This window comes from Brachybacterium netajii (SeqCode) (assembly GCF_054114245.1).
Genome location: NZ_JBSYXB010000010.1, coordinates 1 through 86168, shown reverse-complemented (window position 1 = coordinate 86168; position 86168 = coordinate 1). Strand labels below are relative to the sequence as shown.

The window sequence follows — 86168 nt, the reverse complement described above, 5'->3', positions numbered from 1 at the left end:
CGGGAGTGTGTGTCCGCATTTTTTCGCCCCCCCGCTCCCGTCGGCCTCATATCTCGTACTCGAGGAGCTGGTGGTAGGCGCGGTTGCGGTAGACCAGCGGCTGCTCGTTCGAGATCTCCGCGCGGTCGGCGGCGACGATCACGATGTGGCTGGAGCCGGCGGCGACGCGCTCGATGATGCGGCCGCTGATCCAGCCGGCCGTCCCGTAGAGGACGGGCTCGCCGGTGGGCAGCTGATGCCAGTCGACCTGGGCGAAGCGGTCGATCCCCGAGGTCGCGAAGACCGTGGAGATCTGCCGCTGGTCCTCCGCCAGCAGGTTGATCGTCACCGTCCGGGCCCGCGAGAGCGCGGGCCAGGATGACGAGGAGTCGTTGATCGAGAAGGCGAGCACGGCCGGCTGCGCGGAGACGGAGATGACCGAGGTGGCGGTGAAGCCGAGCGGCCGGACCCCGTCGTTCAGCGTGATCACGGCGACCCCGGCGGGGTGGCGGCGGAACAGGCCGGCGAAGCTCTCCCGGTCCAGCGCGCCCTCGCGGGGCGAGGCCGGAGAGGACGGGGCCGCCGCGGCGGCGTCGGTCGTGGTGGTGGGGGCGGTGAGTGCGGTGTCAGACGACATGGAGTTCCCTCCTCGGATCGGTGCTGGTCGGTGCTGCGTCAGTCGTGCTGGTCGTGCTGGTGCCGGCCGGTCGGCCGATGCGGTCGGTCGTCGGCTCCGACGGGACGTCGCGCAGCAGGGGCAGCAGGTGCTGTCCGAGCCGTTCGACCTCCCGCAGGTACGGGGTGTCGGAGAGGACGAAGTGGCCGATCCCCAGGGAGCGGTAGATCCGCAGCGCGGCGGCGACCTCCTCGAAGGAGCCGACGAGCCAGGTCGTCGCCGCCCCGCGCCCGCCGACCTTCGCGGGAGCGGTGAACAGGACGTCGTCGAGCACATCGTCGGTGTCGGCGAGGGCCCGCACCCGCTCCTGGCCGACGGACGCCGCCCGGGACAGGGCGTCCGCGCTGTGCGCATCCGCGATCGGGCCGGCGCCTCCGTTCGAGGCGGTGCCTCCGTCCGGCGCGGCGCCGGCCGTCGGCCCGCCGGAGCGGGCGTTCTCCTCGGCGGTCATGCGGCCGACCCGTGCATAGGCCTCGCGCCAGGCGTCCTCGGAGCGCTCGCGGGCGACGACGGTGACCCGCAGCCCAAACTCGAGCGGGGCATGGCGTCGGCCGACCTCCTCGGAGAGCGCGCGCAGGCGGGCGATCCGCTCGCCGATCTGCGCATAGGTCTCGCCCCAGAACAGCTGGACGTCGGCCTCGGCGGCCGCGACGCGCTCGGCCTCCGGCGAGGCGCCGCCGAAGTAGAGCGTCGGATGGGGACGCTCGCCGTCGCCGCCGGCGACGGGCCGGGGCCCGAGGCGCGCTCCCGTGAGGGAGTAGAAGGCGCCGTGGTGGGTGACCTCCTCCTCCGTCCACAGCCGGCGCAGCACATGCAGGAACTCCTGCGTGCGGGCGTAGCGCTCGGCGCGGCCGGTGACGGCGTCCCCGTACTCGGCGATCCCGTCGGTGCCGCTGACGATGTTCAGCAGCAGGCGTCCGCCGGAGAGGCGGTCGAGGGTCGCGGCCGAGGCCGCGAGATGGGCGGGATCCCAGTAGCCGGGCCGCACCGCCACGAGCGGACGGAAGGTCTCCGTCCGGGCGGCGAGCGCGGTCGCGACGGTGAGGGTGTCGGGGCGGTGCCAGCCGGTGCCGATGAGGGCGCCCTCCCAGCCGGACGCCTCGACGGCGCGGGCGTGCTCGGCGAGGACGTCCAGGGAGCCGTGGTCCTCGCGGATCTCGTCGCCGCGATGCCCGGGGCGCAGCTGGTTGGGCACGTACCAGAGGAACCGGGGCGCGCTCATCGCTCGCCCCCATCGGCCGTGAGGGCGGGCTCGCGCGCGGGAGCGGTCGCGAGCGCCGGCGCGAGCGCGGGCTCGAGCTCGGGGGCGGTGCCGACGGGCGCACCGGTCGCCACCCCGGTGGGCAGCGGCAGACCGTAGTGCTCGCGCAGCGTGGTGCCCTCGTACTCGGTGCGGAACAGGCCGCGCTCCTGCAGGATCGGCACCACCAGGTCGACGAAGTCCTCGAGGCCCGAGGGCAGGACCGGGCCCATGACGTTGAAGCCGTCGGCCGCGCCGGCCTCGAACCACTCCTGGATCACGTCGGCGATCTGCTCGGGGGTGCCGGCGACGGTGAAGTGGCCGCGGCCGCCGGCGAGGCGGCCGATGAGCTCGCGGACCGTGAGGTCCTCGCGGCGGGCGAGGGACACGATCAGCGTGTACCGGGACTTGGCGCCCTCGATCTCGTCCTCCGCGGGGAGGTCCGCGGGCAGCTTCTCGTCGAGCCCGAGGGAGCCCGCGGGCAGGTGCAGGGTCGAGGTGAGCTGCTCGAGCGCGTAGCGGGGATGGACGAGGTCGTTCAGCTGCGCCTCCTTCTCGAGGGCCTCGGCCTCGGTGCGGCCGATGATCGGGACGATCCCCGGCAGGATCTTCACGCTGCTCGCGGAGCGGCCCGCGGCGACGGCGCGGGTGCGCACGTCCTCGGCGAAGGCGAGGGCGTCCTCGAGCCGCTGGTGGGCGGTGAAGACGGCCTCGGCGGTGCGCCCGGCGAGGTCCTTGCCGGCCTCGGAGGAGCCGGCCTGGACGAGCACCGGATGCACCTGCGGGGTGCGCGGCACGTTCAGCGGCCCGGCGACCCGGTAGTGGTCGCCCACATGGTCGGTCGCATGCACCTTCGAGGGGTCCGCCCAGACGGCGTTCTCCTTGTCGGCGATGATCGCGTCGGGCTCCCAGCCCTCCCAGAGCGAGGTGACGACGTCGACGAACTCCTCGGCCCGGGCGTAGCGGTCGGCGTGCGCGGGCAGCTCGTCGAGACCGAAGTTGCGGGCCGCGGCGAGATGGGCGGTGGTCACGATGTTCCAGCCGGCCCGGCCCTTGCTGATCAGGTCCAGGGAGGCGAAGCGGCGGGCGAGGTTGTAGGGGCTGTTGTAGCTGGTGGAGGCGGTGGCGATGAGGCCGATCCGCTCGGTCGCGACGGCGATCGCGCTCAGCAGCGTGATCGGCTCGAAGCCGGCGGAGGGCCGACGGCCCGGATCCTTGCCGAGGGCGGGCCCGTCGGCGAAGAAGATCGAGTCGAGCTTCCCGCGCTCGGCCGTGCGGGCCAGCTCGATGAAGTAGCCGACGTCGAGCCCGCGCAGCGGATCGGACTCGGGCAGGCGCCAGGCGGCCTCGTGGTGGCCCTCGGTCATGAGGAAGGCGTTGAGGTGGAGGCGGCGGGGCTGCTCGGGGGTGCTGTGCGCGGTCATGACGGGGTCCTCTCGGTGGACGGGACGGAAGCAGAATCGGGGCCGGTGTCCACGCCGAGCGCGGACAGCAGCTGTTCGCGCAGGGCGGGGATGCGCGGATGCGCGGCGGTGCGATCGGAGGGGAGGTCGACGCGCAGGTCGAGGGCGAAGCGGCCCTCGTCGATCGCGAGCACGCGGTCGGCCAGCAGCAGGGCCTCGTCGACGTCGTGCGTCACCAGCAGCACGGCGGGGCGATGGGACTGCAGCAGGGTCCTCAGCAGGGCGTGCATCTTCAGCCGGGTGAGGGCGTCGAGGGCGCCGAAGGGCTCGTCGGCCAGCAGCAGGCGGGGCTCGCCCACGAGGGCCCGGGCGATCGCGGCCCTCTGCTGCTCGCCGCCGGAGAGCTCATGCGGCCAGGACCTCTCGCGGCCGGCGAGGCCGACCTCCGCGAGGACCTCCGTGCCGCGGCGGCGGGCGGCGGAGCCGGGACGGCCCAGCACCACGTTGTCGAGGATCCGCAGCCACGGCAGCAGCCGCGAGTCCTGGAAGACGAGGGAGACGCGCTCGGGGACGAGCACCTCCCCGGAGCCGGCGACGGCGTCGTCGAGGCCGGCGACGGCCCGCAGCAGAGTCGACTTGCCGGAGCCGCTGCGGCCGATCAGTGCGACCACCTCGCCGGGGGCGATGTCGAGGTCGACGCCGTCCAGGACCGTGCGCTCGCCGAAGGAGCGGGTGAGGTCGCGGATGCGGAGTGCCGGTCCGGCCGACGGTGCGGGTCCGGCCGACGGCGCGGGTCCGGCCGACGGCGCCGGTGCGTCGGGCGCGGCCTCTGCGGCCGCGGCGAGGGTCAGCCCAGGGTGCGCTGCCATGACAGGACCCTCCTCTCCAGGGTGCGCACGAGCGCGTCGGAGACGAAGCCGAAGATCCCGTACACGAGCAGGCCGACGAGGATGATGTCGCTCTGCGCGTACAGCTGGGCCTGCGACATCATGTAGCCGATCCCGGAGGTGGCGTTGACGGTCTCGACGACGATCAGGGCCATCCACGAGCCGACGACGGCGAGCCGGAAGCCGACGAAGAAGCCGGGCAGCGCGCCGGGGACGAGCACCCACCGGATGTACTGGAGGCGGGTGAGGCCGAGGGACTCGGCGAGCTCCACATGCTTGGCGTCGATGCCGGTGAGCGCGGCATAGGTGTTGATGTAGATCGGGATGAGGACGCCTAGCGCCACCACCGTCACCTTGAACTCCTCGCCGATGCCAAGCCAGAGGATCAGCAGCGGGATCAGCGCGAGGTTCGGGATCGCGCGCTTGACCTGCATGGTGCCGTCGACGAACGACTCGCCGAGCCGGGTCAGGCCCGCGACGATCGCGAGCACGACGCCGGCGACGGTGCCGAGCAGGAGGCCCAGCAGCGCGCGGCTGAGGGAGGCGGAGGCGTGCTCGCCGAGGGTGCCGTCGGCGATGAGCCCCCAGGCGGTGCGGGCGACGACGTCGGGTCCGGTGAGCAGGCGCGGGTCGAGCAGCCCGGCCGACGACGCGGCCTGCCACACGACCACGATCGCGAGGGGCCCGAGCAGCCGGGCGCCGGGGAAGGAGCGTCGGCGGCCGAGCCGGCGGCGCCGGGACTGCGGGGAGATCGCGGGGGCCTCGAGGCCCGCCGCGTCCGGGGCCGCGGTTCCGAAGCCCGTCGCGGGGTCCGCGGCGGGGGAGGCGGCGATCGTGCTGGTGGTCGGGGCGGTGCCGGTCGCGGCGCCCGCCCGGGTCAGGGTGGTGGTCATGACTGCTCCTCGTCGGTGTCGTCCCAGGCCTCGTCGGCGGCTCGGGTATAGGTCGCGTCGACCGCGGCCGCGGCGTCGGTCTCGAAGCGGCGGTCGAACAGCTCCTCGGCGTCGAAGCTCTCCTCGATGAACCCGCCCTCGACCAGGAGGTCGATCGACGAGGCGGCCCATTCGACCGCGCGATCCCAGCTCTCCGGGAACAGCGGGGTGTTGACGGTCTCCCAGATGCGGTCGGCGTCCTCGGCGGTGACGCCCTGGTCCTCGACGTAGTACGCCTGCTTCCAGGCGTCGGGGTTCTCCCACGCCCAGACGTTGCCCTGGGCCCAGGCGCGCAGGTAGTCGCGGATCGCGAGCACGTTCGCCTCCTCGGCGAGCACGCTGGTGGGCGCCCAGATGATGCTGAGCAGGTCGGGGACCTCGGAGGGCAGGGTGATCGCCCCGTCGACCCCGTACTGCTCGATGTACTTGGTCAGGGTCGGCTCGCCGAGCGGCGCGACGTCGACCTGGTCGCCCTGCAGCGCCGTCACGAACTCGGTGCTGGGCAGGTCGATGAGCTCGACCTCCTCGTTGGCGATGCCGTTCCTGCGCAGGGTGCGCAGCACGGTGTCGCCCTGGGACTGGCCCTGGGAGAAGGCGATCCGCTTGCCCCGGAAGTCCTCGAAGCCGGCGATGCCGGAGGCGGCAGAGGTCGCGAAGATGTAGGAGGGGGTGGGGCGTTCGAGGACGCCGACGATGCGGGTGTCGAAGCCGATCGCATGCGCCTGGATGGGCGGCAGGATCGCATTGCTCGCGACGTCCAGGGAGTCGGCGCGGAAGGCCTGGATCACGTCGGGGCCGGCCCCGACGTTCACCCATTCGGAGACGGTGAAGGCCAGCGGGTCGATCGCGTCGCCCGCGGCGGCGAGCTGCAGCTCGGTGGTGCGACCGGCGAGCCGGAGGCTCGTGGTGGAGTCCGGCTCGCCGCTGGGGAGGGGATCCTCCGTCGAGTACTCCGCGGCCGAGGAGGTGGCCGAGGCGCATCCGGAGAGCGCCATCAGCGCCGCACCGGCGGTCAGGGCGGAGCCGCCCAGCAGGGTGCGGCGGGTGGGGAGCGCGCGGCGGGTGGGGGAGGTCATCGGCGGGGTCCTCTCTCGGACGGGGCGGGGCCGGTCGGGTCGCCGGATCTCGGCGGACCGCGCAGCCCCTCTATCTCTACAATCCCGACCGCTTTGGTCGGACATAAGAAAAGATAGGGGCCGGAGGGTGCGGCGGCCATCTCTGTGACGAAGGATGACCGGACGGTGGACGGAGCCGCGGGGCTACGCGCTCCGCGGCGGCGGCGCGGTCGACGCGCGGATGTGCAGCACGGGCTCGACCTGGCCGACCGTGTCGTGCAGGCGCCCCTCGAGGCGCTCGCGGATCATCTGCGCGGCCAGCCGCCCCATCTCCGCGCGGGGCTGGTTCACGCTGGTCAGCGGCGGGCGCACGGTCAGCGCGACCGCCGAGCTGTCGTAGCCGACGACGCTCAGCCGGTCCGGGACCGCGACCCCGAGGTCGGAGGCGCGGTGCAGCACGCGCACGGCGGCGATGTCGTTGGCCGCGAACACGGCGGTCGCCGCATCGCCCTCCCCGCGGCGGACGGCCCGCAGCAGCAGGTCGATGCCCTCGTCGGCCCGGTCGGGACCGACGACCCGCACCGCATCCCGCAGCCCGAGCCGTGAGGCCTCGGCGAGGAAGCCCGCGCGTCGGAGCGCGGGGCCGGGCCGCGAGGACAGGGTGACGTGCGCGAGCCGACGATGCCCGGCCTCGACCAGATGCCGCACGGCGAGCGCGGCCCCGGCCTCGTCGCGGCCGTGCACGTGGTCGACGCCGGGGACCTCGTCCTGCATGCGGCCGATGACGACCGTCGGCACCGACTGCGCGACCTGCTCGAGCATCGTCGGATCCAGCCAGCTGGTGACGGCGATGATGCCGTCGACGCGGAGGTCCAGCAGGCGCTGCAGGCCCTGGCCGAGGTGGGCGGTGTCGCGCCGCCCATGGGCGATGACGACGCCGAGGCCGATCGACTCGGCGTGCTGCTCGATGCCCGCGATGACGTCCGTGTGGTACGGGTTCCCGAGGTCGGTGGGGAGCACGCCGATCAGCCCGGTGCTGCGCCGGCGCAGGTGGCGGCCGTAGCCCAGTTCCCGGGCGGCGGCGAGCACCTTCCTGCGGGTCTCGGCGCCGACGCCGGGCCGCTCGTTCAGCGCGCCCGAGGCGGAGGCCGAGGAGACCCCGGCGGCGCGCGCGACGTCGGCGAGCGTCGGCCGGCCCGACGGACTGCCCGTCGGCCGGGCCGACGAGCCGGCCGACGAGCGAGCCGACGAGCGAGCCGACGGACGAGCCGACGGACGAGCGGGCGGGCGGGAAGCGGTCACGCGAGCATCACACCAGCCGAAAAGGCGGAACGACCTGCGGATCTGAAGACTTTCAGGAGAAATGGCCAGAGCGTGGCGGTCGGTTCACCCGGCGTTCACCGGGGGCCTGCGGACTGCTCATAGCGTGAGCGATGTGGCCGCCGGGCCGCCCTGGAGGCGCCCGCCGGGCCCGCCCCGAGAACCGAGGAGACACGTGACCACCGCTTCCCGCACCGCTGAGCCGACGACCGCCGAGCAGGGCGCCGACGCCGCTGCCGCGACCGCCGCGCCGACCGCCGCGCCGACCGTCGAACTGGCCGCCGAGCTGGCCGCCGAGCAGGCCCCGACGACCCCGCTGCCGGCGCCCCGCGCGCTGCTGCTGGACTTCGGCGGAGTCGTCGTGTCGACGACCTCCCGGGCGGGCTGGGCGCGCGAGCTGGCGGCCGAGATCGTGCGGCGCGCCGCGGCGCTCGAGGTCCCGCTCGATGCGCAGGACGTCGAGGCCTCGGTGCGGGCCGGCCGCACGGCCCTGTCGCTGTGGAAGAACGCGGCCTCGCGCCGCCTCGAGCCCCGCGAGCTCGGCTCCCGCGAGATCGTCGCCGACTTCCTGCTCGCCGACCTGCCGGACTCCGTGCGCAGCGCCCTCGCGCTCGACGCCGCCGACCTGCTGGCGATGATGGCGCTCATGGTCGCCGACCATCAGGTCCGGCCCGGGGTGCGCGAGCTCCTCGCCGAGTGCCGCGAGCGCGGGGTGCGCCTCGCGATCGTCTCCAACGCCCATTCGGGCGCCGCCCACCGCGGGATCCTCGCCGATGAGGGCCTCGAGGACTTCTTCGGCGTGCAGGTGTACTCCGACGAGGTCGGCATCCGCAAGCCGCACCCGGGGATGATCGGCCTCGCCGCCGGGGCCCTCGGCGTCGACCCGGCCGACTGCTGGTACGTCGGCGACACCCTGGACCGCGATGTCGCCGCGGGCCGCCGCGCCGGCGCGGGCGCCGTCGTCATCACCCGCGACCGCCGCACCGACACCCCGCCCTTCGACGTCGTCGACCGTCCCGACCTGGTGCTCGAGGATCCCAGCGGTCTCCTCGCCCCGCTGCGCGCCGCCCTCGAGGCGAGCGCCGCCGCCGAGACGAGCGCCGCCGCGGAGGCGGCTGAGACGGCGGCCCCGTCGGCCCGCCCGTCGGACCGGTCGTCGGACCATCCGGCGGCCCGCCCGGCGGCCCTGCCGGCGCTGCTGCTGGACCACGGCGGCGTCATCACCGGCTCGCAGCCCAACCCGCACCGCGACCGCGAGGTGGGAGCGCTGCTGGTGGCGATCTCCGAGCGCGTCGGCGCGCCCATCGACCAGGAGACCGCCGAGCGTGCGCTCGCCGAGGGCTGGGAGCGCCACCGCGCCCGCAAGCGCTCGGGCGATGCCGGCGCGCGGGTCGACGGCGGGGCCCTGCCCGTCGCCCACGCCGAGGTCGACCCGGCCGTGCTGTGGGGCGACCTGATCGGCGCTGAGCTGCCCGACTCGCTGCGCGCGGCGCTGCGGATCGAGGCCCCGCGGCTGTCCCTCGCGCTGCACCGCGCGAAGTCGCTGCCGGCGCCCCGCCCCGGGGCGCTCGAGCTGATCCGCTGGTGCCGCGAGCGCGGGATCGTCGTCGGGATCGTCTCGAACACGATCTCCGGCGCCGGCGTCCGCGAGATCCTCGAGGACTACGGCCTGACCGGGGCGATCGGCCCCGCCGCCTACTCCGACGAGATCGGCGTGCGCAAGCCCGGCGGCGAGATCTTCGAGGCCGCCCTCGCCGGCCTCGAGGCCGACCGCGCCGACGTCGTCTACGTCGGCGACAAGGTCCTCAACGACGGCCGCGGCGGCAAGGACGCCGGCATCGGCCACGTCTGCCTGCTGCGCGGCGGCAAGGACGCCGACGACGATCTCGCCGCCGCGCTCCGCGACGGCCATGCCGACCATGTGCTCGACGGGCCCGCCGACGTGATCGGCGTGCTCGCGGCCCTCCTCCCGGACGCGGCGCCCGCCGAGGCCGGCGCGCCCGCCTGACGGCGCCGCCCGCCGTCCCCGGCGGCGCCCACGACGCCCCCGTCCTCCACCATCCCGTCCCCGATACCGCTCGACCTCCCCAGATCTCCCTGATCCGAACGACCGTCCGCACCTCTCGAGCATCACCACCCGAAGGAGCAGTCCCATGTCCACCCAGGCCCCCCAGCCGACCCGCACCCCCGACGCCTCCGGCACGGACGAGCGCCGCGGCACCCTGCGCGGCACGATCGACGGCGTCCGCCGCCTCGAGCTGTCCACCTCGCAGAAGCTCATGGTGTTCGTGCTGTCCATGTCCCTCTTCGGACTCTCGAACATCATCCTCGAGATCATCCCCGACCTGTCCGTCGGCCCCGTCGACGTCTCCGTCGCCTACATGGTGTTCGTGCCGCTGACCATGGCGGCCCTGTTCTCCCCGTTCTGGGCCGCGCTCGGCGCGCCCCTCGGCGAGATCATCTTCACCGACCTGCTCATGGGCGACTTCTCCGGCCTCGCCGAGGTCGAGGGCTTCCTGCAGATGTTCCTCGCGATCTTCGTCGCGGGCTCGCTCATCCGCAATCCCCGCAGCCGCCCGCAGATCGTCGTCGGCGCCATCGTGCTGGTGCTGATCGACAAGGTCCTCTCGGCCGTCGTCGACCTCTCGAAGGTCTGGATCGGCGTCGAGGACGCCGAGCTCGTCGAGGGCCTGCCCCAGTCGATGCTCGCGCTCGAGATCATCGGCCTCGGCGTCGACGTCGTCATGAGCGGCATTCTGCTCGGCGCGCTGCCGGCGGTGTGGCTGATCCCGGCCCTCCACGGCCGCATCGAGCCCCTCATGGGCATGCGTCCCCGCGTCCCCGGCGAGCCGATCCCCGGCACCGCCCCGCGCACCCCGCTGTTCGTCGGCGTCGCCCTGCTGCTGTCGGTCGCGTCCTTCGGCTTCGCGTTCCTCGAGGCCTTCGACCTGTCCGCCGGCGCCTGGGAGCCCGACTTCATCGACCAGTTCGGCAACGGCTTCCTGCTGATCTCGGTCGCCGCGATCGCGGTCGTGCTGGTCGTCGCCGTGCTGCTGTTCCGCCTGTCCCGCAAGGCCGACGAGACCGGGGCCGAGCAGGCCTGACGGCCGGCTCGTCCCGCTCAGCCCGCACCGCACCGCACCGCTCAGTCCGCACCGCACCGCGCTCAGCGCACCGCTCACCGCGCTTCGCGCACCGCACTCCAGGAGTCATCGTGCACACCGTTCCCCCGATCACCGCCGCGGCCACCGTCCCCCAGCGGACGGAGCCGACGCGCCCGGACCCCGTGATCGTCGTGAAGGACCTGTCCTTCCGCTATCCCGGGACCGACCGCGACACCCTCCGCAACGTCGACCTCACGATCGACCGCGGGGACTTCGTGGCGGTGATCGGCGGGAACGGCTCCGCGAAGACCACCCTGTGCAAGACCTTCAACGGCCTCGTCCCCCACTACTGGAACGGGGACTTCGCCGGCAGCGTCCACGTCGACGGCACCGACACCTGGGACTCGAGCGTCGCGGAGCTCTCGCGCCGCGTCGGCTACGTCTACCAGGACTTCCAGAACCAGCTGGTCCGGCCGACGGTCCGCGACGAGGTCGCCTTCGGCCCCCTGAACTTCGGCCATGCCGACCATGCGGAGCGCACCGAGGAGGCCCTCGCCGCGCTCGGCATCTCCCACCTGCGCGACTCCTTCGTCTGGCAGCTCTCCGGCGGGCAGGCGCATCTGGTGGCCCTCGCCGCCGTGCTCGCGCTGCGCCCCGAGGTCATCGTCGTCGACGAGCCCGTCGCCGAGCTCGACCCCGCCCGCGCCCGCGAGATCTACCGGCGCCTGAAGGATCTCAACGAGACCCTCGGCGTCACCATCGTCACCATCGAGCACCATGCCGAGTTCGTCGCCGAGTTCGCCCGCAGCGTCGTGCTCATGGCCGACGGCGCGCCCGTCTGGCACCTCCCCGTCCAGGAGGCCATGGACCGCCACGACGACCTCGTCGCCCACGGCATCCCCGCGCCCGACGCCGTCTCCCTCACCGCCGCCGTCGGCGCCGACCCCGTCGCCCTCGACGTCGACACCGCGGTGCGCCTGCTGCGCCCGCACCTCAAGGCCCCCGAGCGCATCGTCGCCGCGGACCGCCCGTCGGACCCGGCTCTCTCGCCGGACGCGGCCCGCTCGTCGGACCCGCGCCCGACGGCGGAGGCGGTCGCCTCCCTGCAGGGCGTCAACCACGGCTACCGCACCGTCAAGGGCGATCTCGCCCCCGTGCTCGTCGACCTCGACCTCGACCTGCGCGACGGCGAGCGGATCGCGCTGGTCGGCACCAACGGCGCCGGCAAGTCGACCCTCATGAAGCTGCTGACCGGGCTGATCGTGCCGCGCAGCGGCACCGTCGTCGTCGACGGCATCGACACCCGCAGCCGCTCGGCCGCCCGCATGGCCGACCACGTCTCGTACCTGTACCAGCACCCGCAGCGGATGTTCCTCAAGGACACCGTCCGCGCCGACATCGCCCTGTTCCCGACCGGCCGCCGCGTCCCCGACGCCGAGCAGCTCGTCGACCAGGTCATCGACCGCGTCGGCCTCGAGGCCCTCGCCGAGCGCGACGGCCGCACCCTCTCCGGCGGGCAGCAGCGCCGCGCCACCATCGGCATCGGCCTGGCGATGCGCCCTCGCCTGCTGCTGCTCGACGAGCCCACCTCGAGCCTCGACATCCGCTCGCGCGACGACGTCACGGGCATGCTCGCGACGCTCTCCGAGTCCGTCCGCTGCTCCGTCGTCGCGACCCACGACATGGACCTGGTGGCCGCCTGGGCCAGCCGCGTCATCGTGCTGGACCAGGGCCGGGTGCTCGCGGACATGACCCCGCGCGAGCTCTTCGCCCGCCCCGACCTGACCGCCGTCGCGCGGCTCACCCCGCCGCAGGCCGCCCGCATCGGCGGCGGCCTCGGCCTCGATCCGATCCCCCTGACCGCCGACGAGCTCCGCTCCCGCCTGCACCTCGCGCAGCCGGCCGCGGACGCCCCGGCGCTCGCCCCGATGCTCGTCCCGGCCGGTGCCGCCGCCCCCGCGGCCCGCCCCTCGAAGGAGTCCTGATGGCCCGCTCGACCCATGACGTCCTCAGCGTGGAATGGGTGCGCCTCGAGCTGCTGCGCACCGCCTACTCCACCCGCGGCGGGCTCTTCTCCCGCATGGACCCGCGCATGGTCATCGCCTGGTACCTGATCCTGGCGATCGCCCCCTGGCTCACCCACAGCGTGCCCGTGCTGATCGGACTGTTCCTCCTGGGCGTCGTCTCCGTGATCCTCGCGAGGGTCGGACCGCTGGTGCTGGGCCTGTTCATCATCGGCCTCGGCGGCAACGTGCTGGGCCTGTTCCTCGCCTCGATCCTCTTCGGCGGCGACCTCGGCACCCTCGTCGCGCTCGCGGAGCTGAACCTCAAGCTCGGCGCCGTGTCCATGGCCTCGATGGCGGCCTTCGTCTCGCTCGACCCGGAGAAGCTGTCCGACGGGCTGCTCGCGCTGCGGGCCCCCGAGCTGCTCGCCTTCGGCGTCAGCTACGGCTACCGGATGCTGCCGATCCTCGTGGACGAGTACGTGACGGTCTTCGAGGGCCAGCGCCTGCGCCACGCCCCGCCCGCGACCCGCGGACTGTTCGGCTGGCGGGTGGTGCTGCAGTGGTGCGTCCTCGCGGTCACGGCGTTCTACCCGATCATGCTGAACACGGCGAAGAACGTGCGCACCACCGTCGAGGCCCTCGAGACCCGCGGCTTCACCTACGGCTCCGACAGCCCCCAGGGCCGCAAGCTCCGCCTCGCGCACCTCAGGATCACGACGCTCGACATCGTCGTCGTCGCCGTCACCGCCGTGATCGTCGTCGCGATCTTCGTGACCGCCCCGTCGGCCGCGACCGCGATCAGCGCGCTCGCCGGCTGACGCGCGGGCCCGTCGGCCGACGGGCGCGCGCAGGCCGACGGACGGTCGTCGGCCGACGGGCGCACGCGGGCCGACGCAGCCGCGCAGACCGACGGACGCGCGCAGGCCCGGACCTCATGGTCCGGGCCTGCGTCCCTGCGGGGCGGAGGTCAGTCGTCCGCGGACTCGGGGTGGCGGACGATGCTGACGACGGCGGCGACGAGGCCGCCCCAGACGGTGACGATCGCGACGATCATCATGACGACGGCGGATGCGGACACGGGGTCCTCCTTCGGGACGGACGGATGAGGGGACGAGCGGGCCGGCGGTCGGGTCAGAACCCCGCGGGGGAGCGGAGCTCGTGCGGGGTGCCGGCGTCGACGCTCAGGTCGAGACCGCGGCCGGCGACGACCTCGGGGGCGATCGGATCGCCGTCGGAGTCGGCCTTGTGAAGGTTCGAGCTCGCGGGCCAGGGGATCAGCGAGAGCAGGATGCCGACCACCAGCAGCGACAGCGCCATCAGCCAGCCGAACACGATGTTGAACCAGCCGGGATAGCCGGAGTAGGTCGTCGGCGAGGTGATCAGCGAGATCGTCGAGGAGATCAGGGAGATGCCCAGGACGAGCGGCGCGATGACCGCCACGCAGGCGATCCACCAGCGGCCGATCGGGAAGGTGCCCCGATGGTTCAGATGGTCGCGCAGCGTCGGCAGGCCCCGCACCACGTAGGACACGACGATCGTGGAGACCAGCGCCGCCGCGACGATGCCGTACTCGTTGACCCACTTGTCCAGCACGTCCAGCAGCGGCAGGCCCATGGTCGTGGAAAACAGGACCGTGGAGACGACCGCGAGCGGTACGCACACCCACAGGGTCGAGGACAGGCGGCCCAGGCCGAACTTGTCCTGGATCGCGGCGATGACGACCTCGACGATCGAGATCATCGAGGTGAAGCCCGCCAGCACCAGGGAGCCGAAGAACAGCACGCCGATGAGGGCGCCGGCCGGGGCCTCGGAGATGATCGCCGGGAACGCGATGAACGCCAGGCCGATGCCCGAGGAGACCACCTCGGAGACCTCCACGCCCTGCGCCTGCGCCATGAAGCCCAGCGCCGAGAACACGCCGATGCCGCAGAGGATCTCGAAGCTCGAGTTCGCGAAGCCGACGACGAGGCCGGAGCCCGTCAGGTCGGTCCGCTTCTTCAGGTACGACGAGTAGGTGAGCATGATGCCGAAGGCCACCGACAGCGAGAAGAAGATCTGGCCGTAGGCGGCGACCCACACGCCCGGGTGCAGCAGGGCGCCCCAGTGCGGGCGGAACAGGGCCTCGAGGCCGTCGATCGCACCGGGGAGGAACAGCGATCGCACCACGAGGATCACGAACATGACCACGAGCAGCGGGATGAAGATGATCGAGCTGGCCGCGATGCCCTTCTGCACGCCGAGCGCCATCACGATGATCGTCGCCGCCCAGAGGATGACCATCGAGATCAGCACCGCCGGCACGATGTCGAAGGAGATGCGCACGTCCTCGCCGCCGAGGGCCTGCGTGAAGCTGCCGAAGAAGGCGTCGGGGTCATCGCCCCAGCTCTTGTCGAGGGAGAAGCCCACGTAGTTCAGGGCCCAGGCGAGGATGAGCGCGTAGTAGAGCGCGATGATCACGCAGATCAGCACCTGCCACCAGCCGATGAACTCGGTCCAGCGGCGGAAGCGCCGCCACGCGGTGGGGGCGGAGCCGCGCCAGCGGTGCCCGATCGCGTAGTCGAGGAACAGCAGCGGGATGCCCGCGGTCAGCAGCGCGACGAGGTACGGCAGGATGAACGCGCCGCCGCCGTTCTCGTAGGCCACCGCGGGGAACCGCCAGATGTTGCCGAGGCCGACGGCCGAGCCGATCGCCGCGAAGATGAAGGCCGTGCGGCCGGCGAAGGCACCGCGGTCGGCGCTCCCGCGGGCCGGGGAGCCGGCGTCGGCCGGGGCGCCGGCGCCGGACGGGGGTGGGGTGGATGCGCTCACGGGTTCGCCTCCGGGGGGAGAAGTGGGGGTGGGACGGGGATTGCGATCGTAATGCGCGGACACACAGGTCCGCATTCTGGACGCGATATGACCGCCCCTCGGACATTCGGGGGCGACCGTCGGCTAGCCTCCCAGCCATGGCTGCCACCCCCACGACGTCGTCCGGTCCCGCATCCACCGACCCCGCATCCACCGGTGGGGAGCCCTCCGCCCCCGGGCCCTCCGCCCCCGGGCCCTCCGCGCCCGAGCCCTCCGCCCCCGACGTCCCGTCGACCGCGTATCTCGCGCAGCTCGACGAGGAGCGCGAGGCGGCGATGCGCACCGCCTCCCATCCCGGCTCGCCCTTCGCCGGCGCCGACGCGGCGCTCCGCGACCGCCTCGAGGACCTCGTCGACGCGGGCGCCCCGGAGACGATCGCGCTCCTGCACGATCTCGCCGCGCATCCCGAGACCGCCTTCGCCGAGCACCGCAGCGCCCGCGAGATCGTCCGCCTCCTCGCCGCGCACGGCATCGACGCGCAGCTCGGCGTCCACGGCCTCGAGACCGCGATCCGCGCGGAGCTCCCGGGAGCGGGGGACCGGGACGGAGCCGACGGAGCCGGTGGCGCCGGTGGGGACGGTGGGTCCGGCGCCGCCGCGGGGCCGACGACGGCGATCCTGCTCGAGTACGACGCGCTGCCGGGGATCGGCCACGGCTGCGGCCACAACCTGATCGCGGCGATGGGCCTCGGCGCGTTCCTCGCGCTCGCCGAGCTCGCCCGCGAGGACCCGTCGGCCGTGCCGGGACGGGTCGTGCTGCTGGGGACCCCCGCCGAGGAGGGCCGCACCGGCAAGGAGCACATGGCCCGCGAGGGCGCCTTCGACGGGATCGACGCGGCGGTCATGGCGCACCCCTATCCCGGCTACGACCTGGCCGATCAGGTGTGGCTGGGGCGTCGGACCCTCACCGTCGCGTTCCACGGCCGCACCGCCCACGCCTCGGCCCAGCCGTTCATGGGCCGCAACGCCCTCGACGCCGCGAGCCTCATGTACCAGGGCATCGGGCTCATGCGGCAGCAGACCCCGCCGTCGGACCGCGTCCATGCGGTGATCCGCGAGGGCGGCGAGCGCGCGAGCGTCATCCCCGACGAGGCGGTGCTGGACCTGTACGTCCGCTCGCAGCGGCCCGAGACCCTGCGCGACCTCTCCCGCCGCGTCGAGGACGTCGCCCGCGGGGCCGCCCGCATGACCGGCTGCGGCGTCGACGTGCACTGGGACGAGGACCCGCCGTCGCTCCCGGTGCGCACGAACGAGGCGCTTACGGGCCGCTGGGTCGAGGCGCAGCGCCGCCGCGGGCGCGACCCGCTGCCGCTCGGCGTCGTCTCGACGGCTCTCGCGGCCTCGACCGACTTCGGGAACGTCAGCGTCCGCGTGCCGGGCATGCATCCGCTGATCCGCATCGCCCCCGCCGAGACCGCCCTGCACACGCGCGGTTTCGCCGCCGCGGCGGTCTCCGAGCAGGCCGAGGCCGCGGTGACCGACGGCGCCTACGGGCTCGCGGCGAGCGTCCTCGACCTCCTGCACGACCCGCAGCTCGCCGCGGCCGTCGCTGCCGAGTTCGCGGACGCCGGGGGAGCGCTCGACGTCCCCTCGTACTTCGCGCCCGACGAAGCGCCTGCCGCGGAAGCGCCCGCGGATGCGGCGGCGAGCGCGGGCGCGGCGGCGGACACGACGGAGGATGCGGCGGAGGACGCGGCGGCGGACGTCGCCCTGCGGGATCGGCTGCGGGCCCTGCCCGGGTTTCCGCCCGCGCTGCCGGTCCTCGACCCGGCGACGGTGCCCGCGGACCCGCGCGAGCTCGTCGCCGCCTGGCTCGACGAGGCGATCGCCAGCGGCGCCCGCCAGGGCCACGCGATGACCCTCACGACGATCGCCGAGGACGGAGCGCCCGTCGGCCGCACCCTCATCCTCAAGGACGTCACCGAGGAGGGGTACTGCTTCTCCACGCACGCGTCCTCCCGCAAGGGCCGACAGCTCGCCGCGGACCCGCGCGCGTCGATGCTGTTCTTCTGGCGCGAGAGCGGACGGCAGGTGCGGATCACCGGCGAGGTCGTCGCCCTCGACGATGCGACCGCGCAGCGCGACTGGGAGGAGCGGCCCACCTACGACGGGCGCCCGAACCCTGACTGGCGCGTGTATGCGCTGCGGCCGACGGAGATCGAGGTCATGCAGGCCCGCGAGGACCGTCGGCACGTGCGGATCGAGTACCGGCTGGTCGACGGCGGCGACAGCGGCAGCGAGGGCGGCGGCGCGGGCGCCCGCTGGACGCACGGGCCGGTCGCGACGCCCGCGGGCTGAGCCGCGCCGGCCAGCCGGCGGCAGGCTGCGACTGCGGCCGACGGCCGAGCCGCGGGCTCAGGCGCGGGCGGGGCGCTCGAGCACGAAGCGGCGGTGGGGCCGGCCGTAGGCGGGGACGGCCCCGTCGCCGGCGCGGAAACCGAGCTTCGCGAGCACATGCGCCGAGGCGTCGTTCCCGGCGTCGGCGAGCGCGACCAGGCGCGGCAGAGCGAGCGGGCCGAAGGCCGCGTCGACGCAGAGCCGCGCCGCCTCCGTGCCGATCCCGCGGCCCCAGTGCGAGCGGGCGAGGGTGTAGCCGAGCTCGACCCCGTGCTCGGTGACCTCGAGGCCGGCATCGCCGACGAGCCGGCCGTCGGCCGCATCGAGGACCGCCCAGAAGGCGAAGCCGTGCTCCTCCTGATGGCGCCGGTAGTCGGTGATCATCGCGGCGCTCTGCGCGGGCGTCGTCGGCCGGCCGTCGCCCACGAACCGCATGACCTCCGCATCCCCGTAGACCGCGTGCATGCCGCGCCCCGCGGCCGCGTCGAGGCCGTCGGCGGCGGTGAAGGGGCGCAGCAGCACGCGGGCGCCGCGCAGGGGGAGGACGGGGGCGGCGGGGGAGGACGGTGCGGAGAGGCGGAGGGAGTCGGTGCGGCGTGCGGGCATGGGGTCAGTATCGTGCCGTCGGTCGCTTCCGTCGGACGCCTCCGCCGATCGGCCGACGATCTCCGGCGGCCGGCCCAGGTCGATCGGACGGGCGCCGGCGCCGAAAGTCGGGTGCGCCGGGACCCGTCGGCCGGGCAGGATGGGACGGTCCCGCGGTGCGGGGCGGCGATCGACCGGTTCCGCGGGCGGCTCCCGAGGACAGGATCTGCGGACAGGAGCTGTCCTCCCCACCGCCTAGGGTCGTCCTGACCGCGTCCCGCCGGTCCCCGACAGCGAAGGCAACCCCTCCATGCTCTGGACCCTCGTCCGGCGCCATATCCGGCCGTACCTGCCGCATGTGGTCGCCGTCATCGTCCTCCAGCTCGCCACGATCCTGGCGACGCTCTACCTGCCCAGCCTGAACGCCGACATCATCGACAACGGCGTGGCCACGGGCGACACCGACTACATCTGGCGCGTCGGCGGCATCATGCTGCTGGTCGCGATCGTCCAGGTGATCACGGCGGTCGCCTCCGTCTGGTTCGGTGCCCGCACGGCGATGGGCATCGGCCGCGACATCCGACGCTCCGTCTACACGCGCGTGGACCGCTTCTCGACCGAGGAGATGGGACGCTTCGGCGCCCCCACCCTCATCACCCGCGCCACCAACGACGTCCAGCAGATCCAGATGCTCGTCCTGATGACCCTGAACTTCATGGTCATGGTGCCGATCATGTCGATCGGCGGCATCGTCATGGCGGTGCAGGAGGATCCGGGGCTGTCGTGGCTGGTGTGGGTCGCGGTGCCGGTGCTGATGGTGATCGTCGGCCTGCTGGTGACGCGGCTGATGCCGCTGTTCCAGCGGATGCAGGACAACATCGACGCGATCAACGGCGTGATGCGCGAGCAGATCATGGGCATCCGCGTGGTCCGCGCCTTCGTGCGGGAGGAGCACGAGACCGCCCGCTTCGAGACCGCGAACGCGACCCTCACGGACACCTCCGTGCGGATCGGCCGGCTGTTCGTGATCATGGGCCCGGCGATCACGATCGTCCTCCACCTCGCGACCGCGGCCGTGCTCTGGTTCGGAGGCCACCGCGTGGACGCGGGCCTCGTGCAGGTGGGCGCGCTGACGGCGTTCATGCAGTACCTCCTGCAGATCCTCATGGCCGTCATGATGGGCACCTTCATGATGATGATGTTCCCGCGCGCGGTCATCTCCGCCCGCCGCATCGGCGAGGTGCTCGACACGGTCCCGACGCTCGCCGAGCCCGAGCATCCGGTGGCCCTCGAGACGCGCGACGGAGGCGTCTCCGTCGAGTTCCGCGACGTCACCTTCGCCTACCCGGGCGCCGAGTCGCCCGTCCTCGACGGCATCTCCTTCACCGCGGAGGCGGGCCGCACCACCGCGATCATCGGCTCGACCGGCGCCGGGAAGTCCACCCTCGTCCACCTCATCCCGCGCCTGCACGACGCGACCGGCGGCCAGGTGCTGATCGACGGCGTGCCGATCACCGAGCTCTCGCGCTCGACCATCTCGGCGACCGTCGGCCTCGTCCCCCAGAAGCCGTACCTGTTCTCGGGGACCATCGCCCACAACCTCCGGTTCGGGGATCCGACGGCCGACGACGAGCAGCTGTGGCGCGCGCTCGACGTCGCCCAGGCATCCGGCTTCGTCCGGGACCGCACCACCGGCGCGGGCGAGCAGGCCGCGCACGGCCTCGCCTCCTCCGTCGCGCAGGGCGGCACCGACGTCTCGGGCGGCCAGCGCCAGCGCCTGTGCATCGCCCGCACCCTCGTCGCCGAGCCTCGCGTGCTCGTCTTCGACGACTCCTTCTCGGCGCTCGACGTGACCACCGACGCGCTGGTCCGCGAGGGCCTCGCCCGGCACGTCCGGGGCGCTCGGGGCGCTCGGGGCACGACCACGATCATCGTCGCCCAGCGGATCTCGACCATCGTCTCGGCCGACCGGATCATCGTCCTCGAGGAGGGGCGGGTCGTCGGCAGCGGAACCCATGAGGAGCTCCTCGAGAGCTCGTCGACATACCGGGAGATCGTCGACTCCCAGATCACCGTGGAGGAGCCGGCATGAGCGCGAAGGCTGCGAAGGCTGCGAAGGCTGCGAAGGCTGCGAAGCCCGCGACGGACGCGACCGCAGAGCTCACCGAGTCCGAGATCCTCGAGATGCAGGACTCGATGAGCAGCGAATGGGGCGAGTCCGCGCCCCGGAAGGCGAAGGCGTTCTGGCCCTCGACCCTGCGCCTGGCCGGCACCTTCGCCGACCACAAGCTCGGGCTGACGGTCGTGCTGCTGTTCGGCCTGATCTCCACCGTGCTGACCGTGTGGGCGCCGTCGATCCTCGGCGACGCCATGGACGTCATCTTCGACGGCTTCCGCAGCGGCGACGGCGTCGCCTTCGACGCCCTCGGCCGGCTGCTGATGATCGTGCTGGCGATGTACGTCGGCGCGGCGCTGTTCGACTGGCTGCAGGGCCGCGTCCTCAACGACGTGGTCATGGAGATCGTCTACCGCCTGCGGGAACGGATCGAGGCGAAGGTCAACCGCCTGCCGCTGAGCTACTTCGACACCCGCCAGCGCGGCGACCTGCTCTCCCGCACCACCAACGACGTCGACAACGTCCAGACCGCCCTCCAGCAGGCCTTCGCCTCGCTCGTCTACGCGGTCCTCACGATCGTCGGCATCACCATCATGATGTTCTGGCTGTCCTGGCAGCTCGCGCTGATCGCCCTGGTCGCGCTGCCGATCTCCGGCGTGGTCGTCGGCATCATCGGCTCCCGCTCGCAGAAGCTCTTCACCGCCCAGTGGCGGGGCACCGGCCGCCTCAACGGCCACGTCGAGGAGTCCTTCACCGGGCACGACCTCGTCACCGTCTTCGACCGCCAGGAGGCGATGCGCGAGCAGTTCGACGAGCGCAACGAGGAGCTGTGGGAGGCGTCCTTCAAGGCCCAGTTCCTCTCCGGCATGATCATGCCGATCATGCAGTGGGTGACCTACCTCGGCTATGTCGGCATCGCCGTCGTCGGCGGCCTCCGGATCGCCGCCGGACAGATGTCCCTCGGCCAGGTCACCGCCTTCATCCAGTACTCCCGCGAGTTCAACGCCCCGCTCGGCGAGGTCGCGGGCATGGCCAACATGCTCATCTCCGGCGTCGCCTCCGCCGAGCGCATCTTCGAGCTCCTCGACGCCGACGAGCAGGAGCCCGACGGCGAGATCACCGTCGCGGCGGGTGCGGCGGGCGCATCGTCGGCGGGTGCATCGTCGGCCGACGGCGCCCGCGTGCGCATCGAGCGCGCCGAGCTCCCCGGCGCCACCCGCGGACGCATCGAGTTCGACCATGTCGCCTTCTCCTACACGCCCGAGAAGCCGCTGATCACCGACCTGTCGCTCACCGCGGAACCCGGCCAGACGATCGCGATCGTCGGCCCCACGGGCGCCGGCAAGACGACCCTCGTGAACCTCATCATGCGGTTCTACGAGATCGACGGCGGAGCGATCCGCCTGGACGGCGTCGACATCCGCGCCCTGGACCGCGGCGCCGTGCGCTCGCGCGTGGGCATGGTCCTCCAGGACGCCGTGCTGTTCGAGGGCACCATCCGCGAGAACATCCGCTACGGGCGCCTCGATGCGACCGACGAGGAGGTGGTCGCCGCGGCGACCGCGACCTTCGTCGACCGCTTCGTCCACACCCTCCCCGAGGGCTACGACACCGTGATCGAGGACGAGGGCGCGAACGTCTCCGCCGGCGAGCGCCAGCTCATCACCATCGCCCGCGCCTTCCTCGCGGACCCGGCGCTGCTGATCCTCGACGAGGCCACCTCGTCGGTCGACACCCGCACCGAGGTGCTCGTCCAGGAGGCGATGGCCGCGCTGCGCACCGACCGCACCTCCTTCGTCATCGCCCACCGCCTCTCCACCATCCGCGACGCCGACGTGATCCTCGTGATGGAGCACGGCGACATCGTCGAGCAGGGCTCCCACGACGCGCTCCTCGCCGCCGAGGGCGCCTACCACCGGCTCTACTGGTCCCAGTTCTCGCAGGGCATCGACCCCGACGAGGCGGAGGCCGGCGGTGCGGCGGACGGCGACGGCGGTGCGACGGACGGCGCCGGCGGCGCGACGGACGAGGCAGGAGGTGCAGCGGATAGCGCGCTATCCTCGCGTCCGTGAGCGAAGGTGCGACCTGGATGGCCGATGAGCTGGAGGCCCTGACTTCTCCCGACGGCAGGGAACGATCGGGCCGGCTCGGCGAGACAGGGCTCGGCGACGCCGGGGCGTTCGAGGCGCTCGGCGACGGCAGCGGGCGCCTCGTCACCGGTGCCGCCGTCGACCGCGGCGCCGTGCTGTCGCTGCGCCGGCTCACCCTCGACGACGCCGCCGACCTCCACCGGATCTTCTCCGACCCCGCCACGCACACCGTCCTCGACGGCCCCGTCGACGATCCCGCGATCACCCGCGACTGGCTGCGCCGCCGCGATGAGGCCCATCGCCGACGCGGCGTGGTCTGGTACGGGGTCCGCGAGAGCCGGCGCCTGGGCATCCACGCGCCGCTGATCGGCAACGCCGGTCTCTTCTTCGAGCGCGCCGGCGAGGAGCCCGAGCTCGGCTTCGAGATCCGTCGGCCGTTCCAGGGCCGCGGATTCGGCCGACGCATCGCCGAAGCCGTCGTCGCCGAGGGCCACCGCGTCGGCCACCGACGCATCTGGGCGTTCTCCCGTCCCTGGAACGCCGCCTCCCGCCGCGCCCTTGCCCGAGTCGGCTTCGTCGAGGTCCGCACGGAGGCCGACGGGCGCGGCCCCCTGATCCGGCTGCGCCACCTGGCCTGAGAGCGCCGAGGGCGGGCGGGGCGCGCGGTTCGAGCGGACGGGCGTGCCCAGCGCGAGGCTCGCGCGGACGGGGCGGGCGGTGCGCGCGGTTCGCGCGAACGGGGCGAACCCCGTGCGCGGAGCGCCCTCGCGCGCTAGCGTCGGGGGCATGCAGATCGCGATCATCGGCGGCGGGATCAGCGGCCTCGCCCTCGCGCACGAGCTCGCCCGCGACCACCATGTCACCGTGCTGGAGTCCGCGCCGGGCCCGCGCGGCGGCGGCTACATGATCGACTTCTTCGGCCCCGGCTACGCGGCCGCCGAGCGGATGGGCGTGATCGACGCGCTCCGAGCCCGCGGACGGGACTTCGCCGGCGTCCGCTACGGCCTCCCCGACGGCACCGAGAGCGGCCGGATCGACGCCGCGCCCCTGGTCGCCGCCGCCGGCGGACGCTACTTCTCGATCCTCCGCCCCGAGCTCGAGCTCGGCCTGCTGGAGTGCCTGCCCGACGACGTCGACCTGCTCTACGGGATCCGCGTCGTCGGCGTGCATCCGGGCGGAGAGCGGATCCTGCCGACGGTCGAGCTCGCCCACGGGCAGACGCTCCGCCCCGATCTCGTCATCGCCTGCGACGGCGTCCGATCCCCCGTGCGCGAGGTCGTCGCCCCCGGTCACGGGGCGATCCTCCCCATGGGATACCGGGTCGCGAGCTACCTCTTCGAGGATGCTGACATGGCCTCCGACCTGGGCGATCGCATGCTCATGACCGACACCGTCGGACGCACCGGATGGCTCTACGCGGCCGACGAGCACCGCGTCGGCGTCATGTTCGCCGAGCGGACAGGGGCTGGGAGGACAGGGGCTGGGCGGACTGGCGCTGGGCGTGCTGAGGCCGGGCGGACTGAGGCTGGGCGCGCTGAGGCCAGCGGCGGCGAGCGGCCGGCACCAGACCCCGAGCAGCTGCGGAGGGACTTCGCGGGCCTGCACCCGCAGGTCGATGCCGCGCTCGATCGCGCTCCCGCCTCCTTCTACGAGGACGTCGTCGCGCAGAGCTCCGCCCCCTGCTGGAGCCGCGGTCGCCTGGTCCTCGCCGGCGACGCCGCGCACGCCCCCTCCCTCCTGGCCGGTCAGGGTGCCTCGCTCGCGATCGCCGGTGCCGAGGCCCTCGCCCGCAGCCTCCGCGCCGCCGGTCCCCACGTCGAGGTGGGTCTCGCGGAGTACGAGAGACGGTGGCGTCCGACGACGGAGAAGGTCGGCCGCGCCGGACGCCGCAGCGCCGCGGCCTTCATCCCTGCGACCGCCCGGCAGCTGCGCCTCCAGCAGGTCGCGCGTCGTGCCATCGGCCTCCCCGGCATCAGCCGCCTGCTGGCGCGCCAGTTCATCGCCGCCTGAGGCAGGTTCATCGTGGCCTGAGGCAGAGTCGACGACTGCGCAGGCCCGCGGGGGCCGCGTGCGGCGTGCGGCGGGGTGAGTGGCTGGAGATCTCGGTCGAGTGGCCGGAAACTGTCGGATATGGAGCGGTTCAGCTACTGCTGATGGACACTCGACGCTCGGGGACCCCCGCGCGCCTCTTTCCCCGCGAGTGAGCGCGCGATGGAGGGATTGGAAGGGGAGCTCGGGCGGGTGGCTGGGGATCCGGGTCGAGTGGCTGGGGAACTCGGACGGGTGGCCGGGGAGCTCGGTCGAGTGGCCGGAAACTGTCGGATATGGAGCGGTTCAGCTACTGCCCATGGACACTGACTCTCGAGTGCCCGTTTGGGCCCGTCTGCGGGGCAGCGGGGCAATGGGGCAGCGGGGCAACGGGGCAGCGGGGCAGCGGGGCGACGGATCGGAAGGCAGGAGCGGTCAGCTGCCGAGGCGCTCGCGGGCGGCGGTGCCGCGGCGGGAGAGGGAGACGGTGCCGACGGCGTCGGCGAGGCCGACGCGGGCGCCGTTGCCGTAGAGGGTCTCGACGCCGTCGGCCGGCACGACATAGGTCTCGTGCCAGATGCCCACGGCGCCGGGATGCGCGCGGGCGGCCTCGTTGAACCGCTTCCAGGCGGGCAGGTGGGCGCGGGTGCCGAGGCGGGAGTAGGCGTAGAGGTGCTCGACGTCGCGCCAGTACTGCACGACCCACGGTCCGCCCGCGCCGATGAGGGTGCGGGCGTGGAGGAAGCCGAGGTCGTCGTCGGGCCCGAGCTCGCCGCGATCGACGGCGCTGCGGTTGATCTGGAGCTCGCGCAGCATCGCCGGCATCGCCGTCAGGACCGGGAGCCACAGGTCAGGGCGATGGCGTTCGCGGATCGTCATGCCGATGTGGAAGACGACGATGCCGTCGCCGAGGTCGGCATGGGTGACGTTCGGGGGACGCTCGGCGGGGCGGCGGCGGAGGAGGGGGAGAGTCATCGTGCTGCACCTCATCGGAGTGGAAGCAAAACTAGAAACAATGACTTTCTAATGATGGGATGGGATCCTGGTCGCTGTCAACGGTCGAGACGGGAGGGGGAGGGGTGCGCGTCTCCGAGCTGTCCGCCGCGACGGGCGTCGCCGTCGGCACGATCAAGTTCTATCTGCGCGAGAAGGTCCTGCAGCCCGGGACGCTGACGTCCCGCACCTCGGCCGACTACGACGCCGCGCATGTCGAGAGGATCCGTCTGATCCGCGCCCTGACCGACGTCGGCGGCCTGGGGATCGCCCAGGTCAGGAACGTGATCGCGGTGATCGATGCCCCCGATCCGCCGCGCCTCGACGTCCTCGGCATCGCCCAGCACGCCCTCGTCTCCTCGACGATGCCCGCGGTCTCCGACGGGGCGGCGGGGGAGGGGGCGGCAGGCGCCGACCCCGATTGCGCTGCTGGACCCGATGGTGCTGCCGCCGACGACGGCTCGGCGCCCGGAGGGGGACAGGCGTCCGGGGCCCAGGCCTCCCGCGCCCGCGACTGGGCGCTCGGGCGCGGATGGTTCGCTCCGCAGGAGGACCTGCTGATCCCACTGCTGGATCGGGCATGGTCGGCCTGCGAGGAGGCCGGCGTCGACCTCGACGAGGAGAGGCTGGACGCCTACGCGTCGGCGATGGAGCAGGTCGCGGCGGTGGACGTCGCCGCCGTGCCGCCCGGCGTCGACGGGGCGGTCCGACGCGTCGTCGTCGGCACCGTCATGATCGAGCCGGTGCTGGCCGCGCTCCGCCTGCTCGCGCAGCGCGAGGCCGCGATCTCCGCGGAGCGGGCCGGGCCGCCGGAAGGCTGACGGCCCGCCCGCTGGAAGGCTGACGGCTCGCCCACCCGCCCGCCCGCCCACCCGCCCGATCGCCCGCCCGCCCGATCGCCCGCCCGCCCGCCCGATCGCTTCGGGGCGCGGACCTGCTCTGCGACCTGTGCGCCACCCCCGCGTTCCTTCCACGTTGGAAACGAAAGCGTCGATCCGGCCACAGGAGTGCACGTCACGCGTTTACATCGTTTACCGTAGAGGTGTCCGGCGAACATCACTCGCCGTACTCTCCACTCTCCACCCCCGTGCCGCGCCGTCGCAGCGGGCGGGTGCACCCGAATCCGAGGGGAAGCCCATGACCATTGAAGTTCAGAGCACCGAGACCTCCGTCGTCGGGCCCGAGGTGCAGGCCCGCATCGCCGCCGCGTCGGACTGGCCGAATCCTCTGGTCCTGCAGCGGGCCGATCCGTGCGTGCTGCGCCACGAGGACACCTACTACTTCACCGGCTCGTACCCGACGTACGACCGGATCATCCTGCGCCGCGCCGGCGCGCTCGCCGATCTGCAGGCCGCCGAGGAGCACGTGATCTGGACCCGGCACGAGTCCGGCCCCCAGTCGCACCTGATCTGGGCGCCCGAGATCCATCGCGTGAACGGCGCCTGGTACATCTACTACGCCGCCGCGCCCGACGGCGACGTGCGCGTGGACGCCGAGGGTGCCGCCCCGACGTTCAACCATCGCGTGTTCGTCCTCGAGAACACCGCGGAGGACCCCTTCACGGGGGAGTGGGTCGACCGCGGGAAGGTCGACACCGGCTGGGAGAGCTTCGCGCTCGACGCCACGAGCTTCGTCCATCGCGGCACCCAGTACATGGTCTGGGCGCAGCAGGACCTGCAGGCCGAGGACGCCAACTCCAGCCTGTACATCGCCGCGATGGAGAACCCGTGGACCCTCGCCGGCCCGGCCGTCGAGCTCACCCGCCCCGAGTACGCCTGGGAGAAGGAGGGCCACAGCGTCAACGAGGGCCCGTCGGTGCTCGTCCACGGCGACACCGTCCACCTCAGCTACTCGGGCGCCGCCACCGGCATCGAGTACGCGATGGGCCTGCTGACCGCGCATGTCGACGCGGACCTGCTGGATCCGGCGTCGTGGACGAAGTCGGCCGAGCCCGTCTTCGTCTCCGACCCGTCGGTCGAGCGCTACGGCCCGGGCCACAACTCGTTCACCACCACGTCCGACGGCCAGGCCGTGCTCGTCTACCACGCGCGCACCTACACGCACATCGTCGGCGATCCGCTGCAGGACCCCAACCGGCACGCCTGCGCGCAGGTGCTCCCCTTCGACGAGGCCGGGCGTCCGCTCTGGGGCACGCCGCTGCCGGCGACGCGCCCCGCGCCCGAGAGCGTCGAGGTGCTCCCGCCCGCGGGCGCCTGAGCGCTCCGCCGCCGGGGCCGACGAGCATCCGACGCTCGTCGGCCCCGGCCCAGGGTACGGCCCGGGCTCCGGCCGACATCGCTCGTCGGCTCCGGCCAACGTCGCTCGTCGGCTCCGGCCGACGTCGCCCGTCGGCCCCGCCCACCGCCCGCTCGGAAACCCCTATCCAGGCGGCGGTGCGGGAGCCTAGGCTGGTGGGCATGGAGTTTCGACACCTCGGCCGCAGCGGCCTCAAGATCAGCGAGATCATCTACGGGAACTGGCTCACCCACGCCTCCCAGGTGGAGGACGAGCGGGCGCGGGCGTGCGTGCGCGCCGCCCTGGATGCGGGCATCAGCACCTTCGACACCGCCGACACGTACGCGAACACCGCCGCCGAGGTCGTCCTCGGCGAGGCGCTGAAGGGGGAGCGGCGCGAGTCGCTCGAGATCCTGACGAAGGTGTACTTCCCCACCGGTCCCAAGGGCCACAACGACACCGGCCTGTCCCGCAAGCACATCCGCGAGTCGATCGACGCCTCGCTGCGTCGTCTGCAGACGGACTATGTCGACCTCTACCAGGCGCACCGCTACGACTATGCGACGCCGCTCGAGGAGACGATGCAGGCCTTCGCCGACGTCGTGCACTCCGGCAAGGCCCTGTACATCGGCGTCTCCGAGTGGAACGCCGACCAGATCCGCGCCGGCCACCAGCTGGCCCGCGAGCTCGGCATCCAGCTGGTCTCGAACCAGCCGCAGTACTCGATGCTGTGGCGGGTGATCGAGGAGCGCGTGGTGCCGACGTCCCGCGAGCTGGGCGTCTCCCAGATCGTCTGGTCGCCGGTCGCGCAGGGCATCCTGACGGGCAAGTACAAGCCCGGCGCCGAGCTGCCCGAGGGCTCGCGCGCCCGCGATGAGAAGGGCGGCGCGGACATGATCAAGCGCTTCCTGAACGACCCGGTCCTCGAGGCGGTCCAGGGCCTCCTCCCGATCGCCGAGGAGCTCGACCTGACGCCGGCGCAGCTCGCCGTGGCGTGGGTGCTCAGCAACGACAACGTCGCCGGTGCGATCATCGGCGCCTCGCGGCCCGAGCAGATCACCGAGAACGTGAAGGCCTCGGGCGTCGTCCTCGACGCCGACGTGAAGGCCCGGATCGACGCGGTCCTCGGCGACCTCCCCGAGACCGACACGACGAAGACCCAGTCCCCGGCGCACCGCCTGGCCTGAGCATCGGTCGACGGTCGACGGTCGACGATCGACGATCGGCTCGCACGGCCGGCTCGCGCCGCCCCGCGCAGAACGCGCCCCGCCTCCGTGGATCGAAGGCGGGGCGCGTCGTCGTCGGAGGGGCCGACGAGCGGGCCGATCGAGCCGCCTGCCCGTCGTCGTCGGCCGACGATCAGCGGCCGGCGGCGCCCTCGTCCTCGAGCTCGCCGCCGCTGCGGCCCTGGAGGGCGCGGCCGTCGGCGCGCATCTCCCAGAAGGTCGCGTTCTCGATGCCGAGCTCGCGGGGGTCGAACTGCGGGTCCTTCCCGGCCTTCTTCTGCTTCTCGAAGTCCTTGAGCGCCTTCAGCGCGGGGACCTGCAGGAAGAGGATGCCGACGATGTTCAGCCAGGCCATCGAGCCGACCCCGATGTCGCCGAGGCCCCAGGCAGCGCCGGCCGTGGTGGTCGCGCCGTAGGCGACGGAGACCAGCACGAGCGCCTGCAGGAGGCGCAGCAGCGCCCGGGCGAGGGTGCGGTTGCGGAGCTTGCGGGTGAGGTAGTTGAGGTTGGTCTCGGCCATGTAGTAGTAGGCGACGATCGTGGTGAACACGAAGAACGAGAGGGCGATCGCCACGAAGGTCGGTCCGCCGCCGGGGATGACGGCGTCCATGCCGGCCTGCACGAAGCCGGGGCCGGGCTCGACGTCGACGCTGAGCCCGCCGTCGCCGCTGGAGAGGACCTCGCCGGGCCAGGTCTCGTCGTGGAAGGAGTTGAACATGCCCGTCGAGATGATGATGAACGCGGTCGCGCTGCAGACGAACAGGGTGTCGATGTACACCGAGAAGGACTGGGCGAAGCCCTGCTTGGCCGGGTGGGAGACCTCGGCGGCGGCGGCCGCGTGGGGGCCGGTGCCCTGGCCGGCCTCGTTGGAGTAGATGCCGCGCTGGACGCCCCACTTCACGGCGAGGCCGATGATCGCGCCGAAGACCGGCTGGACGCCGAAGGCGCTGGCGAAGATCAGCCCGAACACCTCGGGGATCTCGGTGAAGTTCACCAGCAGCACGATCACCGCGATGATCACGTAGAGGATCGCCATCGCCGGGACCACGATGACCGCGAACTGCGCGATGCGCTTGACGCCGCCGATGACGATGAAGCCCAGGAGGATGACCAGGCCGATCGCCGTGACCCAGGCGGGGATGCCCCAGGCGTTGTCGATCGCCGAGGCCATGCCGTTGGCCTGCACGCCGGGGAGGAAGAAGCTCATCGCGAGGATCGTGACGATGGCGAAGAGGACCCCGTAGAACAGCGACAGGCGCGGGGCCTTGTGCTTGTAGGCCTTCTCGAAGTAGTAGGCGGGGCCGCCGCGGTACTCGCCGGTGTCCGGGTCCTTCTCCTTGTAGATCTGGCCGAGGGTGCACTCGATGAAGGAGGTCGAGGCGCCGAGGAAGGCCGACGCCCACATCCAGAACACGGCGCCGGGGCCGCCGAAGGCGATCGCCGTGGCGACGCCGCCGATGTTGCCCATGCCGACGCGGCCGGCGAGCGACATCATCAGCGACTGGAGGGACGAGGTGCCGTCCTCCGACTTCTCGCCGTGCTTGAGCTGGGCGAGCATGTCGGGGATGTGGCGGACCTGCAGGAACGCGGTGCGGAGCGAGAAGTAGAGGCCGACGACGAGGCACAGCCCGATCAGCGGGACCGACCAGATGATGCCGTTGGCACCTTTGATGAGTTCGGCGAACATGGGTTCCTCCGAGAGGTGGGCGGGGAAGGGATGGTCGAGAAGTCACGGCGACGCGCTCGCAGATCCTGTGAGCTGGAGCACGTGTGAGGTGTCGGCCAAAGTACCGGAACGACGGTGTCCCCGCCCGGTGTTGTGGACACGTGACCGTTTCGTGCCTGTTCCCGACCGTTCTCCGGCGCGTAGCGCGGAGGCGGGAACGGTGCGGCATGCGCAGCGAGCGGTGCGGACCCCGACGCCGAGCAAGGTGAGGAGCGTCGCCCCACCGGGGTCAGGACGCCCCATCGCGAGCCGCTACACTGGTCGCGACCCCTCGTGCGGTGTCATCTTGCTGAACTCCCCCAGGGCTTGACGGCAGCAAGGGCAGGTGAGCTCTGGCAGGTGCACGAGGGGTCGCTTCATGCCCGCGGACGGGCCCGCGGACGGTGGGGATATCCCCCGTCCGGCCCGGCGGAGGGCCCGGTGGGAGCGCGCCGAACGGGTGCGTAGCGTCGAGAGCGCATCGCCGCCCCGCCCCGTCGACCGCCTGGAGCGAGTCCCATGCCCTCCTCATCCCTCTCCGCCCCGATGACCCCCGTGCCCTGCGATCCGCGCTGCTCCGAGTCCGGATCCGGGCCCGTCCCGTGGGGGCGCGTGCTCGCCGTCGTCGCCCTCGCGCTCGCCGCCTCGACTGCGCTCTCGACCCCCTTCGCGATCGGTCTGCTCCCCGCCGAGGCCGTCGGCGCGATCGTCCCCCTCGCGCAGCTGACCCCGATGCTGGCCGTGATCCTGATGCGTCCGCGCGGGGCCGACGGCGCCCTGGTCCCCGTGCGGCGCGCGCTCGCGCTGGCCGTGCCGTCGCGGCGGGCGCTCGGGCTGGGTCTGCTGGCGGCGGTCGTCGCCTTCGCCGCGGTGCCGCTCGTGCGCACCGCCATCGCGGTCGCGACCGGGTCGGCGGCGTTCGCCCCGGCCGACGGCCTGCTGCTGGTCGCGGCGGCCGTGCCGGCGGTCCTCGTGCTGCAGACGCTCTTCGCGATCGGCGAGGAGACCGCCTGGCGCGGTGCCCTGCACACCGCGCTCGCCCCGCTCGGGTTCTGGCGGTCGACGCTGCTGATCGGCGGACTGTGGATGCTGTGGCATGCGCCGATCGTCGTCGCGCTGGGGTTCAGCGCCCGCGAGGCCGCCGCCTACCTGCTGCTGATCCTCGCGGTCGCGCCGCTGCTGGGGGCGCTGCGGGAGCTCGGGATGAGCGTCTGGCCGGCGGTCCTCGGGCACGGCCTGCTCAACAGTCTGCGCGTGGGCATCGACCAGAACCTCCTCGGTCCGATCGCCGAGCGGGAGACCGCGGGCTTCTGGATCGTCGAGGCGAGCGGCTGGATCCTCTGGCTGCTGGCCGCCGCCGTCGTCCTGCGCATCGCCCGCCGCCGCCAGGCGTGAGTTCGCGAGACGCGGATCCGCGGGGCGTAGATTGGTGCGCAATGCGCCGGCCTGCGGAAGGGGAAGCCATGAGCGACCGGGACGACGACGGGCTCCAGGGACCGGATCCGCAGGTCCGCCTGCTCCCACCCGGTGTCGCCCGGATCCGCGAGAAGCATCCGACCTTCGCGATGCATGCCGCCGATCGCCTCGCCGCCTTCCAGGAGCGGCAGCTGCGCGACGATGCCGCCTTCCATGCCCGGTACGCGGACCGTCCGCGGCTGACGGTCGCGGTGGCCGGGTCCTCGGGGATGATCGGCACCCAGCTCACGGCGCTGCTCGTCGGCGGCGGGCATCGGGTGCGGCGGATGATCCGCGAGGACCGCGTCGGCCCGGGCGAGATCTCCTGGGATCCCCGCTCGGGGCGCCTCGACCCCGCCGACCTCGAGGGCGTCGACGTCGTCGTGAACCTCGCCGGACGCTCCATCGCCACGCGCTGGACGGCCGCCGCGCGCCGCGAGATCCGGGAGTCCCGTGTCCGCGGCACCCATCTGATCGCCCGCACCCTCGCCGAGCTGGCCGGCTCCGGCTCGTCCGGCGGCTCTGTCGGACCGCGGGTGCTCGTGCAGGCCAGCGCCGTCGGGATCTACGGCGCCCAGCGCCCCGGCGAGCTGCTCACCGAGGACGACGCTCGCGGCGAGGGCTTCCTCGCCGACGTCGTGCGCGAGTGGGAGGCGTCGACCAGGGCCGCGGCCGACGCGGGGATCCGTGTCCCCCTCATCCGGACCGGCGTCGTGCTGTCCGACGGCGGCGGCTCGCTGCTTCCGCAGCTGCCGCTCTATCTCGCGGGCGTCGGCGGACGACTGGCCCCGAAGGACGCCGTGACCTCCTGGATCACCCTCGACGACATCGTGCGCGTGATCGCGCATGCGGTGCTGACGCCCTCCCTCGACGGCCCCGTCAACGCGGTCGCCCCGACCCCCGTCGACGCTCGCGAGTTCGCGCGCGCCCTCGGCGGGACCCTGCGCCGGCCCGCCGTGCTGCCGGTCCCGTCCGTCGGCCCGCGCCTGCTGCTCGGCGCCGACGCCGCCCGCGAGCTCGTCGCGGCCGACCAGCGGGTGTCCGACGAGCGCCTGCGCGCGAGCGGCTTCGTCCCCGCCCACCGCAGCCTCCGCCCGGCGCTGGAGCATGTGCTGTGGCGATAGGGTCCGGGACGTGATGGCCGAGAACCTGCTGATGACCGAGGACGCTGCGACCCCTGCGACGACCGACGACGTGGTCCTGCGGCTCGCCGGTGTCGACGTCGTCCGCGAGGGTCGGACGATCCTCGACGGCATCGACCTCGAGGTCCGTGCGGGCGAGCATTGGGCGATGATCGGCGCGAACGGCGCTGGGAAGAGCACCATCCTCAGCCTGTGCGGTGCCGAGCGACACCCCACCCGCGGCACCGTCGACGTGCTCGGGCATCGGCTCGGGCGCGTCGAGATCCGCAAGCTGCGCGAGTCCATCGGCCACGTCGATCCCCGGCATCCGGTGCGCACGGGCCTGAGCGCCCGCCAGGTCGTGCTGACCGGTGCGACCGGCACCGCCGAGATGATGGGGCGCTGGGAGCCGAGCCCCGAGCTCGAGGAGCGGGCCGACCGGCTCGTCGCGCTGCTCGGCCTCGGCGCGCTCGAGAACGGGCGCTGGACCACCATGTCCCAGGGGGAGCGCGGTCGCGTGCTCATCGCCCGCGCGCTGCTCATGGATCCGCCGCTGCTGCTGCTCGACGAGCCCACCACCGGCCTCGACGTCGCCGCTCGCGAGCAGTTCCTCGAGACCGTCGACCATCTGCACCGCAGCCATCCTCTGCTCGCGACGGTGCTGGTCACGCACCATCTTGAGGAGCTTCCGGCGTCCACCACGCATGCGGTGCTGATCCGCGACGGCCGCGTGCACGCGGCCGGTCCGGCCCGTGAGGTGCTGACGACGGAGCTCGTCAGCTCCTGCTTCGACCATCCGATCGCGATCGAGCACCACGACGGCCGCTGGGCCGCCCGCGCGGTGCGGGCGGCGGCGGTCGAGGTCTAGAGGGTCTGCACCGGGACGCCCTGCGCGTCGTCGATGTCGTCGGGCTCCTCGGCTCCGTCGGCTGCGTCCGTCTCGTCGGCCTGCTGCGGACCCTCGCCGAGCAGGGCGTTGACCGCGGCGGCGACGACCACGAGGGCGGCGGCGACGGCCGGCAGCCACATGGCCGCGGCGGAGCCGGCGGACTCGGCGAGCGCCCCGGTGAGGGCCGAGGCGGCGGACTGGCCGACGACGGTCGCGGAGCCCAGCATCGTCATCACGGTCGCGGAGCGGCCCAGCGGCGAGCGGTCCGCGGCGAGGCTGTAGAGCGTGACGACCGTCGGACCGATGCCGATGCCGGCGATGCCCATCGCCGCGATCAGCGCCGGCAGCGAGCCGCCGAGCCCGAAGGCGAGCATCGAGGCGAGCATGAGCAGCGAGAACACGAGCCAGCGCGCCCACAGCCGGAAGCCCGTCGGGAACAGCGAGATCGACAGCGCGAGGATCGTCGAGCCGACGCCCATCACCCCGTAGACCAGGCCTGCGGAGTCGCCGCGGCCGGACTCGGCGAGGAACGCCGTGAGGGAGGTCAGCACGGTGCCGAAGAAGAGGCCGACGCCGAGGGCGCCCGCGACGATCACGAGCAGCCGCGGCGCGAGGAGCTCGCGGGCGGGCGCCTGGGCGACGGGCTCGGCGGTGTCGGCGGGGACGGTCCGGCCCGTCGGATGCAGCGCGAAGGCGGTGACGAACAGGAGCGTCAGCACGGCGGCGCCGACCATCGGGGCGGCCGGATGGAGGGTCGTCGCCAGCAGGCCGACGACGACGGGCCCGAAGACGAACGCCGTCTCGTCGGCCGCGGACTCGTAGCCCATGGTCGCGTTCAGGGTCCGGGCCCGCTGCGACGAGGGCAGGCGCGTGAGGATCAGCTGCACCAGACGGGTGCGGGAGAACGGCCCGATCTGCGGGGACGAGGCGCCGATCAGGAAGCCGGCGGCGAGCACCGCGATATCCGGCAGGGAGCTGAAGGCGATGGCCGCGAGCGCGAGCAGCGCGAGCGAGTTCGCGATCCCCGACAGCAGGACGACGCGGCGCTGGCCGATGCGGTCGGCGGCGGCGCCGAGCAGCGGCCCCACGAGGGCCGAGCCGAGGCCGACGACGGCGGAGTTCAGCCCGCCGAGCGCGATGGAGTCGCGGGCGGCGACGACGAGGGTCAGGGTGCCGACGATCATCATCGCGAAGGGGAAGCGGGCGATGAAGGCGATCGGGAAGTAGGCGGCGCCGGCGGCGCGGATGAGCGTGGGCTGCGGCTCCTGCGCCGCTCCCGGGCTGCTGCTCGGTGTGGTCACGGATCCTCCGGACGGTGTGTGCCGCCTTGGACGATCCCCCTGGGGACCCGAGGTAGATGCACTGCGGGATGGGACGCTCCGATGGTAGCCGCGCCGGTGCGCCCCGGCCAGGGGTCAGGCTCGGACCTCACATCGGCCGTCCGGCCTCCGTCGGTTGGCGGAGACGGCAGGGCCGGTCGGCGGAGGGGAACAGGCCGGTCGGCGGAGGGGAACAGGCCGGTCGGCGGAGGGGAACAGGCCGGTCGGCGGACGCCCCGCGGCCGACGGTTCTGCACACTGGGTGCATGCTCGCTGCCGATGACCTCGAGGACGCCCCGCCCGCCGCGTCCGCCGACCTCGCGCCCGCCGACGGCTCCGACGATGAGGAGATCCCCTTCGGCGAGGCGCCGAGCACCCGCTTCGGGGCCGACGTCGAGTACGCGGGGCGGGCGCACGGTCACGACTATGTCGTCCGCGTGCGGCACCGGCTGTTGGACACCACCGTCACGCTCGTCGTCGACGGCGTCGAGCACGACCCGAAGACGGAGGCGAAGGCCGCGAAGCGCGCCGGCGCGAAGGGCGCCCCGATGGGCGCCGACGACCTCGGCTTCCGCTACGACGAGGGGTTCACCCGGGTGCGGGCGTTCGTCATGCGCCCGGATGATGACGACGCCGACGCCGACGCCGACGGGGCCGACGCCGACGATGCGACCGCCGACGCGGCCGACGACGCGGCGGCGGAGGAGCGGCGGGTCGAGGCAGAGACCGTCGTGGTGCGCACGACCGGGCTCGGCGGAGCGGGCGAGGTCGACGTCGAGCTCGGGCTCTCGACGGTGCCGCTCGCGCCCGCCGACGGATCGTCATCGGCCGAGCGCGACCGTCGGCGGACCGAGCAGCCCGCGAAGTACGCGCTGATCGCCGCGGCGACGACGGCCGCCCGCTATGTGATCCCGGTGCTGGGCATCGGCGCCCTGTTCAGCGGGCTCCTGCGGCCGGTGCGCGAGTGGGCATGGCGTCGGGTGGAGCCGGCGGTCACCTCGCTAGCCGCGCTGCGCGACCGGGCCGCGGCGTGGCTGGATGAGCTCACGCGGCCGGTCCGCGAGGCCGTCGACGAGCTCACGCGGCCGATCTGGCAGTTCCTCGACGATGTGACCCGACCCGTGCGGGAGGCCGTCGGAGCCGCCCTGCGCTGGCTGCTCGACGGGTTCCTCTGGCTGTGGGACCTGCTCTTCGGCTGGCTGTCCGTGATCCCGGACGAGGTGCGCACCGGGTTCCTCATCCTCGCCGCGTTCCTCATCGCCTACGAGCGCCTGCGGAACCGGCGCGACGCCCTCGCGCGCTCCCGCGACGGCGAGGACGGCGAGGACAGCGAGGAGGGCCAGGAGGGCGAGGGCGGCGAGGACGGCGAAGAGGGCAAGGAGGGCGAGGGAGCGGCGGGCGGCGAGGAGGCCGAGGACGCGGAGGAGGCCGACGCTCCGGGCGCCGCCGAGCACTCCTCCCCATCGTGAGTTCGTCCCCAGCGGTCTGCACGGTCGGGCGCCTCCACTAGCCTGTGGGGGTGGCCACTGCTCTGTATCGTCGTTACCGCCCGGAGTCCTTCGCCGAGGTGATCGGCCAGGACCACGTCACCACGCCCCTGCGGCGTGCGCTGCGTGCCGGGCGGATCGGCCACGCCTATCTGTTCTCGGGCCCGCGCGGCTGCGGGAAGACGACGTCGGCGCGCATCCTCGCCCGCTGCCTGAACTGCGCCGAGGGGCCGACGGACACGCCCTGCGGCGTCTGCGACTCCTGCCGCGACCTCGCGCGCGGCGGCGCCGGCAGCCTCGACGTGGTGGAGATCGATGCGGCCAGCCACGGCGGCGTCGACGATGCCCGCGAGCTGCGCGAGCGCGCCTCCTTCGCGCCCGTCCGCGACCGCTACAAGGTCTTCATCATCGACGAGGCCCACATGGTGACCTCGGCGGGCTTCAACGCGCTGCTCAAGCTCGTCGAGGAGCCGCCGGACCACGTGAAGTTCGTCTTCGCGACCACGGAGCCCGACAAGGTCATCGGCACCATCCGCTCGCGCACCCACCACTATCCGTTCCGACTGATTCCGCCGCAGGTCCTCGGCCCGTACCTCGAGCAGGTGTGCGGGAGGGAGGGTGTGCAGGTCGGCGACGGCGTGCTGCCGCTCGTGGTCCGCGCCGGCGGAGGCTCCGCGCGCGACTCCATGAGCGTGCTGGACCAGCTGATGGCCGGCGCCGGCGACGAGGGCCTGGACCATCGCACCGCGATCGCGCTGCTGGGCTTCACCGACACCGCACTCTTGGACCGCGCCACCATGGCGATCGCCGAGCGCGACGCCGCGACCCTCTACGACGCGGTCGAGCAGGTTCTCGTCACCGGTCATGAGCCCCGCCGCTTCGTCGAGGACCTCCTCGAGCGGCTCCGCGACCTGATCATCCTCGCCGCCGTCCCGGACCGCGCCGCCGATCTGCTCCCGCAGATCCCTGCCGACGAGCTCGACTCCATGCGCGCCCAGGCCGCGGCCTTCGTCCCGGCGGACCTCTCGCTCTGCGGCGACCTCATCCACGAGACCCTCTCCACCATGAGCGGGGCGACCTCGCCGCGCCTGCACCTCGAGCTGCTGGCCGCGCGCCTCGTGCTGCGCGACCAGCGGGCCGGCGCCGTGGTCGCGGCTCCGACGGGCGGGAACCCGGCGGGAGCACCTGGCGAGAACGCCGGCGGCGGTCGGCCCGCGGGCGCGTACGGCGGAGGAGCCGGAGGCCAGGGCGGGCAGGGCGGTCCGGGGGCGTCCGGTGCGCCCGCGGTCGCCGGACCCGGTGCGGCCGGTCCCGGCGCAGGTGCGCCCGGCGGCGGAGCGTCCTCCGGCGGCGGACGCGAGGAGGCCCGACGGATCGCCCAGGAGCGCGCCGAGGCCTCGCGCCGTGCCCGCGGGGAGGCCCCGGCCCGTCGACCCGAACCGGCGCAGCCCGCCCCGTCCGCCGCGCCTGCTTCCGCTGCGCCCGCTTCTGCGGCGCAGGCATCCGCCGCGCCCGCTCCGGCCGCCGCGGCGGCCTCGTGGGGTGACGCCGTGCGCCAGGCCGCCCCGGCGGCGGAGCCTGTCCCCGCCCCGCAGGCGGCCGACGCCCCTCCGGCGCAGCCCGCTGCGGCCCCGGCGCCTCAGGCCCCGGCCGCTCCTGCTCAGGTCGCTCAGCCCGTGCAGCCGCAGGCATCGCAGCCGCAGGCGTCGCAGCCTCAGGCCGCGGCTCCGCAGGCCGCGCCCGCACCGGCAGGCGGCGATGCCGACGCCGTCCGCGGCCACTGGTCCGCGATCCTCGACGAGCTCGCGCAGATCCGTCGGCCCAGCTGGGCGCTCGTCGCGCAGAACGGCCACGTCCAGGACCTGCAGGGTTCCACCCTCCTGATCGGCTTCCGCACGGAGGGTCTGGTCAGCGCGTTCCGCCGTGGCACCGCCGCGCAGAACCTCTCCGACGCGGTCCGACGCATCATGCACCTCGACGTCACCGTCGAGCCCGTCGTCGGCGAGGACCCCGGTCCCGGCTCCGGCGGGACCGGAGGATCTGGCGGCGGGCCGACCGGTCCCGGTGGCGGCGCGGGCGGTCATGCCGGCGGTGCGCCGGGTGGACAGGCCGGCGGTGCCCCGGGCGGACAGTCCGGCGGCGGACCCGGCGGGAACGGCCATGGCGGTCCGACGAACGGGGCCCCGGCTCCTCGCTGGGGCGATGCCGCCCCGGCGATGACGGGAGCGTCGACGGCGGCTGCGTCCGCGGCGCCGGCATCGGTGCCGTCTGCCGCTTCCGTCGCCTCCGCACCGTCGACGTCGACGACGTCGCTACCCACCTCATGGGCGCCGGCCTCGGCTGCGTCCGCCCCGGCGGAGCCGGTCTCGGCCGCACCGACCCCGGAACCCGTCGCCCCGGCCCAGGCCCCGGCTCAGCGCTCGGCGACAGGACCCGCGTTCTCGGCCCCGTCGACTCCACCCTCGACGGCATCGACCTGGCGGGGAGACGACCGGGTCGAGGACTTCGCCCCCGAGCCCGACGACCCCTACCCGCCGGACCCCGAGGACTTCTACCCTCCGGACCCGCAGGAGTTCCGGGACGCCAGCCCGCAGCGCCCGCAGCATCAGCAGCACCAGCAGAGGCAGGTTCCCCCGCTGCAGCAGTCGGCGGGTCCTGCCCCGTCGCCCGCTCAGAGCTCGCCCGCGGCCCCGGCGCCGGCTGAGGCCCCGGTCCCCGTCCCTGCCTCGGCGGCCCCGGCCTCCGCCCCGGCCTCGGCGACCCCGGCACGGGCCGCGGTGGCCGGCGCCGACGGTGTCCCCGAGGTCGAGGACGAGGGCCGCGACAGCATCCCCGAGGGGGAGCCCCGGACCTTCGGCCAGCGAGCCATCAAGCAGGCGCTCGCCGAGGGCCGTGTCGTCCGCTCGCTGCCTGCGGCCGCCTCGTCGGCTCCGGCCGCCCCTGCGGCCGCCCCCGATCCGGTGCCGGCTCCTGCCGCCGAGTCCGCTCCTGCGGCCCCGGCGCCGTCGGGACCCGGGACGACGGCGCCCGCACCGTCCGCAGCGGCCGACGCCGGCTGGGGTGCGCCCGCGGTCCAGCCGTCCGCCCCGCGCGACGAGCGGACCGGCTCCATGACGGGCGGTTCCGCGACGGGCAGTGCGGCGACCAGCAGCGCGTCGACGTCCTGGTCGACCGCGGCGGGGCAGGGGAGCGTGGCACCCGCGGCACCGGTCGCCCCCGCCCCGTCCTCCGGCCCGTCGGCGGCGCCCGCGACCGGCCCGTCGGCCGCGCGCTCCGGCATCCAGCTCGCCCGCGAGGCGGCGCAGGCATCCCGCGCGGCGGCCGCCACCGGCGGACGGCGCTTCGCGAACACTCGGCACGAGGAGCCCGCCCCCGCGGCGCCCGTCGACGAGGACCCCACCGGCGGCGCCTCCCGCGACGACGCCGACGCCTCCTACACCTCCCGCAGCGGCCGCGAGGTCATCGAGGCCGTCCTCGGCGGCAAGGTCCTGGAGATCATCGACGAGACCCGCTGACCCCCGCGCCGCCGAGGCGGTCGCCCGCCCCGGTGCGCTGACCGTCGGAAGACCAGGTCAGGGGCGCGGCTCGAGCATCGTGTAGAGGTCGGTGCGGAGGGTCGCCGGATTCGTCTGCGGGGTCGGCGGCGTCACGTACAACTCCCAGAATGGGAAGGTCATCTGCTCCTCGGACTCGCCCACCATCTCGGTGAACTCGCCCCACTTCTCGGCGAGCGCGTCGTAGCCGCCGATGTGGGAGATCGTCGCCGCGCGGCCGGCCGGCAGGACCGAGGCCGTGACCTCCAGGCCGCTCGGCAGCGTCAGCGTCTCGGGCAGGGGACGATCCAGCGGGACGCCGATCTCCACGTCGGCCGTGTCCACGGGCATGCGGTGGTGCAGCGCGAACGCCGGACCGATCGGCGTCACGCCCGCCCCCGCGAGCGCACGGAACAGGTGCGAGAAGCAGGCGTCCATCAGCTGCGACATGGCGGACGTCGGGAAGGAACGGCGGGAGACCACGGCGGTCGGAATCTCAGGGACCTCGGCCACGTGCATCTCCGCGAAGGGCTCGTGCTCGTCGTACGGCTGCGGCATCGTCGTCATGCCCGAGAACCTATCCCGAATGCGACGCGAAAGGGCCGAAGGTCGGGGTGAGGGGGTGGGCGAGTGGCCTGGGCGAAGGGGTGGTGCACGGTGGAGCGAGCGCGGGAGTCCCGGATTCAGCGCCACGCGGCCGACGCGTGGAACTGTGCAGGGCGCGACGATGAGATCGCTTCAGCCATGCGACGGACCATCACCAGGGCTACTAGCCGGTACGAGGAGGCGGGGGCGGTCTAGGCGGCTCCGAGGGATCAGGCATGCCGGCGGTGTGGCGTGGAGGAAGGGCGCAGAGATCAGCGAGGCGAGCCTCGCAGGAGATCTACAAGGATCGGCAACGCGGTGGAGGGGTTCGGACCTTTTCGCCCCGGGGCGAGCTCGGGGTCGGCTCTGCGAGCGGTCTCGCAGGCGCTGTCGACCCGGTCTATCGGGAAGTGCGGGGCGAGGTTCTTGCCGGTGACGAGAGCTCGCTTCTTCATCATCCTGTCCAGCTGTGTCGAACTCAGCGCGGAGCGCCCGGCTTCGACGTGCCAGCGTAGCCACACCTCGAACTTCAGGTTCGAGATGAGGAGCAGGATGTCCTCTTCGGCGGCGAGCCGTTGCGCTTCCGGTAGGGAATCATGCTGGTCGACGTCGACGAGGCAGACGCACGTGTCATACCCCTTCTCCTTGTCGATCGCGGTATCGCGCACCTCGATGCACTTCTGGACGACCTTCAGAGGGTCCTTGCCCACGATGACGGTCTTCACGGTCGTCGTCGTGCCGTGGCTGCGAAGGAGCCCATCCAGCTGATCGACGTACTGAGGCTCGGTGACTCTGCCCTCGGTGACCACGAGGACGCGCCGAGCAGGTTCGCGAGCGGGCCTGCGCCTGCGTCCACCTCTGCGCCCTGCCACCCTCAGTCGCCCTCGGCGCCGACGAGCGCGGCCAGGATGCTCGGCGAGAGTCGCGGAGTCCCGCCGTAGCGTCCGGTGAGATAGCGCTTGGCCACGTTCGCATCGGGATGCTTCGGGAAATCGGCCAGGCAGGTCAGCTCGGTGACCCCCTCGTACGTCTTGTCGGTGAACCAGATCTGCTCCGGCTCCAGCGTCACATCGCTCAGCGGGGAGAGGACGTAGGACTCGTGGCTCGTGAAGATCAGCTGGCCGTGACGGGTGTTGACGAGCGGGTCCGCAAACGCTCCGAGCAGCACCTCGAGCAGATGGGGGTGGAGGCTCGCATCGATCTCGTCGACGAGCAGCAGCCCTCCCGAGCGGAGAGCATCGAGGGCCGGAACGCCGATGGCGAGCCAGGCGATCGTGCCGTCGCTCTCGTCGAGGATCGAGAACGGAGGGCAGTCCTCGGACGTTCCGCGATGCGTGAAGATCAGGCTCCGGATGACCTGCGCCGCAAGGTCGTCATCGAGCTGGGGTGCGTCATCGTTCTCCTTATCCTCGCCGTCAGATCGGACTTCATGCAAGAACCGGTTCACTGCCCGGCTGATGTGCTCCGGCAGATTGCGCTCTTCGAGATCGACCTTCGTGATCCCGATGTCGGCGACCCGCAGCAGCGCCTCGAGATCGGCGTAGGAGATCTCGCCGCTCCTGAGGGCATGAGCGATGCTCGCGAGTCGCTGCTCGCGATGGGAGTCCTTCACCAGGACGACGTCGATGCTCGAGACGAGGGCCTCCGCTATCGGGTGCAGCGACGAGGTCTCTAACAGAAGCGCTCGGCTGAGCACCAGCTCACGGGCCGTCACCTCGATCCGAGCACGGAGGCTCTGATGGAACTTCAGCGTGCCAGCCTCGCGGTCGCGCTCGAGGAGCGTGCGCCATCGCGAGGCGGGAAGGTCTCTCAGCCACTCGCGTCGGATACCGGATGCGTCGACCTCGAAGCCGTAGAGGTGGCGTCGGCCGTCGAGCACGATATCCAGCTCGTAGAGACTCGGCGCTTCCGATGACGCCTGGTCGAGCAGGAACGGGGCGCGGGACATGGTGCTCGAGGCCTGCCAGGTGGTGGCGCTGTAACGGATGGCGCTGACGGCGTAGATGAGCGCGTCGAGGATGGAGGACTTCCCCGTCGCATTGCCGCCGAAGATGCCGGCGATCGGGTAGCTCGCCGCCGACCAGTCGTCGTCCTTCGGACGGAGCGTCTTCAGGGACGGGCGCTGGAAGTCGACCGTGACCTCGTCACGGATGCTCTTGTGGTTGCGCGCAGTGAAGCTAAGCAGCGTCATGACGGGAACTTATCATGCGGAGCGCGCGTAATCTATCGTTTTTCGAGCAGGGTGAGACGCTCCGCATCGATCACCTGCGGCGCACGGATGGAGGCTGGCCTCGGCCCGATTGGACCCACCATCGGTCAGGTGGGGCTATATGTCGGGTTGATGGGGCCAGGTGGTAGCCCTTGGGGTGAGGATGTCGGTCAGGGGTGAGGGCAGTTGCGAGACGGGGTGAGATGCCGGGAGCTGTTCACGTGCTCGGCATGGCCGCTGGCGCCGCCCACCCGCCCGCTCGGCCCCGCCCGCTCTCCCGGCGCCGCCCCGCCCCGCCCGCTCAGCGCTCCACGCCGGCGAGGTCGAGGGCGAGCTCGCAGAACATGGCGTTGGACCAGGAGAACCACTCGCGGGTGAAGATCTCCGGCTCGTCGACGTGGACGCCCTCGTGCATCATGCCGGTGCCGCCGTCGGTGCGGACGAGCTGCTCGAGCAGGCGCAGACGCTCGTCGTCGTCCTGGCTGGTCAGGCCCTCGATGCTCTTGGCGATCGGCCAGACGTGGTCCTTGGGGGTGTGCGGGGAGCCGACGCCCTCGAGGTACAGGCCCGCGTAGTAGTACGGGTTGGTGCGCGAGAGCACCGCGCGGCGGGTGGCGAGGTAGACGGGGTCGTCGGCGTCGACGCAGCCGAGATACGGCAGCGACAGCAGGCTCGGCACGTTCGCGTCGTCGAGGAAGACGTGGTGGCCGCGGCCGTCGATCTCGTAGGCCCACACCGTCGCGAGCTCTGCGTTGTCCGCGGTCTCGGCGTCGTCTGCGGCGTCCGCGGTGGCTGCGCTGACGGCGGGCGCGTTGCCCGTCGCGAGGTCGATCGTGATGAGGCCGTGCTCGGCGAGGGCGGCGCGGATCTCCGTGCTGAGCGCGCGGGCCTCGACGGCGAGCTCGTGGGCCGCGGCTGCGGCCCCTGCCTCGGCTCCCGCCGCGGCGTCCGCCTCCGCCGCGGCGTCTGCCTCCGCAGCGACTCTCGCTTCCGCCGCAGCACCTGCCTCCGCCCCGTTCCCGCCGACCTCCTCGAGGAGGATCGCCAGGCGCTCGAGGGCGAGGGCGAGGAAGTGGTTGCCGGGGATGTTGTAGCCGAGGGCGCAGGCGTCGTCGCTGGGACGGAATCCGGACCAGACCAGGCCGTTCGGGACGGTGAGGTCGCCGCGGCCCATGCGGTCCAGGGTGTCCTGGGCGGGGACGCCGGTGCGGTGGAAGCGGTAGCGGGAGCGCTCCTCGTGATGCTGCTCGATGCGGACGGTCTCGAGGATCGCGCGGGCGGCGGCGAGGAAGGGGGCGCCCGCCCAGCTGGTGTCGCCGGTCGCGGACCACAGCCGCCAGGCGAGGTCGGGTCCGTAGCTGAGGGAGTCGAGCTCGAACTTCCGCTCCCAGGCCAGGGGGTTCTCGCGCTCGGTGTCGTCGGCCTCCCAGCGGGAGCCGTCGGCGGTGCGGTTGAAGGCGTTGGCGTAGGGGTCGTCGGCGATGAGGAGCCAGTGGCGGCGCAGCAGGCCCGAGAGGAGGCCGACGAGCTGCGCGCGGTCCTCGTCGGAGCCGACGCCGCCGGCGACGAGGCGCAGCAGCGGGGTCAGCTGGGCGGCCGAGTCCCGCAGCCACATGGCCGGGATGTCGCCGGTGATGACGAAGACGGTGCCGTCCTCGTCGACCGACACGGTGGTCTCGGCAGTGCTGCGCAGGTAGGAGACCGTGCGGTCGGCGATGATCGCCGCGCTGTCGGCGTCGCCCAGGCCGGTCAGGACGCGCTCGCGGACGGCGTCCAGCAGGGTGTCGGGCAGGGTGACCATGGTGCTCCTCGGTCGGGTCGGTCGGTCGGACGCCGTCGTCCGTCGACCGCGCCGTGAACGTTCATGCTAACCACGCGGGAGGCGTCCTGAGGGACGGTCGGCGTGAACGGGCGGGGTGCGTCGCGAGCGGGCGCCGACCTGGGCGCGATCGCTCGCGCTCGGGCAGGAACGGGCTCCGTGCGAGGGCTTCGACGGGCAGAGTCGGGCGCGCGGCCCGCCCGCCTCGTCCACGCGCCGCCGGCCCGCCTCGCTCACGCGCCGCCTCGCCCGCCCCGTCCACCACTTCCCACTAATAGTTGCGCGCACGAAAACTCTGTGGCAGACTCCCTCTCGTAATGGTTCAAGGAACTAGAACATGAACCGCCCAGCAACCCGAGGAGTCCTGATGATCCGGATGTTCGCCCGCCGCGACGGGCAGATCGTCCCCGATGGGGCCGCGACCGGCACCTTCCCCGCCGGAGAGCAGCACATCGTCCCCGCGGCCGCGCCCGTCGGCCTCCGCCCGGAGGACGACCCGCTCGCGATCGTCGTCCAGGGTGCGAGCGCCGAGGACCTGGTCTCCGCGGCCATGGCCGTCGACGCCGCCCACCGGGCCGGCCGGCCTGCGGCGCTCGTGCTCCCGTACCTGCCGGGGGCGCGCGCCGACCGCGGCATCCCCGTCGGCGCCGCGGTCTACGCGCGGATGATCGACGCCGCCGGCGCCGACCGCGTCCTCGCGATCGACCCGCACTCGCCGGTGATGCCCTCCCTGGTCGCGCATCTCGAGATCCATCCGCTGCCGCGGCTCGTGCGCCGGACGCTCGCCCATCGCATCGCCGACGGCCGCCGGAGCCCGTACGTCGGCGTCATCGCCCCCGACGCCGGGGCCGTGGCGCGGGCGGGCGCGGTCGCCGCGGCGCTCGAGCTGCCGCTGCTGCGGGCCGAGAAGCACCGCGACTTCGCCACCGGCCGGCTGTCCGGCTTCCGCTGCGAGCCGCTGCCCGAGGAGGGCCGCCTGCTCGTCGTCGACGACATCTGCGACGGGGGCGGCACGTTCGTCGGCCTCGCGGAGGCGACCGGGCTGGGCCCCGACCGGCTGGACCTGTGGGTCACCCACGGCGTCTTCTCCGGCCGCGCGGGCCGGCTGCGCGAGCGCTTCGGCGCCGTCCACACCACCGACTCGCACCCCGGGCACACGAACCCCGAGGTCGACGCCGTCATCCACCCCATCGTCCCCACCCTGATCCGCGAGGCCCTGTCATGACCACCACCACCGCCACCGCCGCTGCCACTGTCGCCCCCGCCGCCACCACCGTCGCCGCCCCGACGCCCGCCGCCCGCATGACCACCGCCTCGGCGATCGCGCCGCTGCTGCTGACCGACGGCTACAAGATCGGCCACATCGCCCAGTACCCGCCGCACACGACCCGCGTCTACTCCAACTGGACCAACCGCGGCTCGCGCCTGGAGGGCGTCGACGAGGTCGTCCACTTCGGCCTGCAGGCCTTCTGCCAGGAGTACCTGGTGGAGGCGTTCGCGCCCTTCTTCGCGGCCGACGAGGACGAGGTCTGCGCCCAGTACCAGCAGGCCATGGACGACTACCTGGGTCCGGGGATGGTCGGCACCGACCACATCCGCGCCCTGCACCGCCGGGGCTGCCTGCCGCTGCGCTTCCGGGCCGTGCCCGAGGGGACGCTGGTGCCGCTGCGGGTGCCGACCTTCACGATCGAGAACACCGAGCCGGAGTTCTTCTGGCTGGTCAACTACATCGAGACGGCGCTGAGCGCGCAGGTCTGGCACCCGTCGACGACCGCGACGATCGCGCTGCAGTACCGCACGCTACTGGAGGATGCGGCGATCCGCACGACCGGCACGGCCGACGGCGTCGGCTTCCAGGCCCACGACTTCTCGTTCCGCGGGCAGACCTCGATCGGTGCCGCGATCGCCTCGGGCGCCGCTCACCTGACGAGCTTCGTGGGCACCGACTCGATCCCGTCGATCGAGTGGATCCGCCGCTACTACCCGGCGGCGACGCCCGGCGGCAACGGCCAGATCGCCGGCAGCGTGCCCGCGACCGAGCACTCGGTGATGACCGCGGGCGGGCAGGCGGGCGAGCGCGAGACCTTCGAGCGCCTGCTGGACGTGTACCCGCGGGGGATCCTGTCGGTCGTCTCGGACACCTGGGACCTGTGGCAGGTCATCGGCGAGATCCTGCCGGCGCTGAAGGAGCGGATCATGGGCCGCGACGGCCGTCTGGTGATCCGTCCCGACTCGGGGAACCCGGTCGACATCCTGTGCGGCACCGTCCGCGAGGCCGGCGCCGGGGCCGACGGGCCCGAGGCCGGGGTCGTCGAGACCCTGTGGCGCGAGTTCGGCGGCACCGTCACCGCGCAGGGCTTCAAGGTCCTGGACCCGCACATCGGCGCGATCTACGGCGACTCGATCACCCTGGCGCGCGCCGCCGAGATCATCGAGCGCCTGGCCGAGAAGGGCTTCGCCTCGACGAACGTGGTGCTGGGCATCGGCTCGTTCACCTACCAGTACGTCACCCGCGACACCTTCTCGTCGGCCGTGAAGGCCACCTGGGCGGAGGTCGACGGCGTCGGCCGCGACATGATGAAGGACCCCGCGACCGACAGCGGCACCAAGCGCTCGGCGACCGGCCGCCTGGCGGTCGTGCGGGACGCGGCCGACGGGCGACTGCGCCTGATCGAGCGCGCGACGCCCGAGCAGGAGGCCGCGAGCGAGCTGCAGGTGGTCTGGGAGAATGGGGTCGCGGTGCGGCCGCAGTCCTTCGCTGACGTCCGCGCCCGCATCCGCGACGAGAGGGAGGCACGCCGGTGACCACCGCCGATCAGGACGCGCAGGCGCCGCGCTTCGAGCAGCCGCTGGTGAGCGTCGACGTGGTCCCGCTGTGGATCTCCGCCGACGGCGCCCTGCACATCACCCTCGGCCGCCGCCTGAACGCCCCGGCCCGCGGGGAGCTGGCCCTGCCGGGTGTGCTCATGGGCCGCGAGCGCTCGGTCGACGCCGCCGGCCGGGCGCTCCGCGGGAAGGTCGGCATCGACCCGTCGGCCCTGGTCCTGCGCGATATCGGCGTCTTCGACGCCCCGACCCGCGACCCCCGCGGGCCGACGATGGCGATCGCCAAGGCCGGCATCGGCCCCGCCTCCGCGCTCGCCGCCCGCCCGTCGGCCGACGGCGGATCCGCGGCCGACGCCGGCACCGCGCCCGACGCCGGCGCCGCCTCCGGCGCGGCGGGGCTGCCCGGCGCGGAGCTCGCCGCCTCCGTCCGGGTCGACGAGCTGCCGGCGCTGCCCTTCGACCATGCCGCGGTGATCGCTTCGGCGCTGCGGGCGCTGGGGACGCTGGTGTGGAGCGACCGCGAGGTCTGCCGGGCGCTGCTGGGCGAGGAGCCCACGACCCGCGCCGCGACCGCCGTGCAGCGTCAGCTGGAGATCGCCGCGGGCCAGGAGCCGAAGGCCGACGCCTCCAACATGAAGCGCCGTCTGCTGGCGCTGGGGTGGATGCGTCCGACGGACCGCGCGGCCCTGCCCGAGGGCGCGACCGGCCGGCCGAGCACCGTCTGGGAGTGGATCGGCTGAGCCTGCGCGGAGGCGGGCGCGGGCGCGGGCGCACGCGGACCGGCCGGCCCCTCCGTGGATGCTCCTCCCCAGGGCGCCTCCGCTCACAACGGGGCCGGGGGAGAACCGCCGGTCACCGCGCCCGATTAGAGTTGAGCGCGTGTACGAAGGCATCGTTCAGGACCTCATCGACGAGCTCGGGAAGCTCCCGGGCATCGGCCCCAAGTCGGCGCAGCGGATCGCGTTCCATCTGCTCGACGCCGACGACGCCTCCGTGCGCCGTCTCGCGGAGGTGCTGGTGACCGTGAAGGACACGGTGCGGTTCTGCGAGATCTGCGGGAACGTCTCCGCCGACGAGAGGTGCCGCATCTGCACCGATCCGCGGCGCAGCGACGAGACGATCTGCGTGGTCGAGGAGTCCAAGGACATCGTCGCGATCGAGCGGATCCGCGAGTTCAAGGGCCGCTACCACGTGCTCGGCGGGGCCATCGACCCCATCGGCGGGGTCGGCCCGAACGATCTGCGCATCGCCCAGCTGATGACCCGCCTGGGCTCCTCGGAGACCACCGAGGTGATCCTCGCGCTGGACCCGAACATCGAGGGCGAGGCCACCGCCGCCTATCTCACCCGCCTGCTGTCGCCGCTGGACGTGAACGTCACGCGCCTGGCCTCGGGCCTGCCCGTCGGCGGCGACCTCGACTACGCCGACGAGATGACGCTGGGCCGCGCCTTCCTGGGCCGCCGCTCGGCGACCTGAGGAGAGGAGCGCCGTGACCTCGCCCTATGGACGCCCCGCGGGCCCGTCGGCCGCCGGGCCCTCGCCCTACGGCGCTGCGCACGGCGCACCGCACGGCGCCCCGCACGGCGCTCCGTCCGCCGGCGGTCCGGTCCGCCCGGGCACCCCCTACGGGCAGGTCCCGCCGCCGCCGATCGAGCCGCGGCTGCCTCCGCTGCTGAACCTGCCCTCCCCGCCGCGCGCGGCACGGGAGAACCCGGCGCTCGTGCTGCCGCAGGAGATCCTCGTCGACTCCCGGCGGGACATCGCGATGCGGCTGCTGCAGATCTCGTGGGTCCCGGCGCTGGTGCTGCTAACTGTCTGGTACCTGTTCCTGACGTTCTTCACGGTCGGCGCGAGCCCCACCATGTGGCTCTTCTCCGCCCTCGCGGCCATCGGCGACCCGTCCTACCTGCGCGCCTCGCTCTACGGCCTCGGTTTCAACCCGGGGCTGCTGAGGCTTTCCTACCTGCTGCTGCCGCTGGGCGCGACGCTCCTGTCCCTGGCGCTGATCCCGCTGGCCGCCGCCTGGATCGGGCGGCTGAACCCGCGCGACCGCCTCACCGAACGGGACTTCCAGCGGGCCGTCTCCGAGCGCGCGACCCTCGTGCTGCTGGCCCCGCCGCTGGCCGCGCTCGTGCTGACGCCGCTCGCGGTGGCCCTGCATGCCCCGATCCCGTGGGCGAGCCTCAGCGCGGGCCCGCTCGCGGCGCTGTGCGCCGGAGGGATCGTCGTGCTGATCGCCCGGCCCTGCCTGCGCCGCTGGCTGAGCGCGGCGCGCCTGCTGGGGATCGAGCCCGCGGACGCCCTCGAGACCCGCGGGATGATCGACCCCGACCGCGAGGCCCGTCGTGAGGCCGCCCGCCGCGCCGCCGCGCAGGACCGCCGCCACCTCCCGCCGACGTCCGGCAGCCCCGAGGCCTCCGCCGCGACCACGCCGCAGGGGGCGCTGCGCATGCTCGCCGTGCTCGGACGCGCCTCGCTGACCTGGGTGTGGCCGGCGGTGCTGTCCATCGCCTGGGTGGTCCTGTCGATCACCGAGACCGTCGAGACCTTCGCCGGACTCATGGCGACGGACCTGAGGACCGTGGCCTCCGCGGTGCGCTGGCCGATGTGGGCGCTCGCGGTCCCCGCCGCCGGGATCGTCCTGCTGGTCTCGGCGCTGTCGCCGGCGATCGGGATGCTCGTCGTCGCGCCCCGCCGCAGCGAGGTGCGCGACCAGCGGACCGTCGCCGACTGGGCGGCGCGGGCCCGCGCGAACCCGTGGGAGGCGGGGCTGAGCGTCGCGACCGGCGTCGTCGCCGGCACCGGGGTGGTCCTCGCGACGATCGCCTACGGCATCGGCCTGGTGGCCCTCGACGAGGACAACGCGCTGATGTGGACGGCGATGATCCTCGCGCTGCTCATCGCGGCCCCGCTGGTGGGCGCCGCGGCGGCCTCGGCGATGCGCCATGGCGCCCGCGACGTCCTCTACGGCCCGCCCGGCCGCTATATGCGCCGGGACACCCCGTATGCGCTGGTCGCCCCGCTCTCCGGGACCCGTGCGCAGCATGCGAAGGATCCGACGGTGCAGGCGGAGATGCGTCGGCGCGCACGCGACGGCGAGGCCGCCGGGATCCCCGGGACCGACGGCATCGGCCTCGACGGCGAGCGCCTGTGGGTGGACCCCTCGCTGCCCGGCGCCGTCGACACGCAGATCCGTGCGGCCGACGTCGCCGCCGGTCGCCTCCCCGACTTCGGCGCCGACGCCTCGCCGTTCGCCGCGCCCTTCTCGGACGCGGGCGCGCCGTCGGACGAGGACATCCCCGACAGCGTCACCGGCCTGCGGCACCGGCGCTGAGCGGGGCCGACGGCGGCGCTGAGCGGGGCCGACGGCCGGGCCTGCGCCCGCACCGTCAGCCCGCACCGTCAGCCCGCACCGTCGGCCCGCACCGTCGGCCCGTCCGCTCAGGCGATGCGGGTGCCCTTGCCGAGGCGCTTGATGGGCACGCCCAGGCGCGTGGTCGCGACGACGACGGAGGCGCCGGCGGTGAGGACCCACAGGCCCGCGCCCATCGGCCACACCGGCCGTGCGGCGGGACTGCCGAGATCCTCCGGGTAGTCCGTGTTCTCCTCCCAGCAGCCGTTGAAGTTCGCCGGGTGCAGGGGGTTCGCCGCATAGCGCAGGCCGAGCTTCATCATCATCAGCGCGTCGACCTCGGCGTCCGGGTCGGAGGCACCGTCGGCGGTCAGCGACGGCGAGACGTCCGCGAGCATCACCACGGGGTTCCCCCACAGCAGGGGCATGGAGAGGTCGGTGCGGGAGACCTTCCTCTTCACCTCCTTCTCCACGCAGACGCCGTAGTAGTCGTCGGCGGAGTCCGTGACCTGGGCGTACTCGGTGGTGTGGACGGTGACCGTGCGCTCCTGCACGAGGAACAGCGCGGAGACGCCCCAGGCGATCGGCAGCACCACGGTCACGCCCACGACGATCACGTACGCGAGTACCACGGATCCCAGCGAACGCCGGGTCAGCGAGGACAGGCCCAGACCCAGCGCGGTGACGCAGCCGGCGATCAGCGAGATCATGAGGATCACGCGCAGCAGGTAGAAGAAGCCGATGCCGCCGAGCAGCGCCGTCGGCAGCGTCGACGGCAGGGCGAGCACGAGGAACGCGAGCCCGGTGAGCCAGCCCGCGAGGAGCTTGCCGACGACGATCTCGAAGGGCCCCAGCAGGCTCGCCTGCAGGGTCGCGAGGGTCCCGGCGGAGCGGTCGCCGTTGATCGAGCCGGCCGACATGGCGGGCACCACCAGCAGCATCGCGAACATCACGAGGATCATCTGCAGGCTGAAGATGACGCGCGCGGTCTCGGCGTAGCCGCCGTACTGCGCCGTGTAGAGGGTGGGGGCGAGGGCCAGCAGGCCGATGCCCGCGAGCACCAGCGTCCACACGCCGAGGGCGACGTACCAGGCGACCGAGCGCAGGCGCTGGCGCAGCTCGAGCGAGGCCACGAGCCACACGCCGCGGGGGCGCAGCGTCCAGCGTCCGCCGCGGGGCCGCTGGGGTGCGGGCGCCGGAACGGCCGACGGGCCTGCCGGACCGCCCGTCGACGGCCCGGCGGGCCCGGAAGGACCAGCGGGCCCGGAGGGCCCGGGGAGGTGGGGTGCGTTCGTCGAGGTCATCACAGGGCCCCTTCCCGGTGGGCGGCGTCGGACGCGAGATAGGCGGCCTCGAGGCGACCGGTCGCGGGAGCGAAGGTGACCACGCCGGCGTTCTTCCCGGCGAGGTCGGCGAGCAGGCGGGCGGCGGTGGGCTCGTCGGGCAGGCGGACGAGCGCCTCGGCGTGACCGGAGACGGTCGCGTCGGCGCCGAGCACGCCCTCATGGCGGACGCCGAGCGCGCTGAGCGCCTCCGCGAGCGCCTGATGGTGGAGGGACTCGATGCGCCAGGTGCGGGGGCGCGCGGCGAGGTCGCGGATGCTGGAGGACTCCACGGCGCTGCCGTGGTCCATGAAGACGACGTGGTCGGCCATCTCCTCGAGCTCGCCGAGGATGTGGCTGGAGACCAGCACGGTCGCGCCGGCGGAGGCGACCTCCCGCACGACCTTCAGCAGGCGGCGCCGGGAGGCGGGGTCGAGGCCCGATGCCGGTTCGTCGAGGACGAGCACCGACGGGTCGTGGACGAGGGCGCGAGCGAGGCCGAGGCGCTGCTTCTGCCCGCGGGAGAGGACGTGCGCGGGCTGCCGGGCGAGGCTCGAGAGGTCCATGAGCTCGAGCAGCTCGGTGACCTTCGGGCGCAGGCGGTCGCCGGGCAGGAAGTACGCCCGGCCCATCACCTCGAGCACCTCGGCGACGCGCAGGGAGTCCCAGGCGCCGAACTGGTCGGGCATCCAGCCGACCCGGGCGCGGACGCTCGGGGAGTCGACCGACGGGTCGATGCCGTCCACGAGCACGCGGCCCGCATCGGGCGCGAGCAGGGAGGCGAGCATCAGCATGAGCGTCGACTTCCCGCAGCCGTTGGGGCCGACGAGCGCCGTCACGGCCCCGCGGGGAGCGGTGAAGCTGAGGTCGAACACGGCCTGCACGCTGCCGAAGGCGCGGCTGACATGCTCGGCGACGATGCCCGGCGCCTGGGCCGGGGCCGGTCCGCCGGGATGCGCGCCGTACGGGAGCGGGCCGGGCTGCGCGCCCGACGGGCCGGAGCCGCCGGGCTGGAGCGGGCCGGGCTGTGCGCCCGGCGGCGGGTAGGACGGCATCGGGGACGGAGCCGGATCCGGTGTGGTCGAGGTCATGAGGACCACCTTGGCATGCCCGTGACCTCCTCCACAGCTCCGCTGGGGGACTTTCCGGGCGAAGTCCGTGTGAACCGTGTGAAGGCCCTGAGCGCCGAGCCGCGAGCAGCTGAGCGCCGAGCCGTGAGGGCTCGGCGCTCAGGATCGGGCATCGCCCGGATGCGGGCGACGCCCGGAATCAGGCGGCGGGTCTCAGCCGGCCATGGCGTCGTTGCCGGCCTGCTGCGCCTCCGGGATGCCCTCGGCGGCGGTCGTGCGGCCGATGAGCACCTCCTGGAAGTACGGCAGGGCGGCGACGAGACCGGCGTTGGCCTGGGCGCCGACGTCGGCGAGGGCGGTGTTCTCGGCGGCGGTGATGAAGGGGGAGACGTCCACGCCCTGCTCCTCCCAGTAGGCGACGAAGTCGGCCTGGGCGTCGACGTGGCCGGGGAAGGAGACGCCCTTCTGGGCGATCGGGGCCTGGCCCTCGGCGGAGCCGAGCCAGGTCAGGAGCTCGGCGATGGCGACCTGGCGATCGTCGGCCGCCTTCGCGTTGCCGACCGCGACGACGCCGTGGACGAGCGACTTCGCGCCCGCGGGGCCGGCGACGGGCGCGGTGATGGTCCACTCGAAGGCGCCGTCGACGCCCTCGAAGATGTTCTTGAGGTTGTAGGGGCCGGACTGGAACAGCGCGAGCTTGCCCTGCGTGAACAGGTCGCGGGTGAAGTCGCCGTTCTCGTTGGTGTCGGCGGCCGACGGGGCCACATGGTCGACGTTGATGAGGTCCGAGAGGTACTGGAAGGTCGCGATGCCCTCCTCGGAGGCGAAGACGTACTGGTCGTCCTTCGACCATTCGGCGCCGTTGGAGGCGAGGAACGGGCCGATGATGGCCTGCCGGTCGGCCTGCGCGTTGAACCCGAACTGCGTGCGGGTGTCGGGGTCGAAGCCGTCGTCGCCGGGGTGGAGGCCGGCGCCGTCGAGGGTGAGCAGGGCGCCGGCCTCACGGAGGGCGTCGGAGTCGGCGGCGGGGTCGAAGGCGATGGTCGTGGGGTCGACGTCGGCCGCCTCCAGGAGCCCGGTGTTGGAGAACAGGGCGATCGAGTCCCACAGCTGCGGGACGCCCCAGAGGCCGCCGTCGCGCGTGTAGAGGTCCACGACGCTCTGCGTCCACTGGCCCTCGTGGTCGGGGATGATCTCGTCGATGTTCAGCAGGTCGCCGGACTGCTGGTAGAGCACGAAGTTCGCGGAGTTCATCCAGTACACGTCGGCCGCATCGCCCGAGGCGACGTCGAGCGGCAGCTGGGTCCAGTAGTCGCCCCACGGGACGACCTCGATGCTGACGCCCCAGCCGGACTGCTCGGTGAAGGCGGCGAAGGACTCCTCGTAGGCCTCGACGGCGGTCTCGTCCCAGAGGCGGAAGGTCAACGTGCCCTTGGCGCCGCCGGCCCCGCCGTCGGACGCGTTCGAGCCGGCGCCGGAGCCGGACCCCGAGTCGTCGGAGGAGGGGGAGCAGGCGGCGGCGGTGCCGGCGACGCCCGCGGCGGCGAGGGAGGCGAGCAGATGACGACGGTTCAGCATGGGGATCTCCTGGGGGAAGTCGAAGCCTCTGCCACCTGACGAGGCCGTCTCCACTCTAGGCCCGTCGGCGGCGCCCCGGCATGCGGCATGACGCCGCATGGCCGCCTGCGGCCGACGGGCGGGTCGTCGGCGAGCGGCCGACGGGCGCGCGCGGCCGGCGGGCGAGCGACCGACGAACCGGCGGCCGACGGGCGGGCGGTCAGCGCAGGGTGGTGTCGCCGACGGAGCGGGTGATCTGCTTCTGGAAGGCGATCATGAGCAGCACCAGCGGGAGCATGGCGATCGTCGTGCCGGCCATGACGAGCGTCCAGTTGTTGTTGTACTGCGACTGCAGCGCCGAGGTCGCCACGGTGATCACCCGCCATTCGGGGCCCGAGGTGATGATCATCGGCCACAGGAAGCTGTTCCAGTGGGTGACGACGGTGATCAGCACGAGCGTGACGATGATCGGCCGGTTCAGCGGCACCACGAGGCTGCGCAGGAGGCGGAGGGAGCCGGCGCCGTCGATCCGCATGGCGTCCATGAGCTCGCTCGGCACGCCCCGGAAGTTCTCCCGCAGCAGGAAGATCGCATACGGGGAGCCGAAGACGAAGGGGATCACGAGCGCCCAGAAGGTGTTGCGCAGCCCGGCCTCCGCGAGCATCAGGTACAGCGGCACCACGACCACCACCTGCGGCACCATCAGCGTCGCGACGAACACCCAGAACAGCACGTCGCGCCCGGGGAAGCGCACATGCGCGAAGGCGTAGGCGGCGAGCACCGAGAACACCATCTGCCCCACCAGGATCACGGCGACCATCTGCACGGTCACCGCCACCGGGGTCATGAAGCCGTCGACGCTGGAGAACAGCGCGAGGACGTTCTCGAGGGTCGGCGGGTCGGGGAGCGCGAGCGGGCCCTGCTGCGCGAACTGGCGCGAGGACGTCAGCGCCGTCAGCACCGAGACCGCGAAGGGCGCGAGGGTGAGCACGACCGCCGCGGCGAGGACGAGATAGGTCGCGGCGATCCCGGCGAGGCGTCGGCCGTGGAGCCCGCGGACCGAGGAGCGCGAGGAGCGCGGGGCACGCGGGGCGGGCGCGGTGGGCGCGGCGGAGGCGCCGGCGGGCGGGGGAGGGGTCATGGGTCTCCGTCCTCAGCTCATGTCGTAGGTGATGCGGGAGGAGAACCAGCGCTGCTGGGCCACCGTGATGACCACCAGCAGGGCGAACAGGACCACGGCGACGGCGCTCGCCCGGCCCAGGCTCGAGCTCACGAACGCCTGGTTGAAGACGAGGGAGGCGATGACCTCGGTGCGATGGTCGGGTCCGCCGCCGGTGAGCGCATAGACCATGTCGAACACCTGGAAGCTCGCGACGACCTGCGTGACGGCGAGGAAGAAGGTCGTCGGCCGCAGCAGCGGGATCGTCATGTGCCGCAGCTGCTGCCAGCCGCTGGCGCCGTCGAGCCGCGCCGCCTCGTAGATCGAGGCGGGGATGCGGCCGAGGCCGGCCTGGAAGAACAGCGAGATGTAGCCGACGTTCTGCCAGATCGCGACGAAGGCGACCGCCGGCAGCGCGAGCGCCGGCGAGGTCAGCCATTCGATCCGCACCCCGAGGATCGCGTTCAGCGCGCCCGTCGACGGCTGGAAGATCCACTTCCACACCACGCCCAGCGCGAGCGGCGCGCACACCCATGGGATCACGACGACCACCCGGGCGATCGCCGAGCCCGGCAGCGCCCGCACCAGCTGCGTCGCCAGCACGAGTCCGACCGCGAGCGAGACCGGCACCGAGATGAGCGTGAACAGGCCCGTGACCAGCAGCGAGTTCGCCATCGCGCCGTCGCTGAGGAGCCAGGCGTAGTTGTCCAGGCCGATGAACTCGGGGGTCCCGATCAGGCTCCAGCGGAACAGCGACACGGCGAAGGCGAGCAGCACCGGCAGGATCAGGAAGCAGGTCACGCCGAGGGTCGCAGGAGCCACCAGCAGCCAGCCGAGCGCCGCGCGCCGACGTCGGGCGGCCCGACGGGCGGGCGTCATGCGGACGGGCCTCATGCGGGCGGACGCCGGGAGAGCGGGCACCGCGTGGGCCGACGGCGGCGCGGGATCGGTCTGCGCGCTCATGCCGGGCGGGCCTCCTCGGGCGATGCGAACGCCTGACCAGCGGTCGGGCGCGATCACGTTACCGTACCGCCGCCGCGCCGTCCGGGCCCGGACCGCCGCCCTGCCCGCGCCGGATCCCGGCACCGATCCGGGAGGCTCCACTACGCTTCCGGGCATGAGCGCAGCGACCGATACGCCTGGCAGCCAGGCGCCCGCCGACACCCCCGATCCCCACGCCTCGATCTACGACCACGGCTTCCTGCGGGTCGCGGCGGTGACGCTGCCGGTCGCGCTCGCCGACCCGGCGACCAACGCCGAGCGCCATCTCGAGCAGCTGCGGGAGCTCGACGCCCAGCAGGTGGGCCTCGCGGTCTTCCCCGAGCTGTCCCTGACGGGCTACTCCCTCGACGACCTCGTGCTGCAGGAGCCCCTCCTGGACGCCGCCGAGCAGGCCCTCGTCACGCTCATCGAGGCGAGCCGCGAGCTGCTGCCGATCATCGTCGTCGGCGCGCCCCTGCGCACCCGCGACCGGGCGCGCATCGTCAACGGCGCGGTCGTCATCCACCACGGCCGGGTCCTCGGCATCTCCGTCAAGCAGAACCTCCCCACCTACCGCGAGTTCTACGAGCGCCGCTGGTACGCGCCCGGGGACGACGTCTGCGACCAGTTCGTCCGCATCGGCCGCGAGGAGCACCTGCTCACGCCCCACGGCATCATCACCGTCGAGGACGTGCCGGGGCTGCGGCTGTTCGTGGAGATCTGCGAGGACATGTGGGTGCCGGTGCCGCCGTCGGCCGAGGCCGCGCTCGCCGGGGCGACGGTGATCGCGAACCTCTCGGGCTCCCCGATCACCGTCGGCAAGGCGGAGGACCGCAAGCTCCTGGCGCGCTCGGCCGCGGCCCGCTGCCAGGCCGCGTACGTCTACGCCGCAGCCGGGGAGGGCGAGTCGACGACGGACCTCGCCTGGGACGGCCAGACCTTCGTGTACGAGTGCGGTGACCTGCTGGGGGAGTCCGAGCGCTTCCCGCAGGGTGCGCGCGCGACGATCGTCGACGTCGACCTCGACCGGATCGTCGCCGAGCGCCGCCGCCAGAACACCTTCGACGACAACCGCCGCACCCATGCGACCTCGCTCGAGAAGTTCACGAACTACGAGACGACGCGGCTGTTCGGCCCCTTCGACGAGGACTATCCGACCGCCGAGGATGTCGACGCCGCCGACGCGTCCGGCGCCGACGTCGATGCGTCCGACGCCGCGGGCGCCGACGAGGAGACGTCGGCCGGCTGGTACGCCTTCGCGCCGCTGTCGGGGGAGGCCTTCGGCATCGAGTTCGGGCCCAGGCCGCATCCGGCGACGGGTCCGCTGCGTCGGCCGCTGCACCGCTTCCCCTTCGTGCCCGACGATCCGGCGCGCCTCGCCCAGGACTGCTATGAGGCCTACAACATCCAGGTCGCGGGCCTGGTGCGGCGCCTCACCGCGATCGGCGGGGACAAGCCGGGCGGCGCCCGGCCCGTCATCGGGGTCTCCGGGGGCCTGGACTCGACGCATGCGCTGATCGTCTGCGCGCAGGCCATGGACCGGCTGGGCCGCGACCGCTCGGAGATCCTCGCGTACACGATGCCGGGCTTCGCGACGACGGAGCACACGCGCTCGAACGCCGAGCTGCTCGCGCAGGCGATCGGCGCGAGCTTCGAGACGATCGACATCCGTCCCGCGTCCACGCAGATGCTCAAGGACATGGGTCATCCCTTCGGCGCCGGCGAGCCGGTCTACGACGTGACCTTCGAGAACGTCCAGGCGGGCATGCGCTACGACTACCTGTTCCGCCTCGCCAACCATCACGGCGGGATCGTCGTGGGCACGGGCGACCTGTCCGAGCTGGCGCTCGGCTGGTGCACGTACGGGGTCGGCGACCACATGTCGCACTACGGCGTGAACGCGGGCGTCCCCAAGACGCTCATCCAGCATCTGATCCGCTGGGTGATCGCCGAGGGCGTGTTCGACGACGCGGCCGCCGAGGTGCTGCAGGCGGTCCTGGACACCGAGATCTCCCCGGAGCTCATCCCCACCGCCCCGGGGCAGAAGGCGCAGTCCACCGAGGACTCCATCGGCCCCTACGCGCTGCACGACTTCACGCTCTACCACCTGCTGCGCCGCGGCTACGGTCCGGCGAAGATCGCCTATCTCGCCCATCAGGCCTGGGCCGAGGAGGACGCGGGGGAGTGGCCCGCCGGCTACGCCGAGGACGATCGCCGCGCGTACTCCCGGGCGGAGATCAAGCACTGGCTGACGGTCTTCACCCGCCGCTTCTTCTCCAACCAGTTCAAGCGCTCCGCTCTGCCGAACGCCCCGAAGGTGCTGGCCGGGGGCTCACTGTCCCCGCGCGGCGACTGGCGGATGCCCTCGGACGCGGCCTCCCGCGCCTGGCTCGCCGAGATCGAGGCCGAGGTCCCCGGGGACTGATCGCCGCCCGATGCTCGTCGGCTCGCGGGCCGACGAGCGTCAGATCCGCGAGCCCGACGAGCCCGACGAGCCCGACGAGCCCGACGAGCGCGGCGCCCTTCGACGTGCGGTGCGCCGCGCCGTCGTGCGCCCCGAGAGGTTTTAAGGTACGTTAAAACTCATGATGGAACCGGCGGTGGATCAGCGACCCGAGACGGCCCCTCCTGCGCAGCAGGGGGCCGCCCCGAGCCCGACGACCGCCGCGAGCCCGTCGACGGTGAGCCCGTCGACGGCGACCCCGTCGGCCGTGATCGAGCCGACGCCTGAGACCCCGACGCCCGCGACCCCGACGGCCGCGGCCCGGCATCGCGGACCGTGGGGAGTGCTGCGGCTGCTGGGCCCCGCCTTCGTCGCCGCCGTCGCGTACGTGGACCCGGGCAACATCGCCGCGAACATCACCGCGGGCGCCCGCCATGGCTACCTGCTGCTGTGGGTGCTCGTGGCCGCGAACCTCATGGCGATGATCGTGCAGTACCTGTCGGCGAAGCTCGGGGCCGTCACCGGACGCAGCCTCGCCGAGCATCTCGGCGGCACGCTCGGCCGTCGGCCGCGGATCGCCTACTGGGCGCAGGCGCAGATCATGGCGATCGCGACGGACATCGCCGAGGTCGTCGGCGGGGCGATCGCCCTGCAGATCCTGTTCGGGGTGCCGCTGATGACCGGCGGTCTGATCGTCGGCGCCGTGTCGATGGGGCTGCTGGCCGTGCAGTCGCGGCTCGGGCAGCGGCCCTTCGAGACCGTGGTGATCGGTCTGCTCGCGGTCATCACCTTCGGCTTCCTCGCGGGGCTCGTCGTCGCCCCGCCCGAGCCCGCCGACCTCGCCTCCGGGCTCGTCCCGCGCTTCGACGGCGCCGGCACGGTGCTGCTGGCCGCCTCGATGCTCGGCGCGACGGTCATGCCGCATGCGATCTACCTGCACGCGAGCCTCGTGCGCGACCGCCACGGCGTCCCCGCGGACGACGACGCGGCCGCCTCGTCCGACGACGCCCGGGCGGCCTCCTCCGCCTCTTCCTCAGCCTCGCCCTCGCGCCTCGCGCGCACGGCCCGCCTGGTGCGCGCCTCGCGCTGGGACGTGGTGCTGTCGCTGCTGGTCGCCGGGACGGTGAACATCGCGATGCTGGTGCTCGCCGCGGAGGCGCTGCCGGGGATCCCCGGGACCGACACGATCGAGGGCGCGCATGCGGCGATCGCCGCGGCCTCCGGACCGGTGATCGGGGTGCTGTTCGGGATCGGCCTGCTGGCCTCGGGGCTCGCCTCCTCGTCCGTCGGCGCCTATGCGGGGGCCGAGATCATGCGCGGCCTGCTGCATGTGCGGATCCCGCTCGTCGTGAGCCGTGCGCTGACGCTGATCCCCGCGCTGATCGTGCTGGCCGTCGGCGTGGATCCCACATCCGCGCTGGTCCTGAGCCAGGTGGTGCTGAGCCTCTGCCTGCCCTTCGCGCTGATCCCGCTGGTGCGGCTGACGAGCCGGCGCACCCTCATGGGCGGCTTCGCGAACACGCGGACCCTCGCGGTGATCGCCTGGATCGTCGTCGCGCTGATCGTCGCGCTGAACCTCGCGCTCGTGCCCATGACCCTCCTGGAGGGCTGAGCCCCCGTCGGACGCCGATGACCAGGAGGTCGTCGGCGTCCGACGCTACGATGCGGGCGTGAACCCCGACGAGCTCAGCGCCGTGGCCCAGGACTATCTGAAGGTCATCTGGACCCGCACGGAATGGGGCGATCCGCCCATGACCGTCGGCGAGCTCGCCCAGCGCTTCGGCACCTCCGCCGCGAACGTCACCGAGACCCTCAAGCGCCTGGACGCGCAGGGCCTCGTCGTGCGCGTGCCCTACCAGCCGGTCGCGCTGACCGAGCAGGGGGCGAAGTATGCGGTGGCGATGGTGCGGCGGCACCGGCTGATCGAGGCGTTCCTCGTGGACGTCCTCGGCTACGGCTGGGACGAGGTCCACGACGAGGCCGAACGGCTCGAGCATGCGGTCTCCGACGAGTTCATCGCCCGGATCGACGGGCACCTCGGGCACCCGTCGGCCGACCCGCACGGCGACCCGATCCCCGATGCCGAGCATCGCTGGGAGCATCCGGCCGACGCCTGCCGCCTCTCCGACGCCGCCCGCGCCGCCTCCGGCTCCGCGGACGGCGCGCGCCCCGCGGCCGACGGCGGGGCCGAGGCGTACGAGATCCTCGTCGTCTCCGACGCCCGCCCCGAGACCCTCCGCCTCGCCGACGAGCTCGGCCTCCTGCCCGGCACGGTGCTCGCACCGGTCCGCACGTCCGACGGCGCTGCTTCTGACGGCTCTGCTGCCGACGGCGCGAGCAGCACCGCCGGCGCGCTGCGCATGCGCCGGGCCGACGGCACCGAGGTCGACGTGCCCCGCGGGGTCGCCCACGAGATCCACGTCCGCCCGCTCCCGCGCGCCTGAGCGAGCGGCGTCAGCCCCTCCGGCGGCGCCCGCTCGGCCCGTCCGGCGGCGCCTGTTCAGCTCTTCCGGCGGCGCCCGCTGAGCGGCACGACGGTGGGGGTGCCGGTGACCGGGTCCGCGGCGACGATGCACTCGAGGCCGAAGACCTCGCGCACGAGCTCCACGGTGATGACGTCGTGCGGGGTGCCCGTCGTGATCACCCGGCCCTCCTTCATGACCACGAGATGGTCGGCGTAGCGGGAGGCCTGGGCGAGGTCGTGGAGCACGGCGACGACGGTCGTGCCGTCGTCATGGAAATCCGCGAAGAGGTCCAGCAGCTCGTACTGGTGGGCGATGTCGAGGAACGTCGTCGGCTCGTCCAGGAGCATGATGCCGGTCTGCTGGGCGAGCAGCATCGCGACCCACACCCGCTGCCGCTGGCCGCCGGAGAGCTCGTCGACGAGACGGTCGGAGAGGTCCGTGAGACCGGTCGCGGCGAGGGCCGCGGCGACGGCGTCCTCGTCCTCGGTGCGCCACTGCTGGATGAGGCCCTGGCGCGGGGCGCGGCCGCGGGAGACCAGGTCGGCGACGCGGATGCCGTCGGGCGCGAGCGAGGTCTGGGGGAGCAGGCCCAGGCGTCGGGCGATCTCCTTGGAGCGGAAGCGGCGGATCTCGCGGCCGTCGAGGACCACGCGGCCCTTCGCGGGCGCGAGCACGCGGGCGAGGCCGCGCAGGAGCGTCGACTTGCCGCAGCCGTTGGGGCCGATGATCGCCGTGAAGGAGCCCGGCGGGATCTCCACGTCGAGGCCCTCGGAGATGACGTGCCGGTCGTAGCCGAAGGTCGCGTCCTGCGCCGCGAGCAGCGGCGCGCCGGTGCCTGCGCCGGCCCGTCCGTCGGCCGACGGGGCGGGCGCGCTGGCCGACGGTGCGGGTGCGCCGTCCGTCGGATCCGGGGCGGATGCGTGGTCGAGGGTGGTGGTCATGCCTCTCCTGGGGAGGGTCGGGTCGTCGGGGCTCATGCCGCTCGCGTCCGGGCTTCGCGGATCAGCAGGTAGATCAGGTAGCAGCCGCCGACGCACACGGTGATCAGGCCGACGGGGACGCTCGCGTTGCCGACCTTGAGCACGAGCGAGAGCAGGTGCGCGAGGGAGAGCAGGGCGGCGCCCATGCAGGCGGCGCCGAGCAGTCCGGCGCCCGCCGAGTGGGTGAGGCGTCGGGCGAGCTGCGGGGCGACCAGGGCGACGAAGCCGATGGGGCCGGCGGCGGCGGTCACCAGCGCCGTCGTCGCGACGCCCACGACCAGCAGGATCACGCGGGTGCGCTGGGGGCTCGTGCCGAGGGTGGTGGCGGCGTCGTCGCCGAGCTCGAGCCGTTCGAGGGAGCGGTTCATGAGCGCGGCGGCGAGCAGCACGACCGCGGCCATGACGGCGACCGGCTGCAGCGTCGTCCAGGTGATCCGGGAGAGCGATCCGGCGGCCCAGAAGCCGACCGTCATCGCATCGGAGATGTCGGCGCGGGTGATGAGGTACGCGTTGATCGAGCCGAGCATCGCCGAGACGCCGATGCCGACGATGATCAGGTGGAACCCCTGCACGCCGCGCCGGTGGGAGAGCAGGTAGACGACGATCGCGGTGGCGAGGCCACCGAGCAGCGAGGCCGTCGCGAGGGCCTGCACGCCCACCACGCCGAGGACGAGCACGGTGACGACGACGCCGGTGTAGGAGCCGGCGTCGAAGCCGATGACGTCGGGGGAGCCCAGCGGGTTCCGCGTCAGCGACTGGAAGATCGCGCCGCCGACGCCGAGCAGGGCCCCGAACAGCAGCGCCGACAGGGCGATCGGCAGGCGCCACTCGAGCAAGACGGTGCGGGAGAAGGAGTCGTCGGCGACGAGGAGGGCGCGCATCACCTCGGGGATGCTCAGCGGGTAGTCGCCGAACTGCAGGGCCGCGATCGCGGAGGCGAGCGCGACGGCCAGCATGATCCCGGAGCTGATCAGCGGGCGCAGCGCCACGCGCGTGGAGAAGGCGGGGGTGCGGAGCACCGCCGTGGGGGTGCCGAAGGAGATGCTCACAGTCCGCTCACGTTCCGTCGGCGCACGAGGGCGATGAGCACGGGGGCGCCGACGACCGCGCAGACGATCCCGACCTCGAGCTCGCTGGGGCGGGCGACGACGCGGCCGATGACGTCGGCCCCCAGCAGCATCGTCGGCGCCAGCAGGATCGAATAGGCGATGATCCAGCGCTGATCGGGGCCGACGATCCAGCGCACCACGTGCGGGACCATCAGGCCGAGGAAGCCGATGCCGCCGGTGAGGGCGGTGCCGCCGCCGGCGAGCAGCGTGACCGCGACGATCCCGAGGATCCGCACCCGCACCACGTTCGTGCCGAGCGAGGCGGCGAGGTCGTCCCCGAGGGCGACGGAGTTCAGGCTCCCCGACAGCAGGATCGCGATCACGAGGCCGACGACGAGGAAGGGCAGCACGCCGAGCGTCTCCGCCAGCGAGGTGCGGTCGATCGCGCCGAGGCCCCAGCTGCGGATCGACCGGAAGGTGTCCTCGTCGAGCAGCTGCAGCAGCGAGGACAGGCCGTTGAGCACGGCCCCGAGGGCGACGCCCGCGAGCACCAGGGTGACGGGCGAGGACGCGCTGCGGGCCATCGAGCCGATGAGGTAGACGCCGACGGTCGTCGCCGCCGCGCCGAGGAACGCGAACCAGACGTAGCCGGTGATCGAGCTGACGCCGAACAGGCCCACGCCGACGGTGACCGCGAAGCCCGCGCCGGCGTTCACGCCGAGGATCCCGGGGTCCGCGAGCGGGTTGCGGGTGATCGCCTGGATGAGCGCGCCGGCGACCCCGAAGGCGACGCCGACGGCGATCCCGACGATCGTGCGGGGGATCCGCTGCGTCCACACGATCACCGACGCCTCGGAGGAGTCGCGGTGCAGGAGGCTGCCGAGGGCTTCGGGCACCGGGATCGGGTTCGCACCGTAGGCGACGGACAGCACGAGCGCCAGCGCGAACAGCGCCAGCAGCACGAGCAGGCCCAGCGCGCGGCGCCGACCGGCGGCCGGGGCGCGCCGCACCCCGGCCGTCGGCTCCGCGGCCGACGGACCGGCGCCCGTCGGCCCGGCGCTCGTCGGCGCCGTGGCGGCCGTCGGGGTCACGCCAGCGTCGAGGCCAGGACCGGGGCGAGCTGCTCGCCGACCCACGGGGTCGAGAGGATGCCCGGACGCGCGAGGCCCCAGGGCAGGTTGCCGGCGGTCTCGGTGCCGTCGATCGTGAAGGAGGTGCTGTTGTTCTCGATGAGGATCAGGCGATCCTCCTTCACGGCCGTGAGCTCCTGGAAGAGGGGCTGGTCGATGACCTTCTCCTGGATGGCGCCGTCGGAGTTGTCGGCCAGCAGGATCACGTCGGCGTCCAGCTGCGAGAGCAGCTCGGAGCTGACCACGGAGTCGTCGACGAACTGCTCGGCGAGCGGGTTCGCCGAGAAGCCGAGGCCGAGGAACAGGGCCTCGGCGTCGGAGCCGGCGGAGGAGAAGTACACGAGGTCGCCGTCGCCGTAGAACAGCGAGAAGGACACGGTGGAGCCGGCGAACTCGGGGTGCTCCTCGGCGATGGCCGCGATCTTCTCGTGGTGGGCGGCCTGCGCGGCCTCGCCCGCGGCCTGGAGGTCCAGGGCCTCGGCGATCAGCGGCAGCTGCTCCTCCCAGGTCTGCTGCTGCTCCTCCTCGGAGGGCGCGGCGAGCACCGGGCAGATCGAGGCGAGCTGCGTGTAGAAGTCGCCGATGCCCTCGGAGTTCAGGGCGATGATCAGGTCGGGCTTGGCGGCGGCGATGGTCTCGACCGGGAAGGCGGAGTCCTGCTCCGTGGTGAACACGGTCTCGACCTCGCCGTCCAGGGCCTCGGTGATCCACGGGCAGAAGTCCGCGAACTCCGGCGCGGCGACCGGCACGCCGCCGAGGGCGACGACGATCTGCAGCGTGTTCATCATGCCGTCGATCGTGGCGATGCGCGTCGGGCGCTCCTCGAGGACGGTCTCGCCCCACGGGGTGGTGAGCGTCAGCGGGTACTGCGTGGTCCCCTCGGCGGCGGGCAGCAGCGCGCTCCCGTCCGAGCCGGAGCCGGAGCCGGAGCCGGCGTCGGAGGCGCCCGAGGCGTCGGCGCTCTCGTCGGAGGTGCAGGCGGCGGCCGTCAGGGCGACGGCTCCGAGCCCGGCGATGCCGAACAGGCTCCGGCGGCGCAGCGAGGGGGTCATGAGGGGGTCCTTTCGTCGGGCGGCCCGGCGGGCCGACCAGCGGGGCGGCCCCCGGCGATGAGGGTAGCTAAGGCTTGCCTTAACGAGAAGGAGAATAGGCGGAGGGGCTAATGCGGCGGAAGCCGGTGTTCCGTGGGTCATACCGACGGTGACGGTGCGGTCACGGCGCGAACTCCGTGTGTTTCCCGCGCGATCCCCGCGCGATCTCGGGGCGGAAGAGTGCCGCAGATCACCCGCGTCTCACGCCCGGGCCCGGTCTGCTGTCAGGATGGAGACGACTCGTACACTGCGGGGTCAGGCGTCCCGCCGCGCGCCCCGCACCGCGCCGGGTCCTCGCGGGGGATCCGGCAGCACCCGAAGCCACAAGAAGGAGCCCACTCGATGAGCCTGGTCGTCCAGAAGTTCGGAGGATCGTCGGTCGCGGACGCCGACTCGATCAAGCGCGTCGCCCAGCGGATCTCCCTGTACCGCAAGGCCGGCCACGAGGTCGTCGTCGTGGTCTCCGCGATGGGCGACACCACCGACGAGCTCATCGATCTCGCCGAGCAGATCACCGACGCCCCGCCGCCGCGCGAGCTCGACATGCTGCTCACCGCCGGCGAGCGCATCTCGATGGCCGTGCTGTCGATGGCGCTGAACGCCCTGGGCGTCGAAGCCCGCGCCTACACCGGCTCGCAGGCCGGCCTGATCACCGACGAGGTCCACGGCCGCGCACTGATCCAGAAGGTCACCCCGGGCCGCATCCGCGATGCGCTCGACGAGGGCGCCGTCGCGATCGTCGCCGGCTTCCAGGGCGTCTCGGCGACCTCGAAGGACATCACGACCCTCGGCCGCGGCGGCTCCGACACGACCGCCGTCGCGCTCGCCGCGGCGCTCGAGGCCGACGTCTGCGAGATCTACTCCGACGTCGACGGCGTGTTCACCGCCGACCCCCGCATCGTCCCCTCGGCGCGCCGCGTGCCGCTGATCTCCTGCGAGGAGATGCTGGACCTGGCCGCGAACGGCGCGAAGATCCTCATGGTGCGCAGCGTCGAGTACGCGCGCCGCTACGGGATCCCGCTGCATGTGCGCAGCTCGTACTCGGGCCGCCTCGGCACGATCGTCTCCGACGATCCCGAGCGCGTGATCCCCGTCGACCCGACCGTCACCATCCGCACCGCCGACGTCGTCCGCCGCGACGCCGCCGACCCCACGAAGGAGCTCCCCGTGGCACCCACCTCCGATTCCGGCCTCGAGGCCCCGATCATCGCGGGCGTCGCGCACGACCGCAGCGAGGGCAAGATCACCGTCGTCGAGGTGCCGGACGAGCCCGGCAAGGCGGCGCTCCTGTTCGACGTCGTCGCCTCCTCGGGCGCGAACATCGACATGATCGTCCAGAACTCCTCGACGGTCGACGACACCGTCGCCATCTCGCTCACGCTCCCGGAGTCCGACGTGCCGGCCGCGATCGCCGCGATCGAGAAGGCGCACGACACGATCGGCTACACGGAGGTCCGCTACAACCCGCTGATCGGCAAGCTCAGCCTGATCGGCGCGGGCATGAAGTCGCATCCCGGCGTCTCGGCGAAGCTGTTCCGCTCGCTCGGCGAGGCCGGCATCAACATCGACATGATCTCCACCTCGGAGATCCGCATCTCGGTGGTCACCTCGCAGGCCCAGCTGGACGACGCCGTGCGCGTCGTGCACTCGGCCTTCGGGCTCGACGCCGACCAGACCGAGGCCGTGGTCTACGGAGGGACCGGACGATGACCAGCACCAGCACCAGCACCAGCACCAGCACCGACCGCCTGTTCCCGGCGGTCGACGTCGACCAGTCGCGCACCCCCGGCTACCGCGCCGACGGGCCCGTCATCGCCGTCGTCGGCGCCACCGGCCAGGTCGGCCGCGTGATGCTGCAGCTCCTGGCGGACCGCGCCGTCGAGCACTCGCGGATCCGCGCCTTCGCCTCGGCGCGCAGCGCCGGCACGACGGTCCAGTACGCGGGCCTGCCGATCACCGTCGAGGACGCCGAGACCGCGGACATCTCCTCCGCGGGCAGCACCGTCGACATCGCGATCTTCTCCGCCGGGGGCTCGACCTCGACGGCCCTCGCCCCGCGCTTCGCGGCGGCCGGCGCCGTCGTCGTCGACAACTCCTCGGCGTGGCGCAAGGACCCCGAGGTGCCGCTCGTGGTCGCCGAGGTCAACCCCGAGGCCGCCGCCGAGCGTCCCCGCGGGATCATCGCGAACCCGAACTGCACGACGATGGCCGCGATGCCCTCGCTCAAGCCCCTGCACGACGAGGCGACCCTGACCCGTCTGAAGGTCGCGACCTACCAGGCCGTCTCCGGCTCGGGCGTCGCGGGCGTCGCCGAGCTCGCGCGCGAGCTGCGCGAGGGCATCGACGACGTCGAGAAGCTCGCCCTGGACGGCTCCGCCGTGGAGCTCGGCGACCCCGAGGTCTACGTCAAGCCGATCGCCTACAACGTGCTGGCCATGGCCGGCAGCATCGTCGACGACGGCTCCGAGGAGACCGACGAGGAGCAGAAGCTCCGCAACGAGTCCCGCAAGATCCTCGGCATCCCGGACCTCCCGGTCGCCGGCACCTGCGTGCGCGTGCCCGTGTTCTCCGGCCACTCGCTGGCGATCCACGCCGAGTTCGACCGTCCGATCACCCCCGAGCGCGCCCGCGAGCTGCTCGGCGCCGCCCCCGGCGTGACCGTCGTCGACGTGCCGACGCCGCTCGAGGCCGCCGGCCAGGACGGCACCTTCGTGGGCCGCATCCGCGAGGATCAGTCGGTCCCCGGCGGCAAGGGCCTGATCCTCTTCGCCGTCGCCGACAACCTGCGCAAGGGCGCGGCGCTCAACGCCATCCAGATCACCGAGGTGCTCATCGAGCAGGCGCGCGCCTGAGTCGAGGGTTCCCCCGCTGATGCGACGGGCCGATGCCGGATCCGATGATCCGGCGTCGGCCCGTCGACGTTCCGGCAGGGGCCGGACGCTGATCGCGCTCTCGGGAACTCCCCGCGTCATGAGAGGATGCTCGGAGTCTCTCGTGGTAAGGGGGTTCCGTCGCTCCGACGACGGCGCCCGAGCGCGCAGTCGCGCCGACGGGCGAGGGAGACGCAGGAGCACTGCGCCGGACCGCCGGCCTGCCGCAGCAGGCTCCGCGGGACCGACGCGCGGACGCAGGAGGAGCAGGTCATGACGGGCACCACGCTGCCGCTGCCGCCGCATGTCATCGATCTCGAGGGCGCCGCGGTCGTCGCGAGCGACGGCACCGCCGTCGGCCGCATCCGCGACATCTACCTCGGGGACGCGACGGGCCGGCTGGACGCCGTCACCGTCGTCCGCGGGAAGCTGCGCCGCCGCGAGCACCTGGTGCCGGCCGCGGCGATCGTGGGGGAGACCCTGTTCACGGCGATCCGCGATGAGTCGGCCGACGACCGCTCCGGCGAGGTGCGGCTGCGGGTCACGGCCGCGGCCCTGCGCGGCGGCATGACCCCGCCCGACACCCGCCATCTGACCCCGGCGGAGCTCGTCGCCGCCGCCCGCGCCCTCGGCCTCAGCGGCCACGACGCGATCGACGGTGCGACCGACGGCGCGACCGATGCCGCGACCGACGATGCGGACGAGGCCGCCGAAGGAGGCGCCGCCGGATGAGGATCCTGCTGATCAGCCACTACTACGAGCCCGAGTTCGGCGCCCCGCAGCGCCGCTGGGGAGCGCTCATCGAACGCTTCCTCGCCGAGGGCCACCAGGTCACCGTCGCCGCCCCGGTGCCGCACTATCCGGCCGGGCGGCCGACCCCCGAGCAGGCGCGCGCGCATCGCGCGGGCCGCGTCGAGCGGGGACTGCACGGCGAGACCGTGATCCGCACCGCCTATCTCCCGCATCGGGCCGACATCGTCTCCCGCACGGCCGACCACATGGTCGCCGCGGCCGACGCCCTCCGCCTGCTGCTGCGCCGCTTCCGCCGTCCCGAGCACCGGCCCGACGTGATCGTCGCGACCGCTCCGGCGATCCCCACCCTGCTCGTCGGGCGTCTGCTGTCCCGGCACTGGGACGTGCCGCTGGTCGCCGAGATGCGCGACGCCTGGCCGGACCTCGTCACGCACGTCGGCCCCGCCGGCGCCGTCCCCGCGGACATCGCCCACGCCCCGGATCCGACGCTGCTGCGGCTCGGCCTCGGCTGGGCGATCGGCCGTGCGAAGGGCATGGTCCACGGCGAGGTCACGGGCTGGCAGCGGGCCGCCCGCACCGTCGTGACCACCACCGATCTCTTCGCCGAGGTGCTGCGCGAGCGCGGGATCCGCGAGGTCGCCGTCGTCCGCAACGGCACGGACCTGCCGCACGTTCCGCGGCTCGAGGACCATCCGGTGGGCGACCATCGCGAGCTGCGCTGCCTCTACCTCGGCAACATGGGCCGTTCGCAGGGCCTGGACACCGTGGTGCGGGCTGCCGCGCGGCTGCGCCGCGAGGGCGTCGAGGTCGACGTCCGCCTGATCGGCCACGGCGTCGAGTCCGCGGCGCTCGCGGCCCTCGCCGAGGAGCTCGACGCCCCCGTCGAGGTGCTCCCGCGGATCCCCCATTCGGGCGTCGGTGCGCAGTACCGCTGGGCCGACACCGTCGTGGTCTCGCTGCGCGACTGGGCGCCCTTCGCGTGGACCGTCCCCTCGAAGCTCTACGAGATGCTCGCGACCGGCCGGCACATCACCGCCATGCTCCACGGCGAGGCCGCCGACGTCGTCACCGAGGCCGGCGCCGGCGACGTGGTCCCGCCGGAGAACGAGGACGCCCTGGTCGAGCTGTGGCGCGCCCTCGCCGAGGACCGCCGCCGCGCGGCGCCCCGCGAGTCCGGCCGCGCCTGGGTCGCCGCGAACGCCGACGACGACCTCCTCGCCGCGCGCTACCTCGAGATCCTCCGCGCCGTCACCGACTGACCGGCGCGCAGGCCGCGGGCCGACGGGCGCCGGCGCGCGGGCTCAGCCCTGCTGCGCGGCGCGCGCCCGCGCGTAGGCGGGGCGGACGACGTCCTCGAGCAGCGCCCGGCGCTCCTCCTCCGGGGCGAAGCCTGCGGAGATCGCGGTGACGGTGATCCGCTCGAGGTCCTCGAGGGTCCAGCCGAAGGCCTCGGCCGCGAGCGCATGCTCGCGCGTCGTGCTGGTGCGGCTCATGAGGCGGTTGTCGGAGCTGACGGCGAGAGGGATGCCGTGCCGCAGCAGCGGCCCCACCGGGTGCAGGGCGATGCTGGGCGCGGCGCCCGTCTGCAGGTTCGAGCTCGGGCACACCTCGAGGCAGATCCCCTCCGCGCGCACCCGCGCCGCGGTCGCCCCGAAGCGGACGCGCTCGTCGCCGCCCGTCGCGTCGGCGCCCGTGTCGACCTCGATGTCCTCGAGCAGGCGGACGCCGTGGCCGATCCGCTCGGCGCCGCAGTCGAGGGCCTCGGCGATCGAGGAGACGCCGTCGGCCTCGCCGGCATGGATTGTGACGCGCACGCCCAGCGCGCGGGCCCGCTCGAAATGCGGGCGGAAGGGCTCGGCGGGGAAGCCGGCCTCGGGGCCGGCGAGGTCGAGGCCGACGACGCCCGTGCCCCGGCGCCGGGCCGCGATGTCGACGAGCGCGCCCGTCGGCTCCAGATGGCGGAGGTAGCACAGCAGCTGGCCGACGACGATCGGGCTGCCCGCGGCGCGCGCGGCGCGGACGCCGTCGTCGAGGCCGTCCTGCACCGCCTGCACGGCGTCCTCGAGGGTGAGGCCCTCGCGCGTGTGCTGCTCAGGGGCCCAGCGGGTCTCGGCGTAGACGACGCCGTCGGCGACCATGTCCTCGACGAACTCGCGGGCGATGCGCCGCAGCTCCTCGGCGGTCTGCATGATCGCGAGGGTGCGGTCGAAGGTCGAGAGGTAGGCGGGCAGGGAGCCCGAGTCGGCGGCGTCGGCGAACCAGTCGGCGACGGCTCCGGCGTCGGCGCCGGGCGGCTCGATCCCGCGGGCCCGGCAGAGGTCGATCACGGTCTCGGGGCGGAGGCCGCCGTCGAGATGGTCGTGGAGGGCGGCCGTGGGCAGGCTCCGGATGAGGGCGGTGAGCCCGGCGGGGGAGTCGGCGGGGGCGGCCGTGGGGCCTGCCGTGGGGGTGGCCGGGGGGTCAGCCGGGGAGTCGGTGGGGTGCGCCATCCGGGAAGGATAGGCGAACACCGGGTGCACGGCGCCGCCGCTCCGGCGGATCCCGCAGAATAGGGGTGTGTTCAGGATCATCGCCGCCATCGCGTGGGGAGCCGCGCTCGCGGCGCTCGCGATCGTCATCACCACCGGCTCCATGGGGCTGCTGTGGGTGGCGATCGTCGGCTTCATCGTCGCGCTCCCGCTGACGATCGGCTCGCTGTCCGGACTGCTGCTGTCCGACGGGACCCCGAAGCCGGCGGCGGTCGAGCGTGCGCGGGCCGAGGGCGGGATCCATGCGGCCGGGGTGCTGTCGCTGCGGCGCACGGGCCTGGAGATCAACGGCGTGGACCAGTACGAGGTCGAGCTCCTCGTCGACGCCCGCGACCACGCCGCCTACCGCACGACGCTGCGCCGGCTCCTGGACCTGCCGGACCTGCCCCGCTGGCAGGTCGGCTCGGTGCTCGCGGTGGTGCGCCTCGCGCCGGACGCCCCGAACATCGCGGTGGTCGACGAGCAACCGCCGCCGATGCGCACGGGCCTCAGCCCCGACGCGCCGCAGTGGGAGCGGGACGTGGACCAGAAGGTCCCCGGGGTCGAGCGTCCGCTGATCCCCGTCGGCCGACGCTTCCGGGCCACGCGCCGCCTGCTGTTCGCGACCGTCGGCGTCGCCTCCTTCTCGCTGGTCTCCTGGCCGTGGCGGGGCGAGCTCGAAGCGCATGTGCTCTCCCTGCTCGACGGCGAGGACCTCGCCTCCTACCTCCGCGGCCCCGAGCGCGCGGCCGACGCCCTCGCCTCCCTCGAGGGCGAGATCGGCACCACCGTCACCTCCGTGCTGATCTACGACGGCTGGATGGAGGTCGACGTGCCGACGGCCCCGGGCGCCACCACCTACGACACCCTCACGATCCGCGGCGGCCGCATCGACGAGACGCGTCCGGCGACGATCCAGCCGGAGCAGGCCGACGAGTTCGACCTCTCCGAGGTCGACTGGACGATCATCCCGACGCTCTTCACCACCGCCCGGGACCAGCTCGGCTTCACCGATGACGACATGCGCGGCGAGATCCAGCACGCCTCGGCGAGCCGCTCCACCGGCACCACGACGCAGCTGCGCCTGAGCGTCTACCTCAACACCCCCTACGCGAACGGCAGCCTCCACGCCGACGCCCAGGGGACGGTGCTCGAGACCCCCTGAGCCCACCGCCGCGCGGCCGCCGTCCGCCGCGCGGCCGCCGCGCGGTTCCGCCCCGCGCCCCACGACGCGCCGTCCGCCGATCCGGCGGACGGCGCGTCGTCGTCCGTCGGCCGACGGGCGGCCGACAGCACCACGGATTGTGACCATGTCCGCCATAGCTCTGTTCGTGACGGTATGTCATGACTCGCGCCACATTATTACTCTCAAGTAGATAACTTTGTGCCTGCAAGAGACATATTGGTCACGCTGTCATCGCGGCCTGCGCTCTTACGTCGATATGTGTGCTATCCATGAAGCGCGTTTGCCGTCTCCAGCCCCCTCTCGGACGGCATGGCGCCCCTCCTCGACGCGTAAGGCGGCGGGGAGGACTCCGCGGTCCTTCGTCTGCAGTTCCTGGACCGCCTTCCCCGCACCTGATCCCCTCCCTCCACCTAAGGACGGTCATGAGCTTCGGTCCCTCCGGATCACCAGCCCCAGGGGGTGCGGCGCCGACCTCAGCGGCGGCCGCCTCCCCACTCCTCCTCCGCAGACGGCCTCTGACGGTCGGGATCGCCTTCGCGGTCGCCGTGCTCGTCGCCGTCGCGGGCCTGTTCGGCCTGCAGGCCGCCAGCGCCGCCCCTGCCGGTGTCGCCGTCAACGTCGACACCGGTTCCGAGACCTATGACGGCACGACCGTCGTCAACGAGGGCGGCTCGTACCGCGTCATGGTCACCTACGGCACCGATGCGGTGCCGGGCTCGAGCTTCACCATCGAGCTGAGCGACAACGTGACCATCCCCTCGGTCCCCGCGGGCGCCAGCGCGATCGAGAGCATCGTCGCCGATCCGAGCAACCCGAACCGGATCACCTTCACCTTCGTCGAGGAGTGGCCGGCCGGCGTCAACAACGGCCTGGTCTACTTCGACTTCACGGTGGGCGAGGTCGAGGGCAGCAGCCACGACACCATCACCTGGAAGGTCGACGGCGAGAAGACCTCGCGCGACGTCATCGTCCGCGACGGCGGCGACTCCTTCGCCAACGTCTCCGACTGGTCCGGGAAGTCCGCGGGCTGGGTCGATCTGAACGGCAAGGTCAGCGTCGAGAACGGCACGGTCGTCGTCTCCGACGACCTCATCGGCCTCGCGATCCCCTACACGCTCAGCATCAACACCGCTGACGCGGTCGACGACTACGCGATCAGCGACCAGCTGCCCGCGCCGCTGACCGTCGTCGACGGCTCGCTGTCCTACAGCCGCACCACCTGGGACGAGGACGGGCTGAACCGCACCGAGGTCACCGGCCAGGCGCTCGGCGCCACGGTCTCCGGCAGCTCCTTCAGCGCCACGCTGGACCTCCCGGCCCAGTCGCAGACCACGATCGCCTACGAGGCGACCATCGCGGACGCCGCGGCGCTCGAGACCCTGCGCGCGAGCCTCCAGGACGCCTACGATGAGGCCGTCTCCGCCGACGCCACCTCCTACGCGATCACCCTGAAGAACACCGCCCTGCTGGGCGGCGAGGAGCGCACCGCCGATCGCTCGATCGGCGGGACCATCGCGGGAGCCGCCGGCCCGAACATGGGCAACGTCCTCAGCAAGGGCGCGTCCTGGGAGAGCCAGGACGTCGAGCCCGCCGAGGACGGCACCCTCGACCCGGCCCTCCCGATCGACTACACGATCACGGTGGACCTCGCCGAGTTCGACGGCAGCAACAACCGCAGGACGCTCAGCTCCAACGTCGTCGTCCAGGACTCGCTGCCCGCGCAGACGACCTGGGCCGACGGCGCCGAGCTCGTCACCTCCACCGGCATCTCCCTCACGCGCCTGCAGACGCTCCCGGGCGACGCCGACACGCTCAGCTGGCAGGAGCGCGCCGCGCTCCTCGCCGACGACGCCTACGTGGGCACGTACTACCTCTCCGGTGACACGTTCCTCGCGAACCTCGGCAGCGACAGCGCGCTGGATGCCGTCATCACCCTGAAGGCCCAGGTCACCACGATCGACGGCCTCTGGGGCAACGCCTCGGCCAACGGCGTGACCTCCTACGGCCTCACCAACCGCGCGAACATCCTCTACAACGGGACGCAGACCGACGGCTACAACCGCACCGTCCAGCTCGTCACGCACGGGACGAGCGAGGACGGCTGGAACGACGCGAGCCGCTTCACCAAGACCACGGGCGGACTCGACGAGTACGTCGTCGAGCCCGGTCAGGTCGTCGAGGTGCCCTACACCTTCACGGTGGAGGAGTCCGCCGGCGTCGACCTCGCGCAGAGCACGATCGTCGACTACATCGACCACAACACCTTCGACCTCTCCGACCTCGACGCGATCGAGGCCGGGATCACCGGTCAGTACGCCTGGTGGCGCGAGATGGACTCCTCGCTGTTCGACCTCGCGCTGAACGATGACGGCGACCTGGAGATCACCCTCTCCGAGGCCGGCGTCGCGCAGGTCGAGGAGTGGGGCGCGAACCAGCGCCTCGCGATCACCGTCACGCTCCCGACGAAGCCGCTGACCGGCAAGACGACCCTCCGCATCACGAACAAGGCGACCCTGTTCGGCGAGGACGGCACCGCGAAGTTCTGGTCCGAGAAGTACACCGAGGCCACCTCGTTCGGCGATGAGATGGAGATCGTCAAGTCCATCCGCGACACCGCGAACCAGACCTGGACCGACAACCTCCGCCTCGAGCTCGACGAGAACGAGCAGCTGGTCAACGACCAGATCGTCTACCGGCTGACGCTGGTGCCGCACGGCATTTACGGCGGCGTCGAGATGTTCGACGTCGTGGACGCGCTGCCCGAGGGCGTCGAGTTCCTCGGCTTCGTGGACGATGACGCGGTCGACACCACCGCGAACCCGAGCACCGAGACCCGCAGCCTCCTCGGCAACGTCGAGGCGATCTACGAGGCCCCATCGGACGCCGCGCCCAGCGGCTCGGTGATCCTCGCCCAGCAGGACGGCACCCTGTTCGACGCCTCGCAGGGCGACCCGACGGTGAACGTCCTGGTGCGGATCACCGACTACGACGTCGATGAGCCGATCGTGAACACGGTCGCCGGCGTCTCGGCGACGGTCACCCCGACCGACGGCTACCCGCTGACGATCAACAAGGTCGACGCCTCGGACGCCGCCGTCGTCATCTCCGACCGCGACGCCCGCTTCCAGGTCCTGGATGCGGCGGGTGACGTCGTCGTCGACGACGTCTTCGTCGAGAACGGCGCGCTGCGCGTGCTCGACGCCGACGGCAAGGTCAAGAACGTGACGGTCAAGGAGCCGGGCACGTACACGGTCCGCGAGGTCACGGCCCCGGCCGGCTACGAGCTCAGCACCGACACCGTGCAGGTCACCGTCGGCGACGACGGCAGCTCGCGCGCCGCGACCCTCTACAACACCCCGGGGGAGACCCCGGTGGAGGAGCCCGGGAAGGTCTCCGTCGGCGACTTCGTGTGGGTCGACACCGACGGCGACGGCCGCCAGGACGACGGCGAGCCCGGCATCGAGGACGTCGTCCTCGTGCTGACCGGCCCTGACGGCCTGCCCGTCACGGACGTGAACGGCGAGCCCGTCGAACCCACCAGCACGGACGACCAGGGCTACTACGTCTTCGAGAACCTCCCGGTGCTCGAGGACGGCGAGTTCTACACCGTGACCATCGACCAGGACGCCTCGGCGGATCCGCTCGCGCCCTACGAGCCCACGCTCTCCGGCCAGGGCGACCGCAAGGGCGACTCCTCGAGCTGGTTCGCGACCTCCGAGGGCCTCACGAAGGACGGCCAGCACGACCCGACGCTGGACTTCGGGTTCGTCCTCAAGCCGGTGACCTACGCGGTCGGCGACTACGTGTGGATCGACGCGGACGAGGACGGCGTGCAGGGCGATGACGAGGATGTCCTCCGGGACGTCGCCGTCACCCTGTACGACGGCGAGGGCGACGTGGTCGCCACGACCACGACCGACGAGCACGGCCGCTACCTGTTCGACGAGCTGCCCGCGGGCGACTACCAGGTCGGCTTCGTGCTGACCGACGAGCAGGCCGCGCTCTACACGTTCACGGCGCGCGACGCCGGGGACGACGATGCGGCGGACTCCGACGCGGACCCGGTCACGGGCCTCACCGAGGTGTTCACCCTCGACGCCACGAACACGGCGCTCACGACGGACTACACCGTGGCCACGGTGCTCGCCACCGAGGGCATCGACCCGACGTGGGACGCCGGCGTCATCCTCCGCGACGTCCCGCCGGTGCCCGCGCCCGAGCCGGGCAAGGTCTCCGTCGGCGACTACGTGTGGGTCGACGAGAACAAGGACGGCCGCCAGGACGACGGCGAGCCCGCCATCCCCGGCGTGGTCCTCGTGATCACCGGTCCGAACGGCGAGTCCGTCACGGACGTCTACGGCGATCCGGTCGAGCCCACGGGCACGAACGGCGAGGGCTACTACATCTTCGAGAACCTGCCGGTGCTCGAGGACGGCCAGTCCTACACCGTCACCATCGACCGCGAGCGCTCCGCCGACGCGCTGGAGGGCTACAGCCCGACCATCGCCGAGCAGGGCGACCGCGCCGGCGACTCCTCCACCTGGAGCGCCTCCTCGGAGGGCCTGACCGCCGACGGCGATCACGATCCGACGCTGGACTTCGGCTTCGTCCTCGACGAGACCGAGCCCACGGAGGAGCCCACCCCGCCGGAGCCCACGGAGCCCATCGAGGAGCCGTCCGAGGAGCCCAGCGAGGAGCCGGCGCCGGAGGAGCCCACGACGCCGGAACCCAGCGAGGAGCCGACCGAGGAGCCGACGGAGGAGCCGACCACGTCGGAGCCTTCCGAGGAGCCGACGGAGCAGCCCAGCGAGGAGCCGACACCGGAGGAGACCACGACGCCTGAGCCTTCCGAGGAGCCGACGCCGGAGCAGCCGACCACCCCGGAGCCGACGGAGGAGCCGACCACCCCGGAGCCTTCGGAGGAACCGACCGAGGAGCCGACGCTCGGCAAGGTCTCGATCGGCGACTACGTGTGGGTCGACGAGAACCAGGACGGCCGCCAGGACGATCGCGAGCCCGGCATCCCCGGCACGGTCCTCGAGATCACCGATGAGCAGGGCGAGCCCGTGGTGGACGTCGACGGCGAGCAGGTCGAGCCGGTGACGACCGACGAGGACGGCTACTACGTGTTCGAGGACCTCCCGGTCCTCGACGACGAGCAGCACTACTCCGTCACCATCGACGAGGACGCCTCGGCCGAGGCGCTGGACGGCTTCACGCCGACCATCTCCGGCGAGGGCGACCGCGAGAGCGACTCGTCCCTGTGGACCGAGGACACCCAGGGCCTGACCGCCGACGGCGATCACGACCCGACGCTGGACTTCGGCTTCGTCGCCGACGAGCCGGAGCCGGCGGATGAGCCCAGCGAGCAGCCCTCGGAGGAGCCTTCTGAGGAGACGAGCGAGGTCCCGTCCGAGGAGCCGTCCGAGGAGCCGAGCGAGGTCCCGTCCGACGAGCCGTCGGAGGAGACGAGCGAGGTGCCCTCGGAGGAGCCGTCCGAGGAGCCCAGCGAGGCCCCGTCCGAGTCGCCGTCCGACGAGCCGTCGGAGGAGGCCCCGACGACGTCTCCGCAGGAGCCGGCCGAGGACACCCCGTCCGAGGAGGCTCCGGCCGAGGACGCTCCCACGGAGCCGTCCGAGCCGTCCGAGCCGGCGGAGCCCACGCAGCCGGAGGAGCCGGGCTTCCTGGCTCGCACGGGCTTCGAGGCGGCGGGCATCATCGCCCTGGGTCTGCTGCTCGCCGGTGGCGGTGCGCTTCTGATCGTGCGCACCCGTCGCCGCAACGGCTGATCGGCGGTTGACGGCCGACGGCCGATCTGCGACTGACGGCTGATCGCTGACCGCTCGGCGCATGCGCTGAGCCGCACAGAGCCCCGGCTCTCCCCTCAGGGGGAGGGCCGGGGCTCTGCCGTTGCCGGATCCCTCCCCTCGTCGGGGGTCTCCCGATGCTGAACAACGGGTGAACTGTTCACGTTCCGAAGGGATCCGAACGGGGCGGTAACGTGGCCTTTCGCATGACGCGGCGCGGCGACCTGCTGGAACGGTGACACGCGACGGTCCTCCGACGGACTGTCTGGGTATTCTCAGACTCGTGAAGCAGACCGCCCTCGACGGCCGACGCCAGGCGACCCGCCCCGGGTCGCTCGCGTCGCGGTCCCTGCGGAACGCTCGTCTGCTGGCCACGGCAGCGCTGCAGCACCTCGCGGACGATCCCGCGCTGCTGGCGATCCAGGTGAGCCGGCGTCTGCCGTTCGGGCCCCGCATCGCCGTCGGCCGCGCGCTCGAGAAGGCGGGGTCCGCGTTCCCCGCGATCGGAGCGCTCGGGTCCGTGATGGCCGGGCGCGAGGAAGCCGCCGAGGCGGCGATCGTCCGCGCGAACGCGAGCGGGCGTCCCTCCCGGCTCGCGGGCGAGGTCGCGATCCTGCTGGACCGCACGGACCTGGTGCCGGAGTCCGCCCCGGCGCCGACGCGCGCTCGTGCCGCCTGGTCGCGGGGCGCGATCTCCACCGCCCTCGCCGTGCTCGACGAGGCCGGGGCGCAGGAGACCCGCTACGCCCGTCGGCTGCGGAGCGAGGCGCGGCTGCTGGAACCCGGGTTCCGACTACCGGTGCGGCGAGTCGCCGCACCCGCCTCCCCGGCACCGTCCGGGCAGGGGCCGGCCGACGGCGAGGACCTGCGGGTCCTGCATCTGCTGACGAACTCCCTGCCCCACACCCAGTCCGGCTACTCGCTGCGCACGCACCGCATCCTCACGGCGCTGCGCGACCAGGGCATCCAGTCCGTCGCCCTCACCCGCACCGGCTATCCCGTCATGGTCGGCATCCCCACCGCCGCCGACGAGGACCTGGTCGACGGCATCCGGTACGTGCGCACGCTCCCCGCCCGCCTCCCGCAGACGATGCAGGAGAGGCTCGAGGCCGAGGTCGAGCGGGCCCTCGAGCTCGTCGAGGAGTTCCGGCCGCACGTCCTGCACGCCACCACGAACTACCAGAACGCCCTGGTCGCCCAGGCCGTCTCCGACGCCACCGGTCTGCCGTGGGTGTTCGAGGTGCGCGGCCTGATGGAGAAGACCTGGGTCGCCTCCCACAAGACCGACGCCTCCCGCGCCGAGGCCGCCGCCTCCGAGCGCCATGATCGCATCGCCGCGAAGGAGGGGGAGCAGGCCCGCGACGCCGACGCCGTGGTCACCCTCTCCGGCACCATGACCGACGAGCTCGCCGCCCGCGGTGTCGACCGCGCTGCGATCGCCCTCGTCCCCAACGGCGTCGACGAGTCCCTCTTCGAGGACCACGTCCCCGCCGCCCGCGCCCGCGAGCTCACCGGCCTCGCCGCGCTCCCGCCCGTCCCCGGGACCCCGGGCTTCGGGGCCGACGCCTTCCTCGTGGGCGCCGTCAGCGCCCTCGTCGACTACGAGGGCTATGACGTGCTGCTGCGTGCGGTCGCGCGGATCGTGCACGGCACGGGCACGGGCACGGGCACGGGCGCGGCCGACGACGGCGGGGCCGCTGCTGACGCGGACGTCGTCGCTGCTCCGGCCGCGCTGCGCGAGCGGATCGCGGTCGTGCTCGCCGGCGACGGCGTCGCCCGCCCCGGCCTGCTCGCCCTCGCCGACGAGCTCGGCATCGCCGACCGCGTGCACCTGCCCGGCCGCGTGCCCCGCACCGAGGCGAGGCGCTGGGTCGAAGCGCTCGACGTGGTCGTCGTGCCGCGCCGGGACGTGGAGGTCACCCGCACGGTGACGCCCCAGAAGCCCGTCGAGGCCATGGCCCTCGGCCGCCCCCTGATCGTGTCCGACCTGCCCGCGCTGCGGGAGACCGTGGTGGACGATGAGGGGACCGTCCGTGCGAGGATCGTGCCCCCGGAGTCGGTGGAGGCGCTGGCGGGTGCGATCGTCGATCTGGCAGTCCTTGCCGCTGAGCATGGACCCGAGATGGACGATGGTCCAACAGAGATCGACATCGGGGCCGGCCTGGCGCTCCAGCGGCGCTGGGCACCCATGATGAGTCGATACCGCCGGACCTACCGAGCGGCCGCCACGAGGAAGAAGCGATGAACCGAGCAGCAGCAGCGACCGAGGTGACCAGCGTCGCCGAGGTGAAGCGCGCGCTGGAGGCTCGCGGTCTGGACGCCAGCGAGCTGAGGCCGATCGGCACGCGACTGCCGCTCGGCGACTACATCCTGCAGCTCTGGGAGCGCCGCCACTTCATCTGGATGGACGCGCGGCATCGCGCCGCCACCCAGAACGCCCGCAACCGTCTGGGCAACCTCTGGCTGATCCTTCGGCCGATGGTCGACGCGTCCTTCTACTTCGTGATCTTCGGTCTCCTGCTCGGCGCGCGTGCCGGTGTCGAGAACTTCCCGGCCTTCATCGTCATCGGCATCCTGATGTATCGATCGACTTCCAGTGCTATCGGTGCCGGTGCGGGAACTCTTAATGCAGGGAAGGCGATGATCAGAGCCTTCAACTTCCCACGTGCTGCGATCGTGATAGCGGCGTCGCTGAGGGACATCCTCACCTCCGCGATCACCGTGGCGATCACCTGCTGCGTGATCATCGTGATCCCGCCGTTCGCACCGCCCCAGCTGACCTGGACGCTCGTGCCGGTGCTGTTCGTCATCCACAGCTTCATGAACACGGGGATCCGGTTCATCACCGCTCGCATCGGGTTCTACTTCCCGGACATGACCCAGGTGCTGGGCGTCGTCAGCCGCTTCCTCATGTACGGCTCCGGCGTCATGTTCCCGATCGAGCGCTTCGTGGACCACCCCTCGATCATGGCGATCATCGAGATCAATCCGCTCTACCAGATCATCGACATGTATCGCACCGTCCTCATCGACGGTCAGATCCCCGAGCCGGACGCATGGCTGATCACCCTCGCATGGACCATCGGCTTCGCTTTCTTCGGCTTCATCTACTTCTGGAAGGGGGAAGCCAGCTATGGTCGAGAGCTCCGCTGAGCAATCACCCTCCGGCGCAGGCAGCGACGATCCGATCCCGGACGAGCGCTGGGTCGCCCCTGAGGAATCCCCGGTCACGGTCGTCGCCCATCGCATCCGCATGCGCTATCGAGCCCCTCGCTCCGACAAGACCCCGAGCAAGTCCCGACTCGGCCGGCTCCTCAAAAGGCGTCAGGTGGTGTCGGTGTCGGCCCTGCGCGGGATCGACTTCCAGGTGCGCTCGGGAGAGTTCGTCGGCATCATCGGCCGCAACGGGTCCGGCAAGTCGACCCTGCTGCGCACCCTGGCTGGCGTCGAGACGCCGACCTCCGGCGTGGTGCTCACGAGCGCCCGCCCGCAGCTGCTCGGCGTCAACGCGGCCATGATCCCGGAGCTCTCGGGCGCGGAGAACATCAAGCTGGGTTTCCTCGCCATGGGCCTCAGCCCAGCCGAGGCCGATGAGAAGTTCGGTGCCGCCGCGGAGCTCTCCGCCCTCGGCGAGACCATCTACCTGCCGATGCGCACGTACTCCTCCGGTATGGGGGCCCGACTGAAGTTCGCCGTCTCGGTGATGGCAGAACCCAAGATCCTCATGATCGACGAGGCCCTCTCCACCGGTGATGCGACCTTCTCGGAGCGCTCCGCCAAGAAGATGGACGACATGCTCGCGGACGCCGGCACCGTGTTCATGGTGAACCACGCCGCGCAGACCATCGAGAACATGTGCTCCCGTGCGATCTGGATGGAGCGCGGACGCGTCGTCCTCGACGGCGACGCCGTCGAGGTCGCCCGCAAATATCGCTGGTTCGCCCACAACCTCGCTCAGGGCAACGACGCGAAGGCCCACAGCCTGCTCCGCGATGCCGTCCTCGAGGGCGAGGAAGCGCGCTCGACATCCATGCTCACCTTCCCGGGAGACGATGACACCGACGACTCGCCCGGCAAGCTGCCCGAGCTCGAGCCGGATCCGTTCCTCAATCTCTTCACCCAGGACCAGAAGGCCCGGCGCTTCCCGGGCACGGTCATGTCCATCGACAGCGACTGATCCTGCTCGCCTGCGACCGGACAGCACCGAACACCAGCACCACACCAGAGGGGACACCATGGCATTCCGCGTCATGACCATCTACGGCACACGACCTGAGGCGATCAAGGTCGCTCCGATCATCAAGGCGATCGAGGCTGACAGCGATCTCGAGAGCATCGCCGTCGTGACGGGCCAGCATCGGGAGATGCTCGACCAGGTCAACACGATGTTCGAGATCGTGCCGGATCATGACCTGAACATCATGAGCCAGGGGCAGACGCTGAACAGCATCGTCGCCAAGGTGATCGACGGGATCGACGGGATCCTCGCGGCCGAGACTCCGGACGCCGTCATCGTCCAGGGAGACACCTCCACGGTCATGGGCGCGGCGGTCGCCGCCTTCAACCGGCAGATCCCCGTCGTGCATCTCGAGGCGGGCCTGCGTTCCGGCGACATCAACTCCCCGTTCCCCGAGGAGGCGAACCGTAAGCTCACCAGCCAGATCACGGCGCTGCACCTCGCTCCGACGGATACCTCCAAGGGCAACCTGACGCGCGAGGCGATCTCCGAGCAGGACATCGTCGTGACCGGCAACAGCGTCATCGACACCCTCATGTTCGCCACGGACAACCTCGAGGTGACCTTCGAGGACGAGCGCCTCGAGGCACTCCAGGCGGCGAAGGACGCAGGGACCGCCGGCCGCGTGCTCCTCGTGACCGCGCACCGTCGCGAGAACCTCGGCGATGCGATGGACGACATCGGCGCCGCCGTCGCCGATCTGGCTCGCAAGTACCCCGACCTCACCGTCGTCTTCCCGATCCACAAGAACCCGAAGGTGCGCAAGGCGATCCGCCCTGCGGTCGAGGGGCTGGAGAACGTACTGCTCATCGAGCCGCTCGCGTATGCGGAGTTCACCCGCGCGCTGAGCCTCGCCGACATCGTCCTGACCGATTCCGGTGGCGTCCAGGAGGAGGCCCCTAGCCTGGGCAAGCCCGTGCTGGTCATGCGCGAGAACACCGAACGACCGGAGGCGGTCGTCGCCGGGACCGTCAAGCTCATCGGCACCCACCGTCAGCGCCTCGTCGACGAGGTCTCGCTGCTGCTCGACTCCGCCGAGGCCTACGGCGGCATGGCCAACGCGGTGAACCCGTACGGCGACGGCAATGCCGCGGCCCGGACCATCGGTGCGCTGAAGTGGAAGTTCCTGGGTCACGACCGTCCAGAGGACTTCGGCGCCTGATCAGGGGCAGACCCTCTCGCATCCCCTCGACCCCGACGTGTCTCTGCTCCGAGGTGCAGTCGGGGCGGGGCGCAACACCCGGCACGTGTGCTCATGACGCTGTACTGATGTTCCACTTGGAAGAAGAGGTTCGACAATGCGCGGGATCATCCTCGCCGGAGGGACGGGATCGCGGCTCCATCCGCTGACGATCGGCGTCTCCAAGCAGCTCATGCCGGTGTATGACAAGCCGATGATCTACTACCCGCTCAGCACGCTCATGCTGGCAGGCATCCGGGACATCCTCGTCATCACCACTCCGGAGGATCGCGAAGCCTTCCAGCGTGTCCTCGGTGATGGCTCCCGCTTCGGGGTGAACCTCGAGTACACCGTGCAGCCGTCGCCCGACGGCCTCGCGCAGGCCTTCGTACTGGGGGAGGAGTTCCTCGGCGGTGACCATGCCGCCCTGGTCCTCGGCGACAACCTCTTTTACGGACAGGGCATGGGATCGCAGTTGCGCCGTTACACGAAGGTCGAGGGTGCTGCGGTCTTCGGGTACTGGGTCAGCGATCCTCGCGCCTACGGCGTCGTCGAGATGGGTGCCGATGGGCGTGCTCTATCCCTGGAAGAGAAGCCCGAGCACCCGAAGTCGAATCTTGCCGTCCCGGGCCTCTACTTCTATGACGGCACGGTGGTGGAACGCGCGAAGGCGCTGACGCCCTCCGCTCGCGGCGAGCTCGAGATCACCGACCTGAATCGGACATATCTCGAGGACGGCACTCTTCAGGTGGAGGTGCTCTCTCGAGGGACGGCCTGGCTCGACACCGGGACCTTCGATGATCTGGCATCTGCGAGCGAGTTCATCCGCACCGTCCAGCACCGCCAGGGCCTGTCCATCGGGGCTCCCGAAGAGATCGCCTGGCGCATGGGATATCTGTCCGACGACGAACTGCGGACGTGTGCTGAGCCGCTGGTCAAGTCCGGTTATGGTCAGTACCTGATCGACGTTCTCGACCGTGAGACCACCCCTGGAGGTGCTGAGGCATGACTCGCCATCTGCTT

The 86168-nt window shown here is 72.7% G+C and carries 64 protein-coding genes, 1 other RNA gene and 1 pseudogene; 39 read left to right on the top strand and 27 right to left on the bottom strand.

Going from position 1 to position 86168, the window contains the following annotated elements; genetic code table 11:
• Nucleotides 1-46: 46 nt before the first annotated feature.
• The 7 genes from ACXET9_RS14830 to ACXET9_RS14800 form a co-directional block, all read right to left on the bottom strand.
• Entirely contained in the window at nt 47-616 is a 570-nt protein-coding gene (locus ACXET9_RS14830; RefSeq protein WP_457887457.1) for a flavin reductase family protein, read from the bottom strand.
• A complete protein-coding gene (locus ACXET9_RS14825; RefSeq protein ID WP_457887456.1) occupies nt 606-1877 on the bottom strand; it encodes an LLM class flavin-dependent oxidoreductase in 1272 nt (423 codons plus the stop codon). The genes ACXET9_RS14830 and ACXET9_RS14825 overlap by 11 nt, the downstream gene beginning before the upstream one ends.
• Nucleotides 1874-3319, bottom strand: coding sequence for an LLM class flavin-dependent oxidoreductase (locus tag ACXET9_RS14820; RefSeq protein WP_457887455.1), 1446 nt, complete (start codon nt 3317-3319; stop codon nt 1874-1876). Before ACXET9_RS14820 ends, ACXET9_RS14825 begins: the two co-directional genes overlap by 4 nt.
• Nucleotides 3316-4167, bottom strand: a complete 852-nt coding sequence (locus ACXET9_RS14815) for an ABC transporter ATP-binding protein (RefSeq protein ID WP_457887454.1) — start codon at nt 4165-4167, stop codon at nt 3316-3318. Before ACXET9_RS14815 ends, ACXET9_RS14820 begins: the two co-directional genes overlap by 4 nt.
• Nucleotides 4146-5078, bottom strand: a complete 933-nt coding sequence (locus ACXET9_RS14810) for an ABC transporter permease (protein WP_457887453.1) — start codon at nt 5076-5078, stop codon at nt 4146-4148. The genes ACXET9_RS14815 and ACXET9_RS14810 overlap by 22 nt, the downstream gene beginning before the upstream one ends.
• Nucleotides 5075-6193, bottom strand: coding sequence for an ABC transporter substrate-binding protein (locus ACXET9_RS14805; protein ID WP_457887452.1), 1119 nt, complete (start codon nt 6191-6193; stop codon nt 5075-5077). Before ACXET9_RS14805 ends, ACXET9_RS14810 begins: the two co-directional genes overlap by 4 nt.
• Nucleotides 6194-6376: 183 nt before the next feature.
• The gene (locus ACXET9_RS14800) at nt 6377-7474 is read right to left on the bottom strand and encodes a LacI family DNA-binding transcriptional regulator (protein WP_457887451.1); all 1098 of its coding nucleotides are present in this window, start codon (nt 7472-7474) and stop codon (nt 6377-6379) included.
• Nucleotides 7475-7667: 193 nt separating this feature from the next.
• Here ACXET9_RS14800 and ACXET9_RS14795 point away from each other — a divergent pair, with 193 nt between their 5' ends.
• From ACXET9_RS14795 to ACXET9_RS14780, 4 genes are all read left to right on the top strand, one after another.
• Nucleotides 7668-9500: an HAD-IIIA family hydrolase gene (locus ACXET9_RS14795; protein ID WP_457887450.1), complete on the top strand. Its 1833-nt coding sequence runs from the start codon at nt 7668-7670 to the stop codon at nt 9498-9500.
• Between the two features lie 145 nt (nt 9501-9645).
• The gene (locus ACXET9_RS14790) at nt 9646-10596 is read left to right on the top strand and encodes a cell division protein FtsQ (RefSeq protein WP_457887449.1); all 951 of its coding nucleotides are present in this window, start codon (nt 9646-9648) and stop codon (nt 10594-10596) included.
• A 110-nt stretch (nt 10597-10706) separates the two neighbouring features.
• Complete coding sequence (locus ACXET9_RS14785; protein WP_457887448.1) at nt 10707-12581, top strand: ABC transporter ATP-binding protein; 1875 nt, start codon at nt 10707-10709, stop codon at nt 12579-12581.
• Nucleotides 12581-13420, top strand: coding sequence for an energy-coupling factor transporter transmembrane component T family protein (locus tag ACXET9_RS14780; protein WP_457887447.1), 840 nt, complete (start codon nt 12581-12583; stop codon nt 13418-13420). The genes ACXET9_RS14785 and ACXET9_RS14780 overlap by 1 nt, the downstream gene beginning before the upstream one ends.
• Before the next feature lie 149 nt (nt 13421-13569).
• Here ACXET9_RS14780 and ACXET9_RS14775 read toward each other — a convergent pair whose 3' ends face one another.
• Together ACXET9_RS14775 and ACXET9_RS14770 are read right to left on the bottom strand one after the other, a co-directional pair.
• Nucleotides 13570-13680, bottom strand: coding sequence for a methionine/alanine import family NSS transporter small subunit (locus tag ACXET9_RS14775; RefSeq protein ID WP_457887446.1), 111 nt, complete (start codon nt 13678-13680; stop codon nt 13570-13572).
• A gap of 53 nt (nt 13681-13733) precedes the next feature.
• The gene (locus tag ACXET9_RS14770; protein ID WP_457887445.1) at nt 13734-15410 is read right to left on the bottom strand and encodes a sodium-dependent transporter; all 1677 of its coding nucleotides are present in this window, start codon (nt 15408-15410) and stop codon (nt 13734-13736) included.
• 137 nt (nt 15411-15547) lie between these two features.
• On the opposite strand from ACXET9_RS14770, the pseudogene ACXET9_RS14765 reads away from it, so the two are divergent.
• Together ACXET9_RS14765 and ACXET9_RS14760 are read left to right on the top strand one after the other, a co-directional pair.
• A pseudogene (locus tag ACXET9_RS14765) lies at nt 15548-17047 on the top strand (amidohydrolase); the annotation flags it as partial.
• Between the two features lie 177 nt (nt 17048-17224).
• Nucleotides 17225-17746 carry a pyridoxine/pyridoxamine 5'-phosphate oxidase gene (locus tag ACXET9_RS14760; RefSeq protein WP_457887460.1) on the top strand — a complete coding sequence of 174 codons (522 nt, stop codon included), beginning with the start codon at nt 17225-17227 and terminating at the stop codon, nt 17744-17746.
• Nucleotides 17747-17803: 57 nt separating this feature from the next.
• On the opposite strand, the gene ACXET9_RS14755 is transcribed toward ACXET9_RS14760, so the two are convergent.
• The gene (locus ACXET9_RS14755; RefSeq protein ID WP_457887444.1) at nt 17804-18391 is read right to left on the bottom strand and encodes a GNAT family N-acetyltransferase; all 588 of its coding nucleotides are present in this window, start codon (nt 18389-18391) and stop codon (nt 17804-17806) included.
• Between the two features lie 289 nt (nt 18392-18680).
• Between ACXET9_RS14755 and ACXET9_RS14750 the strand changes: the two genes are divergently transcribed.
• The 4 genes from ACXET9_RS14750 to ACXET9_RS14735 all read left to right on the top strand — a co-directional run bounded on the left by ACXET9_RS14750 (nt 18681) and on the right by ACXET9_RS14735 (nt 24586).
• The gene (locus ACXET9_RS14750; protein WP_457887443.1) at nt 18681-20462 is read left to right on the top strand and encodes an ABC transporter ATP-binding protein; all 1782 of its coding nucleotides are present in this window, start codon (nt 18681-18683) and stop codon (nt 20460-20462) included.
• Nucleotides 20459-22558, top strand: a complete 2100-nt coding sequence (locus ACXET9_RS14745; RefSeq protein WP_457887442.1) for an ABC transporter ATP-binding protein — start codon at nt 20459-20461, stop codon at nt 22556-22558. The genes ACXET9_RS14750 and ACXET9_RS14745 overlap by 4 nt, the downstream gene beginning before the upstream one ends.
• Nucleotides 22555-23214 (top strand): GNAT family N-acetyltransferase, encoded by a 660-nt coding sequence (locus ACXET9_RS14740; protein ID WP_457887441.1) that lies wholly within the window; start codon nt 22555-22557, stop codon nt 23212-23214. The genes ACXET9_RS14745 and ACXET9_RS14740 overlap by 4 nt, the downstream gene beginning before the upstream one ends.
• A gap of 148 nt (nt 23215-23362) precedes the next feature.
• Nucleotides 23363-24586, top strand: coding sequence for an FAD-dependent oxidoreductase (locus tag ACXET9_RS14735; RefSeq protein WP_457887440.1), 1224 nt, complete (start codon nt 23363-23365; stop codon nt 24584-24586).
• Nucleotides 24587-25039: 453 nt separating this feature from the next.
• On the opposite strand, the gene ACXET9_RS14730 is transcribed toward ACXET9_RS14735, so the two are convergent.
• The gene (locus tag ACXET9_RS14730; RefSeq protein WP_457887439.1) at nt 25040-25579 is read right to left on the bottom strand and encodes a DUF4188 domain-containing protein; all 540 of its coding nucleotides are present in this window, start codon (nt 25577-25579) and stop codon (nt 25040-25042) included.
• A gap of 104 nt (nt 25580-25683) precedes the next feature.
• On the opposite strand from ACXET9_RS14730, the gene ACXET9_RS14725 reads away from it, so the two are divergent.
• The 3 genes from ACXET9_RS14725 (at nt 25684) to ACXET9_RS14715 (ending at nt 29019) form a co-directional block, all read left to right on the top strand.
• Complete coding sequence (locus ACXET9_RS14725; protein WP_457887438.1) at nt 25684-26418, top strand: MerR family transcriptional regulator; 735 nt, start codon at nt 25684-25686, stop codon at nt 26416-26418.
• 316 nt (nt 26419-26734) lie between these two features.
• Nucleotides 26735-27814, top strand: a complete 1080-nt coding sequence (locus ACXET9_RS14720; protein WP_457887437.1) for a glycoside hydrolase family 43 protein — start codon at nt 26735-26737, stop codon at nt 27812-27814.
• A gap of 200 nt (nt 27815-28014) precedes the next feature.
• The gene (locus tag ACXET9_RS14715; RefSeq protein WP_457887436.1) at nt 28015-29019 is read left to right on the top strand and encodes an aldo/keto reductase family protein; all 1005 of its coding nucleotides are present in this window, start codon (nt 28015-28017) and stop codon (nt 29017-29019) included.
• 172 nt (nt 29020-29191) lie between these two features.
• Here the strand turns inward: ACXET9_RS14715 and ACXET9_RS14710 are convergent, their stop codons facing one another.
• Nucleotides 29192-30745 carry an alanine/glycine:cation symporter family protein gene (locus ACXET9_RS14710; RefSeq protein ID WP_457887435.1) on the bottom strand — a complete coding sequence of 518 codons (1554 nt, stop codon included), beginning with the start codon at nt 30743-30745 and terminating at the stop codon, nt 29192-29194.
• A 301-nt stretch (nt 30746-31046) separates the two neighbouring features.
• Here ACXET9_RS14710 and ffs point away from each other — a divergent pair.
• The 4 genes from ffs (at nt 31047) to ACXET9_RS14690 (ending at nt 34207) form a co-directional block, all read left to right on the top strand.
• Nucleotides 31047-31143, top strand: an RNA gene (ffs, locus tag ACXET9_RS14705) — signal recognition particle sRNA small type.
• Nucleotides 31144-31282: 139 nt separating this feature from the next.
• The gene (locus tag ACXET9_RS14700) at nt 31283-32158 is read left to right on the top strand and encodes a CPBP family glutamic-type intramembrane protease (RefSeq protein WP_457887434.1); all 876 of its coding nucleotides are present in this window, start codon (nt 31283-31285) and stop codon (nt 32156-32158) included.
• Nucleotides 32159-32226: 68 nt separating this feature from the next.
• Entirely contained in the window at nt 32227-33342 is a 1116-nt protein-coding gene (locus ACXET9_RS14695; RefSeq protein WP_457887433.1) for a TIGR01777 family oxidoreductase, read from the top strand.
• Between the two features lie 13 nt (nt 33343-33355).
• Nucleotides 33356-34207: an ABC transporter ATP-binding protein gene (locus ACXET9_RS14690; RefSeq protein ID WP_457887459.1), complete on the top strand. Its 852-nt coding sequence runs from the start codon at nt 33356-33358 to the stop codon at nt 34205-34207.
• On the opposite strand, the gene ACXET9_RS14685 is transcribed toward ACXET9_RS14690, so the two are convergent.
• Nucleotides 34204-35529: an MFS transporter gene (locus ACXET9_RS14685; RefSeq protein WP_457887432.1), complete on the bottom strand. Its 1326-nt coding sequence runs from the start codon at nt 35527-35529 to the stop codon at nt 34204-34206. The genes ACXET9_RS14690 and ACXET9_RS14685 overlap by 4 nt on opposite strands.
• 284 nt (nt 35530-35813) lie before the next feature.
• Between ACXET9_RS14685 and ACXET9_RS14680 the strand changes: the two genes are divergently transcribed.
• Both ACXET9_RS14680 and ACXET9_RS14675 read left to right on the top strand, forming a co-directional pair.
• On the top strand, nt 35814-37016 hold the full coding sequence (locus ACXET9_RS14680; protein WP_457887431.1) for a hypothetical protein: 1203 nt from the start codon (nt 35814-35816) through the stop codon (nt 37014-37016).
• 50 nt (nt 37017-37066) lie between these two features.
• Complete coding sequence (locus ACXET9_RS14675) at nt 37067-40549, top strand: DNA polymerase III subunit gamma and tau (RefSeq protein WP_457887430.1); 3483 nt, start codon at nt 37067-37069, stop codon at nt 40547-40549.
• 57 nt (nt 40550-40606) lie between these two features.
• Here ACXET9_RS14675 and ACXET9_RS14670 read toward each other — a convergent pair whose 3' ends face one another.
• The 4 genes from ACXET9_RS14670 to ACXET9_RS14655 all read right to left on the bottom strand — a co-directional run bounded on the left by ACXET9_RS14670 (nt 40607) and on the right by ACXET9_RS14655 (nt 45162).
• Nucleotides 40607-41134: a GyrI-like domain-containing protein gene (locus tag ACXET9_RS14670; RefSeq protein ID WP_457887429.1), complete on the bottom strand. Its 528-nt coding sequence runs from the start codon at nt 41132-41134 to the stop codon at nt 40607-40609.
• Nucleotides 41135-41424: 290 nt separating this feature from the next.
• A complete protein-coding gene (locus ACXET9_RS14665) occupies nt 41425-41961 on the bottom strand; it encodes an RloB family protein (RefSeq protein ID WP_457887428.1) in 537 nt (178 codons plus the stop codon).
• A 65-nt stretch (nt 41962-42026) separates the two neighbouring features.
• On the bottom strand, nt 42027-43343 hold the full coding sequence (locus tag ACXET9_RS14660; protein ID WP_457887427.1) for an AAA family ATPase: 1317 nt from the start codon (nt 43341-43343) through the stop codon (nt 42027-42029).
• A gap of 319 nt (nt 43344-43662) precedes the next feature.
• On the bottom strand, nt 43663-45162 hold the full coding sequence (locus tag ACXET9_RS14655; protein WP_457887426.1) for a glycoside hydrolase family 125 protein: 1500 nt from the start codon (nt 45160-45162) through the stop codon (nt 43663-43665).
• Between the two features lie 385 nt (nt 45163-45547).
• Between ACXET9_RS14655 and ACXET9_RS14650 the strand changes: the two genes are divergently transcribed.
• From ACXET9_RS14650 to ACXET9_RS14630, 5 genes are all read left to right on the top strand, one after another.
• A complete protein-coding gene (locus ACXET9_RS14650; protein ID WP_457887425.1) occupies nt 45548-46405 on the top strand; it encodes a phosphoribosyltransferase family protein in 858 nt (285 codons plus the stop codon).
• Entirely contained in the window at nt 46402-47985 is a 1584-nt protein-coding gene (locus ACXET9_RS14645; RefSeq protein WP_457887424.1) for a nicotinate phosphoribosyltransferase, read from the top strand. Before ACXET9_RS14650 ends, ACXET9_RS14645 begins: the two co-directional genes overlap by 4 nt.
• Nucleotides 47982-48746: a hypothetical protein gene (locus tag ACXET9_RS14640; protein ID WP_457887423.1), complete on the top strand. Its 765-nt coding sequence runs from the start codon at nt 47982-47984 to the stop codon at nt 48744-48746. Before ACXET9_RS14645 ends, ACXET9_RS14640 begins: the two co-directional genes overlap by 4 nt.
• A gap of 139 nt (nt 48747-48885) precedes the next feature.
• The gene (gene recR / locus ACXET9_RS14635) at nt 48886-49482 is read left to right on the top strand and encodes a recombination mediator RecR (protein ID WP_457887422.1); all 597 of its coding nucleotides are present in this window, start codon (nt 48886-48888) and stop codon (nt 49480-49482) included.
• Between the two features lie 13 nt (nt 49483-49495).
• Nucleotides 49496-51340: a hypothetical protein gene (locus tag ACXET9_RS14630; protein WP_457887421.1), complete on the top strand. Its 1845-nt coding sequence runs from the start codon at nt 49496-49498 to the stop codon at nt 51338-51340.
• 107 nt (nt 51341-51447) lie between these two features.
• On the opposite strand, the gene ACXET9_RS14625 is transcribed toward ACXET9_RS14630, so the two are convergent.
• The 5 genes from ACXET9_RS14625 to ACXET9_RS14605 all read right to left on the bottom strand — a co-directional run bounded on the left by ACXET9_RS14625 (nt 51448) and on the right by ACXET9_RS14605 (nt 57429).
• Nucleotides 51448-52662 (bottom strand): ABC transporter permease subunit, encoded by a 1215-nt coding sequence (locus tag ACXET9_RS14625; RefSeq protein WP_457887420.1) that lies wholly within the window; start codon nt 52660-52662, stop codon nt 51448-51450.
• Entirely contained in the window at nt 52662-53771 is a 1110-nt protein-coding gene (locus ACXET9_RS14620) for an ABC transporter ATP-binding protein (protein WP_457887419.1), read from the bottom strand. The genes ACXET9_RS14625 and ACXET9_RS14620 overlap by 1 nt, the downstream gene beginning before the upstream one ends.
• A 192-nt stretch (nt 53772-53963) precedes the next feature.
• On the bottom strand, nt 53964-55328 hold the full coding sequence (locus tag ACXET9_RS14615) for an extracellular solute-binding protein (protein WP_457887418.1): 1365 nt from the start codon (nt 55326-55328) through the stop codon (nt 53964-53966).
• Nucleotides 55329-55527: 199 nt separating this feature from the next.
• Nucleotides 55528-56448 (bottom strand): carbohydrate ABC transporter permease, encoded by a 921-nt coding sequence (locus ACXET9_RS14610; protein ID WP_457887417.1) that lies wholly within the window; start codon nt 56446-56448, stop codon nt 55528-55530.
• A gap of 12 nt (nt 56449-56460) precedes the next feature.
• Nucleotides 56461-57429, bottom strand: a complete 969-nt coding sequence (locus ACXET9_RS14605) for a carbohydrate ABC transporter permease (RefSeq protein ID WP_457887416.1) — start codon at nt 57427-57429, stop codon at nt 56461-56463.
• Between the two features lie 154 nt (nt 57430-57583).
• On the opposite strand from ACXET9_RS14605, the gene ACXET9_RS14600 reads away from it, so the two are divergent.
• The 4 genes from ACXET9_RS14600 to ACXET9_RS14585 all read left to right on the top strand — a co-directional run bounded on the left by ACXET9_RS14600 (nt 57584) and on the right by ACXET9_RS14585 (nt 62334).
• The gene (locus tag ACXET9_RS14600) at nt 57584-59872 is read left to right on the top strand and encodes an NAD(+) synthase (protein ID WP_457887415.1); all 2289 of its coding nucleotides are present in this window, start codon (nt 57584-57586) and stop codon (nt 59870-59872) included.
• 10 nt (nt 59873-59882) lie between these two features.
• Nucleotides 59883-60017: a hypothetical protein gene (locus ACXET9_RS14595; protein ID WP_457887414.1), complete on the top strand. Its 135-nt coding sequence runs from the start codon at nt 59883-59885 to the stop codon at nt 60015-60017.
• A gap of 144 nt (nt 60018-60161) precedes the next feature.
• Nucleotides 60162-61502, top strand: a complete 1341-nt coding sequence (locus ACXET9_RS14590) for an Nramp family divalent metal transporter (RefSeq protein WP_457887458.1) — start codon at nt 60162-60164, stop codon at nt 61500-61502.
• 58 nt (nt 61503-61560) lie between these two features.
• Nucleotides 61561-62334, top strand: a complete 774-nt coding sequence (locus ACXET9_RS14585; protein ID WP_457887413.1) for a metal-dependent transcriptional regulator — start codon at nt 61561-61563, stop codon at nt 62332-62334.
• Between the two features lie 56 nt (nt 62335-62390).
• On the opposite strand, the gene ACXET9_RS14580 is transcribed toward ACXET9_RS14585, so the two are convergent.
• Genes ACXET9_RS14580 through ACXET9_RS14565 form a run of 4 tightly spaced genes read right to left on the bottom strand, consistent with a single transcriptional unit; the run spans nt 62391 to nt 66566 of the window.
• Nucleotides 62391-63296 carry an ABC transporter ATP-binding protein gene (locus ACXET9_RS14580; RefSeq protein ID WP_457887412.1) on the bottom strand — a complete coding sequence of 302 codons (906 nt, stop codon included), beginning with the start codon at nt 63294-63296 and terminating at the stop codon, nt 62391-62393.
• Between the two features lie 32 nt (nt 63297-63328).
• A complete protein-coding gene (locus ACXET9_RS14575) occupies nt 63329-64384 on the bottom strand; it encodes a FecCD family ABC transporter permease (RefSeq protein WP_457887411.1) in 1056 nt (351 codons plus the stop codon).
• Nucleotides 64381-65475: a FecCD family ABC transporter permease gene (locus ACXET9_RS14570; RefSeq protein ID WP_457887410.1), complete on the bottom strand. Its 1095-nt coding sequence runs from the start codon at nt 65473-65475 to the stop codon at nt 64381-64383. Before ACXET9_RS14570 ends, ACXET9_RS14575 begins: the two co-directional genes overlap by 4 nt.
• Nucleotides 65472-66566: an ABC transporter substrate-binding protein gene (locus tag ACXET9_RS14565; protein ID WP_457887409.1), complete on the bottom strand. Its 1095-nt coding sequence runs from the start codon at nt 66564-66566 to the stop codon at nt 65472-65474. The genes ACXET9_RS14570 and ACXET9_RS14565 overlap by 4 nt, the downstream gene beginning before the upstream one ends.
• A 381-nt stretch (nt 66567-66947) precedes the next feature.
• On the opposite strand from ACXET9_RS14565, the gene ACXET9_RS14560 reads away from it, so the two are divergent.
• The 4 genes from ACXET9_RS14560 to ACXET9_RS14545 all read left to right on the top strand — a co-directional run bounded on the left by ACXET9_RS14560 (nt 66948) and on the right by ACXET9_RS14545 (nt 71487).
• Complete coding sequence (locus ACXET9_RS14560) at nt 66948-68315, top strand: aspartate kinase (RefSeq protein WP_457887408.1); 1368 nt, start codon at nt 66948-66950, stop codon at nt 68313-68315.
• Nucleotides 68312-69457: an aspartate-semialdehyde dehydrogenase gene (locus ACXET9_RS14555; RefSeq protein ID WP_457887407.1), complete on the top strand. Its 1146-nt coding sequence runs from the start codon at nt 68312-68314 to the stop codon at nt 69455-69457. Before ACXET9_RS14560 ends, ACXET9_RS14555 begins: the two co-directional genes overlap by 4 nt.
• A gap of 291 nt (nt 69458-69748) precedes the next feature.
• Nucleotides 69749-70207 (top strand): PRC-barrel domain-containing protein, encoded by a 459-nt coding sequence (locus tag ACXET9_RS14550; RefSeq protein WP_457887406.1) that lies wholly within the window; start codon nt 69749-69751, stop codon nt 70205-70207.
• Complete coding sequence (locus ACXET9_RS14545; RefSeq protein WP_457887405.1) at nt 70204-71487, top strand: glycosyltransferase family 4 protein; 1284 nt, start codon at nt 70204-70206, stop codon at nt 71485-71487. The genes ACXET9_RS14550 and ACXET9_RS14545 overlap by 4 nt, the downstream gene beginning before the upstream one ends.
• Nucleotides 71488-71529: 42 nt before the next feature.
• On the opposite strand, the gene ACXET9_RS14540 is transcribed toward ACXET9_RS14545, so the two are convergent.
• Entirely contained in the window at nt 71530-72717 is a 1188-nt protein-coding gene (locus ACXET9_RS14540) for an adenosine deaminase (RefSeq protein WP_457887404.1), read from the bottom strand.
• A gap of 67 nt (nt 72718-72784) precedes the next feature.
• Here ACXET9_RS14540 and ACXET9_RS14535 point away from each other — a divergent pair, with 67 nt between their 5' ends.
• The 7 genes from ACXET9_RS14535 (at nt 72785) to rfbA (ending at nt 86154) form a co-directional block, all read left to right on the top strand.
• Complete coding sequence (locus ACXET9_RS14535; RefSeq protein ID WP_457887403.1) at nt 72785-73900, top strand: hypothetical protein; 1116 nt, start codon at nt 72785-72787, stop codon at nt 73898-73900.
• Nucleotides 73901-74466: 566 nt separating this feature from the next.
• The gene (locus tag ACXET9_RS14530; protein ID WP_457887402.1) at nt 74467-79710 is read left to right on the top strand and encodes an SdrD B-like domain-containing protein; all 5244 of its coding nucleotides are present in this window, start codon (nt 74467-74469) and stop codon (nt 79708-79710) included.
• 301 nt (nt 79711-80011) lie between these two features.
• Nucleotides 80012-81973 (top strand): glycosyltransferase, encoded by a 1962-nt coding sequence (locus ACXET9_RS14525; protein ID WP_457887401.1) that lies wholly within the window; start codon nt 80012-80014, stop codon nt 81971-81973.
• 23 nt (nt 81974-81996) lie between these two features.
• Nucleotides 81997-82881 carry an ABC transporter permease gene (locus tag ACXET9_RS14520; RefSeq protein ID WP_457887400.1) on the top strand — a complete coding sequence of 295 codons (885 nt, stop codon included), beginning with the start codon at nt 81997-81999 and terminating at the stop codon, nt 82879-82881.
• Nucleotides 82882-83059: 178 nt separating this feature from the next.
• A complete protein-coding gene (locus tag ACXET9_RS14515; protein ID WP_457887399.1) occupies nt 83060-83905 on the top strand; it encodes an ABC transporter ATP-binding protein in 846 nt (281 codons plus the stop codon).
• A 58-nt stretch (nt 83906-83963) separates the two neighbouring features.
• The gene (gene wecB, locus ACXET9_RS14510) at nt 83964-85127 is read left to right on the top strand and encodes a non-hydrolyzing UDP-N-acetylglucosamine 2-epimerase (RefSeq protein ID WP_457887398.1); all 1164 of its coding nucleotides are present in this window, start codon (nt 83964-83966) and stop codon (nt 85125-85127) included.
• Nucleotides 85128-85263: 136 nt separating this feature from the next.
• Nucleotides 85264-86154, top strand: coding sequence for a glucose-1-phosphate thymidylyltransferase RfbA (rfbA, locus tag ACXET9_RS14505; protein WP_457887397.1), 891 nt, complete (start codon nt 85264-85266; stop codon nt 86152-86154).
• The last annotated feature ends 14 nt before the right edge of the window (nt 86155-86168 follow it).

Coding starts and splice junctions, on each gene's coding strand:
- ACXET9_RS14550 (WP_457887406.1), top strand. CDS start 69,749: ATGACGGGCACCACGCTGCCGCTGCCGCCGCATGTCATCGATCTCGAG.
- ACXET9_RS14540 (WP_457887404.1), bottom strand. CDS start 72,717: ATGGCGCACCCCACCGACTCCCCGGCTGACCCCCCGGCCACCCCCACG.
- ACXET9_RS14650 (WP_457887425.1), top strand. CDS start 45,548: ATGATCCGGATGTTCGCCCGCCGCGACGGGCAGATCGTCCCCGATGGG.
- rfbA (WP_457887397.1), top strand. CDS start 85,264: ATGCGCGGGATCATCCTCGCCGGAGGGACGGGATCGCGGCTCCATCCG.
- ACXET9_RS14825 (WP_457887456.1), bottom strand. CDS start 1,877: ATGAGCGCGCCCCGGTTCCTCTGGTACGTGCCCAACCAGCTGCGCCCC.
- ACXET9_RS14600 (WP_457887415.1), top strand. CDS start 57,584: ATGAGCGCAGCGACCGATACGCCTGGCAGCCAGGCGCCCGCCGACACC.
- ACXET9_RS14720 (WP_457887437.1), top strand. CDS start 26,735: ATGACCATTGAAGTTCAGAGCACCGAGACCTCCGTCGTCGGGCCCGAG.
- ACXET9_RS14715 (WP_457887436.1), top strand. CDS start 28,015: ATGGAGTTTCGACACCTCGGCCGCAGCGGCCTCAAGATCAGCGAGATC.
- ACXET9_RS14810 (WP_457887453.1), bottom strand. CDS start 5,078: ATGACCACCACCCTGACCCGGGCGGGCGCCGCGACCGGCACCGCCCCG.
- ACXET9_RS14620 (WP_457887419.1), bottom strand. CDS start 53,771: ATGACCTCGACCACACCGGATCCGGCTCCGTCCCCGATGCCGTCCTAC.
- ACXET9_RS14830 (WP_457887457.1), bottom strand. CDS start 616: ATGTCGTCTGACACCGCACTCACCGCCCCCACCACCACGACCGACGCC.
- ACXET9_RS14780 (WP_457887447.1), top strand. CDS start 12,581: ATGGCCCGCTCGACCCATGACGTCCTCAGCGTGGAATGGGTGCGCCTC.
- ACXET9_RS14730 (WP_457887439.1), bottom strand. CDS start 25,579: ATGACTCTCCCCCTCCTCCGCCGCCGCCCCGCCGAGCGTCCCCCGAAC.
- ACXET9_RS14815 (WP_457887454.1), bottom strand. CDS start 4,167: ATGGCAGCGCACCCTGGGCTGACCCTCGCCGCGGCCGCAGAGGCCGCG.
- ACXET9_RS14660 (WP_457887427.1), bottom strand. CDS start 43,343: ATGACGCTGCTTAGCTTCACTGCGCGCAACCACAAGAGCATCCGTGAC.
- ACXET9_RS14735 (WP_457887440.1), top strand. CDS start 23,363: ATGCAGATCGCGATCATCGGCGGCGGGATCAGCGGCCTCGCCCTCGCG.
- ACXET9_RS14605 (WP_457887416.1), bottom strand. CDS start 57,429: ATGAGCGCGCAGACCGATCCCGCGCCGCCGTCGGCCCACGCGGTGCCC.
- ACXET9_RS14805 (WP_457887452.1), bottom strand. CDS start 6,193: ATGACCTCCCCCACCCGCCGCGCGCTCCCCACCCGCCGCACCCTGCTG.
- ACXET9_RS14790 (WP_457887449.1), top strand. CDS start 9,646: ATGTCCACCCAGGCCCCCCAGCCGACCCGCACCCCCGACGCCTCCGGC.
- ACXET9_RS14580 (WP_457887412.1), bottom strand. CDS start 63,296: ATGACCACCACCCTCGACCACGCATCCGCCCCGGATCCGACGGACGGC.
- ACXET9_RS14610 (WP_457887417.1), bottom strand. CDS start 56,448: ATGACCCCTCCCCCGCCCGCCGGCGCCTCCGCCGCGCCCACCGCGCCC.
- ACXET9_RS14655 (WP_457887426.1), bottom strand. CDS start 45,162: ATGGTCACCCTGCCCGACACCCTGCTGGACGCCGTCCGCGAGCGCGTC.
- ACXET9_RS14820 (WP_457887455.1), bottom strand. CDS start 3,319: ATGACCGCGCACAGCACCCCCGAGCAGCCCCGCCGCCTCCACCTCAAC.
- ACXET9_RS14645 (WP_457887424.1), top strand. CDS start 46,402: ATGACCACCACCACCGCCACCGCCGCTGCCACTGTCGCCCCCGCCGCC.
- ACXET9_RS14690 (WP_457887459.1), top strand. CDS start 33,356: ATGGCCGAGAACCTGCTGATGACCGAGGACGCTGCGACCCCTGCGACG.
- wecB (WP_457887398.1), top strand. CDS start 83,964: ATGGCATTCCGCGTCATGACCATCTACGGCACACGACCTGAGGCGATC.
- ACXET9_RS14710 (WP_457887435.1), bottom strand. CDS start 30,745: ATGTTCGCCGAACTCATCAAAGGTGCCAACGGCATCATCTGGTCGGTC.
- ACXET9_RS14695 (WP_457887433.1), top strand. CDS start 32,227: ATGAGCGACCGGGACGACGACGGGCTCCAGGGACCGGATCCGCAGGTC.
- ACXET9_RS14595 (WP_457887414.1), top strand. CDS start 59,883: ATGCTCGTCGGCTCGCGGGCCGACGAGCGTCAGATCCGCGAGCCCGAC.
- ACXET9_RS14560 (WP_457887408.1), top strand. CDS start 66,948: ATGAGCCTGGTCGTCCAGAAGTTCGGAGGATCGTCGGTCGCGGACGCC.
- ACXET9_RS14555 (WP_457887407.1), top strand. CDS start 68,312: ATGACCAGCACCAGCACCAGCACCAGCACCAGCACCGACCGCCTGTTC.
- ACXET9_RS14670 (WP_457887429.1), bottom strand. CDS start 41,134: ATGACGACGATGCCGCAGCCGTACGACGAGCACGAGCCCTTCGCGGAG.
- ACXET9_RS14700 (WP_457887434.1), top strand. CDS start 31,283: ATGCCCTCCTCATCCCTCTCCGCCCCGATGACCCCCGTGCCCTGCGAT.
- ACXET9_RS14565 (WP_457887409.1), bottom strand. CDS start 66,566: ATGACCCCCTCGCTGCGCCGCCGGAGCCTGTTCGGCATCGCCGGGCTC.
- ACXET9_RS14625 (WP_457887420.1), bottom strand. CDS start 52,662: ATGACCTCGACGAACGCACCCCACCTCCCCGGGCCCTCCGGGCCCGCT.
- ACXET9_RS14615 (WP_457887418.1), bottom strand. CDS start 55,328: ATGCTGAACCGTCGTCATCTGCTCGCCTCCCTCGCCGCCGCGGGCGTC.
- ACXET9_RS14745 (WP_457887442.1), top strand. CDS start 20,459: ATGAGCGCGAAGGCTGCGAAGGCTGCGAAGGCTGCGAAGGCTGCGAAG.
- ACXET9_RS14545 (WP_457887405.1), top strand. CDS start 70,204: ATGAGGATCCTGCTGATCAGCCACTACTACGAGCCCGAGTTCGGCGCC.
- ACXET9_RS14680 (WP_457887431.1), top strand. CDS start 35,814: ATGCTCGCTGCCGATGACCTCGAGGACGCCCCGCCCGCCGCGTCCGCC.
- ACXET9_RS14755 (WP_457887444.1), bottom strand. CDS start 18,391: ATGCCCGCACGCCGCACCGACTCCCTCCGCCTCTCCGCACCGTCCTCC.
- ACXET9_RS14750 (WP_457887443.1), top strand. CDS start 18,681: ATGCTCTGGACCCTCGTCCGGCGCCATATCCGGCCGTACCTGCCGCAT.